This window comes from Streptomyces monomycini, assembly GCF_022271435.1.
GTDB classification, from domain to species: Bacteria; Actinomycetota; Actinomycetes; order Streptomycetales; family Streptomycetaceae; genus Streptomyces; species Streptomyces monomycini.
The window spans coordinates 1-107,795 of the sequence record NZ_JAFIQY010000022.1 but is presented as its reverse complement, the minus strand read 5'-3'; the positions used below and the strand labels follow the sequence as shown (position 1 = coordinate 107,795).

The 107,795-nt window shown below is 70.4% G+C and carries 133 protein-coding genes and 1 pseudogene (1 of these 134 running past the window's edge); 59 read left to right on the top strand and 75 right to left on the bottom strand.

The annotated features are described in order from the left end of the window. The 6 genes from JXZ78_RS23945 to JXZ78_RS23920 form a co-directional block, all read left to right on the top strand. Nucleotides 1–740, top strand: partial view of a chymotrypsin family serine protease gene (locus JXZ78_RS23945; protein WP_030019309.1) — the 3' portion only. The gene continues 103 nt to the left of window position 1, outside the view; 740 of the gene's 843 nt are visible here — the last part of the coding sequence; its start codon lies off the left edge, out of view; it ends in the stop codon at nt 738–740. A 104-nt stretch (nt 741–844) separates the two neighbouring features. Then, nucleotides 845–1,954: a trypsin-like serine peptidase gene (locus tag JXZ78_RS23940; RefSeq protein WP_157851523.1), complete on the top strand. Its 1,110-nt coding sequence runs from the start codon at nt 845–847 to the stop codon at nt 1,952–1,954. Nucleotides 1,955–2,485: 531 nt separating this feature from the next. After that, nucleotides 2,486–3,490, top strand: a complete 1,005-nt coding sequence (locus JXZ78_RS23935; protein WP_030019311.1) for a GlxA family transcriptional regulator — start codon at nt 2,486–2,488, stop codon at nt 3,488–3,490. Next, complete coding sequence (locus JXZ78_RS23930; RefSeq protein WP_030019312.1) at nt 3,487–4,245, top strand: DJ-1/PfpI family protein; 759 nt, start codon at nt 3,487–3,489, stop codon at nt 4,243–4,245. The genes JXZ78_RS23935 and JXZ78_RS23930 overlap by 4 nt, the downstream gene beginning before the upstream one ends. Before the next feature lie 193 nt (nt 4,246–4,438). Then, nucleotides 4,439–4,930 (top strand): hypothetical protein, encoded by a 492-nt coding sequence (locus JXZ78_RS23925; RefSeq protein ID WP_157851524.1) that lies wholly within the window; start codon nt 4,439–4,441, stop codon nt 4,928–4,930. Between the two features lie 83 nt (nt 4,931–5,013). Next, nucleotides 5,014–5,418, top strand: coding sequence for a DUF6193 family natural product biosynthesis protein (locus JXZ78_RS23920; protein WP_238783329.1), 405 nt, complete (start codon nt 5,014–5,016; stop codon nt 5,416–5,418). A 348-nt stretch (nt 5,419–5,766) separates the two neighbouring features. Here JXZ78_RS23920 and JXZ78_RS23915 read toward each other — a convergent pair whose 3' ends face one another. The 37 genes from JXZ78_RS23915 to JXZ78_RS23740 all read right to left on the bottom strand — a co-directional run bounded on the left by JXZ78_RS23915 (nt 5,767) and on the right by JXZ78_RS23740 (nt 30,939). Beyond that, nucleotides 5,767–6,441, bottom strand: coding sequence for a hypothetical protein (locus tag JXZ78_RS23915; RefSeq protein ID WP_030019316.1), 675 nt, complete (start codon nt 6,439–6,441; stop codon nt 5,767–5,769). After that, nucleotides 6,438–7,253 carry an HIT family protein gene (locus tag JXZ78_RS23910; RefSeq protein WP_030019317.1) on the bottom strand — a complete coding sequence of 272 codons (816 nt, stop codon included), beginning with the start codon at nt 7,251–7,253 and terminating at the stop codon, nt 6,438–6,440. The genes JXZ78_RS23915 and JXZ78_RS23910 overlap by 4 nt, the downstream gene beginning before the upstream one ends. Before the next feature lie 144 nt (nt 7,254–7,397). After that, entirely contained in the window at nt 7,398–7,637 is a 240-nt protein-coding gene (locus JXZ78_RS23905) for a hypothetical protein (RefSeq protein ID WP_030019318.1), read from the bottom strand. 68 nt (nt 7,638–7,705) lie between these two features. Beyond that, nucleotides 7,706–7,894, bottom strand: coding sequence for a DUF8839 family protein (locus tag JXZ78_RS23900; protein WP_030019319.1), 189 nt, complete (start codon nt 7,892–7,894; stop codon nt 7,706–7,708). Continuing rightward, nucleotides 7,894–8,355 (bottom strand): hypothetical protein, encoded by a 462-nt coding sequence (locus JXZ78_RS23895; protein ID WP_030019320.1) that lies wholly within the window; start codon nt 8,353–8,355, stop codon nt 7,894–7,896. Before JXZ78_RS23895 ends, JXZ78_RS23900 begins: the two co-directional genes overlap by 1 nt. An 11-nt stretch (nt 8,356–8,366) precedes the next feature. Further along, the gene (locus JXZ78_RS23890) at nt 8,367–8,852 is read right to left on the bottom strand and encodes a hypothetical protein (RefSeq protein ID WP_030019321.1); all 486 of its coding nucleotides are present in this window, start codon (nt 8,850–8,852) and stop codon (nt 8,367–8,369) included. 3 nt (nt 8,853–8,855) lie between these two features. After that, nucleotides 8,856–9,713: an Lsr2 family DNA-binding protein gene (locus JXZ78_RS23885; RefSeq protein ID WP_030019322.1), complete on the bottom strand. Its 858-nt coding sequence runs from the start codon at nt 9,711–9,713 to the stop codon at nt 8,856–8,858. Nucleotides 9,714–9,723: 10 nt separating this feature from the next. Continuing rightward, complete coding sequence (locus JXZ78_RS23880; RefSeq protein ID WP_167745404.1) at nt 9,724–9,885, bottom strand: hypothetical protein; 162 nt, start codon at nt 9,883–9,885, stop codon at nt 9,724–9,726. Between the two features lie 20 nt (nt 9,886–9,905). Next, entirely contained in the window at nt 9,906–10,187 is a 282-nt protein-coding gene (locus tag JXZ78_RS23875; RefSeq protein ID WP_030019323.1) for a hypothetical protein, read from the bottom strand. Then, on the bottom strand, nt 10,184–10,624 hold the full coding sequence (locus tag JXZ78_RS23870; RefSeq protein ID WP_030019324.1) for an ASCH domain-containing protein: 441 nt from the start codon (nt 10,622–10,624) through the stop codon (nt 10,184–10,186). The genes JXZ78_RS23875 and JXZ78_RS23870 overlap by 4 nt, the downstream gene beginning before the upstream one ends. Continuing rightward, nucleotides 10,621–11,307: a GGDEF domain-containing protein gene (locus tag JXZ78_RS23865; protein WP_030019325.1), complete on the bottom strand. Its 687-nt coding sequence runs from the start codon at nt 11,305–11,307 to the stop codon at nt 10,621–10,623. Before JXZ78_RS23865 ends, JXZ78_RS23870 begins: the two co-directional genes overlap by 4 nt. A 91-nt stretch (nt 11,308–11,398) precedes the next feature. Continuing rightward, the gene (locus tag JXZ78_RS23860; protein WP_106968737.1) at nt 11,399–11,710 is read right to left on the bottom strand and encodes a hypothetical protein; all 312 of its coding nucleotides are present in this window, start codon (nt 11,708–11,710) and stop codon (nt 11,399–11,401) included. Between the two features lie 90 nt (nt 11,711–11,800). Further along, nucleotides 11,801–12,544 carry an NUDIX domain-containing protein gene (locus tag JXZ78_RS40830; protein WP_078624130.1) on the bottom strand — a complete coding sequence of 248 codons (744 nt, stop codon included), beginning with the start codon at nt 12,542–12,544 and terminating at the stop codon, nt 11,801–11,803. Between the two features lie 112 nt (nt 12,545–12,656). Continuing rightward, entirely contained in the window at nt 12,657–12,782 is a 126-nt protein-coding gene (locus tag JXZ78_RS40370; RefSeq protein ID WP_275128082.1) for a hypothetical protein, read from the bottom strand. A 59-nt stretch (nt 12,783–12,841) separates the two neighbouring features. Further along, nucleotides 12,842–13,867 carry a hypothetical protein gene (locus tag JXZ78_RS23850; RefSeq protein ID WP_030019328.1) on the bottom strand — a complete coding sequence of 342 codons (1,026 nt, stop codon included), beginning with the start codon at nt 13,865–13,867 and terminating at the stop codon, nt 12,842–12,844. A gap of 70 nt (nt 13,868–13,937) precedes the next feature. After that, nucleotides 13,938–14,372 (bottom strand): hypothetical protein, encoded by a 435-nt coding sequence (locus tag JXZ78_RS23845; protein WP_030019329.1) that lies wholly within the window; start codon nt 14,370–14,372, stop codon nt 13,938–13,940. A gap of 78 nt (nt 14,373–14,450) precedes the next feature. After that, complete coding sequence (locus JXZ78_RS23840; RefSeq protein WP_030019330.1) at nt 14,451–15,452, bottom strand: ATP-binding protein; 1,002 nt, start codon at nt 15,450–15,452, stop codon at nt 14,451–14,453. Between the two features lie 34 nt (nt 15,453–15,486). Then, nucleotides 15,487–15,786: a hypothetical protein gene (locus tag JXZ78_RS23835; RefSeq protein WP_050502309.1), complete on the bottom strand. Its 300-nt coding sequence runs from the start codon at nt 15,784–15,786 to the stop codon at nt 15,487–15,489. Further along, nucleotides 15,783–16,613 carry a DUF4097 family beta strand repeat-containing protein gene (locus tag JXZ78_RS23830; RefSeq protein WP_030019331.1) on the bottom strand — a complete coding sequence of 277 codons (831 nt, stop codon included), beginning with the start codon at nt 16,611–16,613 and terminating at the stop codon, nt 15,783–15,785. Before JXZ78_RS23830 ends, JXZ78_RS23835 begins: the two co-directional genes overlap by 4 nt. A 54-nt stretch (nt 16,614–16,667) precedes the next feature. Next, entirely contained in the window at nt 16,668–17,126 is a 459-nt protein-coding gene (locus tag JXZ78_RS23825; RefSeq protein WP_030019332.1) for an RRQRL motif-containing zinc-binding protein, read from the bottom strand. 258 nt (nt 17,127–17,384) lie between these two features. Continuing rightward, nucleotides 17,385–17,657: a hypothetical protein gene (locus JXZ78_RS23820; RefSeq protein WP_033037418.1), complete on the bottom strand. Its 273-nt coding sequence runs from the start codon at nt 17,655–17,657 to the stop codon at nt 17,385–17,387. A gap of 113 nt (nt 17,658–17,770) precedes the next feature. Continuing rightward, nucleotides 17,771–18,349: a DUF6197 family protein gene (locus JXZ78_RS23815; protein ID WP_030019335.1), complete on the bottom strand. Its 579-nt coding sequence runs from the start codon at nt 18,347–18,349 to the stop codon at nt 17,771–17,773. Nucleotides 18,350–18,419: 70 nt separating this feature from the next. After that, nucleotides 18,420–18,608: a hypothetical protein gene (locus JXZ78_RS23810; RefSeq protein WP_030019336.1), complete on the bottom strand. Its 189-nt coding sequence runs from the start codon at nt 18,606–18,608 to the stop codon at nt 18,420–18,422. 79 nt (nt 18,609–18,687) lie between these two features. Further along, nucleotides 18,688–20,784 carry a P-loop NTPase family protein gene (locus JXZ78_RS23805; RefSeq protein WP_030019337.1) on the bottom strand — a complete coding sequence of 699 codons (2,097 nt, stop codon included), beginning with the start codon at nt 20,782–20,784 and terminating at the stop codon, nt 18,688–18,690. Between the two features lie 76 nt (nt 20,785–20,860). After that, the gene (locus JXZ78_RS23800; protein WP_033037419.1) at nt 20,861–21,274 is read right to left on the bottom strand and encodes a hypothetical protein; all 414 of its coding nucleotides are present in this window, start codon (nt 21,272–21,274) and stop codon (nt 20,861–20,863) included. Between the two features lie 14 nt (nt 21,275–21,288). After that, nucleotides 21,289–23,658 carry an ICP22 family protein gene (locus JXZ78_RS23795; RefSeq protein ID WP_157851525.1) on the bottom strand — a complete coding sequence of 790 codons (2,370 nt, stop codon included), beginning with the start codon at nt 23,656–23,658 and terminating at the stop codon, nt 21,289–21,291. Nucleotides 23,659–24,018: 360 nt separating this feature from the next. Continuing rightward, nucleotides 24,019–24,255 (bottom strand): hypothetical protein, encoded by a 237-nt coding sequence (locus tag JXZ78_RS23790; RefSeq protein ID WP_030019340.1) that lies wholly within the window; start codon nt 24,253–24,255, stop codon nt 24,019–24,021. Next, on the bottom strand, nt 24,252–24,776 hold the full coding sequence (locus tag JXZ78_RS23785) for a hypothetical protein (RefSeq protein WP_078624131.1): 525 nt from the start codon (nt 24,774–24,776) through the stop codon (nt 24,252–24,254). The genes JXZ78_RS23790 and JXZ78_RS23785 overlap by 4 nt, the downstream gene beginning before the upstream one ends. Before the next feature lie 122 nt (nt 24,777–24,898). Next, nucleotides 24,899–27,103: a hypothetical protein gene (locus tag JXZ78_RS23780; protein ID WP_030019342.1), complete on the bottom strand. Its 2,205-nt coding sequence runs from the start codon at nt 27,101–27,103 to the stop codon at nt 24,899–24,901. A 288-nt stretch (nt 27,104–27,391) separates the two neighbouring features. After that, nucleotides 27,392–28,078 (bottom strand): hypothetical protein, encoded by a 687-nt coding sequence (locus JXZ78_RS23775; RefSeq protein ID WP_030019343.1) that lies wholly within the window; start codon nt 28,076–28,078, stop codon nt 27,392–27,394. 100 nt (nt 28,079–28,178) lie between these two features. Continuing rightward, nucleotides 28,179–28,370, bottom strand: a complete 192-nt coding sequence (locus tag JXZ78_RS23770; RefSeq protein WP_030019344.1) for a DUF5999 family protein — start codon at nt 28,368–28,370, stop codon at nt 28,179–28,181. Between the two features lie 197 nt (nt 28,371–28,567). Then, nucleotides 28,568–28,765: a hypothetical protein gene (locus tag JXZ78_RS23765; protein ID WP_033037420.1), complete on the bottom strand. Its 198-nt coding sequence runs from the start codon at nt 28,763–28,765 to the stop codon at nt 28,568–28,570. 69 nt (nt 28,766–28,834) lie between these two features. After that, the gene (locus JXZ78_RS23760) at nt 28,835–29,098 is read right to left on the bottom strand and encodes a WhiB family transcriptional regulator (protein WP_030019345.1); all 264 of its coding nucleotides are present in this window, start codon (nt 29,096–29,098) and stop codon (nt 28,835–28,837) included. Between the two features lie 245 nt (nt 29,099–29,343). Next, complete coding sequence (locus JXZ78_RS23755; RefSeq protein WP_030019346.1) at nt 29,344–29,538, bottom strand: hypothetical protein; 195 nt, start codon at nt 29,536–29,538, stop codon at nt 29,344–29,346. 32 nt (nt 29,539–29,570) lie between these two features. Then, complete coding sequence (locus JXZ78_RS23750) at nt 29,571–29,903, bottom strand: hypothetical protein (protein ID WP_078624143.1); 333 nt, start codon at nt 29,901–29,903, stop codon at nt 29,571–29,573. A gap of 158 nt (nt 29,904–30,061) precedes the next feature. Then, the gene (locus tag JXZ78_RS23745; RefSeq protein ID WP_167745405.1) at nt 30,062–30,226 is read right to left on the bottom strand and encodes a hypothetical protein; all 165 of its coding nucleotides are present in this window, start codon (nt 30,224–30,226) and stop codon (nt 30,062–30,064) included. Between the two features lie 104 nt (nt 30,227–30,330). Further along, nucleotides 30,331–30,939, bottom strand: a complete 609-nt coding sequence (locus tag JXZ78_RS23740) for a hypothetical protein (protein ID WP_030019348.1) — start codon at nt 30,937–30,939, stop codon at nt 30,331–30,333. Between the two features lie 444 nt (nt 30,940–31,383). Here JXZ78_RS23740 and JXZ78_RS23735 point away from each other — a divergent pair, with 444 nt between their 5' ends. The 4 genes from JXZ78_RS23735 (at nt 31,384) to JXZ78_RS41135 (ending at nt 37,068) form a co-directional block, all read left to right on the top strand. Next, nucleotides 31,384–31,716 carry a GntR family transcriptional regulator gene (locus tag JXZ78_RS23735; RefSeq protein WP_050502311.1) on the top strand — a complete coding sequence of 111 codons (333 nt, stop codon included), beginning with the start codon at nt 31,384–31,386 and terminating at the stop codon, nt 31,714–31,716. A 614-nt stretch (nt 31,717–32,330) separates the two neighbouring features. Continuing rightward, on the top strand, nt 32,331–35,531 hold the full coding sequence (locus tag JXZ78_RS23730; protein WP_238783328.1) for a WD40 domain-containing protein: 3,201 nt from the start codon (nt 32,331–32,333) through the stop codon (nt 35,529–35,531). A 26-nt stretch (nt 35,532–35,557) separates the two neighbouring features. Beyond that, nucleotides 35,558–36,712, top strand: a complete 1,155-nt coding sequence (locus JXZ78_RS23725) for a damage-control phosphatase ARMT1 family protein (protein ID WP_030019351.1) — start codon at nt 35,558–35,560, stop codon at nt 36,710–36,712. 50 nt (nt 36,713–36,762) lie between these two features. Then, a complete protein-coding gene (locus JXZ78_RS41135) occupies nt 36,763–37,068 on the top strand; it encodes a helix-turn-helix domain-containing protein (RefSeq protein WP_157851526.1) in 306 nt (101 codons plus the stop codon). Nucleotides 37,069–38,271: 1,203 nt separating this feature from the next. Here the strand turns inward: JXZ78_RS41135 and JXZ78_RS23720 are convergent. From JXZ78_RS23720 to JXZ78_RS23710, 3 genes are all read right to left on the bottom strand, one after another. Continuing rightward, nucleotides 38,272–38,517 carry a type II toxin-antitoxin system RelE/ParE family toxin gene (locus JXZ78_RS23720; protein ID WP_030019352.1) on the bottom strand — a complete coding sequence of 82 codons (246 nt, stop codon included), beginning with the start codon at nt 38,515–38,517 and terminating at the stop codon, nt 38,272–38,274. Continuing rightward, entirely contained in the window at nt 38,510–38,716 is a 207-nt protein-coding gene (locus tag JXZ78_RS23715) for a hypothetical protein (protein WP_030019353.1), read from the bottom strand. The genes JXZ78_RS23720 and JXZ78_RS23715 overlap by 8 nt, the downstream gene beginning before the upstream one ends. 521 nt (nt 38,717–39,237) lie before the next feature. Then, nucleotides 39,238–39,897, bottom strand: a complete 660-nt coding sequence (locus JXZ78_RS23710; RefSeq protein WP_030019354.1) for a hypothetical protein — start codon at nt 39,895–39,897, stop codon at nt 39,238–39,240. Nucleotides 39,898–40,857: 960 nt separating this feature from the next. Between JXZ78_RS23710 and JXZ78_RS23705 the strand changes: the two genes are divergently transcribed. The 5 genes and pseudogenes from JXZ78_RS23705 (at nt 40,858) to JXZ78_RS23690 (ending at nt 46,642) form a co-directional block, all read left to right on the top strand. Next, entirely contained in the window at nt 40,858–43,497 is a 2,640-nt protein-coding gene (locus tag JXZ78_RS23705) for a hypothetical protein (protein WP_157851527.1), read from the top strand. Between the two features lie 322 nt (nt 43,498–43,819). Then, a pseudogene (locus JXZ78_RS41130) lies at nt 43,820–44,062 on the top strand (GIY-YIG nuclease family protein); the annotation flags it as partial. Nucleotides 44,063–44,488: 426 nt separating this feature from the next. Continuing rightward, nucleotides 44,489–45,148, top strand: a complete 660-nt coding sequence (locus JXZ78_RS23700; RefSeq protein ID WP_238783327.1) for a hypothetical protein — start codon at nt 44,489–44,491, stop codon at nt 45,146–45,148. 103 nt (nt 45,149–45,251) lie between these two features. Then, nucleotides 45,252–45,539 (top strand): hypothetical protein, encoded by a 288-nt coding sequence (locus tag JXZ78_RS23695; RefSeq protein ID WP_030019356.1) that lies wholly within the window; start codon nt 45,252–45,254, stop codon nt 45,537–45,539. Nucleotides 45,540–45,883: 344 nt separating this feature from the next. After that, nucleotides 45,884–46,642, top strand: coding sequence for a DUF5131 family protein (locus JXZ78_RS23690; protein ID WP_030019357.1), 759 nt, complete (start codon nt 45,884–45,886; stop codon nt 46,640–46,642). Here JXZ78_RS23690 and JXZ78_RS23685 read toward each other — a convergent pair. The 3 genes from JXZ78_RS23685 to JXZ78_RS23675 all read right to left on the bottom strand — a co-directional run bounded on the left by JXZ78_RS23685 (nt 46,632) and on the right by JXZ78_RS23675 (nt 49,778). Further along, nucleotides 46,632–47,735 (bottom strand): three-Cys-motif partner protein TcmP, encoded by a 1,104-nt coding sequence (locus JXZ78_RS23685; RefSeq protein WP_030019358.1) that lies wholly within the window; start codon nt 47,733–47,735, stop codon nt 46,632–46,634. The two genes, JXZ78_RS23690 and JXZ78_RS23685, sit on opposite strands and share 11 nt — an antisense overlap. A 532-nt stretch (nt 47,736–48,267) precedes the next feature. After that, nucleotides 48,268–48,432 carry a hypothetical protein gene (locus tag JXZ78_RS23680; protein WP_167745406.1) on the bottom strand — a complete coding sequence of 55 codons (165 nt, stop codon included), beginning with the start codon at nt 48,430–48,432 and terminating at the stop codon, nt 48,268–48,270. A 995-nt stretch (nt 48,433–49,427) separates the two neighbouring features. Next, nucleotides 49,428–49,778 carry a hypothetical protein gene (locus JXZ78_RS23675; RefSeq protein ID WP_030019359.1) on the bottom strand — a complete coding sequence of 117 codons (351 nt, stop codon included), beginning with the start codon at nt 49,776–49,778 and terminating at the stop codon, nt 49,428–49,430. On the opposite strand from JXZ78_RS23675, the gene JXZ78_RS41125 reads away from it, so the two are divergent. Both JXZ78_RS41125 and JXZ78_RS23670 read left to right on the top strand, forming a co-directional pair. Then, nucleotides 49,746–49,940: a hypothetical protein gene (locus tag JXZ78_RS41125; protein WP_372498439.1), complete on the top strand. Its 195-nt coding sequence runs from the start codon at nt 49,746–49,748 to the stop codon at nt 49,938–49,940. The two genes, JXZ78_RS23675 and JXZ78_RS41125, sit on opposite strands and share 33 nt — an antisense overlap. A 5-nt stretch (nt 49,941–49,945) precedes the next feature. Further along, nucleotides 49,946–50,122, top strand: a complete 177-nt coding sequence (locus JXZ78_RS23670) for a hypothetical protein (protein WP_157851529.1) — start codon at nt 49,946–49,948, stop codon at nt 50,120–50,122. Nucleotides 50,123–50,749: 627 nt separating this feature from the next. On the opposite strand, the gene JXZ78_RS23665 is transcribed toward JXZ78_RS23670, so the two are convergent. Next, nucleotides 50,750–51,718 (bottom strand): CopG family transcriptional regulator, encoded by a 969-nt coding sequence (locus JXZ78_RS23665; RefSeq protein ID WP_238783333.1) that lies wholly within the window; start codon nt 51,716–51,718, stop codon nt 50,750–50,752. A gap of 2 nt (nt 51,719–51,720) precedes the next feature. Then, nucleotides 51,721–52,257 (bottom strand): hypothetical protein, encoded by a 537-nt coding sequence (locus JXZ78_RS23660; RefSeq protein WP_030019361.1) that lies wholly within the window; start codon nt 52,255–52,257, stop codon nt 51,721–51,723. A 425-nt stretch (nt 52,258–52,682) separates the two neighbouring features. Here JXZ78_RS23660 and JXZ78_RS23655 point away from each other — a divergent pair, with 425 nt between their 5' ends. From JXZ78_RS23655 to JXZ78_RS23645, 3 genes are all read left to right on the top strand, one after another. Continuing rightward, nucleotides 52,683–53,075, top strand: a complete 393-nt coding sequence (locus JXZ78_RS23655; RefSeq protein WP_030019362.1) for a hypothetical protein — start codon at nt 52,683–52,685, stop codon at nt 53,073–53,075. Continuing rightward, nucleotides 53,072–54,064: a hypothetical protein gene (locus JXZ78_RS23650; protein ID WP_157851530.1), complete on the top strand. Its 993-nt coding sequence runs from the start codon at nt 53,072–53,074 to the stop codon at nt 54,062–54,064. Before JXZ78_RS23655 ends, JXZ78_RS23650 begins: the two co-directional genes overlap by 4 nt. Nucleotides 54,065–54,590: 526 nt before the next feature. After that, complete coding sequence (locus tag JXZ78_RS23645) at nt 54,591–54,959, top strand: hypothetical protein (RefSeq protein ID WP_030019363.1); 369 nt, start codon at nt 54,591–54,593, stop codon at nt 54,957–54,959. On the opposite strand, the gene JXZ78_RS23640 is transcribed toward JXZ78_RS23645, so the two are convergent. The 7 genes from JXZ78_RS23640 to JXZ78_RS23620 all read right to left on the bottom strand — a co-directional run bounded on the left by JXZ78_RS23640 (nt 54,956) and on the right by JXZ78_RS23620 (nt 58,733). Then, entirely contained in the window at nt 54,956–55,162 is a 207-nt protein-coding gene (locus JXZ78_RS23640) for a hypothetical protein (protein ID WP_030019364.1), read from the bottom strand. The genes JXZ78_RS23645 and JXZ78_RS23640 overlap by 4 nt on opposite strands. After that, nucleotides 55,159–55,287 carry a hypothetical protein gene (locus JXZ78_RS40365; protein WP_275128080.1) on the bottom strand — a complete coding sequence of 43 codons (129 nt, stop codon included), beginning with the start codon at nt 55,285–55,287 and terminating at the stop codon, nt 55,159–55,161. Before JXZ78_RS40365 ends, JXZ78_RS23640 begins: the two co-directional genes overlap by 4 nt. A 181-nt stretch (nt 55,288–55,468) precedes the next feature. Further along, the gene (locus JXZ78_RS23635) at nt 55,469–55,975 is read right to left on the bottom strand and encodes a hypothetical protein (protein WP_030019365.1); all 507 of its coding nucleotides are present in this window, start codon (nt 55,973–55,975) and stop codon (nt 55,469–55,471) included. A gap of 305 nt (nt 55,976–56,280) precedes the next feature. Next, nucleotides 56,281–57,231, bottom strand: coding sequence for a Crp/Fnr family transcriptional regulator (locus JXZ78_RS23630; protein ID WP_157851531.1), 951 nt, complete (start codon nt 57,229–57,231; stop codon nt 56,281–56,283). Continuing rightward, the gene (locus JXZ78_RS23625) at nt 57,231–57,437 is read right to left on the bottom strand and encodes a hypothetical protein (protein ID WP_157851532.1); all 207 of its coding nucleotides are present in this window, start codon (nt 57,435–57,437) and stop codon (nt 57,231–57,233) included. The genes JXZ78_RS23630 and JXZ78_RS23625 overlap by 1 nt, the downstream gene beginning before the upstream one ends. 582 nt (nt 57,438–58,019) lie before the next feature. After that, nucleotides 58,020–58,148: a hypothetical protein gene (locus JXZ78_RS40360; protein WP_275128079.1), complete on the bottom strand. Its 129-nt coding sequence runs from the start codon at nt 58,146–58,148 to the stop codon at nt 58,020–58,022. Nucleotides 58,149–58,451: 303 nt separating this feature from the next. Next, nucleotides 58,452–58,733 carry a hypothetical protein gene (locus JXZ78_RS23620; RefSeq protein ID WP_157851533.1) on the bottom strand — a complete coding sequence of 94 codons (282 nt, stop codon included), beginning with the start codon at nt 58,731–58,733 and terminating at the stop codon, nt 58,452–58,454. Between the two features lie 340 nt (nt 58,734–59,073). On the opposite strand from JXZ78_RS23620, the gene JXZ78_RS23615 reads away from it, so the two are divergent. Beyond that, on the top strand, nt 59,074–59,466 hold the full coding sequence (locus tag JXZ78_RS23615) for a hypothetical protein (protein ID WP_238783326.1): 393 nt from the start codon (nt 59,074–59,076) through the stop codon (nt 59,464–59,466). Here JXZ78_RS23615 and JXZ78_RS23610 read toward each other — a convergent pair. Next, nucleotides 59,385–60,182, bottom strand: a complete 798-nt coding sequence (locus JXZ78_RS23610; RefSeq protein WP_030019370.1) for a hypothetical protein — start codon at nt 60,180–60,182, stop codon at nt 59,385–59,387. The two genes, JXZ78_RS23615 and JXZ78_RS23610, sit on opposite strands and share 82 nt — an antisense overlap. 964 nt (nt 60,183–61,146) lie before the next feature. Between JXZ78_RS23610 and JXZ78_RS23605 the strand changes: the two genes are divergently transcribed. Beyond that, the gene (locus tag JXZ78_RS23605) at nt 61,147–61,419 is read left to right on the top strand and encodes a hypothetical protein (RefSeq protein WP_030019371.1); all 273 of its coding nucleotides are present in this window, start codon (nt 61,147–61,149) and stop codon (nt 61,417–61,419) included. Between the two features lie 678 nt (nt 61,420–62,097). On the opposite strand, the gene JXZ78_RS23600 is transcribed toward JXZ78_RS23605, so the two are convergent. The 6 genes from JXZ78_RS23600 to JXZ78_RS23575 all read right to left on the bottom strand — a co-directional run bounded on the left by JXZ78_RS23600 (nt 62,098) and on the right by JXZ78_RS23575 (nt 66,310). Next, nucleotides 62,098–62,364 carry a hypothetical protein gene (locus JXZ78_RS23600; RefSeq protein WP_030019372.1) on the bottom strand — a complete coding sequence of 89 codons (267 nt, stop codon included), beginning with the start codon at nt 62,362–62,364 and terminating at the stop codon, nt 62,098–62,100. Between the two features lie 45 nt (nt 62,365–62,409). Next, nucleotides 62,410–62,796: a PLAT/LH2 domain-containing protein gene (locus JXZ78_RS23595; protein WP_157851534.1), complete on the bottom strand. Its 387-nt coding sequence runs from the start codon at nt 62,794–62,796 to the stop codon at nt 62,410–62,412. Nucleotides 62,797–63,390: 594 nt separating this feature from the next. Further along, on the bottom strand, nt 63,391–63,651 hold the full coding sequence (locus JXZ78_RS23590) for a helix-turn-helix domain-containing protein (RefSeq protein WP_030019374.1): 261 nt from the start codon (nt 63,649–63,651) through the stop codon (nt 63,391–63,393). Between the two features lie 10 nt (nt 63,652–63,661). Further along, the gene (locus JXZ78_RS23585) at nt 63,662–64,384 is read right to left on the bottom strand and encodes a hypothetical protein (RefSeq protein WP_238783325.1); all 723 of its coding nucleotides are present in this window, start codon (nt 64,382–64,384) and stop codon (nt 63,662–63,664) included. Between the two features lie 1,018 nt (nt 64,385–65,402). Further along, the gene (locus JXZ78_RS23580) at nt 65,403–65,795 is read right to left on the bottom strand and encodes a DUF6415 family natural product biosynthesis protein (protein ID WP_238783324.1); all 393 of its coding nucleotides are present in this window, start codon (nt 65,793–65,795) and stop codon (nt 65,403–65,405) included. Further along, a complete protein-coding gene (locus JXZ78_RS23575) occupies nt 65,792–66,310 on the bottom strand; it encodes a hypothetical protein (protein WP_050502314.1) in 519 nt (172 codons plus the stop codon). Before JXZ78_RS23575 ends, JXZ78_RS23580 begins: the two co-directional genes overlap by 4 nt. Before the next feature lie 79 nt (nt 66,311–66,389). Here JXZ78_RS23575 and JXZ78_RS23570 point away from each other — a divergent pair, with 79 nt between their 5' ends. After that, nucleotides 66,390–67,631, top strand: coding sequence for a helix-turn-helix domain-containing protein (locus JXZ78_RS23570; protein ID WP_030019379.1), 1,242 nt, complete (start codon nt 66,390–66,392; stop codon nt 67,629–67,631). Further along, a complete protein-coding gene (locus JXZ78_RS23565) occupies nt 67,628–68,167 on the top strand; it encodes a flavoprotein (RefSeq protein ID WP_030019380.1) in 540 nt (179 codons plus the stop codon). Before JXZ78_RS23570 ends, JXZ78_RS23565 begins: the two co-directional genes overlap by 4 nt. 293 nt (nt 68,168–68,460) lie before the next feature. Here JXZ78_RS23565 and JXZ78_RS23560 read toward each other — a convergent pair whose 3' ends face one another. Both JXZ78_RS23560 and JXZ78_RS23555 read right to left on the bottom strand, forming a co-directional pair. After that, a complete protein-coding gene (locus tag JXZ78_RS23560) occupies nt 68,461–68,886 on the bottom strand; it encodes a tautomerase family protein (protein WP_030019381.1) in 426 nt (141 codons plus the stop codon). A gap of 33 nt (nt 68,887–68,919) precedes the next feature. Then, nucleotides 68,920–69,621, bottom strand: a complete 702-nt coding sequence (locus JXZ78_RS23555) for an SDR family oxidoreductase (protein ID WP_030019382.1) — start codon at nt 69,619–69,621, stop codon at nt 68,920–68,922. A 91-nt stretch (nt 69,622–69,712) separates the two neighbouring features. On the opposite strand from JXZ78_RS23555, the gene JXZ78_RS23550 reads away from it, so the two are divergent. Together JXZ78_RS23550 and JXZ78_RS23545 are read left to right on the top strand one after the other, a co-directional pair. Then, nucleotides 69,713–70,195: a winged helix-turn-helix transcriptional regulator gene (locus tag JXZ78_RS23550; protein WP_030019383.1), complete on the top strand. Its 483-nt coding sequence runs from the start codon at nt 69,713–69,715 to the stop codon at nt 70,193–70,195. 220 nt (nt 70,196–70,415) lie between these two features. Further along, a complete protein-coding gene (locus JXZ78_RS23545) occupies nt 70,416–71,171 on the top strand; it encodes an SDR family oxidoreductase (protein ID WP_033037422.1) in 756 nt (251 codons plus the stop codon). A gap of 172 nt (nt 71,172–71,343) precedes the next feature. Here the strand turns inward: JXZ78_RS23545 and JXZ78_RS23540 are convergent, their stop codons facing one another. Continuing rightward, entirely contained in the window at nt 71,344–71,511 is a 168-nt protein-coding gene (locus tag JXZ78_RS23540; protein ID WP_238783323.1) for a hypothetical protein, read from the bottom strand. A gap of 237 nt (nt 71,512–71,748) precedes the next feature. Between JXZ78_RS23540 and JXZ78_RS23535 the strand changes: the two genes are divergently transcribed. The 6 genes from JXZ78_RS23535 (at nt 71,749) to JXZ78_RS23510 (ending at nt 75,014) form a co-directional block, all read left to right on the top strand. Then, complete coding sequence (locus tag JXZ78_RS23535) at nt 71,749–72,015, top strand: hypothetical protein (RefSeq protein ID WP_238783322.1); 267 nt, start codon at nt 71,749–71,751, stop codon at nt 72,013–72,015. Nucleotides 72,016–72,239: 224 nt separating this feature from the next. Next, a complete protein-coding gene (locus JXZ78_RS23530; RefSeq protein ID WP_030019385.1) occupies nt 72,240–72,671 on the top strand; it encodes a DUF6313 family protein in 432 nt (143 codons plus the stop codon). Further along, nucleotides 72,668–72,982 carry a hypothetical protein gene (locus JXZ78_RS23525; protein WP_030019386.1) on the top strand — a complete coding sequence of 105 codons (315 nt, stop codon included), beginning with the start codon at nt 72,668–72,670 and terminating at the stop codon, nt 72,980–72,982. Before JXZ78_RS23530 ends, JXZ78_RS23525 begins: the two co-directional genes overlap by 4 nt. Nucleotides 72,983–73,004: 22 nt before the next feature. Then, the gene (locus tag JXZ78_RS23520; protein ID WP_078624137.1) at nt 73,005–73,937 is read left to right on the top strand and encodes a pentapeptide repeat-containing protein; all 933 of its coding nucleotides are present in this window, start codon (nt 73,005–73,007) and stop codon (nt 73,935–73,937) included. A gap of 163 nt (nt 73,938–74,100) precedes the next feature. Next, on the top strand, nt 74,101–74,622 hold the full coding sequence (locus JXZ78_RS23515; RefSeq protein WP_050502317.1) for an RNA polymerase sigma factor: 522 nt from the start codon (nt 74,101–74,103) through the stop codon (nt 74,620–74,622). Nucleotides 74,623–74,825: 203 nt separating this feature from the next. Next, nucleotides 74,826–75,014 carry a helix-turn-helix domain-containing protein gene (locus tag JXZ78_RS23510; RefSeq protein ID WP_050502322.1) on the top strand — a complete coding sequence of 63 codons (189 nt, stop codon included), beginning with the start codon at nt 74,826–74,828 and terminating at the stop codon, nt 75,012–75,014. Nucleotides 75,015–75,029: 15 nt separating this feature from the next. Here JXZ78_RS23510 and JXZ78_RS23505 read toward each other — a convergent pair whose 3' ends face one another. Beyond that, entirely contained in the window at nt 75,030–75,245 is a 216-nt protein-coding gene (locus JXZ78_RS23505; RefSeq protein ID WP_030019390.1) for a hypothetical protein, read from the bottom strand. A gap of 170 nt (nt 75,246–75,415) precedes the next feature. On the opposite strand from JXZ78_RS23505, the gene JXZ78_RS23500 reads away from it, so the two are divergent. Continuing rightward, nucleotides 75,416–75,706, top strand: a complete 291-nt coding sequence (locus tag JXZ78_RS23500; protein ID WP_030019391.1) for a hypothetical protein — start codon at nt 75,416–75,418, stop codon at nt 75,704–75,706. A gap of 104 nt (nt 75,707–75,810) precedes the next feature. Here the strand turns inward: JXZ78_RS23500 and JXZ78_RS23495 are convergent, their stop codons facing one another. Further along, nucleotides 75,811–76,161: a hypothetical protein gene (locus tag JXZ78_RS23495; RefSeq protein ID WP_030019392.1), complete on the bottom strand. Its 351-nt coding sequence runs from the start codon at nt 76,159–76,161 to the stop codon at nt 75,811–75,813. Nucleotides 76,162–77,065: 904 nt separating this feature from the next. Here JXZ78_RS23495 and JXZ78_RS23490 point away from each other — a divergent pair. Genes JXZ78_RS23490 through JXZ78_RS23480 form a run of 3 tightly spaced genes read left to right on the top strand, consistent with a single transcriptional unit; the run spans nt 77,066 to nt 78,380 of the window. After that, nucleotides 77,066–77,701 carry a hypothetical protein gene (locus JXZ78_RS23490; protein WP_030019393.1) on the top strand — a complete coding sequence of 212 codons (636 nt, stop codon included), beginning with the start codon at nt 77,066–77,068 and terminating at the stop codon, nt 77,699–77,701. A 50-nt stretch (nt 77,702–77,751) separates the two neighbouring features. Continuing rightward, nucleotides 77,752–78,006 carry a hypothetical protein gene (locus JXZ78_RS23485; protein ID WP_030019394.1) on the top strand — a complete coding sequence of 85 codons (255 nt, stop codon included), beginning with the start codon at nt 77,752–77,754 and terminating at the stop codon, nt 78,004–78,006. A 5-nt stretch (nt 78,007–78,011) separates the two neighbouring features. Continuing rightward, nucleotides 78,012–78,380: a PIN domain-containing protein gene (locus JXZ78_RS23480; protein ID WP_030019395.1), complete on the top strand. Its 369-nt coding sequence runs from the start codon at nt 78,012–78,014 to the stop codon at nt 78,378–78,380. Between the two features lie 23 nt (nt 78,381–78,403). Here the strand turns inward: JXZ78_RS23480 and JXZ78_RS23475 are convergent, their stop codons facing one another. Then, the gene (locus tag JXZ78_RS23475; RefSeq protein WP_030019396.1) at nt 78,404–79,072 is read right to left on the bottom strand and encodes an HNH endonuclease family protein; all 669 of its coding nucleotides are present in this window, start codon (nt 79,070–79,072) and stop codon (nt 78,404–78,406) included. 234 nt (nt 79,073–79,306) lie between these two features. Between JXZ78_RS23475 and JXZ78_RS23470 the strand changes: the two genes are divergently transcribed. Continuing rightward, entirely contained in the window at nt 79,307–80,002 is a 696-nt protein-coding gene (locus tag JXZ78_RS23470) for an HNH endonuclease family protein (protein WP_033037423.1), read from the top strand. 159 nt (nt 80,003–80,161) lie between these two features. Here the strand turns inward: JXZ78_RS23470 and JXZ78_RS23465 are convergent, their stop codons facing one another. Continuing rightward, on the bottom strand, nt 80,162–80,623 hold the full coding sequence (locus JXZ78_RS23465; RefSeq protein WP_238783321.1) for a lamin tail domain-containing protein: 462 nt from the start codon (nt 80,621–80,623) through the stop codon (nt 80,162–80,164). Between the two features lie 336 nt (nt 80,624–80,959). Between JXZ78_RS23465 and JXZ78_RS23460 the strand changes: the two genes are divergently transcribed. From JXZ78_RS23460 to JXZ78_RS23445, 4 genes are all read left to right on the top strand, one after another. Further along, nucleotides 80,960–81,403, top strand: a complete 444-nt coding sequence (locus tag JXZ78_RS23460; protein WP_157851536.1) for a hypothetical protein — start codon at nt 80,960–80,962, stop codon at nt 81,401–81,403. Further along, entirely contained in the window at nt 81,397–81,633 is a 237-nt protein-coding gene (locus JXZ78_RS23455) for a hypothetical protein (RefSeq protein ID WP_030019400.1), read from the top strand. Before JXZ78_RS23460 ends, JXZ78_RS23455 begins: the two co-directional genes overlap by 7 nt. Before the next feature lie 105 nt (nt 81,634–81,738). Continuing rightward, nucleotides 81,739–82,023, top strand: a complete 285-nt coding sequence (locus JXZ78_RS23450) for a hypothetical protein (RefSeq protein WP_030019401.1) — start codon at nt 81,739–81,741, stop codon at nt 82,021–82,023. 293 nt (nt 82,024–82,316) lie between these two features. Beyond that, entirely contained in the window at nt 82,317–82,634 is a 318-nt protein-coding gene (locus JXZ78_RS23445) for a hypothetical protein (RefSeq protein WP_030019402.1), read from the top strand. Nucleotides 82,635–82,763: 129 nt separating this feature from the next. Here JXZ78_RS23445 and JXZ78_RS23440 read toward each other — a convergent pair whose 3' ends face one another. Both JXZ78_RS23440 and JXZ78_RS23435 read right to left on the bottom strand, forming a co-directional pair. Next, the gene (locus JXZ78_RS23440) at nt 82,764–83,672 is read right to left on the bottom strand and encodes a hypothetical protein (protein WP_167745408.1); all 909 of its coding nucleotides are present in this window, start codon (nt 83,670–83,672) and stop codon (nt 82,764–82,766) included. 242 nt (nt 83,673–83,914) lie between these two features. Next, a complete protein-coding gene (locus JXZ78_RS23435) occupies nt 83,915–86,608 on the bottom strand; it encodes a hypothetical protein (RefSeq protein WP_030019404.1) in 2,694 nt (897 codons plus the stop codon). A gap of 222 nt (nt 86,609–86,830) precedes the next feature. Here JXZ78_RS23435 and JXZ78_RS23430 point away from each other — a divergent pair, with 222 nt between their 5' ends. Then, nucleotides 86,831–87,403: a GmrSD restriction endonuclease domain-containing protein gene (locus JXZ78_RS23430; RefSeq protein WP_308281060.1), complete on the top strand. Its 573-nt coding sequence runs from the start codon at nt 86,831–86,833 to the stop codon at nt 87,401–87,403. Between the two features lie 266 nt (nt 87,404–87,669). After that, on the top strand, nt 87,670–87,969 hold the full coding sequence (locus JXZ78_RS23425) for a hypothetical protein (protein WP_238783320.1): 300 nt from the start codon (nt 87,670–87,672) through the stop codon (nt 87,967–87,969). Here JXZ78_RS23425 and JXZ78_RS23420 read toward each other — a convergent pair. Next, nucleotides 87,945–89,768, bottom strand: a complete 1,824-nt coding sequence (locus JXZ78_RS23420; RefSeq protein WP_030019406.1) for a zeta toxin family protein — start codon at nt 89,766–89,768, stop codon at nt 87,945–87,947. The genes JXZ78_RS23425 and JXZ78_RS23420 overlap by 25 nt on opposite strands. 254 nt (nt 89,769–90,022) lie before the next feature. On the opposite strand from JXZ78_RS23420, the gene JXZ78_RS23415 reads away from it, so the two are divergent. Both JXZ78_RS23415 and JXZ78_RS23410 read left to right on the top strand, forming a co-directional pair. Continuing rightward, nucleotides 90,023–90,433, top strand: coding sequence for a DUF4357 domain-containing protein (locus JXZ78_RS23415; protein WP_030019407.1), 411 nt, complete (start codon nt 90,023–90,025; stop codon nt 90,431–90,433). 14 nt (nt 90,434–90,447) lie between these two features. After that, nucleotides 90,448–90,780, top strand: coding sequence for a hypothetical protein (locus JXZ78_RS23410; RefSeq protein WP_050502320.1), 333 nt, complete (start codon nt 90,448–90,450; stop codon nt 90,778–90,780). Between the two features lie 566 nt (nt 90,781–91,346). On the opposite strand, the gene JXZ78_RS23405 is transcribed toward JXZ78_RS23410, so the two are convergent. After that, nucleotides 91,347–92,018 carry an endonuclease domain-containing protein gene (locus JXZ78_RS23405; RefSeq protein WP_030019409.1) on the bottom strand — a complete coding sequence of 224 codons (672 nt, stop codon included), beginning with the start codon at nt 92,016–92,018 and terminating at the stop codon, nt 91,347–91,349. 41 nt (nt 92,019–92,059) lie between these two features. Further along, entirely contained in the window at nt 92,060–93,043 is a 984-nt protein-coding gene (ku, locus tag JXZ78_RS23400) for a non-homologous end joining protein Ku (RefSeq protein WP_030019410.1), read from the bottom strand. 533 nt (nt 93,044–93,576) lie between these two features. Here ku and JXZ78_RS23395 point away from each other — a divergent pair. From JXZ78_RS23395 to JXZ78_RS23385, 3 genes are all read left to right on the top strand, one after another. Beyond that, on the top strand, nt 93,577–93,774 hold the full coding sequence (locus JXZ78_RS23395; RefSeq protein ID WP_030019411.1) for a hypothetical protein: 198 nt from the start codon (nt 93,577–93,579) through the stop codon (nt 93,772–93,774). A gap of 185 nt (nt 93,775–93,959) precedes the next feature. After that, entirely contained in the window at nt 93,960–95,042 is a 1,083-nt protein-coding gene (locus JXZ78_RS23390) for a helix-turn-helix domain-containing protein (RefSeq protein ID WP_238783319.1), read from the top strand. A gap of 47 nt (nt 95,043–95,089) precedes the next feature. Beyond that, on the top strand, nt 95,090–95,557 hold the full coding sequence (locus tag JXZ78_RS23385) for a hypothetical protein (protein WP_238783318.1): 468 nt from the start codon (nt 95,090–95,092) through the stop codon (nt 95,555–95,557). Between the two features lie 273 nt (nt 95,558–95,830). Here the strand turns inward: JXZ78_RS23385 and JXZ78_RS23380 are convergent, their stop codons facing one another. After that, nucleotides 95,831–96,142, bottom strand: a complete 312-nt coding sequence (locus tag JXZ78_RS23380) for a hypothetical protein (protein WP_033037424.1) — start codon at nt 96,140–96,142, stop codon at nt 95,831–95,833. Nucleotides 96,143–96,545: 403 nt separating this feature from the next. On the opposite strand from JXZ78_RS23380, the gene tap reads away from it, so the two are divergent. From tap to JXZ78_RS23340, 8 genes are all read left to right on the top strand, one after another. Beyond that, entirely contained in the window at nt 96,546–98,672 is a 2,127-nt protein-coding gene (gene tap / locus JXZ78_RS23375; RefSeq protein ID WP_030019414.1) for a telomere-associated protein Tap, read from the top strand. A gap of 75 nt (nt 98,673–98,747) precedes the next feature. Then, a complete protein-coding gene (locus tag JXZ78_RS23370) occupies nt 98,748–99,140 on the top strand; it encodes a hypothetical protein (RefSeq protein ID WP_030019415.1) in 393 nt (130 codons plus the stop codon). A 3-nt stretch (nt 99,141–99,143) separates the two neighbouring features. Further along, nucleotides 99,144–99,701, top strand: a complete 558-nt coding sequence (tpg, locus tag JXZ78_RS23365; protein ID WP_030019416.1) for a telomere-protecting terminal protein Tpg — start codon at nt 99,144–99,146, stop codon at nt 99,699–99,701. A gap of 15 nt (nt 99,702–99,716) precedes the next feature. Further along, a complete protein-coding gene (locus JXZ78_RS23360; protein WP_030019417.1) occupies nt 99,717–100,106 on the top strand; it encodes a hypothetical protein in 390 nt (129 codons plus the stop codon). An 89-nt stretch (nt 100,107–100,195) separates the two neighbouring features. Continuing rightward, nucleotides 100,196–100,417: a hypothetical protein gene (locus JXZ78_RS23355; protein ID WP_030019418.1), complete on the top strand. Its 222-nt coding sequence runs from the start codon at nt 100,196–100,198 to the stop codon at nt 100,415–100,417. A gap of 75 nt (nt 100,418–100,492) precedes the next feature. After that, on the top strand, nt 100,493–100,774 hold the full coding sequence (locus JXZ78_RS23350) for a hypothetical protein (protein WP_030019419.1): 282 nt from the start codon (nt 100,493–100,495) through the stop codon (nt 100,772–100,774). Between the two features lie 76 nt (nt 100,775–100,850). Continuing rightward, complete coding sequence (locus JXZ78_RS23345) at nt 100,851–101,162, top strand: DUF6247 family protein (RefSeq protein ID WP_030019420.1); 312 nt, start codon at nt 100,851–100,853, stop codon at nt 101,160–101,162. Further along, the gene (locus tag JXZ78_RS23340; RefSeq protein WP_030019421.1) at nt 101,159–101,419 is read left to right on the top strand and encodes a hypothetical protein; all 261 of its coding nucleotides are present in this window, start codon (nt 101,159–101,161) and stop codon (nt 101,417–101,419) included. The genes JXZ78_RS23345 and JXZ78_RS23340 overlap by 4 nt, the downstream gene beginning before the upstream one ends. 77 nt (nt 101,420–101,496) lie before the next feature. Here the strand turns inward: JXZ78_RS23340 and JXZ78_RS23335 are convergent, their stop codons facing one another. Then, nucleotides 101,497–102,054, bottom strand: a complete 558-nt coding sequence (locus tag JXZ78_RS23335) for a hypothetical protein (protein ID WP_157851538.1) — start codon at nt 102,052–102,054, stop codon at nt 101,497–101,499. Nucleotides 102,055–102,485: 431 nt separating this feature from the next. Here JXZ78_RS23335 and JXZ78_RS23330 point away from each other — a divergent pair, with 431 nt between their 5' ends. The 3 genes from JXZ78_RS23330 to JXZ78_RS23320 all read left to right on the top strand — a co-directional run bounded on the left by JXZ78_RS23330 (nt 102,486) and on the right by JXZ78_RS23320 (nt 105,369). Next, nucleotides 102,486–102,680, top strand: a complete 195-nt coding sequence (locus tag JXZ78_RS23330) for a hypothetical protein (RefSeq protein ID WP_030019423.1) — start codon at nt 102,486–102,488, stop codon at nt 102,678–102,680. 557 nt (nt 102,681–103,237) lie between these two features. Further along, nucleotides 103,238–104,491 (top strand): hypothetical protein, encoded by a 1,254-nt coding sequence (locus tag JXZ78_RS23325; RefSeq protein ID WP_238783317.1) that lies wholly within the window; start codon nt 103,238–103,240, stop codon nt 104,489–104,491. Nucleotides 104,492–104,583: 92 nt separating this feature from the next. After that, nucleotides 104,584–105,369 carry a hypothetical protein gene (locus JXZ78_RS23320; RefSeq protein WP_238783316.1) on the top strand — a complete coding sequence of 262 codons (786 nt, stop codon included), beginning with the start codon at nt 104,584–104,586 and terminating at the stop codon, nt 105,367–105,369. A gap of 277 nt (nt 105,370–105,646) precedes the next feature. Here JXZ78_RS23320 and JXZ78_RS23315 read toward each other — a convergent pair whose 3' ends face one another. Beyond that, nucleotides 105,647–106,120 (bottom strand): helix-turn-helix transcriptional regulator, encoded by a 474-nt coding sequence (locus JXZ78_RS23315; protein ID WP_030018066.1) that lies wholly within the window; start codon nt 106,118–106,120, stop codon nt 105,647–105,649. After that, on the bottom strand, nt 106,117–106,674 hold the full coding sequence (locus tag JXZ78_RS23310) for a replication/maintenance protein RepL (RefSeq protein WP_030018067.1): 558 nt from the start codon (nt 106,672–106,674) through the stop codon (nt 106,117–106,119). The genes JXZ78_RS23315 and JXZ78_RS23310 overlap by 4 nt, the downstream gene beginning before the upstream one ends. Between the last annotated feature and the right edge of the window lie 1,121 nt (nt 106,675–107,795).

Genomic DNA, 107,795 nt, shown 5'->3' with positions numbered 1-107,795 from the left:
TGCAGATCCTCTTCAGCCCGTCGCTGCCGTTCCCCTTCTGCACCATCGGCGCGGTGGGCACGGACAAGTACGGCCACCACATCGCCATCTCGGCGGGACACTGCCTCAACGACCCCGAGGGCACGTACGCGGACCGCGAGATCCCCGAGGACGTCGCGCCCGTGTACGACCGGTCGGACACCGAGTTCGGCCCGATCGGGTATGTGCGCTACTTCAAGGACCCCGAGGGCTCGGGCACCGGCCACATGACCAAGGACTACATGGTCATCGAGCTGGTTCCGCAGGTGTCGCTCTCCTCGCAGGGCCCCTACCTCAAGCAGACCGGCGAGGTGAAGGCCCCGGGCGGGATCCCCAGCCCGAACGCCCCGCACCCCGCACTCGACACCGAGCGGCTGCTCGCCACCGGCGACAACGAGCTCATCGTCTCGGGCCAGACGGGCGTGTGGTTCGGGACCGTCATGGACAACAGCGGCGGCATCTACCGGTCCGCGGCCGCGAACCTGACCGGTGACTCCGGCGGCCCGGCCATCTGGCACGTGCCGGGGACCGAGCTTCCCTCCCAGGACAACAACTTCCAGGCCTCCGGCCCCTGGGCCGGGATCACCAAGGCCATCACCCTGTCCCTGCCGCCGTTCGAGTACACCAGCTCAGCCAACATCCTCGCCGACCTGCGCGCCCGCGACCGCGCGGCCCCGGCCGGCGTCTTCGGCGCGGGCTTCGAGGTGACCGCCAACCCGTAAGGCCCGTCCGCCGCGCCCCGCACCGCCCGGGCACAAAGTCGCTCAGTCATCCGCCGGACCGCCTTTCACGGACCGCCCAGAAGGGAAGAGCCTTGCTCATCACCATGCCGTCCAGACGCGGGGTCACCGCCGTACTCGGCCTGCTCGCACTGGTGGCCGCGCTGCTCACCGCGGCGGCGCCTGCGGCACACGCGGCCGCAGTGCCCGCCTTTGAGCTCAGCCCGCTGGTCCCGGCCGGCCCCGACTATGAAAAGAGGCTCCGGGCCGAGGTGGAGTACTGGACCCTCGGAAAGATGGCCGACGCCGGCCTCAACAACGAGGACCAGGACGCCACCGCGCCGCCGGGAGGCTGGGACGACCTCAGCAAGCCGTGGCCGCGCAAGCACGGACTGGTCTCCCGCACCGCTGGGAAGATCTTCATGGAGTACACGGACGTGGAGACCGGCGCCGTCTCGACGTCCTCGTGCTCCGGCAACGTCGTCAGCAGCGCCAACCGCAGCGTCGTGCTGACCGCCGCCCACTGCCTGCGCATCCACACCCCGCTGAATGTGGGCTTCGGCAACGTCGTCGCCACCAACATGGTCTTCGTACCGGGCTTCAACGGAGCGAATCTGCCCCGTGACCCCGCCAGCACCCAGCTGCCCGGCAAGGACATCGCCCCCTACGGCGTCTGGGGCGTGACCCGCCAATGGATCACCAACACCTGGAGCCAGAGCGCCGACTGGCTGCTGGGGCGCGACATGGCCGCGGTCCTGGTCGCCAGCCCCGACGACCCGCGCCCGATCGGCGAGGTCACCGGAGGCCAAGACGTCGGCTTCAACCAGCCGCAGAACCAGACCCACCACATCTTCGGCTACCCGACCATCAACGAACGCAACTACTACCGCCCCGGCAACGTCCCCGCCCCACTCCAGCGGACCTTCGACGGCCGCAGCCTCATGGTCACCCAGGGCACCACGCGCAACGACCCCGTCTACTACAACGACGTGATGGCCGGCGCCCAGTCGCCCGGCTGCAGCGGCGGGGCCCTGCTGCAGAACTTCGACCCGGCCACCGGCGCAGGCCTCCAGGTCGGCGTCTTCTCCCGCTACGACGACCCCGCCCAGATCATCGGCCTCCTCGGCTGGGTGCAGGGCCCCAACATGAGCTCCACCCATTTCGGCGCCGAGGAACAGGCCGTCTACAACGCCGCGCAGACCGCGAGCCGGGCATAGCCCGCCGACGCACCCGACTCCATCAAGCCCCCGCTGGACAGCTTGGGTTCTAGGAGTCGTCGCAACACCCCAGCTCAGGGGGTGCGATGGAGTTCGAGATCCGGGAGAACCGGGGCCTGGTGGAAGGCGCCGTCTGCTGCGTGAGCGGGAGGCATACCTTCAGCTCATGCAGCAGGGCTACGGCAGCAGAGAGGCGGGCGCGGGTGCGGCGCGGCAGCCGCCTGTCATTCGGCCGTTCCCCGCTTCCGTCACCCGGCCCCCGGGGGAGCGGGGAGCGGGGAACGCCGTTGGCCGAGCAGACGGCACGTGTGGACGGGCGCCGGAAGTGGTGAGGTTTCCGCCCAGGCCGTAGCAGCACGGCCAGACGCCAGCCGAGGCCGTTGGCGGTCTCGTGGGTATGCCTGCGCTTGGCCCTGAACGCTTACGTACCTGATCGGCAGCGGCCGCAAGAACCTCCCAAGGGCTTGCCCGTGCGCTGCGCGGAACGGGCATCGGACCGGCGGAGCCGGCGGATGTGCTGCTATCGGGGCTATGACTGACCAGCGGCGCGTTGTGATCGTCGGCTACGACGGTGCGCAGATTCTCGACATCGCCTGCCCGAGCGGCGCTTTGGACATCGCCAACCGCTACGGTGCGGCACCGCCCTACTCCATCGAGCTGGGAACGCTCGGCCGCCGGGCCGTCCACACCTCGTCCGGGATCGCACTGGGGGCGCAGCAGGAGCTGGGGGCGGTGACCGGCCGCCTGGACACGCTGATCGTCGTGGGCGGCGTCGGCTGTGAGGACGCGGCGGCCGACGAGCTGCTGCTGGAGCAGGTGCGCAGGCTGGCCGGACGCAGCCGGCGGGTAGCAGCCGTGTGCACCGGGGCCTATGTGCTGGCGGCCGCCGGCCTGCTCAACCACCGCAGAGTGACGACCCATTGGGGGTGGGGCAGCCGGCTGGCTGAGCACCATCCGACGGTGGCGGTGGACGTAGCGCCCTTGTGGATACGCGACGGCAACATCTACACGTCGGCCGGAGTCACCAGCGCACTCGACCTGACGCTGTCGCTCATCGAGGACGACCACGGGCCGACGCTGGCCCGCGCCGTGGCCCGAGAACTGGTCACCCATCTGCACCGGCCGGCCGACCAGGCCCAGATCTCCGTGTTCCTGGCCGACCCTCCGCCGCAGGACCGGCTGGTGCGCGACCTGACCGGCTACATCACCGGTCACCTGAGCGAAGACCTGAGCCCAGCGGCCCTGGCGGCCCGGGCAGGCATCAGCTCCCGGCACCTGAGTCGCCTGTTCACCGCCCACCTCGGCACCACCCCGGCACGCGCCGTACGCGCCGCGCGCACCGAAGCCGCGGCCCACCTGGTCAGATCCAGCTCCCTGCCCATGACGGCGATCGCGCGCCGCTGCGGATTCACGTCATCGGAAACGCTGCGCCAGGCGTTCTTGAGCCGCTACGGGATCACCGGGGACAGGATGCGCAAGATGCCGGACATGCCGCCCGCGCGCCCGGCGCCGGCACGGCACACTCCCGGACCATGACACCTTCGACGTCACGCAGAAATATGCTGCGCGGCAGCGTGGCCACGGCCGCGCTCGCCGTCGGGCCGGCCCTTGCCGGCACGGCACACGCCGCGCCGTCCCCGGGCACGCCGCACGTCGGCATCCTGTTGTACGACGGCTACAGCCTGCTGGACCCCACCGGGCCGGCCGAAATCCTGGCACGGCTGCCGGGCGCATCCGTCACGATGATCGCCGAGAAGCGCGGGGCGGTCCGTACCGACACCCGTGACGTGGCCATGGTCGCCGACCGCTGCATCGCCGAGGTCGACCGGCTCGACGTCCTGCTCGTGCCGGGCGCGGGCAACCGCGGCACCCTCGGCGCGATGAACAACCAGGCACTGCTGGACTGGATCCGTCAGATACACCGGCAGAGCCTCTGGACCACCTCCGTGTGCACCGGCAGCCTCATCCTGGCCGCGGCCGGCCTCCTGGAAGGCAAGCAGGCCACGACCTACTGGGCTTCCGCCGAGTACCTGCAGTCAGCCTTCGGCGTGACATACCTGCCACAGCGGTACGTACACAGCGGAAAGATCATCACCGCGGCCGGTGTGTCAGCGGGCATCGACATGGCCCTCTACCTCGCCTACCTGATCGCGGGAGAGGACACGGCCCAAGCCATCCAGCTCGCCGTCGAATACGACCCGCACCCGCCCTTCGACTCCGGCAACGCCGCAGACGCCGACACCCACCTCAGACAACGCGCGCTGGAACTGCTCGCCGCGTCACAGACCTGACCGGCAGGTGTGCGAAACCAACGCCGGGACGACCCGGGCCGCCGTTTTCTCCGGTACGACGCCGGTGAGCCGTGGCTCGATCCCGCTGGGAGCAGTTGCCGCGCTCCGCACCCAGCCAAGACGATCACCCTTGCAGCACGCTCCCCGCGGACCTGGACCTGGCTTCCGCGCACTAGGAGAACCGGAGACAAGGATGTCGCTTCGCATCGCCTTCCGCGCCGCAGCAGTAGTCCTGACGACAGTGGCTCTGAGCGGCCACGCCTTCGCCTCGGGGGCCCAGGCGGCCACACCATCGCTCAGTGCCCCCGTACCGGCCCAGACGCGCGCGGCCACCGTCGCGGTGGACGACCCCTTCGAAGGGATCGACCTGCGCGGGCTGCATGCCGAACAGCGCACGATGTGGCCCGCAGGCAACCCCGTCCACTACTGGGCGCTGGTCCTCAACACCGATCTGGCCGAGCAGGAGTACTCAGGCGGCGCGTTCTTCCTCTACGCCCCGGCCACCGGAGAGTTCGGCTGGTTCCTCGACACCGACATCCCGCAGCGCACCGTTGACACCCCGGCGCAGGTCGTCATCGCCGACCCCGACTTCCTGAAGACCCACCCCCGCGTCGAAATCCGGTACGGCACCCCGGACAGGCCTGCGCAGGCCCGCACCGTAGCCACCGCCACGACCTGGAGATGACCCGGCAGCCGCACGAGACCGCATACCAACCGGTGCGCAGGCCGCGGTGTGCACCAGCGGCGAGCAACCTGGAGCATGGCGTCATGACGATGGACAGCTCAGGTGCCGCCATAGTGGAAGCGGCATGGCAGGAACTGCACGGTTGCGACCGGATCGGCGCCGAGTTGGTCGCGGCAGCCTACGCCGAACCGCAGCTGCGGCAGCTCTTTCCGTGGGTCGGGATGTGGGAACTGCACTTCAGCCGCTGTACCGAGTTCCGGTGGACGTGGGATGTGCCGTACATCGGCCCGGCAGCAGCAGGCCCGGACCACTGTGGTGCGTACTACGTCGCAGGGCCCTCGCGAACACAAAAGATCGGTACGGCCGCTACCGCGCAGGAAGCCGTGGAGATGGTCGTTGCACGGCTGCCGCCCACCTGCGGCCCCGCATTCGTCGGCACACCCGAAGACCTCGCCGAACACGAGCGCCGGCAGCGACAGAAACCTTGAGCAGCCGCCCGGGAGCGAAGCGCTGCCGGCCTTACGCACGCTCCGGCAGCGATCTGTGCCCCGCAGGCCACCGTCGACCGCCCGGGCCCGTTTCCACTGGAAACGCGAAAAGGCCTGTACTCCCTGCGGGTGCGCAGGAGAGCACAGGCCTTGATCGTGCCTTCTCGCGTCAACCCGCCCAGGGGGCAGGCGCACCTTCGACGGCGCCGATACCGGTGATACAGGGATCGCGGCAGGTGACGACGCCGTTGCCGGCTGCCTCCTCACCGAGAGCCCGAAGACCTTCGACGGAGTGCCTCGCGCCGTCGTTGTCTCCGCTGGTCTCGTTCTCGTAGCGGGTCGCGGCAGTCACGCGCCTACCTCCGCGACGGTGGTCAAGAGCGGGGCGACGTCGGTCTGGTACGGGTCAACGTAGTTCTCGTGGTCGCTGACGACGAACGGCACGGTCACCGCGGTGACCGTGAATCCAGTGAGGATGGTGGCCGCCTGGCCTTCCAGCTCGCCGTTGAGCCGGTCGGCGTCACGGGAGGCGTGGATGATCTGGGTGTACGGGCCGAGGCGCAGCAGCGTGTGGCCGGCGCCGTCAGGTTGGCGGGCTTCGACGTGGACGCCATAGTGCGCCGGAGCCAGACCGATGTCGTCGGGCAGGGACAAATCCGCGGCGGCGTGGGTGAGCACCGCGTAGGCCGGCTGCCAGGCGCTGAGGATCGCGGTCGTCTCGCAGCGCAGCCACCCCCTGGCGGTGTAGCCGAGCCGACAGCCGTGCAGGTAGGGCGAGGCATGCGGGGTGGCGGGGTGGATCAGGGACACGGCGATGACCTCGGGGCCATGATCATCGCCCGGCCTGGGGTGGGCTCGCTCGATGAACGAGCCGATCCGTACGGCGACGTCGCCGTTGCCGGGCGTCCACGGCTGGGGATTCTTGCGGGCGGCGAGCAGGGTGCGGAAGGCATCGACGACGGCCTGGTCGGCAGGGGAGAGGACGCCGGGTGCGTGACCACAGCGGCGGAAGAAGCGGTTCACCGTGCGGCCTCCTTCTTCTGTGCGGGGAGCGCGGGGTGGGGCCAGGGCAGGGCGAGGCCGTCGCCGGTGGTACGGGGGAGCAGATGCTGGTGGTGGTGGAAGATCGTCTGCGTAGCGGCACTCCCGGCGTTGCAGATCGTGTTGCAGCCACGGCTTCCGTCGTCATCCGGGGTGATGCCGAGCTCGTGGGCGAGTTCGGCGGTGCGCTGCATGGTGATGCCGGCCACTACCGGGTCGGTCGTGAAGTCGCGGACGTGGCCGCGGGGGATGACCAGGATGTGGCCAGGGGTGCAACCGCCTCGGTGCGGCACGATCGCGACAGTCTCGGACCAGGCACGGATGATGGTGGCTTCGGCGCCGTCGTGGATGATCGCGCAGAACGAGCAGCCGCGCCGCGGGTACTTGCGCGGGACGGGCGGCCGGTTGATGTGGTGGTGAGTGACGGTGGCCCGTACACCGTGGAGGTCCAGGCGCCGGCCGATGGCGTCGGCAACAGCCGGGGCCCTGTGCTTGCCGTACCAGCAGTTGACCAGGAGCTGGACGGGACGGTCCCCGGTGGCGGTGAGCAGGGCGGTCAGTTCGTGGACGGCGTCGTCGACGATGCGGGCGGCGCCAGCGGTGCCCAGGATGTGGGTGTTCATCTCGGGGTCCAGTCCGGTCTGGCGGGCGAGGGCATCAGAGACAGCTGGGTCGTCGGGCGGGTTGATCATCCGATCGGTGAGGTTGATGGACAGGACGGCGGCCCGGTAGCGCGGCGGGGGCGGGTCCTGCCAGCGGGCGCCGAAGGAGTCGATGAACACGTCGGGCGTCACGGGTGCCTCCGAATTCGGGGCTGCGGTGGAAGGGAACAGCGCCGCCGTCGGCCAGGGCTTGGCCGACGGCGGCGCGGTGCGGCCGGGCCCGTACGACGCAGCGTCGGCCGGGCCCGGAGGAGGTGTTCGGGTGGATGCTGCTGCTCAGTGGCAGCGGCTGCTCGATCCGTGGAGCTGCTGGGAGTTGGAGTACGGGTTCGGTTTGCCGACGCTGCCGTGACCGTGGCCGCCGGGGCCGGGGCGCTGCACCGCCGACAGCGCGGCGGCCGGCGTGAGTGTCCTGCCGTCGCAGTGCCGGTCGCGGCGGTCGGTACAGGCAGCCATCGTGGGAACGAGGAGCGCCAGAGTGGCCAGCAGGGGCACGGCACGGGCTGGAAAGATCATGAGCGGGGAGCCTTCAGCAGGGGCCGTGCCCGTATGGCGATGGTCCCGGCCGTCGGAGAGCGGGCGGGTCAGTGCGGAGCGGGACTGTCGGCGATGACGAGGAAGTCGTCGGCGTGCAGGTCCATGACGACCCGGGCGGGCTGTCCCTGGGCCTGCTTCTGTGCGGCGTACTCGTCCGCAGGCCATGAGCCGTGGGGGCCGGCCGCAGGGAAGCGCTTGAGGACAGTGCGCACGGTGCGCGTGGTCTGATTAGGCATCAGGAAACCTCCTGATCAGTGAAGGAGAGCTGGAGCACGGGAGATGCTGTGCGGAGTGCGGGCGGCCGCGGCGGGGTCGGCGGCTCGATGCGTTCCAGGTCGGCGTCGGCGAGGAAGCCGAGCTGCCCGGCGGCGGCCGCTCGGGCGGCCAGGGTGATCGAGCGGGTGATTCGGTGGTGGCCGTGGTCGATGCGCAGGTGGCACAGCTGGCAGGCGGCGAGGAGGTTCTCTTCTCTCACGTCCTCCGGCTGGTGGTTGAGGTGGGCGGTGGTCAGGACCACCACGGAGCCGGTGTCCGGATGATCCTGGCCGTGGACTGCGGCGCAGCGGCCGCCGGGGTGCGCCAGGCCGCAGTGGCCTGTGCACTCGCAGCGGCCGCCGGCTCGCTCGAAGCGGATCCGCGCGCTGATCTGGGGCCAGTCGCGCGGGTAGCGGTGGATGTTCTCGGGCCGGATCGGCACGGTGTCTTTGGCTATTCGCCGTCGGCGGCCTGGCGCTGCTCAAAGCGTTCGAGCAGGCCGCTGACGTCACCGGGGCTGTCCGCGCAGCCGACCCAGACCCCGGTTTCGGTCCACACCGGGACTTGGTCGGTGTCGGCGTCGACGTAACAGACGTACGGGCCGTACCGGTCCAGCACCGTGGTGAAGGCTCCGGCGGAGTCGGTGAGGACGGGTGCGGTGGCGAGGACTTCGAGGGCGGTGACGGCCAGCGACATCGGTTCGTGCGGGGCTCGAGGCAGCCGCAGATGACCGGTGACGCGCAGCTTGTCGCCGGGGAGCAGGTCGTGCAGGACGGCGGCCGCCATCACCGGGTCGGTGACGGCGCACGGCAGGGTCATCTCGTCCGTCCGCTCGTCCGTGGGGGAAACGGTCAGCCGGAACCGGACTGTGGATCCGTGCAGGTCGCCGGGCACGGTCTCTTCCTCCAGGAAGCCGTCCAGGACTATGGCCTCGATCATGCTTCAGCCCGCCTTCCGGTCCGGAGCCTGGTGGGCGGCGTCGTACGCCGCCAGTACCGCCTTGGGCACCATGCCCTTGTCGGCGACGACATGGCCGTTCGCACGCGCCCAGGTGCGGATGGCGGTGAGCTCCTGCGGGGCGCGCCCGCTGCCGAGTCCGGCCCGGATCGGGGTGGGCTCGGCTGCCGGGGCGGTGCTGGCCGGGCGGGAGCCGGCTTTCACCACACGCAGCTGCTCCTGGGCTCGTTCCAGTTCGGCCTTGAGGCGGGCGACACGCTCTTCGGCCTTGCGCTGGGCGGCGTCAGCGGCGCGCCGGGCGGTCAGGTCGGCCAGGTCGCTGCGGACCCTGACTGCCTTGGCGCGGATGCCAGCCGCCGGGTGGGCCTCGGCCCAGGCGAGCAACTGCTCCACCGGATCGTCAGCCTCGGGCAGCGGGGTGCTGCCGGTACGGGTCTGCTCGTCGGCGTCGAGCATCACCTCGGTCTTGGCTTCCTGGGCGTTGACGAGGGTGGTGACCTCGTCTTCGGACAGGCCGGTCGCCGCGGTGATCTCGGCGGCGCTGGCGTCGGCGTAGTACATGGACAGCGCCATCGCCTCGAACGTGGTGGGGGACTTCGGCGCCGGTGTCGGCTGGGGCTGCGGCATGTCGGTGTCTCCTTTGCAGCGGGGAAGGAGGGGGAGCAGGGTGGCGAGGGTGGCGTCGTCGCCGGGCAGGCCGATGGCGTCCAGGAGGAGGACCAGGTCCTCCGTGCTGGTCGCGAGGCGGGCGACGGTGCGGGCCGCAGCGGCCTGCTGGTCGGCGCCGGGCGGAGCGAGGTCGAGGGATTCTGCGTCGAGGGCCTCGCGCATGTCGGTGAACATCTCGCTCCTCCTACGCGGCCGTCGTACGGGACGTGCGCGAGGCGGTGTCCAGCAGGTCGTAGTTGCGCCTGCGTTGGGCGTCGGTGAGCGGCAGCGCCTTCGGGTGGCGGTGCCACAACGGGGAGGCGGGCGGCTCGGGGTAGGCGTCGACGTCGCGGTCGGTGCTGCTCATAGGGGCCTCCGAGGGGAGGGTCAGGCGTGGTCGTCGTCGTGCCGGCGGTGGGACTGGAGGTCGGAGGCGAACCGGCCGAGACGGGCCTCGACGGGGTTTGCGGCGATCCAGTTTTCGGCGCACGTCTTGTGCACGGGCTCCCCGTAGTGGGAGCGCAGCGGCGTGGGCCTGTCGCACAGCACGCAGGGGCGGTCCTGCCAGCGATCGAAGTGCTGGCTGTCGCGCCAGTCGAGGAGAGCGCCGGGCGCCGGGATCAGGCCCGCCTCGAACAGCGGTTTCTTTTTGCCTCGGGTGCGGGTCACGGCCGGAAGCCGGGCAACTGCTGGAAGACGCGCTCCAGCAGGTCCTGCGCCGGTCTCCAGGGAACGACCTGCCCGCGGGCGGGAACCGGCAGGGGCAGTTCCGTCACGTCCGCGAGCACCAGGTGCCAGGCATCCGGATGCGCCCACGGCGAGCAGGGCGGCTGCCCTTCGCGGTCCTGGTGGCAACCGGTGATCCGGGCGATGCCGACCACCGCGCCGGTGACCAGCTCGCGGCCGCGGACCGTGCGGGCGACCAGCGGGAGGCACAGGGCGGGCTGGTCGATGGTCTTGCTGGTGTGCAGCAGCACCCAGCCCGGCCGCCACCGCACGGAACGGTTCCCCACCGTCTTGGCACCGGCGAGGATGCACGCCGCGTACGGCTGGCGGATGCTGATGCCGCGGATCCAGTCGTCCTGAGGCAGCGGCGTACCGTTCATGCGGCGCGCTCCGGCTGTGCGGCGCCCCGCCGACCGAGTCGGCGGCCGTTGACGGTTTCGGCGTACGCGTCGGCCCGCGACGCGCAGTACGGGAACACCGCCCTGCCGTTCTTGACCTGGTACATGGCCGCATCCGCGCCGCGCAGCAGGCGGCTGCACGGCTCACCGGGCAGGTCCGCGGCGCGGGCGATACCGGCCGAAACCCCCAGCCGCAAGGTCAGCCCCTCGTAGCGGAGCGGCTGTTGCAGCTGCTCACGCAGCGCGGCCAGTTCCGCCAGGGCCGCGGCGGGCGGCAGGGCCGTGGCGACGGCGAACTCGTCGCCGCCCAGCCGGGCCGCGAGCGCCCGGCGGCCCGTGCACCAGCGGGCCAGACGCCGGCCCAGAGCCCGGATGACGGCGTCCCCGGCCGCGTGACCATGGGCGTCGTTGACGGCCTTGAAGCCGTCGCCGTCCAGCAGCACCAGGTGCACGGTGTCGCGGCGACCGGTGCGCAGGAGCCGGTCGCCGTAGGCGAGCAGCTCCGGCCGGCCGGGCAGCCCGGTCAGCTGGCACTTGCGGGCCGCGGCCAGGCGCCGGTGCAGGGCCACGGCGTGCAGGGACCAGCCAGCCACCGGCACGGCGGCCGTGGTCACCAGGAGGGCGTGCTGCCCGAAACGGGGCCGCGCACGCAGGATGGAGCCCATACTGGGGTCCTCCCTCTCGTCTCGTACGGGATGGGTTGGGCCCGGGACAGGCGGTCGGTTTCCACGCCTGGACGCCTGTCCCGGGGCAGAGCTACAGCTCGAGGTCGCTGACGCGGGCCCAGCTGTACGGGTTGTTCCAGCGGCCTGCGGTCGCCGCCGTCCAGTCGAGCTCCCAGCCGGGCCGGTAGCCGCGGGCTGTCCAGCCGTCCGGCCGCCCGCGCGGGATCTCGCCTCCGGCCTGCTGCGCGGCGCGGGCCGCGTCGTAGACCTCGTGCGCGATCCGCACGGCGGCACTGCGGCTGTCGGCCGGGCCGGTGAAGACGTGCACACCGCGCAGGCCCGGCTGGCCGGTGCTGCGTATGGGGACGTCGACCTCGAAGTGGGCCAGGGGCATGACGTCCATCTCCCTTCGCTTCGCTGTTGAGGGGCCACCGCGACCGCCCCGTCCCCGGCGGCCGAGGACGGGGCGGCACGGAGGGCGCTCAACGCACGGTCAGCGGGTCGCCTCAATGGCGTCGCGCAGACGGATACGCGCCCGCGCCAGAAGCGCAGACTGTTCATCTTCGGAGCTGGTCAGCGCGTCCGTGAGGCGGGAGACTGCGGCGTCCAGGTCCTCGGCGGCCTCCTGCAGGTAGCCGACGCTCGCGCTGCTCAGGGCATCGCGGGCCCGCTCGACCAGGTCGATGAAGCCGCTCGCGGTGAGGGCCTGCGGTGCTTCCTCCGAGACGAGCGCGGCGAGGTCGGTCCGGAAGCAGTCGCTGAGAGCGGCGAACGTGTCGGTCCTGCTGGTCCTGGCCGTGGCAGACCACTGGGACACGGCACTGGCAAGGATCTCGCCGTGATCGAAGGCGAGGGCCGGGAGGGCGTTCAGGGGCCACCACCGGGCGTCCACGGCGTCATCCGCCGCTGCCGGCGGGACCGGCGAGGGCAAGGTGGCCGTGTAGGCGACCGTGACGTACCGGCCGCGGGGATCGCGGCCCAGGGCGTCGTAGGCACCCACCTGCCACAGATCGCCGGCCGGGACCGCCACGCCGGTTTCCTCCTTCAGCTCACGGACGGCAGCGGCCAGGCTGGTCTCTCCCTTGTGCACGTCCACGTGGCCGCCCGGCAGCGCCCAGCGGCCGGCGTACGGATCCCACCGCCGCTTGATCAGCAGGACATGCCCGGCGCCGCCGGCGGCGCGCAGGACGACGTCGGCGGTGTAACAGATCGTCTCGGCGACGGTGTCGGTGTTCATGGGAAACCTCCTGGTCGTGAAGGGGTGAGGAACGGAAACTCGGCAGTGAAGGCGAGGCTGGCTGGCCACACCGGTCCGCCCCGGTCGCGGCCGGGGCGGCGCGGACGGCCCGTCAGGCGTGCAGTCCGGTGAAGTCTTCGGCCAGGGCGTCGTCTTGGACGCGGTCCTCGGTAGTGGTGGCTGGTGCCACAGGCAGGCCGGCGGCACGGGCGGCGAGGTGGTGGCGCAGCTGTGCCATGCCGGTGACAGGCACCGGCTGGTCGGCGCCAGCCCGGGTGGTCTGCCCGGACAGCTCGGTCAGCTCATGGCGTCCTGTTCGTCGGCTCCGGTGAACCCGGTCTCACACAGGAAGGCGTCGTCGTGCCGCACGCCTTCGGGCCACAGCCCCGAGCATGGGCGGTTGTCGAGGATGACGTGGCCGCTGTCGGCGAGCAGGTAGCGGAACCAGGCGAACGGCCGGTCCTCGGCCAGCACCGAGCCGGCACCGAGCCCGAACGCCGCCGGGCCGTTCTCGCCGATGGGGCTGTGGATGCCGACCGAACGCGCCGCGGGGGCGGTGTGACCGTGCTCGTCGGTGACCTGCCCGAGGGTGCCGATGGTCACCGATACGTAGCACTGGGAGCAGTAGCAGTGCACCTTGCTGCGGCTGCCGGGGCGATGAGTGCCCCAGCGCGGCCAGTGTCCGGTGCGCGGGATCCATCCGTCGCGGCGGGCCCGGCGTACGGTCTTCCGGCAGGAGAGGCAGTACTTCGCCGGTGCTGCGCCACCATGCTTGGCGATCATGCGGTGGTACAGGGCGCGGGTGGGCGGCATCCGCCAGTGGATCCAGTCTGCGCCGTATCCCCAGCCGGGCCGTCCCCGGCCATCGGTGCGCGGCAGCATCTCCGGACCGGTGGAGGCGTCGAAGGCCCGCTCGTACAAGCCGTCATCACCGGCCGTCTCCCGGGGCCATGCGCCCTGCGGCAGGGTGGCGGCGATGGCGGCCGCGGCATCCTCGGCCCGGTCGCGCGTGAAGTAGGCGAAAGCGGCTACTTCACGGCCGTCGGGGGTGGAGATGCACCAGGACTGCGCCCCTTCGACGGCACGGCCCTGGCAGTACGGGCGGGTGCGGTCCGGGTACGGGGCGTGCCAGGTGGTGTGGACCACCAGACCCGTGGGCTGGAGCCAGCCCACACCGGGCTCTTTCTCGGTCTCGTGCGGCTCTGCGGGGACGAAGGCGACTTCGACCGGTTGCGTCGGCAGTGTGCTGCCGGCGTCGACGGAGGCAGTGCCCGTCCCGTCGGGCAGGCGAGGACACTGCCGGACGGCAGGTTGTGCAGACATGGTGAAGCAACTCCTTGGAAGGGGGCTCCGGGGCGGCCGGGTGTGTTGGCCGGCGGCCGCCCCGGGCGTCTCAGGTACCGCTGGCCGTGTGTACGGCGGCGGTACGGACGGTGTCGGCGAGCAGCACCGTCAGCTCGTGGCCGAGACCGACGGCGTCCTCCAGGCGCGCGATGAGCTCCGGCGCCAGGCCGGGGGTTCGGGCGCCGGCCAGGACGCCCTCCAGGTACAGCACGTCGGCCAAGACCCGGCCGCGGACGTCCAGGACGGCGGGCTGAACAGCCAAGACGTTGTCGTTCTTCGCGGTGGCCAGGGCCGCGTGGTCGGCGGCCTGGGCGTAGGCGGTGTCGGTCTGCTCGGTGAGCAGGGCGTCGACCTCGGCGGTGTCGCCGTACGCGCGCCGCCAGCCGAAACGATCGGCTGCGGCTTCCATGAGGGAGCGGCGGGCGAGGGACACGGTGACCTCCAGCAGGTCCCTGTCGTCCGGTCCGGTTGACCGGGCGGACACCGCGCGGCCCCGCCCCGGCCGGGGCAGCCGGGCGGGGCGGGGCCGTGCCGAAAGCGTCCGGTCAGGCGGGGCAGAACTTCACAACCGTGGACGCGGCGCGTGGGTCTCGTCCCCGTCGGTGTGGTCGCCGCCCTGGTCGCAACCGGTGCGGTCGGGGCCGCCGTGCACGGTGCAGACGGTGTCCGGGTGCACGATGGCGGTGGTGTGCGCGGCCAGGAGATCGCAGACCGAGAAGACCGGCGCCCACGCGGGCGCAACGCAGCCGTCGTCGACCGGGCAGCCCACCAGCAGGTCGAACCCGAAAGCGCCCACATCCTCACTGCTCGTACGCAGGGCGAGGACCATGCGGTCAGGGCCGAGGCGGATCTCGCCGACGCGGTCGCCGCCGGCAAGCTGCGAGTCGGCGCGCCAGCGCCACAGCGGCAGGACCTCGGAGCCGAAGACGCGACGCACCGTCAGCAGGCCGAGCAGGCATCCAGCCCTTCGCAGACCGGGCAGGCCACCGCCGCCGTTCCAGCCGAGCTCCGCGCGGCGGGTGGCACTGGCGCGGCGCAGCAGCGGCTCCAGGCGGTGGATGGTGTCGGCGAAGACGACGTGCGCGAACCCCTCGTCGCGCAGGTGCGGGAACGCGGCGATGGTGTCGGCGTGCTGACGGCGCACGACATCCTCGGGTACGGCGCGGGCCGGGCTGCGGCCGGCCTGGCGGGCGATGCACACGTCGACCGGAGCACAGACCAGAAAGGCGACTGCAGGCACCCCGTGGTCACGGGCCGCCTGCAAGAGGTCAGCGCGTACGGCCTTCTCGGTGTTCGTGGCGTCGACGATCGTCATCTTCCGGCGGGCGAGGCGGGCCTTCAGGACGGCCTGGAGCGCGGCGGCCGCATCGCCGGTCGCCTCCTGGCAGCCAGCGTCGTCACTGACCAGAGCCCGGAACCGGTCGAGTTCGAGGACCTGGGTGTCGGGCCAGGTACTGGCCCACGTCGACTTGCCGGAGCCTGCCGGGCCGATCAGGCAGACCAGCGAGGGGTCGGGGATGGTCGTGTCGACGGGCAGCGCGCGGTCCAGGCAAACGGTGTTCATGCGACTTCTCCTTGCAGGTCAAGAGCACGGGGGTTCAGGAGATCTGGAGGCCGGCGTCGCCGGTGATGAGCGCGGCGGCGGTGCGCAGCGGGCGCGACAGCTCGCCGTCGCGGTCCAGCTCGATCCGTTCGGCGGCCTGCGCGGCGACGGTGAGCAGCTGCGCGAGGGAGCCGAAGACGCCGTCCTGACGGTGGTCTTCGTGGTGCAGTTCGCGCAGGACCTCCGCGAGGATGCGGGCGTCGCTCTCGCCGCGCAGGTCGTCCTCGATCTGCTGCAGGGCGAGCTTCACGATGCCGGCGGAAGTCCGGACGCGGTCGAGGGCGGTGCGGGTCACCGGCTGGTGGCCTTGGTGGTGGCGATGAGGGCGGCCAGGGTCTCCCAGCCGTGGTGCCAGGCACCGTCGAGGTGAAAGGTGCCGTTGATGCCGTGGTCGGCAAGGTCCCAGAACGCGCCCTTGCCGGTCTTACGGGCGAGGGTGCTGGCCTCGGTGACGTCGGTGCGGCCGAGCCGGATATCGCCGGACTGCGTCTTGGCGATGATGTGCGGCGCGCTGTGCACGTCGATGTCCCCGGACTGCGTGTTCGCGGTGACCCGCTCGCTGTGGCCGGGGACACGGACATCGCCAGACTGAGTGGCGGCGGAAACGGCCGTGAACGTCCCGTCGGTGGTGACGCCAGCGGACTGGGTGCGGGCAGTGACCGAGCAGCCCTCAGGCACCACAGCACTGATCTCGACGGGAGACGCTCCCTGGACCACATGGACAGTGCCGGTCCCGTGGAACTGGTACCGGCCGCCGCCAAGGTTCAGGTCGCCGCCGGAAACCATGACAATCGAGCCCACGTTGTTCTGCACGTGCTGGACGACGCCGAAGTGGGATCCCACGGTGAAAGCGCCGCCGCCACTGTTGACGATCGTGGTGCCGCCGCTGATGCCGCCGGTGCCCTGGACGTGGGCGACGAGCGCGCCGCGGGCGTCCCAGCGCAGCTCGGCGTCACGGACCGCATCGGCGGAGACGCCGGACTCGTCGGCCGTGCGGATGGTGACCTCCGCGTCGGTGCGGGTGGCGTCGGTGCGGACGGTGACAGTGCTGCCCGCGCCCAGGAGCTCGATGTCGATCAGCACGGGGCCGGGTTGCTGGGCAGTCAGGGTACGTACGGGCACGGCAGGTCTCCTCTGCGGGTCAGTGGTGCGGTGAGGTGGGAAAAGGCGGGGCCGTCAGGCGGCCAGCCGGTGCCCGGCCGGGGTCGGGAGGCAGTAGCTGTCCGGGGCGGCCGGGGTGCCGTCGTGGCACTCCAGGCACAAGCCGAGGGATTTCAGGGGCAGGCAGTGGTGGTAGCGGCGGCCGCAGGCCGGGCAGGTCTGGCGGGCGGCCATCGCCTGATCCAGCGCCTCTTCCTGGGCCAGCGTCGGCGTGCGCTTCGGCCGGGCGAGGTCCACGCGGTACAGCCAGGCCCGGGTCGGATGGATGCACGCCTGGTCGGGCCGGTAGGCGCACGCCTTGCAGCGCAGCACTGCCACCGGGCCGTGCCCGCCGGGGCACAGCCCCATCTCCCGCAGCTGCCTGCGCGTCACCAGGCCCTCGGGACAAGCCCGGCGGTCGAATTCCGGCAGCCGCGCTGCGCTGCGCGGCACCCGTGTCACCTCGCGGCGGCGCCGCGTGCGGGGGCGGGGCATCACCGGCGCCAGGCGCCGGGCAGCCGACGAGGAGGCTGCGGGTAGCGGGGGCCGGGGCGGTGCGGGCGGGGCCGGCCGAGCCGGCGGCAGGGGCGGGGGATGAGCACGAGTCGGTCTCCTCCGGCAGGCAAGGGTGGACAGCCCCGCGCCACCGACATGGGTGTCGGCGGGCGCGGGAGACGGTGCGGCGGGTGGCCGGGCGGCCTGTCCGGTCCTCGCCCGGCCCGGGGTGCGGGCGGGCGAGGACCAGGCAGGGCGTCAGGCTGCGGTGGTGCTGCGCCGGAACAGTCGGGCGGTCCACTGCCGCATGCGGGCCCAGGCCGTGGGGTGCGTGTGGCGCCAGGCGCTGCGGCCCAGGCCGTACTCGGTGGCGAAGTGGCGGGAGGCACCGCAGGTGCACGCCCAGGCATAGGGCTGGGCACGGGTGTCGTCACGGGTGGCGGTGACGGTGACCGGGGTGCCGCCGTGGCGTCCGTGGTAGGTGCCGGCCCAGAGCGTGGTCTGTCCGGTGAGCGGCGTGTCGTTGGCCATGGTGCGGTTGCTCCTTCGCTGCTGCGGTGATGGGTGTGGTGATGTCTGCCGGGTGGCTTGCCCCGCGTCCGGCCCCGGGGTGGGGGTACTGACGCGAGGCAAGTGGCCCGGAGCTACACGCCGCGGGCGTCGGCAAGGACCGCGGCCTGGCCGAGCAGGCGCAACGGGACACCGGGGCCGCCGAAGGCGTCATTGAACGCGGGCACGGACTCGACCTGGTCGCCGAACTCCCTGCGGATGGCGTCCAGGAGGACGTCCAGAGCATCCGATTCCAGACGCCAGTCACCGCCGGCTTCGGCGTAGACGGCGCCGTACAGGCAGCGGGCGCCGTCGGCGTCGACGAGGGTGCCGGTGCACCAGCCGCCGGTGAGCAGGCGGTGGTGGGCGCGCTGGAGCAGGGCGGCGACCGGCGTCGGATACAGCTCGGGCAGCGGCCGGGCTCCGGTTCCGGCTGGACCGGCGGGCTCGGTGGGGCCGGTGACGACGTCGGCCAGGTCGACGGGCGCGGTGGCGAGGTGGGCGGTGTTGATTTCGTAGGCGACGGCCGCTTCGTCCAGCCTGACGCTCATCGCGGCCTCGATGAGCGTCAGGCGCTGCTCGAAGGAGAGGTCCGCCGACGGTGCGGGCGCCGGGCCGGTGGAGGCGGCCGGGTCACGCCGGCGGGTGACGGAGCTGGTGGGGGTGTGGGGCATCGGCGCTCCTGGAATGGCGTCGAAGGTGCGGGCAGAGGGGCGGCCTTCGACGCCGGCGGCCGGGGCGGCCTCAGATGCGGGCGATCCAGCCGGCGACGGAGCCGAGCGTGTCCCGGATGACGGGGGCGACGCCGGTGGAGGCGAGGAAGAAGCCGAATCCGGCGCAGGCCAGGGCGGGCCACAGGCGGACCCAGCCGCTGCGAATCATGACGAAGACGATGATGCCGAGCAGGACGACGACGGAGATCGATACAGCCACGGCGGTGTGTCCTTCCAAGGGTGAGCTGACCCGGCCGTATCCGGCCGGGCCTGAGGGGTGAGTGGCGGTGCGGGGTGGGTCAGACGCCGGAGAGACGCTTGATGGCCTCCAGCGCCTGGCGGGTCGAGGTGACCGCGTCGCGGTGCGTTGCGGGCTGCCCGCTGTGGTGCTCGCCGCCGGCCTTGTAGGGCGCGTCGTCGTCCCCGTCTTCGTCGTCGCTGGGTGCGGGTCCGAACTCGCCGGGGCGGGGCGGTTCGGACCAGTCGAACCACAGGCCGCGGGCTTCGAGCTCGCGGATCTCGTGGTCCGTCAGGGTGGCGACGGTGTCGGGGAAGCAGTCGTCGATGCCGGCCTTGAAGTCCATGTACAGGGTGCGCAGGACATCCGGCTGCTTGGTTTCGATGATCCAGCCGGCGCCGCCGGTGTTGGAGTCGGCGGGCGGCTCGGGCTCGCCGCGCATGACCCGCTCGATCCGGCCCGCCTCCTCCGAGGAGAAGGAGCGGGGAAGGGGGTCGGGGGTGTTCTCGGCCGGGATTCCCAGGGCCTTGAACATCGTGCCCACCTTGCCGGGGGCCACCTTCAGCACGACCGGGATGCAGTTCTCGCGCAGGTTCTCGCACAGCAGCTGCGTGAAGCCGTCCTGCACGTAGACGGATTGGCCGGCGACCTTGAGGCCGACGCCGTACTTGCGGCCCTTGACCGACACCAGCTCCGCGAGCTCCATGATCTCTACGCCGTAGGCGCCGTTGCGGGCAGCGGACAGGAACTCGTCCAGGTAGGCGGACAGCATCCGGTAGGGGCAGCCCGGCCGCTTCGGGTCCCACTCGTGGACCAGCCCGTCTTCCCACGGCATCTGGCCGCGGATGTCCATCAGCGCGACCAGGACCCGCAGGAGCCGGACCATGTAGAGGGCGCCGACGCCGTAGCGGGCCGTGTGCTTTCCCAGCGCGGCGGTCTTCTCGTCCGGCGCCTCCGTGGCCAGCATGACCACAGCACCGAACAGCGCGTCGGCCGCAATGTGCAGGCCCATCAGCTGGGTCTTGCCGCCGCCGGAGGGGGCGACGAACAGGCCGTGGGCGGCGCCCCGGTCGGTGTAGACACGGTTGCGGGCAGGCTGGCCGTTGCCGAGGTAGCCGGTCACCCAGCGCCCGTCGGCATCCGGGGTCAGCAGCTCGCGGGTGGCGGGGAAGACCTGCGCGAGCGGCGAGCTGTCCCACAACGAGACCAGGACCTGGCTGCCGTCGACGGTGACGAACAGGCGGCCCTCGTCGTACTTGGTCTTCAGCGCGGCCGCCAGCGCGTGCAGGTTGACGCGCGGCTCGCCCAGTTCATCGGGGACCTGGGCAATGTAGTGGGTGACCTCGCGCTGCTGGTCGCGGACCTTCTTGACGAACTCCGAGCCCGGCACGGGGCCGGCCGCGATCCGCTCGGCCCACCACTCGCCGGTGGTGGGGGCGGTGCGGCGCCGCTCCGCCGCATCGGGGGTGACGTGCACGTGCTTCCAGCCGGGGCCGCCTTCACGCCCGTACTGCCGCACGACCTCCTCGATGTGCACATCGCTGACGTCGACGGCGAACGCGGCGGCGACGTCCTCGTCGCGCAGGCCGGTGATGGGCCGGCCAGGCTCGCAGGCGCGCAGCAGCAGTGACAGGTCGTGCGGCATGCCCTCGTGCGCGGTCGCCTTGACCACGAGGGTGTTGCCGGGCAGGCCGCGGTTCTCCCACAGCCGGCGGACCTGGCGGGTGAAGGCGTCGGTGCCGTCGTCCGGCTGCGCCGCCGGCTCGGGGGCCGGCGGCGGCTGCGGGGCGGGAGCGGCGAGGGCAGGACGGTGGCGGCGGCGGGCATGCCGGGCGTAGGGCATCACCAGCCACCCGGCCGCGGCCCAGGAGGCGGCCAGCAGGGCGTCCAGGCACCACGGGCCCCAGCCGGGCGTGTGCTGGGCAGCGACGTCGACGGCGGCGGCGAGCACCGGCGGCGACCAGCGCAGGATCTTGCGTCCCGCGCCGGGCTGGTCGCCCTTGGCGGCCAGGGCGCCGCCGATGACACCGGCGGCGCCGGCCAACTGCACGACGGTGCTGACGGGGCCGTCGGGGGCCAGGTTCGGGGCCGCGGCGAGGACTGGGGCGGCCAGGGCGTACAGGGTGCGCTCCAGGGCGACGCTGCGCGGCACGGACACGGCTTCTCCTTCGGGACGAACGCGTGGGGCGGCCCGCCATGCCGGCGGGCCGCCCCGCGCTGGGTGGGGGAGGGGTTCAGTGGGCGAAGAAGCCCGGCTTGGGGGTGCGCTCCTTACGGTTGGAGCGGATGTCGTCCAGGCCCTCGTACAGCCGCGCGTGCGTGTGCTGCGCGTCGTAGGCCAGGCCGGAGACTTCCTGCGCGGTTTCGTGCAGGGTGCGGACCTCGACGGCGGCGCCGCCCAGGGCGACGGCCACCTGGTTCGTCAGCTCGACGAACTTGTGGTCGAGTTCGGCATGGGCGATGTGCCCGGCCAGCTTCTCGGTGCGGGTGGCGTTCGCGCGCATACTGCGCACCAGCGCCGCGAGTTCCGTCTCGGCCTGGTCCATCGCCTGGCGGAGGGTCTTGAGTTTGCGCTGGACGGACTTGTACCGGTTGTCGCCGTCCGCCGGGGCGGCTGCGCCGGCCCGGCGGGGTTCGAGCTCACTCATCAGCAGTTTCCTCGTCAGTCGTGGTGAACGGCGGCCGAGGCGTACTGCAGGCCCTTGTCCTCGACCTCCTGCATGTCCTCGCCGTAGACCCGGGCGACCGAGACGGCCGCGAGCTTGGCGGCCTCGGCCGCGACCTCGCACTCGGCGGCACACCGCTCGGCCTGTGCCTTCATGCGCCCGGCGGCGTCGGCGAGGTCCGCGATCAAGTTGGTGACCCGGGTGGAGATGCTGTGGTCACCGACCAGGTCGGCGGCCATCTCCCGCAGGGCGTCGGCGACCTTGGCCAGGGCGTCGGCCAGCTGCTCGGCCCGCTCCTTGTCGCAGCCGGCAGCGAGCGCGATGTTCGCGATGTCCACCAGGTACTCACCGAAGGTGATGTTGGTGCGGTGCTGTGCGGCCAGGCCGCCCTGGCCCGACGCGGTCTTGACCTCTGCGGTCACGGAGTTCTCCTCCTCGGAGGTGGGACGGGTGGTGCCGGGCCGCGCGAAGTGCGGCTCCGGAGCGGGACCCAGGGCCCGGGGCGGCACGATCTCCGCATCCGGAATGTCCTCCTCGTCCTGGGACGGGAACGGCTGCGAGGACTGCACCGGCCGGTCGGGACGGTCGACGTTGACGCCGAGGTCCTCGGGCCGCAGGGCCGGTCCCGGCTCCTCGGGCGGTTCGGTGGGGCCATTCGGCTCGTGCTTCCGGCCGAACCAGTCCGTGAAGGACGAGCCGAAGTCCGTGAAGAAGGCGTCCCACCGGCTTCCCTGTGCCGCGCCGTCGTACGGGCCGTCGTACGGGTTGTCGTAGGGGTCGCCGTACGGGGCGTCGTCCGGTGTGGCGCCCTTCGGGCCCGACGCACCGGCATCCGACTTGCGCCTCCGTCGCTTGCGTTTGTGGGACTTCCGGGCCTTGGAACTGTCTTTCGGGGCGTTGTCCTGCGGCTCAGCGCCGTCCTTGTCGGTGCCGCCACCGTCAGGAGCCTTCTCGTCCTTGCCCTTGTTGTCCTCGGGCTTGTTCTTGGGCCCGTCCTTGGGCTCGGGCTGGTCCTTCGGCCCTTTGCCGGGCGCCTTGCCGTCTGCGCCCTTGTCCTTCGGAGCTTTGGTCAGGTCGACTTTCGGGGCACCGGAGCCGTCCTCCTTGCCGGCCCCGCCGGCGCCAGGCTTGTTCTCCGACGTGCCGCCCGGGCCCTTCTTGCCCTTGGTCAGATCGACCTTCCGGCCTCCGGAGGCGTCCTTCGCCTTGCTGCCGTCCTTACCGGGCTTGTCCTGGCCGGCGGCGCGGCGCTGGTCCCAGCGCCGCTGCGCCTCCTCCGCCAGCGCCGCGCCCAGCGTCGTACGGCCGGCGCCCGCGGCCTGCTGCTTCTTCGTCTTCCGCGCGGCGTCACGCTCGGCCTTCTTCGCCCGGCGTTCCTCCCACGCGGCCTGCCTGCGGGCGCGGGCCTGATCGCGGTCCTTGGAGCGGTCGTCCAGTTTGGCGGCCTGGTCGGCGGCACGCCGCTGCTGTCGCGCGGCCTGGCGGTCGGCGGCCCGCTGCTGACGTCCCGGAGAGCGTTCCGCGGCCGCGCTGCCTGGCCCCTTGCCGGAGCCGTCGTTCCTGCCGCCCTTGCTGCCGTCTGCCCTCCCGCCGCCCTTATCACCCCCGTTGTTCTTCGAACCGCCTTTGCCGCTCCCACTCGAACCGCCCCTGCCTGAACTGCCGGAACTTCCAGAGCCGTTCTGGCGGCCCTTGGAACCGCCGGACGACTCCTTGCCCCCACCAGGGCGGTTACGGCCGCCAGCGGAGCGATCAGAGCCCTTCCCGGCGCCGCCGGACGCGCCGCCCGCCCCGGAACCGCGGCCGGGGGAGTCCTTGCCTTTGCCGCCCTGGTCCCGACCGCCGGCCGAACGGTCGGAGCCCTTACCGCCGCCAGTGCCCGTACCACTGCCGGAGCGGCCGGGCCCCTTGCCGCCGGAACCCGCCCCGGAACCGGAGCTGTTGGCCCCCGGGCCGCGGCCGCCGGAGCCCCGGCCGGAACCGGAGCCGCCGCCGGAGCCGGACGACGTCTTGCCCCGGCCGCCCTTGTCGGCGCCCATCCCGGCAGCGGACCGGCTCGCCTTCGCGGCGGCCGCATCCGACTTGCCCTGAGCACCCGCCCGGTCAGCCTGCGCCTTGAAACGAGCCTCACGCAATTTGTTCTGCGCATCCAGCAGCCCGTTCTTCCTGGCAGCCTCCCCTTCCAGCAGGGCGACTTTCCGCGCTATTTCTGCCTCGCGGTACGGCGCTTCTTCCTCCAGACGGGCCCGGCCCACCGCGATCCGGTATTCGAGCCAGTCGCCGAGCCGGTCAGCAAGAGAACGAGGCTGGACATATTCACCCTCCTCCTCGTATTCGCCTTCCTCGTACTCCTCGGGACTGGGCATTCCCGTTTCCCGCAGAGCCGATTCCGGGGACATCGGCGCGCGAATGGGCGGGTGGCCCGCTGCGCCGCCCTCCACAGGCTCCGCAGAGCCGTTACTGTCGGGCGGTTCGGAATAGAAAAGCCCCCCGGCATCGGGTGCTTCCGGCATGGTGCCGGAATTGCGGTCCCGGGTGGGGAGATGGACCACGTTGTTGTCGGTGTCGTCGGACATGCAACCCTCCTCCAGAGCTTGACAGCCGTCAGCGGCCTCGCGTACGCGCGTGCGCGACACGCGCGCCACGCGCCACGCGCGGCACGCGTTGGGACCGCCGAAGGGCCGCCCCGGCGATCGGAGACGGCCCTTCGTACGGGACGCGGAGTGCTAGCCGGCGTGGCGGCGGTGGACGTTCTCCAGGGCGAGCGCGACGTCACGGATGAAGTCCGTGTCTCCGCCGCGGTGGGCCTGGGTGCCCCGGATATGCATGAACCGGAGCCAGTAATAAAAGGTGCCGAGGTCGGTGCCGTGCCGGGCGATCAGATCCTCTCTGATCTTCTGCTCGTGTTTTGCACGGTTGTATTTCTTCCGCTCGGCTTTCGTGAGCGGGCGACCGGCGCTCACGCCGACTCCCTGCGAGGCAGGTCATAAATCGACGTGGGACCACCATATCCCATATCCGAGCCCTGCGCGCCCTGCTGCGGCGGATTCTGCGGAGCGGTCTGAATCTGCGGGTTCTGCTTCCGCTGTTTGATCTGGATCTTTTCTTTCCGCTGTTTCCTGACTTCCTTCACCTTCTCGTCGTGGGCGTGGCGCCGATGGGCGCTCTTTTCCAGTCCGGAGACGGCCTTCTTGAGGTTCCTGATGACGTCGTGCAGCGACTTTTCCACCGGAAAAGACCGCAGAAAGGCCTGGCCCCTCTTGTCGCCCTCCACCCGGGTGCCGCGGCAGTGCACACGGGTCTCGTGCTCAAGGACTTCCAGCTTGGCCTGCATGTCCAGCACGACCCGGTGGAAGTCCGCCACGTAGCGGGCGTACGCGGCGGGATTCTGCGCGATCTGGCGCAGCGCCGCCCTCGGGTCGTCGAAGAACGGCCTCCCCTCCTCGTCGGTGAGAGGCTGCTTCTCGGGTTTGTCGGTGCTCACTGGGGCCTCCGCGGGGTCGGATCTGCTGTACTCGGGGGGCTGTGGACTGCTTCCGGCAGTCGCAGCGGGGGCCAGCCCACTTCCGATGGGCTGGCCCTCACTGGTGTGTGCCGGACGGTGGATCAGGCCAGGTGCTTGTCCGCGTCCTCGGGGCGCAGCAGGCCGGCCTTGGAGAGCAGGCGCACCGCGCGGTCGTTGTTGACGGAGAGCTTGGTTCGGGCCTGGTAGAGGGTCACGAACCCGTCCTCGCCGCGGGGGAGGTTCTGTACGAGCGGCAGGAGTTCTTCGTCCGTCCGTACAGGCGTACCGGGACGGTCCGTGCCCCCCGTACTGCACGTTCCGGTTGCAGAAGGCGATGCGGCTGTCGTACCTGTACGGGCACCCGGGACGCGCTCGCCGCCGGACTGTGTACGGACGCTGATGGCGCCGGTGCGTCCCTGTGCGGCCGCACTGGCCGTCCCGGTACGCCCGACAGTCGCCGTACCTGTACGCGCCGCACCCTCGGAGGGGGTGTGTACGCCGCCTGTACGGGCGCTGTATGCCCTGGTCACCGCCGCTTCGGCCTCGCCGCCGTGCGGCGGGTGCGCGGCGGGGCGTACAGGGTCCGTACCGTCCCATCCGGCGCCCGTGCCGTCGGTGCGAACCGCGTTGTGCGCGGCGTACAGGTCGTGGCTCGCGCCCTCTGTACGGCCGGACGACGCAGCGTCCGTCGCGTCGGTACGCCGGTGCGTACCTGTACGGGCGGGCATTCCGTTTCCACCGTCCGTACCGGTACGGACGACCGCAGCGGCCTTGCTGCCGTGGCCGTCCGTACCGTCGCCGTGCATGAGCGTGTGGACGCGCCAGATGACCGCCACGAAGATCAGCACCACGAACGTCGTCAGCTGCCAGGGAGCCGACTGACCGTCCTGGACGAGGTGCGCCTGCTCGGACAGGTGGTAGGTCACGTTCGCCGACGCCATCAGCAGCAACGCGTACGGGATGTCCTTCTTGGCCCGGAACGCGGTGACGCAGTAGACGTCGATGCTGACCGGCAGCAGCGGGGCGACGTACTGGTTGATGCCGACCATGCGGGCCAGCTCGTACTCGCCAGACGCGGCGAGCCCGACGCCGGCGGCGAGCGCGATCCACGGGGCCGTCTTCCACGCCTTGCGGCTGACGTTCTGCTGCCAGCCGTTCCAGCGGGAGGCGGACTTCTTCGCCTCGCGGGCCTCATCGAGCAGCCGACGGGCACGGGCCTCATCGGCCTTCGCCCGCTCGGTGACGGCCTTCGCCTTGCGCTCCGCCTCGGTGGTGATGCGGCTCGCTTCCTTCCGGGCGGTCTCGCGCAGCTGCACCGCGACGGTCTTGGCTTCCTCCCGCAGCCGCTCGCGCTGCTTGTCGCAGGCGGCCTGGAGCCCGGCGAGTTCGTCGGTGAGAGCCTTGCGCCTGGCAACGGCCTCCGCGTCGAACTGGTCGGTGAGCGCGCGCAGCTTCTCGCGCAGCTCGGTGCGGGCGGCCTCCGCCTCGGTGTGCGCGGCGGCGACGCGGTCGTCGGCCTCGCGGCGCCGTTCGTCGGCGGCCCTGACCGCGTCCGCGTACAGCGCCTCCGCCTCCGCCCGGCGGCCGTCGTACTGCTCGGCCGCCGTCGCCGCGAGCTGAGCGAACCGCTCGCGGGCCTGGTCGACCTCCCGCTGCGCCGCAGCCACCAGGGCGTCGGCCTGCTCCTGGGCGCGGGCGAGGATCTGGCCGGCCTCGATGCGGCGCTGGTCGACCAGGGTGCTGATCTCGGTGAGGTCGGCCTCCGCCAGGCGGCGCAGCTCGGCAACCGCCTTGCCGGTCGCTTCGCGGTCGGCGACGGCCAGCTCGGTGAGGTCGGCGACCTGCGCTCGGGCCTCCGTCACCAGAGCCTTGGCCCGGTCACGGGCCTCCGTCAGGAGCCGGTCGGCTTCACCGCGCGCCGCCTCCAGGTCCTTCTTCGCCGCCGCGCGGTGCGCGGTGGCCTCCTGGCCTGCATCGTCGGTGATGCCCGCGGCGCGGGTCTGCGCCTCGGACATCAGCACGGTGACCTGCTCGTGCGTGTCGGCGACCGTACGCGCGGCCGCACTCTCGGCTTCCGCCTGGAGGACGGCGGCCTCCTCACGCGCGAGGTCGATGACGTCGGCGGCCCGGTCGGCGGCATCGGCCAGGACCAGGTCGGCCTCCGGGTGCACCGGCGGCACCGTCTCATTGGGGGCGGCGGCCTGGGCGGGAACGGAGACCGGCGTCGCCGGTGCCTTGGCGCGCCCGTTGCGGGGCTTCGGGTTCGCCGCGGGGCGCCGGCGGCGTGCGGCGGGCTTGGTGGCCACGGATTGTCCTCTCTCTTCCGGGCGCCGCCGAGAAGGGGCACCGTGGATCTGCGGCGGTGGGTAATGTCGTCACCAGGTCCTCCGGGGCCCCGGCAGCTTGAATGCCGGGGACTCGGAGGGCCGTCTGTGTGGAGCAGGTGGTCAGCGCAGGGCGGGCAGCGTGCTGCTGTCCTGCGCGAGGTGCTGGCGCAGCCAGGCGACGGCGGCCGGGCTGTCCAGCTCCCCGTCACCGCCCGCACCGACCGCCGTCGTTCAGCGGTCGGGCCGGGCGGATCAGGCAGCCGACAGTCAGGCCGTGGGGAGCGACCGCGCAAACACCGCCGCATCCGCGGCCTCGACGTCACGGGCCGCAACGCGCTGGCCCGGACCGCCGCTGTCGTGTCCGCCGGCCGCCGCCGACGGCAACACGGCGGGCCTGCGGGCCTCCAGGGCCCGGTAGTACGCCTCGATCGCCGCGGCCTGCGGCGGCACCGGCAACGGCGGCAGAGCAGGTGCCGCGTGCCACCAGCCGGTGGCCGGGTCGGCTCCCGGCCGCGAGGTCCACGTCATCAGGTCCGGCACGCTGGGGTCGGCCTGGCGTACGGCCTGCCCGGCGGCCTTCTTCGAGCGGTGGATGCTGTGCAGCCGGCTGTCGCGCACCAGGATGTGCACGGGCTGCTCGGCGGCGTCGATGTAGTGGCCGAGCGCGCCCTCCAGCAGGACGCGGATGCGGCGCAGTTCGCCGATCTCGACCGCGGCGCGGTCCAGGTCGGTGTCGAGCCGCTGGGCCGCGCGGTGGGCGGCGGCCAGGGCGAGCTCCAGCTCCTCGATGCGGCTGGCCTGCTGCTCGATGCGCTCGGTCCGCTGCACGGCATCCTCGGCCAGCGCGTCGGCGGTCAGGTCCGCGTCGTCGCGCTGGCTTTTGATGCGGGCCAGGCGGCCCTGGGCTGCCTGCAGACGGACGGTGTGCCGGCGCTTGCTGATGATCCAGATCATGAGAAACCCCCTGTTGTGATCGGCCGGACTGTCCGGCTCCCGTCACCGCCCGACCCGGCCACTGGACGACAGCAGCCGGGTCGGGCGGATCAGGCAGTCGTCAGGCCGCTGTCGCGAGGGGCCGGTGCGGAGCGATGATGCGGCCGTCGGGGAGCAGCTCGCCGGTGTCCTCGAACAGCAGGACGGCGTTGCACAGCAGGCTCCAGCCCTGCTCCGGGTGGCGGGCCACGACGTGGGCGGCCTCGCGGTCCGGGGCGTCGGCGGCCGGGCACGGCGGCGTGTGCGTGCACAGCGACTTCGGAAGCCGCCGGGCCGTGCCGGAGGTGGTCGTCGCAGTGTCGGACTGGGTGGTGGGCATGAGCTCTCCTGGCGGGAGAAGCCCGGGATGTTCCCGGGCTGGAGACATGGAAAGAGCCGGCCGCCCATCGGGCGGCCGGCCTGCTGGAGCAGCGTGGCGCGGCGGGGGAGCGGGACCCGTCCCGCCTGCGGTCACGTCCGCTGCTGTTTCTGCCAGCGGAGGTAGGCGTCCTGGAGCCGGGTGAACGACTCGTGCAGGCGCAGGCCGGTGTCGCACCGCGCGTCCGGCGAGCACCTGGTGCAGGTCTCGCCGTGCGCGCGGTGGGCTGCCGCGGCCTGCATGTAGCGGTCGTACAGGGACTCAGCCATGAGCACGGCGGCCGAAGTCATGATCGGAGTTGGTCCGGCGCAACGCGTCCTCCAGGCGCTGCCGGTCCTCCTCATTCATGCCGCCCTCGCTCACGCCGCCGCCTTCGTGTTCCGGGCCCGGTTGCGGGTGGCACGGCGCTTCATCGCCTGCCGCTCGTCCTCCGAGAGCCCGCCCCACACGCCGGAGTCCTGGCCGGACTCCAGCGCCCACTGCAGGCACTGCTCCATGACCGGGCAGCGGCGGCACACCGCCTTGGCCTCCTCGATCTGCACCAGAGCCGGACCTGTGTTGCCGACGGGGAAGAACAGGTCAGGGTCTTCTGCGCGGCAGACCGCGTGGTGACGCCAGTCCATGCCGGTCACCTCCCCTGCCGGACGCAGCGCAGGGCCTCGTCCATATCCGGGTCGGAGTCGGTACGGCTGGTCGGGCGTGGGATGCTGTCGAACATCAGGGCCTCCAGTTCAGGTCCTGCCTGGACAGCCCCGGGGATTGCGCCCCCGGGGCTGTCGCCTTTCACTGCCCGGACGAGCAGCTACGCGCCCGGCCAGCCGCACACGTACGGCTGGCCGGGGTCGAAGCGACTGGTCAGGTGGTGGGATCAGGTCCGTGCACGGATGCGGTCGAGTTCCCGTGCCTCGGCCAGCAACCGCCCCGCGGTCACCGGACGGTGCCGGTCGGCGCAGTCGTCGGCCCATGCCTGGTGGGTGTGGCAGGTGACACGGTCATCGGCGTGCATCCTGGCGTCCTCCCGTCGGTCGTCCCGCTCGATCGCCGCGGCGAGCTTGTTGTCCATCGGCTTGCGTCCTCTCGGTTCAGCGGCAGGCCTTACGCCGCGGTGCCCCAGCTGCTGCGGGTACGGTTCGGTGCTTCGCGCACCAGGTGGTCGGAGGTGCTCCACACCGATCCGACGGCGAACGGCTCGCCGCCCGCGCGCAGTACGTCGCGGACGATCAGCGCCCACTGCGCGCTGTCCCGCCGCAGCAGCACGCGGGCCTCGGCGGGGTCGGTGACCACCGACAGCACTTCGAACGCGCCATCGGTGTTCTGGTAGATCGCGCCCCGGCGGCGCGGACCGATCTGCTCCTCGACCTCCTGCCGCGAGGCCTCGGCCGTCGCGGGCAGGAGCTGCGCCGCGGCAGGGGCGAGCGGCTGTGCCATGCTGATCATCATCTGGGCATCCCAAGGTCCAGTGCGTGAGATCAGCCCCCGGGGAGTGCAATTCCCCGGGGGCTGCCGGCTGCCGTACAAACAGCCACGGTGCGTCCCCGTCCGCAGGCCGGACGGGGACACGCCGTGGTCGTTCGTCGCGGTGCAGGTCAGGCGCCGAGACGCTTGGCCTGCTCGGTGAGGGCGTGAATGCGGTCGGCCAGCCGGGCCCGCTCCGCACGGGGCAAGCTCGAGTCGGCCAGCGTGCGACGGGCCGCCGCCAGCTGGTCCTGAACGCGCTGCTGAGGGGTGCGTGGGTCGGTCGGAACAGGCATGGAGTGCTCCTCACGTCGTCAGGAACGGCCGCCGGGCGAGCAGCCACGGCCCCGGCCTCCCCCCTGCGAGGTGGCCGGGGCCGTGGTCGTTCGTCCAGAGCAAGTCAGCTCGCGCGGCGCTGGGGGTGCAGCGTCGTGAGCGGCACCGGCGGTGCGCCCAGCGGCGCGTCCCCCTCGGGCAGCTCCGCCCGCCGGGTGTCGGCGTCACGGACCGCAGACTCAGTCGACGCCCACTTCATCTCGCGCAGCAGCCACAAGGGCCGGCCGTCGCCGGAGTCGCCGACCGTCGCCGTCTGCTTCTGCGCGGCGATCTGACCGACGGCCGGGGCAGGCGCGACCTTCGGCTTGCGCCGCACGGTGGTCCGGCGGCGGTGCACGGTCTCCGAGTTGCCGTCCACCAGGCGCTCCTCCCACTTTCTGGCCGTGACGTCGACCGTGACCAGGCGGTTGCTGCCCAGGCGGCAGCGGATGGCCGGGGCCTTACCCGCACGGCCGGTGTCGTGCGGCACCAGCTTGGGCTTCTTGGTCTGAAGGCTGGTGATCGGCACCCACGTCTTGCAGTCGGGGCAGATCAGCGACGCGCAGGCCGGGCGCAGGTCGTACTGGTGAGGCTTGAGGGTGGAGACGGCGAGCGCCGGGCGGGCGTTGACGGTGCGGGAGCGGGTCTGGCTCCGGCGGGTGCGGGCAGTGCGCTCAAGGGGCGAAGCAGACATCAGGACTCCTTACAGACGGAGCGGCGGGGGGCACGGATCGCGATGCTCTCTCCGCCCTCCGGGCCGCACGGCACGAGGCCGGCGTCCCGCAGGACAGACAGCGCACAGCGCTGCGACATGCACACAGTCGTCGCGGCCGTCAGGCTCCGGAGGAGTTCGATGGTGCTCTCGCGCCCTCAGCAAGCTGGGGCTACCCCGGCCGCCCCGAAGGGCGGACGACTTCCTGCGGGAACCGACGTTCCGGCTCCCGCATCCGGCGCCGCCCGCGTGGGCGGTTCCGGGTGGGGGAGCCGGGTCCGAAGAACCCGGCGAGACGGTGACACCTGCTGTTCCAATCGACAGCCATCTTCACCGACATGGATAGGTTAGCTGATACAGTTGCGGCTGTGTCAACCAAGTTGGGCAACCTATTTATTCGAGTGGGGTGGCTCTACGATGTGGCCCATGACGGACGAGTCCATGCAGCCCTACCAACGCATCGCACAAGATGTGCGTGACCAGATCCGGCTCGGCCGTCTGACGGGCAATGACAAGCTGCCCAGCACGCGAGAGCTGGCCGATAGATACGAGGTCGCACCGGGCACAGTGCAGCGCGCCCTCGCGGAGCTTCGCGCTGGTGGGATCATCTACTCCCACCAAGGCCGCGGAAGTTTTATTCGCGAGTCGGCTGTCGACGCTGTTGCTGACCCGACCACTCAGGCCATCAAGCGGCTGGAGGAGCGAGTCGCGGAACTGTCCGCACGCCTGGACAGGCTCGAGAAGAGGCGTGATGGCTGACATCGCCCCCCTCACCGCTCTGCACATGCCCACTCACCTCCGGCTCGCCTATGCATCAACGGAGCGAAGCAGTGCCGCTCCGTTGCACAGAAGAGTGCCGGTGATTCTCAGCGCTGTGGCTGGTGCGGCGCTGCGACAGCGCTGCGGAACCGGGGACAGCTTCGGAAAGACCTGCTGCCCGCTGCAATCCGCTTCGCAGGCCGAGCGTTGCGGCGGCGCTGCGAGCCTGCTGCGGAGTACGTCCGAGGCCGCGCGCTTCGGTACCCCGTGTTGTTAGCGTCAGAGAGTCGGTCGAGAGGGTCTCGGTGGGCACAGTGCAGCGCTGGACTGGAAAGGAATCGCGCGCACTGCGGGAATCTTTGCGCCTGTCAGTGCGTGGGTTCGCGCTCCATCTGGGAGTCGGAAGCCGAACAGTGTCTGACTGGGAGTCACCTACGAGGCCGAGGACGATCAGCAAGCCTCTCCAGGAGGCACTGGACAGAACCCTGGAGCGAAGCAGCCCAGCAGAGCAGGAGCGGTTCTGGGAAGCGATCGGCGACGACTTGCCGGGAGTTCCTGAGCACGCTGCGGCGGCGGGAGGCTTCCTCCCCATCCCGAATGCGGAGCCGAGTCTGGTGCGCAGGAACAGCGATTTTGATGGCCTCATCTCCGTTCTCCAAGAGGCCCACGACGCCGAGGGGATCGTGACGATCGCCGTGGTAGGACCCGGAGGATTCGGCAAGACGACCATCGCGACGCAGTTGGTCAACGATGAGCGGGTCCACGAGCTCTACCAAGAGATCCTTTGGGTGGAGACCGGCGAGGACTGTACGTCTGCACGGGTCGTTGAACTCATCTCTGACATCTGTGTCCATCTCAGTGGTTGTCGGCCGGCGCTCACCGACCCGGAACAGGCTGGGTTCCATCTCGCGCGGCTGCTGCAGGATCGACGCGCTCTGTTGATTGTCGACAACGTGTGGAGCGCCGCGGATCTGAGCCCTTTCGTCCTCGGCGGCGAGAAGTGCGTGCGGCTGGTCACCTCGCGGAATGTCCGGGTATGCCCATCGTCTGCGCGGATTGTTCGGCTTGGGCCGATGACGGCCAATGAGATCAGCGAAATGTTGGTCCGCAACGTTTCCTCACTGCAGCGGCCAGCCGCCCAGGAACTGGCGGAATTGCTGGGGGGATGGCCACTGCTGGCACAGATCGTCGGATCGACCGTCGAACAAGACGTGGCTTCCGGAGCGGCTTCTGACCGCGTGGTGGCAGAGGCTTCGGAGACGATCCGCGATTACGGACCTCAAGCCTTCGATGTTCTCGACGCTGACCAGAGGCGCAGTGCGATCAGTCAGGCGATAGCGTCCAGCCTCGACGGATTGGAGGAGAGTGTCATCCTCACCGGTGCTTCGGACCTGCGGGCGCGGTACATGTCCTTGGCGGTGTTCCCGCCAGCGACGCCGATCCCGGTTCGGGTGCTGACGCACTGGTGGAAAACGGCATTCGGCTGGTCTCCGCATGCAACAAGGCAGTTTTGCCGTGTCCTTGCGGATCGCTCGCTGGTGAGCAGCTACCGAGCGGACACGGAAACGATCACGCTGCATGACGTATTCCGGTCCTACCTTCGCTACTTGGTCTCAGACGATTGGGAGGATCTGCACAGCTCGCTGTTGGATACGTTCCGCGAGGTGACCGACGACCGTTGGGAGGAGCTAGGCGCGGACCAGGGCTACCTGTGGCGGCACCTGCCCTACCACCTGCTCGAGGCTGGGCTGGAGGACGAGCTTGTCTCACTACTCTCCTCACCGCCCTACGTGGTGCGAAAGGTCGTGCAGGTAGGTGAGCAGGCACTGGTTGCCGATGCAGCGGTCCTCGACGGCCTGCCTGCGGCGCGGCGCTCGGAGGCATGGGCGGCGGCGCGGGTGATGGCGGGCTGCGGATATCTGTTGACCGGGCTGGCAAGGCCGGCCGACGTGGCCGCGACCCTGTCGATCGCACTACACCGCGCCCCGTCTCGAGTCACGTCGGAGGCGCTCGCCGAAGCCGCCGCACTCAGCGCGGTGTTCTCCGCTACATGGCTGCGCCCCGGCGCGGTCCCCGAGCCGAAGGCCTCCGGTCACGTCGGCGCGATCGTCAGCGTCTCCACCGAAGCAGGGATCGTCGCCTCCGGCGGCGAGGACGGCACCGTACGGCTCTGGGATCTCGAGACCCGCCTACTGCTGCGGACCTTCCGCGCGCACACCGGCTGGGTGTTCGCAACGGCCCTGTCTGCCAACGGGGCGGTTGTCGCCTCCGCAGGGGATGACGGCCTGATTCGCCTGTGGCGCACTGCCTCCGGCGCACCAGTGGGCGTACTGGCAGGGCACTCCCGTCGAATCCGCGCCCTGGCGTTCGCACCCGACCAGATGCTGCTCGTGTCGGGGGCCGAAGACGGAGCGGTGTGCGTGTGGGACACCGAGCGGCTGTTGTTGGTCCGCCGGATGCAGACCACCGGCACGCCGGTGTGGTCGGTCGCTGTCGGCGGTGAGAGCGAACAAATAATCGCAGTTGTCGGCGAAGACGAATTCGTGCGCATCTTCGATATGAGCACAGGACGGCTGATGGACGAGAAGGCCCGCCACCGCGACTGGGTGAGGTCGGTCGCGTTCTCTACAGACTCCGGCCTACTCGCCTCCGGGTCCGGCGACCGCTCGGTCGTGGTTTGGACAACGAAGAACGGCGCGCTCACCCCCGTCCGCCGCAAAGCGGGCCTACCCGGCCGGGTACGCTCCGTAGTCACCTCACCCGACGATGGGCTTGTGATTGTCGCGACGGAGAAGCCTACGATCCACGTGCTGACCGTCGACGGTGAGGCAGGCAAAACCGCTCTACCACCCGGCGTCGACTGGGTCCGCTCACTCGCACGTGGCAGCGACGGCACGGTTATCGCAGGCTGCGAGGATGGCGCGGTGCGACTGTGGCCAACCCACGGCGGCCAGCTGCAAACGTTGGCCTCCGGATCGAATACAACTTGGGCGACGGCGTACTCCAGCACAGGTGCAGTCGGACTGATCGGCAACGGAACAGGCCAGGTGGACCTGGTCGACGCCGCCAACGCGACCCTGCTGCGTCGGCTCCCAGCTGGGGACGGGCGGGTTTGGTCCCTTAGCTCTGGCACAGACCTGGTGGCGGCCGCGTGCGGTGACGGCACCGTGCGTTCCTGGTCACTCACGGACGAGTCCTGGAGCCTGACCCTGAACCGAGACACGGACCGCACGTGGGCGGTGGCCATGCCGCGCACAGCGCCGAAGCTGGCAGCGAGCACCAACGACGGGCACATCCGCTGTTGGGACTTGCCGGGCGGCGACCTGCTGTGGTCGCAGGACGTCCACGCTGGCCGCCTGCGCTCGCTTGCATTCAACGCCGATGGTCAGGTCCTCGCCGCGTGTGGCGGTGACGGCTCCGTTCGGGTGTGGTGGGCGGCCGACGGCGAGTTCATTTCCCGGTTCACCTGCCCGACCGGCTGGGCCCGGGCTGTCACGCTCGACGACGAGGGCGCCCGAGCCGCAGTCGGTGCCGGCACCGGCGACATCGTTGTGCGGGATCTGGCCGGCGACCGGTTCACCGCTCAGCTCAGTGGGCACTCCGGCCGCATCCTCATGGTCGGATTTACCAGCACGCCGGACCGGCTCGTCTCCGCGGCTGCCGACGGCACCGTGCGGCTCTGGTCACTCAGTGAGCAGCAGCAGATAGCCGAGGTCCGCGTCGATGGCAGCCTCAACTGTGCGGCCTACGACCCGTTCCATAACCGCGTCCTCGTCGGCAGCGCCGCTGGCGTAGTCGCCCTCGAACTCACCTGATCCCACTCTGAGAGGAATAGGTACTTATGGCTCAGCAGGCGCCGGCGATCATTTCAAGTGAGTCGGACTTCGCCAGCGATGTATTCGCCAAGCGGCATCCGGCGCTAATCGAACGGCTCCTCGGATCCTGGCCCTTTGGGCCTGAGCAGCACCGAGCACTTTCCGAACTCGCCGAGGAGAATGTTCAGGGCGTGATCCAACCGCTCCCGGATGGCGCCGCTGACGTCGGGCGCTGGCGCGACTGGGGAAAAGGCTTGTACGGCCATCCATGGACGGAAGTGCCGTTCCTGTGGGCGGAGTCGTTCTTCTACCGGCGGCTCCTGGAGGCCACCGGCTACTTCGAGCAGGGGCCGTGGTGGGGCGTCGATCCCTTCGCGCCTTTTAAACAGGCCGAACTGGCGGGCGAGACGGTGTCGGCGGAGATCGCCGCGCTCGACGATGTCGTCAAACTGACTGACGACGAGCAGGGACAAGCGTTGCTGCTGTCGAGCCTCTGGGGCAATCGCGCCGACCTAGGCTTCCAGATCACTTCAGGGCAAGGGGGCAAGGCATCCGGCCTGGTGTCCGACGACAGCACACGCCTCTGGGAGCTGCTTCGGTCCGCAGCCGGGGGAACTGTCGCGCTGGTCGCTGACAACGCGGGCAGCGAAATGCTCGCAGACCTGATCCTCATCGACCACCTCCTCGCGCACGGGCTAGCCGACGAGGTCGTGCTACACGTGAAGCCCTCGCCGTACTACGTCTCCGACGCCACCCTCGCAGACGTCGCCGACTGCCTGAGAAAGCTCCTGCTCAGCAAGGGGGAGGCCCGGGCCGCAGGAGATCGGCTGCGCGAGGCAGCCGCCCTCGGTCGGTTGCGCGTGCGTGCGGACTCGTTCTTCTGTGCACCGTTCGACTTCACTGCCATGCCGGAAGCACTGCGGGATGAGTTCGCTTCGGCCACGGTGACGATCCTGAAAGGAGACCTTAACTACCGGCGATTGATCGGCGACTGCTGGTGGGAGCCGACGATCCCGTTCGCTGAGGTCACAAGCCACTTCCCAGGCCGAATCGCGGCACTGCGCACGCTGAAGTCGGATACCATCGTCGGCCTCAAGATGGGTGCTCTCGCAGAACTCAACGCAGCAGAGCCTCATTGGCGGACTTCCGGAGCCCATGCTCTCGTACAAGTGCGCTCGTGACCGGAGTCAGCACAGTCGTGCGGTTGGGTTGAGGCTAGGTGAAGGGGGGCATGGCCGTGCAGCAGGAAGTCCACAAGGCGTTCCAGTTCACTCTGGATCCTCGTCCTGCCCAGGTGGAGGCACTGCTCCGGCACGCCGGGGCAGCCCGGTGGGCGTTCAATCACGCGCTGGGGGTGAAGGTGGCTGCTCACCGACCTGATGCTTGGCCGGGTTGCAATGCGCGCAATCCGCCGGCTTTATTCGCAACTCGGTGCAACTTCCTGGCGTCGGGCGCGCCTTCTACGGGACCTGATGGCGCCAGCCTCGGCGACCACTGCCTAACGTTAGGCAGTGCCTATCGGCTCGCAGGAGCGTGATTCGCGCGGGTCACTCCGGAACGTTCCGGTGTGCTCTCCGCCGGTGCAGCCGACGCGGAGGCAGTGAGTCACGTGACTCACTGCTGGATCACCACCCGAAATTTCGGGGGCGATTCTGCTCCCGACTCACTCCTTATGCCGGGTGAATGCCTGGGGCCGCCTGGAGGTTTGTGATCTTCCGAAGGTATCGACTCACAGCCAGGCTCGGCGGGGCTTCGCTGACTCCCAGTCCCGAATGCCGAGGGCAGCAAGGTGGTCGCTCGCCGGGCAACCCACCGCCTACTGATAGGCGGTGGGGAGGGCTCACTGCGTCACGTGCCGCAGCGGCTGAGGCGCTCTCCCGCTCGGCGTCGCTGTCACCAGTCGGAGCTTCTTCAGGTAGTACAGCCACCACAAGTTGGGAGGTCAGCGATGCCTCGAAGCTACCGGTCGGCGGCCGGGTTCCGTCGCCCTTCGGGCGTTCCCGGCCCGGCGGGCCAGCTGCGGGGGCAGGGTGACCGCAGCGGGTTCGGCGGAGGTGCACGTCCGCGGACTCATCAACCCGGACACCTCCCTTGTCCGGGTCCCGCGTCTGGACGCTCTGGCCTTCCACCGAGAAGGCTGCTCGGGTGCCGGGAGCACTCTCGGTGCGCGGCGCTTGGACGCCAGTTCCACCGGCCCCTTGCCCCTGGTCAACTGGCGCAACTACCTGGAGGTCAGCGATGTTCCGAAGGTAACGGCCACCGGTCGAACTCCGTGGGAGGTCGGCGACTTTCCTGCCGGTGAACCGGCGGCAGGTGCAGGGTAGTTCCGGGCCCCGCGGGAGTACCGGATGGGCACTACGGTTCGGTGAACTCTCGGGTGCTGCCCGGCACTGAGCACCGACTCGCGTGATGCGGTGGTGGTCGGCTCACGGGCAGTACCTCACGTGAGGTACTGCCAAATTGTGGGGGTGGCCCAAGTGCATGCGAGTAATGGTAGGTGCTTCAGCTACCGCAACGCCTTTCTTTGGCGTGCAGGTGCACCATAAAGGCAAGTCGCCTCCTGGGATTTTTCCGCCACTGGAGGCGATTGCTGGCCGCGAATTAAACACTGCCGTTAAGTCGGAGGTAAGTAAGCGCAGGTCAGACCGTAAACAGAACAAGACCCTTCCGCTTTGCGCATTCACCCGAAGAATGCAATGATTCCCCGCATCGAATTTCCCCGGACAGGAGGTTCCCGGTGTTACACCTCGACGTAAGCAACCACAATGATCGTCCCCAGCGTGGTGGCGTAGTAGATGACGCGCACGCTGTTCTGCTGATACTCACGCAGGGGGCTGTCGCGGAGGGGCCGGCCGATGTCCGGTGCGTCGGCGATGGCGTCGAGTACGGGGTCGAGCCGGGCGAGGTCATCGTCGGCGAGTGCGGCAAGCTGCCGTTCGGCGGTCTCGTGGAAGGTGACGAGAGCGCGGCGCCGGTTCTTAGGCAACGTCGTGCGCCGTGCTGTCGTGGGGCGGGAGGCCGCGTTCCGTGCGGATGTCGTCCCAGGTGCGGCAGTTCTCCAGGTCGACGCCTTCGTCGGCGAGCTGGAGCAGCGCGTAGGCGAGGGCCGGGTCCTGGGGGAAGGCGTCGCGTGCGGCACGTCGCATGCTGTCGGCTTCGTCGGGGTCGAACACGATGCGGGCCATGGCCGTCCTCCTGGTGCTGGTCCCGGGGCGACGGTAGCGCAGAGCCTCGCATGGCGGCATGGCTGTCGCGCGAAGGGGGCGTTCACCCTCGCCGATTCGACTAGTTCCGGCCAATGATTATCCGGCATTGCTCGTGAGTTTGAGGGGGTATCCAAACTACTTCTTCAACATCGACGCGCAGGTCACGGAGGTTCAGCTCTTCCGACTGAGCAACTCACCTGCAGCTTCGTCTCTTAAGGCCATACAGAACCGGCTTCCGGAAGCCATTGGTAGCGTCCATAGCCCGTGGTGACTGGTTTTAGTCTCATCGCCAGCGCCCCAGCACAACGGCCGGACCCCTTCGTGTGGCTGCACGAAGACCAGGCCCGGCCGCTGCAAGACCAGCGGGTTGCCGCCCGCTGCCCTATAGATCCATCCCAGTGCAATAGGAAGGCTCCGCCATGAGCGTAGCAAGGCACGACATCCCTGATCTCTGTCGGTGCCCCAACCCCTTTTGTTCCCTCCTTGGCCACCTGCTGGTGTCACGGGGGTGGCGTGAAGGGATGAGTGAGGTGGGCCGACTTGAGGCCGCTTTGCATCGGTACATCCTGTTGCGCCTCTTTAGCGGGGGCGAAGTCGGCCGGGCAGAGGGTTGCGAGGGCGGCCTGCAGGGTGGGTTCGCCGGGCGACCAGTCTCGCGGGATGGTGAGGCGCAGCCGCTGGTGTGGTTCCTGTCCGACGCGTTTGGGGCGGCAGTCGAGGACGGGCACGAGGCCGTGTTCCATGCTGTGCAGGAGGACTGGGCGTCCTGCGCTGACCATGGTGATGAGCTCTTGGCGTGCGATGGGTCCGAGGGTCTGCTCGCGGGGCCGGCGTTTGTCTCGGTGCAGGCCTGTGAGGACCAGTCCGTCGAGGGTGTCGCTGAGTGTTGCCCACTGCTCGTGGTAGTCCGCGTCGGGGTTGAACGCGCTGCGGTAGTCGAGGAGTTCGACGCTGGGGAGGCCGTGGCGGATGCTGTCGAGTCGTCTCTGCCAGTTGGGGCGGTCTGCGAGGCCGGGGGGCACGCTGAAGTACACCCGGGCGCGGTGTCCGGGCGCTCGGACGGCTGCGATCTGTCGCATGGCGTTGATGTAGCCGCGGCGCCGGGCAGGCGTAGCGTAGCTGGTGAGCGGCTGATCGGGCGCGTCCATGGTCATCATCATGCCGTGCGGTCCTCCGGTGCTGCGGCGAGGCAGTTGGCCGCTTTGGCGGTGAAGTGCTGCTGTCGGCATGTCAGGAGCCCTCTGCAGGCTGGCGACACGGTATCTGAGGGGGCGCCCCTGTGGCCGCCTGTAGGGGGTAAGGTGATCTCGGATCACCTCAATACAGACTTGACCCCCCGCGAGGTGGCTCTCCGGGGGGCGACGGCCGACGACCTATCTGGAAGGTCTCGACATGATGAAGGGTACCCGTACCCTCCAGGCGCACACCACGGCACCCGCCGCCGTAGCAGCGACGTCTCGCGCGTCGCTCCGGCCGCTGGGTGCCGTTTCTGTTCTTCCGCGCCGCCCCGCGCGCGGGCGCCCCGCTTCTGCGGAGGTCGAAATGGATTAGCTCTGTTCGCTGGGCGGCCTTGCCGCCCTGGCCGCTGGGTGTTGGCGCACCCGTTGCGGCCCTCGCGTTACGGCTCGGTTTGGCGACCGGGCCGGGGCCCTGATCAGACGGTTGGCGCCGGCTGATCGGCCGAAATATCAGGTTCTCCCCAGAACCAGCCCCATAGGGGCTTTGTCGTACCCGCTTCTCACGAAGAGGTCGATCCCCATCATGCAGCACAGTGCTGCCTTCTGTCAGCTCTCCCATGCTCGGATGGCGTGTAATGCGCCACTTCCGCCTACGCGGCGCCCGGTTTGTCCGGTCGTGTGGTCGGTTTTCGCTGCGGTGCCGCGCGCGGTACCAGTACGGGCCGCGGCCGGGTTCCGCCGGCACGGGCGGTGCCGACGGAGTCCGCGGGCGGTGGTCCGGCCGGCCGGGGCGGGAGCGGCGGCTCGCGGAACCCTGTCCACAGGCGTAGCGGGTGAAGGTCGGCAGATGACGACCGTGACCTGCTTCTTTCCTGCTCTGACCTCATCCGTCGCGCGTCGGCCGGCGTCGGTGCGCCTGTCCGTTGCGGCCGGGGTGTCCCGGTGAGCGCGCTCGCGGTGGAGGCCGCTGGACGGGTGCCGGGGCAGCGCCGTGGTCTGCGGGCAGTTCCGGACCGGTCGGACCAGCAGCCGGGTCCGGTGGTGGAGCTGGGTCTGGGTAATCCGCTGCTGCTGACGAAGTCGATGCGGGCGCGGCTGCTGGGTGCAGTGCGTGCGCTGGTGGATGATCCGGCTCTGTCCGGTATGTCGTACGGGGCGCGGCTGGCCGCCGTGGTGCTGGTGGCGAAGGCCAGCGCCCGCCGCGGGCACCGGACAGTGGTGCAGACGCGGGAGCTGGGCCGGTGGCTGGGGCAGTCGCGGGAGCAGGTGGCGCGCACGGTGCTGCCCGAGCTGCGGCAGGCCGGGGGCCTGGACGACCGCGTGGTGCTGGACGATTCGGGGAACCCGGCGTTGGACTGCGCCATAGTGCCGCTGGTGCGGGCGCAGGCGGCGGGGGAGCGGCGGGTTCCGCTGGCGTTGTCGCGTTCGGAGCTCGCGGTGCTGCTGGCGTTGTGCGAGGAGTTGTTCGCCCCGGGCTGGGGCGAGCAGGGCTGGGGGCTGCTGGCGGGGCGGTGCGGCAAGGGTGCGGCGATGGACCGGCTCGGGCTGCTGCTGATCGTGCTGTCGACGGCTCCGTCGGGGCGGCTGCGGCTGTGTCCGGGCACGGTGTCCGGCGACCGGGGGCGTCCGGCGGCCACCGTGGCGCGGCTGCTGGGGTGTTCCGCGGATGCGGCGGCCCGGATGCTGGGCCGGTTCGAACGTGCGGGGCTGGTTCGGGTGTCGCGGGGGGAGACGGCGGCGCGGATGCGCGGTCGTAGCCGGGTGTGCGTGGTGCCGGTGGCGAAGGCGCGGGGCCGCCGTACGGACCCCGGCCAGCCGTACGGCGCGGGAAACGCCGGAATTCGGGACCGCGCAGATACCTCACACGAGGATCTTGGGTCTGCAGGGCAGGGCGGGTCCCTTGGGGCTACTGGTGTTTCAGAGCTTGAGGAGGCCCCGGAGGCGGGTTTCCCGGACCGCGCGGATGCTTCACACCTTCACGCAGTCCACGCTTCTGTGGCAGTTGAGGCGGGGGATGGTGCAGGTGTTGGTGGGTTTTCCGGCGAAGGCCGTGGCAGGTCCTGTGGCCGGCCGGAGCGCGCGGGCGGGCGCGAGGACGAGCTCCCGGGCGGTGCCCCGCTGCGGGCGGCAGACGGTGAGGGCGGCCCGCTGCGCGGGGACAAGCCGAACCGCCATCTCGCCCACCTCCCTCAGCAGAACGGGCAGCACCTGGACGTAGCCGACCAGGCTCCGGCCGAGCGCTCCTCGGAGCAGGAGCATGCGGGCGTACCCCGCACCTGGCCTGGCCCAGGGCGCGGCAGGGGTTGGCGGGGGAGGGTTCCGCGGCCGCGCGGGGATATCGAGGCGGTCCTGGCGCCGGTGCGGATCCTGTGGGACCGGCTGGGCACCTCCGGGGCCCGCCGGGTGGTCGAGCAGGCAGCCCGCCGCGAGCTGCGCTACGCCGCTGGCGTCGTCGGTCCCGAGCGTGCCGTGGGTGTCCTGTCCGAGCGGCTGACGTGGCGTCTGGCCGCGCAGCCCGGCGGGCCGGAGGCGGTCACCGATCCGGTCGGCTGGCTGCGGGGCCGTGGGCTGCCGCGGATCAGTCCGTGCGCCGACGCGCGCTGTGACGAAGGCACTCTGATGCCCACCGGCACCGCCTGCGAACGGTGCGCCGAGCTGCTCGCCAGCCGCCGACAGCGCCGTGCCCGCGTCGCCGGTCAGGTCCGCGCCGAACTGCCGGACGCCGGCTCCCGTACCCGTCAGCAGGCGGTGGAGCACCGGCTGCGTGAGCTCGTGGCCGCCGACTTGGTGCTGGCCGAGCGGCGCCGGCGGCAGGCCTCCGAGGCCGCGGCCGCCCGTGCGGCAGCTGCACAGCGTGCCCGGGCCGAGGCGGAGGTCGCCGAGCAGGCCCGCCGGGCCCGGCCGTGCCGGCAGTGCGGGGCGCCGGAGGCGGGCGGGCTGTGCGGGGTGTGCCGCGACCTGCAGGCCGTGGAAGGGCATCTGCGCGAAGCGATGCTCGCTGCAGCTGCTGCCACGGCCGATCTCGGTGACCCGGCCGATGTCGACGCCGTGCGCACCCAGGTGGCTGCCGCCGTGCGGGAGGAGATCCGCCTCAAGTCCCGGCAGGCCCGGGCTGCCGGTGGCACCGACCGCACCGTGGCCGTGCTGGCCCGGCTCACCGCGGAAACCGCCGCCGCTGACTACCGCGCCTCGGCCCTGGCCCTGCTCGCCCGCTTCCCCGAAGCCGACACCGAAGCGCGCATGGCCGCCGAGGCGACGATGCGCGCCCGGCACCGCTACCCGACCCGTGAAGCCGCGAAGGAGGCCGCGGCTCAGGCTGCCCAACACGCTCGCCACGCCGCCGCCCGCGCCCTGTTCAAAACCCGCGTCCAGGCCCTGCGCAACGCCCAGCCGCCGTCCGGCCGGGTCCCGGGCCGGCAGGGGGTGCCGGACGCGTACGCGGCGGGTGCGGCGCGGGTGCGCGCCGCCCGGCAGCCATCCCGTCCTGCCACTGCTGTTGATGTGCCGGTGCGGACCCGGGAGAACGCCTCGACGGGGTATCAGCGGGCTCTGGCTGCCCACACCAATGCCCTGAGCCGATGAGCCGGCACGTAGGAGCGTTCACCAGTCGTACCGGCGTCGCGGATGCGGCGTCACGAAGACGGGCCGCATCCGGTGTGCGGGCAGCGAATGAGCACCTCGTCGGCGGTGGGGCACACGGCGCTGCCGCGTGGCCACGAGCAGATGCGCGAAGCCGCGTCGGCAGCGCCCCGCGAGATGACGGCCTCGCTGGGAAGACCGATGAGCGACGGCAGGTCAGGCGGCCGTTGTCGTGCTCGGCCTCCAGTGTCAGAGCTGCCCGCTAACGTGCGGGCAGGGGGATGAGGGTGAAGGCGTCTATGACACCTGGCTGCAAGGGGGATGCATGGGAGATCATGTCTATGTCATCGGCGTTCCTGACTCGCCCATTGCCAAGATCGGTGTATCAACCGACCCGGAACGGCGACTACGGCAGATCCAGGCCATGAGCCCGCTGAGGCTGGAGATCCTTTGGACGTGTGTGGGAAGTTACCCGCTTGAAGGCCGCCTCCATGCCCACCTGGGGGCCTACCGCTCCCACGGCGAGTGGTTCGACTTCCAGGACCTGGACCCTGTGACGGTAGTACGGGCTGCCGTCAGTGCAGTCCGGGGCAAGGAGGCTCCGGGGCCAGCCGAATCAGCGCGCCCCCGTCCATGTACAGACGGCACGGCACCCGGCTGTGTTTGCGGCCACGAGCACTGGCTTCACGGAGCAGGCGGATGCACCGTGATGGGCTGGGATGAATCCCAGGACTGTCAATGCGCCGCGTACGCCCCAGCCCCCGCACGCGATGACGAGACCGTCACACCGATACCTGCGCATCAGGTGGTGACGAACGGCCGGCAGGGGTCTGCTCCACTCAGTCGTCCACTGGCGCTGAGCACGGATACCCGGGTACGCCTGGGACGTGCTGTGCGAGAACTCCTGGGCACTCCGGGCCTAGCGGGCGCTCCGGATCCGGTGCGGCTAGCGCTGCTTGTGCTGGCCGCACACACACCGAGGACGGCGGGTCTGATGAAGATCACTTCTCGTGAGCTTGGCCAGTGGCTGGGACTGTCGGTCTCCCATATGCAGTCGGTGGTGTTGCCTGGGCTGCGTCGCTCCCGTGCCGTGGTTACGGGAGTACTGACGGGAGAGTTCGGTGAGGGCCGAAGCCTGGAATGCGAGGTTTTGCCGCTGCGCGCCGCGCGGGATATGCCCAAGCATCCGCTGGCACTGTCACACGAGGAACTAGCCATCTGGCTGCGGCTGATGGAAGCGCTGATGGCCCCAGGCCGGTCAGCACGAGACTGCACGCACACCCAGGCCGGGCTGCTGGCCGGTCGTACAGGGCGGGGAGCGTCGACCGACCGTTTGGCGTTGCTGCTGCTGGTGTTGGAAGCGGCAGAGACCGGGCGGGTACGGCTGTGCGGAGGAACGGTGGACAAGCACCGCGGCCGGGCGGCGGCGACGCTGGCACGGCTGCTGGGCTGCGGTCTTCCGGGCGCCGAGCGGGTCCTGAAACGGCTGGAGGACGCAAATTTGGTGCATCGCCCGCGGCAGGAGACGACGTCTGGGCTGTACAACCGGACTCGGCTAGTGGTGCCCGCCGTCGTGGCCGCGCACCGAAAGCCGTACCCCGTGGGAACCTATCCATCCGCCGAGTCAGGAAATGGGCCGGAGCCACGGAGGTGACGGAGAGCGGGAACGGATATCCGGACGACATCGCGGCGCCAACCAGTCGGCGGGGTCCAGCGCGCCACCGCCTGGCTCACCGTCCGCACCCGGGGGGCCGGACATGGCACCGGGGCTCCAGGAGCGGTCCGCGGCGTACGCGGCCGGCGCCGCCCGGGCCCGCGCGGCCGGGGCTGCCCACCCCGCGCAGGGCTCAGCCGTCCGGCCCGGCAGGGAACTGCTGGCACGCCCGGAGCCCGACGTGATGAAGGCCGCAGCGGAAGCGGAGGAGACCGCACGGCTGCGGGCACAGATCGCCGCACAGATGCCGGAGCTGGCGGCCGTCACCGCGGCCCATCACGGAGTCACCTACGACATGTCCACTCGCTCCTCTGCCGGGGCGGGTTCGTGACACAGCGGGCAGACCGTACTTCTCGATGCTGTCGCCGACCAGTGGTCGCCGAGGTCGTGGCCAGCTGCGTCAGCCCGGTGGACTCCATCGTGACCACGGCTCTGTGCCCGGGCTGGTCGTCCGCGTGACCGGGCGGTCGTCGGTGGCTGGCCGCGGATGTCGTGACCTGACCGAAGCAGTGAGATCTCTTGAAAGGAGATGCGCACAGATGTTCCCTTTAGGGGTATCGGGAGCGCCCGTGGGGCGGGCGGTGGTTGGATGCCGGTGTCCGCTGGGGCCAGGGATCGTTGGGCAGGCTGCTTGGCGTGCCTGTGGCCGGTGCGTGGCGCGGGGAGGGGTGTCCGGTGAGTGACCGGAGCACAATCGAGTGGACCGAGGCGACGTGGAACCCGACGACCGGGTGCGACCGGGTCTCCGAGGGCTGTACCAACTGCTATGCGCTGACGCTGGCGAAGCGGCTGAAGGCGATGGGCTCGGCGAAGTACCAGAACGACGGTGATCCCCGGACGTCCGGGCCGGGCTTCGGGCTGACGGTGCATCCGGACGCGCTGCGGGTGCCGTACGGGTGGAGGAGCCCTCGGACGGTGTTCGTGAACTCCATGAGCGACCTCTTCCACGCCCGGGTGCCGCTCGGTTTCGTCCGGCAGGTCTTCCAAGTGATGGCGGACACTCCGCAGCACACCTACCAGGTGCTGACGAAGCGGGCCCGCCGGCTGCGGCAGGTCGCCGGGAAGCTGGAGTGGCCGCCCAACGTGTGGATGGGCGTGTCCGTGGAGACGGCCAGGGAGCTGCCGCGCGTCGATGACCTGCGGCAGGTGCCGGCGGCGGTGCGGTTCTTGTCCTGTGAGCCGCTGCTCGGCCCGCTGGACGGCCTGGACCTGTCGTCGGGCATCGACTGGGTGATCGCCGGCGGTGAGTCCGGCCCGCACTTCCGCCCCGTGGAGGAGGAGTGGGTCACCGGGGTCCGGGACGTGTGCCTGGGCGCGGACGTGGCCTTCTTTTTCAAACAGTGGGGCGGGCGTACGCCGAAGGCGTCCGGACGTTGTCTGCAGGGCCGTACCTGGGACCAGATGCCCCTGCCCACCGCCGTGCCTACAGGCTGACCAGGCTCTTCGTGGTGAGTTTTCCCGTGCCCGGGACGGTGATCAGGCCGTCCCGGCGCATCTGCCGCACCGCCTGGAGGGCGTGCTTGGGCATCCAGCGGGCGGTCTCCGTCAGCAGCCACTGGCCGACTTCCTCCACCGTTGCCGGGCCGGTGCGCAGGCGCTGGGTGACCAGTTCGAGCAGTTCGTCGTCGGCCAGGCCGGCTACCTGGAACAGGTCGAGCTGGCCCTCGGCCGTGGCGCCGCGGGTCCGCGGATCCCGGAAGCTCTGGCCGTCCAGGCCGTCGACCTTCCACATGGCGTCCTTCATCGCCAGCAAGCCCTTGGGGCTGCCGGTGCCGAAGACGAGGTAGAGCGGCTGGCCGGTGCGGGGGACGAGTTCGAACTGCAGCTGGTAGCCGAAGCCGGCACGCCGCAGCGCATCCCGATAGGTGCGCAGCCACTCGCGCCAGCGTTCGTCGGGACGCGACTCGTCTGCGGCCGGCGCCCAGTAGCCGCGGCCGCCGAAGACCGCGTCGAGGATGTCGGGGTTGAGGTCTTCGCGGCGGCTGAACCAGTTGGGGCCGAAGGTGGTGATCGCCTCGCTGGCCGGGTTGCGGGCGATGCGCCGCATGACGTCCAGGGGCACGTTGACGCTGCCCCAGCTGTCGAAGATGCCCAGGATGGGCTGGCCCCAGGCGCCGAGTTCGCTGAGGATCGCCAGGCTGTCGCGGCCGGCTTCACCACGGCGGACCTCCACCCGCACAGGTAGTCCCGCCAGAGGGCCGAACTTCGCGGTCAGCTCCGCCACCAGGTGTTCGTGACGGGCCCGGTCCTTCTCGATGAACACCAGGTGCACGCGCTGCGGACTGAGTTCCATGCGGTCGACTGCCTTGTGGCGCAGCAGGCGGTCTAGGATGAAGACGGGGGAGCCGGGCTCGTTGTCCTCGTAGCGTCCGGGGCCGGCGAAGGCGTCCAGCAGGGTCACCCGGGGCCGGGCGTATCCCGTGCGCTGGGACGTCTGCAGAAGGATGGGCCACCAGGCATCCAAATACCGCTGATACAGCCGGTGTTTGGCCGCCGTCGCCGGTTCCAGCTTCCACAGCACGCCCATACCCGCCCCTGGGTCCGCCCGTATGACACGAATGTCGGCAAAAATTGTCCACTCTCAGGCAATAAGCCGCCAGACCGTCGACCACGAGCTGGCCGACAGCACTCTTCTGGCGCGAAACCGTCTGTGGGGCGACCGAGCACAGCGCCCGGTCGGCGCAACAAGCCGGAGCACACCACGGCTGTCGAACGAGCGGCTGCTGCACCTCGGCGCCCTACCGCTCGCGGTCGCCCACGCCACGGGCTGCAAAGTCGCCGTGTCGGGCCCGACGATGCGGCGGCTCGCTGGTCTCTTCCCGGCTTGGCCGGGACCGATGCCCGCGACGCGTTCGGCACAGCCGGCGCCGCCCGTTCCATGCTGCACACCTGCGAGCGGTGGAGCCCGCCGGCGAGAGACGGCCGCCGAGCTGGAGATGAGCGCGGGCTTCAATCGGAAGCTCGCCTGGCGGGCCCCAGGCCGAAGCCGGTGAAGAGGCCCTCTCGCAGCGTGCACGGGGATGCGCTGCCCGTTGCCTGCGCCGCACGGCCGGCATCGGTTACTCCGCTGGTGTCCACGGCGGGTCGTGCGTGTAGTTCAGCCCGTCGCAGGACCAGCAGTTCCACTCGTCCGGGACCCGGTACAGCTCCCGCCAGAAACCGGTGGGCTCGCCGTAAACGACACAGTCTTCGCCGCACCACCCGCACTCGAACGAAAAGTTCACGAGCTTCCCCTCCCCGACCCGTACGGGCCACAGGCCTCCCCTTGTTAGCAGTAGTGGCCCTGGGGAAGGCACCGGAAACCGGTCAAGGTGGACGGCCTCCGCCCCCGCCGGTGCGCCCGGACGGGCAGCTGCGCCGGCGAGAGGAGTACGACGGCATAGGACTTGGCGGGCGTCCGGCTCCGTCTCACCTCCGCCTGTACGGCGGGCACGCGGGCCGGCCGAACCGTCGTACCGGTGAAGGCGACGAGCGGAGGGCGCGACGTGCTCAACCTTGCCTTCGCCGCAGCGGAAGCGACTCGCAGCTCGCCTTGACCTGCAACGCGTTTTAGCCGATCAACGTCTGGCTGAGGCCCAAGAAGGGCGTTAGCGTTAGCCGCATGCGCAAATCATTTTTCGAATTTGTGGGCGATGGCACTATGCGCCGGACCAAAAAAGTGCTCTTTCTTGTCGAGCGCCCTGGGTTATATGCGGCCAAAGTTGAGCTCACTCGGTATTTTCACCCGCAGCTCACTGTATTGGTCAGCAAAGTATCCCCTGAGAGGCGCATGAAGGCGCTCAATGAAATTTGCGCAATGCGGCATGAAATCGCCGAAGCGACACAGGCAGTCCTAGTGGTGCCCCAGAGCGCACCGCTAGGAATCCGGGTGACCTGCCCACTTCCTTTACGGCCATTGCAGAGTGGCGATCCGAGTGTCAGTCGCGAAAACGGCCGCTTGTGGGTGATGAATGCGTATCGATCCCTAGGTGTATCGATTGCGGCTATTCTCGGGGTCTCTGACCTTTCGGCGGGTAGATCCGTAGAAGCGCTGCTCGAAGAAGTGGTTAATGAGTGTCACGGGAGTCCCCTGGCGCAGCCCAGGACGCCTGAAGCGATGAAACAGCTGACAGCCACAGCCGCCATTACGTTCGCGACGCCGGGGGCTGGCCAGACGGAACCGTTCGCCGTCCCCTCTGGAGTCGGGAACGCTCCGTACTTGCAGTGCCCTGTTTGCTCTCTACCGCTCATGACGCCAGGGCGTTCCCGTCACCAGCAGTGCGAGACCAGGGCAATTGCGCAGGAGGCCGGGGTCGAGCAGCCAGGAAAAGCCCCAGCGCCCATGGCCGCGTATCGGCGGCTGGTCGCCAAGGTCGAGGAGCGGGAATGGGGCGTTCACGGGCAGCGACGAGAAGCGACGAGTCGAGATCCGGTCAGAATCCCAGCGGCTCGGCAGGCGGTGCTGCTTCGGTGCCTGGGACGGTGCGAGAATCCGAAATGCGGCGGACAGCCGCTTGATGTCACAGATGAAGGTCAACCAATCCTCGAAGTCGATCACGTGCAGCGAATCGCTGAAGGAGGCCGCGACCATCCAAGTCAAATGATAGCTCTCTGCCCGAATTGCCACGCGATGAAGGAGCGGGGACGCAACCGGAAGATACTGCAAGCAGTTCTCGCCAGTACTGCTAAACGTCAGCACGCTATTTGGGTCAAAGGTTCGACGGTGTCACAGGCCACTTCTCGCAAGAATTGACACAGATGAAGGCTTACGGCGAGGTCCGGCAGCGCACCGCCGAGTACCTGTTCGTAATACGGCTTAAGCAACTGCGCGAGCAGGCCGCCGCCCGGACCGATGCGGCTTCGGCCGCGCCGTGGTCGGGCCGGCTGCCCGGGCTCGCCGCGCGGCCGCTGGAGGGGGCCCGGCCGGGACGGTGAGCGCATGAGCACCAAGCTGAGCGGCGTCGGCTTCGCGCGCCAGACCCTAACCGCGGCCCGGGAGGCGGCGAAGAAGAGGGGCAACACCCAGACGCAGAGGCCGAAGCGGCGCACCGGCACGGGCGTACGACGCAATGGACGCGAGCCGCTCGGGCTTGGTACGGCGACCGGCATGATGATGACCGAGCGCGGCATGGTCGTCCCGGCCGCCGACGGCAGCGTCCCTGCTCAGTTCAACGTCAACCTCGCCGCGGCCGAGCCCGAACTCACCGGCCCTGTTCAGGCCGTGGCGTTCGATGCGGACACCGGCCACCTGGACGTCGCCTCCGACGCCCAGCAGCCGGCACGAAGCTGCGCTCGAGCACCGCCGAGCACCTGCTCGCCGCGCGCAGACCGCCTGGCTCACCGCACAGGCCGCAGCCCAGGCGCAGGAGCCGGGCCTGCAAGGCTGGGCCACCGTGTACACGGCGGGAGCGGCGAGGGCCGCCATGGCCGCTGCGCCGGCCGGTGCCTCAGGGCGCGCCGTGGGTGCCGGGGCTGGTCGTCCGCGTGGCCGGGCGGTCGTCGGTGGCAGGCCAGAGCCCGGGCGGAGGTTTCGAAGGGTGTGCGCCGGCCGGGCGGATGCGGCTACCCCCAGCGCCTGAGATTCCGCTTCAGCTCCTCGTACCACAGGGCGCGGCGCGAGTTGCGCGGTCCGTCGGGCGGGGGGCCGAGGGCGACGACCGGGTCGGTGACCTTGTAGGTGGCCCGGTACGCCAGGACGTCCGTCGCGGTGTCCAGCCAGTCGTTGGCACCTCGCGCGGGAGCCATCGGGCCGAACGCGGTGTGGAACCAGACCGGCATCAGATCCGTGCCGCTGAGCACGTCGGACAGGCGGCTGCGCAGCCGCATCCGCAGCTTGGTGTCGGCCCGCTGGCCCGCGTCGATCGTCTTGCGGTGCCTGGCGCGCAGCGCGTCGTCGGCCGCCAGCTGGCGCTCCGACTTCTGCGAGTCGGCCCGCAGCTGGGCGATCCGGCCGTGAACCTCCCGGGCCTTGGGCGCGGAGGTCTGGAAGTCCAGCACGGCCGCCTTGCGTTTCGGATCCCCGGCCGGCGTACCGGCCAGCACCGCGGCCGCCGTCAGCACCGTGTGGCGGTGCTGACGCCGTGCCTCCAGGGCGCTGTGGAGCCGTGTGCCCGCCATCTGCAGTGTGGCCCGCTGGTAGTCGGTCAGCAGGCCGGACTGCGCGGCGATGCCCTTTTCCACGATCAGGGCCAGGGCGTGCAGTTCGCCGCCGCGGTCGTCGAGATCGGCGACGACGGCGCCCTTGGCCTGCCGCAGGTGCCGTTCCAGGGCCGCGACCCGCGTCGTGAGGCGGGAGACGCTGCTCTCGACACCGGAGATCTCTGCCCGCAGGTCGCTGTCGAGGCGCTCGGTCTCCTCCTTCGCCTCCTGGAGGTCGTACTCCAGGGAATCGACCCGGCGGGGGATGCCCTCCAGTTCGTCGACGCTGTTCTCCAGGTCGTGGAGCTTGTCGCTCACGTCGGACAGCTCGGAGGTGACTTCCCGCTTGACGCGGTCGATCCGGTGGTCCAGGTCGCTGTACGAGCTGTCCATGCTCACGCTGCCTTCACCTCCTGCTCGGCGTCGCTGGCCTGGACGCCGCTGAACAGCCAGCCGACAACAGCGGCGATCCAGAACCAGCCCGAGATCACCCCGAAGACCAGGAGCGGCACCAGGACGGTGACGATGCTCAGGCCGATCGCGGCCGAGCGGAGCATCCGGTGCCGGCCCGGGGCCGGGTCGGTGGCGCCGATCAGTACACCGGCCAGTGCCTGGAAGCCGGCCAGGAGCAGCCACCACCAGCTGATCCAGCCGGTCAGCGGGGCCAGGGCGAGCAGCAGGGCCCCGGCCACATGCACCCCGGCCGCCCACGTCAGGGCGCTCTTGCTGACCTTGCGCTGCGGCGCCTCCAGCTTCGCCGGAACCGAGGCTTCGTACGCCAGCAGTGCGGTGCCGGCCTCGACCAGCTGCCCGAACAGCGCCTCGTACCGCGGATCGTCCTGCGGCAGACCGTCCAGCTCCTGGAGCACCGCGGTGATGCCGGCCTGGAGCCTGCTGGTCTCCTCCGCTACCTCATGCCGTATCTCGCCCACTCGAACCCCCACCTGTGATGTGACCGTGCCCCGCCGGGACACTGCCCCGCCGCGGCCGCCGTCAGCCCTGAAAGGCCGGACGACACTACTGCCGCCCACTGACACCGCGCCCCGCCCCGGGAGCCCGACCGCACCGTGCTGCCGCCGGGCCCGGGCGGCGGCAGCTGGTCCTGCGTTACGAAACCTCAAACTATGTGCGAGCGTCTGCCCACGTCAGCGGCCTGGGGTGAAGTGCGTTCTCACCACAGGCGGTACTTGGTGGCATACTGCGAGGCGCAGCGGCCACATCTGTGCCTGCGTTTCGCTCCTGCACCCGGATCCCGGTGGCGGGAGCTTTTTCGTTTCCATTTCCCGAGTCCGCCCTACCGTCCCGTGTTTTCGCCCCGGTCTGCCGACCGGGGCTCTTCGCGTTTCTGGAGGCATACGTGCACGTGCTGTCCGCCGGCTCACAGGCCGGTCCTGTTCCCTATGTGCTGGGTGTTGTCGCGCTCGTTGTGGTGCTGGCGCTGCTGGTGGCGTGGACGGTCAGGGCGGTGCTGAAGAAGGCCCGCGCTCAGGATGTTCCCGCGGTGCTGTGCGGCCTGAGCCAGGTCATCGGCGCTCTGTCGTGCCTGCTGCCCTGGGGCAAGTGGCGCAACGTCCCGGGGGAAACGCTCAACCCTCCCGCCCTGCCCGGGCAGAACCCCGCGCCGGGGACAGCCGCCTCCCCGACAATCAGCATCAGCGCCAACCAGCTGGCGGTCGTCCGGCCGGCCCTTCCGGAGCAGCGCAACGGGACAGCGGGGCTGCCGGTGGCACAGGAGGGCAGGGGGCAGTGAAGCGACGCTACGACTACCGGGATCCGACGGCCAACCGGGCGGACACCAGCTCTATCAACCATGTCCTGGCAACCCTCAACGACCTGGAGGTCACCGTCTTCATACTCTCGGTTGTCCTGGAGCAGCCGTTGGCGACGATAGCCCGGCTGCTGCGCCGTCCTGATGGAGAAGTGGCGGGAATCCTGCGCGTGGCCACCTCCCGGCTGCGTCACCCCAGCCATTCCACTGCCGTCAGCGACGAGTTCGGCCAGGACGGCAAGATCGCCGTGTCGGCCGGGCTGCGCAGCTGGGCGCGGGAGCTTTCCGAAGAGCTCGTGCGCCGGTGCCCGCGGTGCGGTGAGCCGTTCTTACCGCACGACCTGGTCACCGCCCGCGGCGGCCGGCCCCGCCTCTTCTGCTCGAACGCCTGCCGGCAGGCGGCCTACCGGATGCGCCGCAAAGCCCCGGGCGGCGGCCCAAAACCGCAAGACACAGCAGCCACGCCTGGTTTCCGCTACCTGCCGGCGTTGAGCGGATTGCCGACGTGCGCTGCGCCCCGTGCTTTGGGCGAGAGCGGCTTTCCCCGGGTGCCGATGCGGTGTTTGCTGTTCGCAACACATGAGGGCCCCCACCTAGCCCTGCGTGCACCAGTGCACCACGGATCGCGATGGCTTTGCTGGACCGACCCGGACAAGCCCGCCTGGATGCATGCGATATGCGGTCTCCACGACGCTGCCTGGTACCCGGCACGGCCGTGGAACACCGAGTCGGTTCGCTGCTGCGTCCTGCCCTTGAGACATTCGGGTGCGCACCTGAGGGCCCCGGTCTCGGCCCAGGACAGTGAATCACCGGTGTCTGCCATGGACCGCAGCCTTTTCGCCGCGCTGCGCCGCCGCTTGGGACTCCCGCAGTGGCTGCGCCCACCCATTGCCGTGAGAACCCCGTCAGGACAGCTGGCATCCGTCAGCCCGGATGCTGACGGCCGTCGTCGGCCGCCGGTCCGCCCGTGACAGCGGTACGCGCGCCGGAACGGTGCACGCGAACCTGACACGGGCACCCGTCGGTCCTGTGGCGGCATCACGCCCGGTTGCTGCCGCAGAAAAGGGGAGCAGCGGCGCCTGCCCGCCGTTCTGGTGTACTGGCTGCCAGGGGCGAGAAGACGGCGGAGGAGCGCGGTGGAGAGCACGGGGTGGGAGCAGGCGCGGCAGCGGGCGCAGAACATCACCGCAGTGGACCGGCCGGACTGGCCGGACGACAACTCGTGGGACTTCCGCGCGGTGCACGGAATCCTGGCCGTCATGCTCCAGGCGCTCGGGGCGCGTACGGGCGGCGGTCCGGCTTCCGTCACACTCGGATCGCTGCTGTGGCACCTGTCCGCCGACGACGCCGCCGCGCATGTACGCGCCGTCGCCGCGCAGTTGGTCGGCCCCGAGCTGGCTTATGCCCTGGACACCGACCCGGAGACGGCGGACACCGCGGACCCAGTGGTCGTCACGTGGCTGTGGCTGACACGGACCTGGCCGCCGGTGGTCACGGATGATGACGGCTGCAGCCCGCGGCCGGCAGGGTCGCCCGCAGCGCTGGGACGGCATGACACGCGGCATCGGGCGCGGCCTTCGCGGCGCGGCGGTGGACATCGCCACCGGCTCGGCCGCCCGGGCGGTCAGCGCGGCCCTGGCAGCCGAACGGCCGGGCCTGGCACCCCATACCCGCGTCAGGATCCTGGCCGGGCCGCACGCCGGCCGGAACGGGCATGTGCGGAGCGCGGCCTGGCTGCTGGACGACGCCGCGTGCGATGTCGTACCGGGCAGGGAGCCACCCGGCTACGAGGTGAGTTTCGAGATGCCGGACGGCGGGCGGGTGACGCTGCGCGCCGCAGAGCTGGCTCCTGCGCCCGTCACCTAGAGGTGATCCCAGTTGTTGCGCCGCATTTCCTCCACGCCCGGCTGGACTTCGAGGTCGTCCGGGTGGCGTTTGAGGCCGTTGGCCTGCTCGCGGTGCGCGCGCAGCACATGGCTGGCGTCCAGGCGCCAGTCCTGGGACGTGTGGCCGGCGGAGCAGGTGTAGGTCACGTCCGTGCCGCTGACGGTGAGGGTGCCGCCGGTCATCGCAGAGCAGCGGGGCAGAGGTAGGGAATGCGTGTGCGTCCGCCGCAGGAGATGAACAGGACACGTCCGACGACCAGCACCGTGGTCGTGGCGGGGATGTCGTCGTGCGGGTCGGCAGCAGCCATGGTGCTCACCGTAGCTGTGAGCCGGCCGCTGCTGGTCGGCCGCCCTGCGTGAGAGCCTGGCTCCGGCCTCCGGGTGACCTCGTACATGTACTCCGGCGGACAGGTGGCTGCCTACGGGGAGCCCAGTGATTCGGCAGAGGGCCCTGCGGCGGTGTCTCGGGGCTTCACTGCCCGCCAGGGATCAGTCGAGGGCACGGCTGAGGGCGGCCAGCAGGACACGCTCGCACGTTCCTGGCCCCTCGACCGTGTCCACGAAGTCGGCGATGAGCGCGAGCGCGCAGGTCATGGCGCAGGGTTCGCTGCCGGGGACCGGCCCGGCCTGGTCGCGCCAGGCCACCGGGTCACGCCCTGCGAAGGAGGCCGTCACGACCTGACGGAGCATTGGTAGGTCGGATCGCTCCACGATCTCGGACCACCGGGTGACGACCTTGTTCATCAGCGTCTGGGTGAACCGCTCGGCGAACTGCTCGCCTCCGGGCCGGCCGGCGCCGATCTGGGTCAGCGCGCCGTCCATCAGGAGCACCGTGCCGCGCAGGAGTTCTTCCGTGCCGTAGATGGCCGTGGCCGCCGCGATGCGCTCACTCAGGACAGGCCACGTCTGCTGGTCGTCTTTCGAGCGCAGGATGCTGGCCTGGTCCCAGGCCGCCTGCACTGCGCCGATCTTGACCTGTGCACCGCGCATCGTCATGACAATCGAGCGTAATCGTGCGAAGCGGCTCAGCAGGTGCGATGGCCGGAACTGCCCCGCAGGGGACGCGGCACTGCTTGCCGGAGTGCAAGGAGTCGCTCCGGGGCTCCGCCGGCCCGTGAACCGGCACCCGTGTGGGTGATGGACGGACGCCGGACGGAGCGGGATGCTCCGCAAAAAGCCTTGGGCCCGGTCGCGTAGCGCGTCGGGCCCGCGCGTCGTACAGGCGGCGCACAGGAACGGTGTCGGCCCGCACCCTCCGCGGGGAGGTGCGGGCCGACACCGCAGTGGAGGAACGGGTGGCTCTAGGGGGAGTAGGGACGCATCCCCAGAAGACGCGTTTCGAAGTCTGACAGCCGGCGGGGAGCCCGACGGGGCTCCCGGAGGAGCACGCTGAGCATTGCTTCGGGGGACGGACTCATTCCGGTGCCGTCGCACGGACAGTGCGGGGGACAGGATTCCGTGGTGATGTCTTCGACTGGTACGCCCAACGCGATCATGTTGATCAGAGGCGGATGGTACAGAAGGTATTTCCGGTGAGCGGTGTCGAGGAGACGGTGCTCCCGGAGCGTGCGCAGTGCGCTTTCGATCGTGGCGCGTCCCAGCATGAGGGCCGACGCGAGGTCGGACTGGGTCGGCCCGTGGATGATCGGGATGAGGTTTTGCAGATCGGCGTTGGCGGACTCGGCGAGGTGGAGGAGGAGCAGGCTGAGGCGTTGTGCCGGGGTGCGGGACTGGAGGCCGTAGACGGCTTCGTTGATGCGAAGCCGGTTGGAGATGGACCAGGTCACTGTCCGCAGCAAGTCGGGTGACGCCAGAACGTTCCTTCGCATCCGCGACAGGGGCATCATGACTGTCTTTACCCGGCTGAGGGCCCGTGCCTGCGGAGGTACTGGCGTGTTGTGGGGTCCGAGGATGGCGGTGTCGCCGACGAGGCTTCCGGGGCTGTGGAAGCGGAGCGTCTGGGTTCCCGCTCCGTAGTGGACTTCTTCTGCTACGTAGCCCTGGAGAACGAGGTGCACGGCGTCCCGGACTACGACGCCGCCGCTTCGGAGGATTCCTCCGGGCTCATATTCTTTCAGGCTTGCCCAGGTGTGGTCGGAGGCCAGAAGGTCGGGAAAGTTCGGGAATTGCCCGAATATTGCGGAAGGGGGCTGGCAGACGGTCAGGGAGGTGAGGCGGTGACCTTCGCGCTGCGGCCTGATGGGCAGTGGCTTTTTGCCCGGCCCGGGGGGTTTGCGGTCGTTGTGGGACATCAGGCCATCGCCGCCGGGTGCGGGGAGGCGTCGGGGGCCGTGGGGGTCAGAACCACGGGCGGGGGCCGCAGGGAGTGCAGCACGGGCGGCAGCGCCGAGACGAGTCCGGTGATCGCGACGATCACGACGGCGATGCGCGCCGGGTGAGAAGCCAGGTTTTTGACAGTGAACGCTACGACGGCGGCGATGATCATAATCGTCGCCACAGTGGCGCAGAGGAACGGGGACATTGAACCTCGCTGCGATATGAAGATCTTTTGGTGGGTCTAGCTCTCTTGAAGATTCACCGACCGGCTGGTTCGCCTTGGTGAGAGGCAGAACCGGTCGTGTGAACTCCTTGACGCCTGAGGATATATGACGTGGCGATTGTCGCCGCATCCCTTCCCTTGCAGCACGGATTTGTCCGCGAGAAGGCACTCGGTGCCCCTTGAACAAGATTCAGGGCTACCCTCGCAAAGGGTGATGATGCCGGTTTAAACGCGCATCAGCTTTCCCTCACGCGAGGGAGAAACAAGATTTGATAGCGCTGCTTCCCTCGCGTGAGGGACTATGGAAGAGAGTTCCCCCGTTACAGTCAATGTGCTGGCGTTGAACCTTGGTGGGTCTAGCTCCAGCAGCCGGGCGTCGGGCTCTGGGGGTGGTGCCCTGGTAGCCCGCGCGCCCGATCACCAGAAGTGCAGGCGGCCACGTCCGGTCCCGGAACTGTTGGCGGCCTATGTGCAAATGAGCGGTTGCCCAGACAGTGACCTGGGCAACCGCTCATCTTGTGTCAGCGGGGGCAGCCGGCATCAGCGCCAGTGATGGGCCATCTTGTCGACGCGCCTGCGGAGGCGTTCGTCCTCCTCGTACAGCGCGATCATCGCGCGGATACGCGCGGTGGTGTCGATCCCGTCCTCCACACCCGCGAGCTTGAGCATCTTCTTCTGCGCCGGGGTGGTGGTCAGGTTGATGCGGGCACTGTAGAAGACGGTCTTCTCCTGTTCGGCCGGCGGCGCTTGCTTCGTGGAGGCGGGCGCCGCCGGCGGTGAGGGCGCGGTGGTCTTCTTGGCTGTCGTCTTCCGTGCCGTCGTCGTCTTCTTCGCCGGTGGTGTCTTCTTCGCGGCTGCGGTCTTCTGTCCGGGGTTCAGGAACCGCTTCGCGCCTTCCTGGGCTTTCTTGCGGCGCCGTTCCGCGGCCGTCTCGGGGGGGGCGAGTCCGCGTTGGTGTCGTCTTCCATGGGGTCACCCAATCTTCGTGCTGATCTCGTAGAACAGGTCCAGGCCGAACTTGCTGAGCATTCCGCGTGACCGATGGCCGTAGTTGTCGGCCACCTGGTCGCTGAGCCTCAGCTCGGTCTCCAGCAGGGGTACGCCCATCTCGGTCAGGGCGATCCGCCCGGCATCGGTCATGATCGTGTTGCGGGCCATGGTGAGGACACCGTTGAACGGCTTGCCGGCCTTCTGGATGGCGGCGAGCGTGGCCGGGATGCTGTCCTGGTCGGCAGGGCGTGCGGGGCACGCCATCAGCACATAGTCGGCGGCTTCGATGGCGGCTTTGGCGATGGCCAGCGCGCCGGGGGCGGCCCGTCAATGGTGACCAGGTCGCGATGCTGGGTGGCGATGGAGATCCGGTGCGGGAGTTCCTTGAGGGAGGGCATGCCGGTGACCGTCATGCGCAGGGGCCGGCCTTCGTCCTCGGCCCGCATCGCCGCCCTTGAACTGGCACACCGCAATCTTCGTTGCCATACGGCCAGGCTAGAGCATGCGCACATGCACAGACGCCCACGGACACATGATCCCGTGGGCGTCATATTTCGCCTGGAGGGCTTGCGCCTGCTGGTGACCGCCTGCGGCGCCGAGGACAGTGCCGACCTGCCGCCGCAGCCCGACCCGCCGCGCCGAGGACAGTGCCGACCTGTCGCCGCAGCCCGACCCGCCGCGCCCATGCAGCCCGACGCCGAGAAGGCCGCCGAGCTCCTGGGCACCGTCGCCGCCCGCGGCCGCGCCCTCGCCGGGCTGCGCCGCGCCGGCGGACTCCACCGCCGGGCTGCAGGCCCGCGTCGCCGTGTGCCAGGCTGTGCGCGACGCGTGGACGGAGGGCATCGAGCACCCCGTCCAGCTGTCCGTCCTCACCGAGGCCGGCCTGTCCGACGACGCCTCGCTCGCGGCCGCCGTCTACGAGCGCGGCCAGGCCGCCGGGACACTCGGCGGCAGCGGGATCTCATCCAGCCGCAGCCACCGCTCCTGGCCGTCCTGATCCGGCAGGCGAAAGCGCGCATCCCCGGCCTCGTCCGGCTCGTACGGGGCGTCGCCGACTGCTCGCAGCAGGGCCCGCAGCCGCGGGTGCGGGGCTTGCATCGCCCGTCCGCGGATCGCCTCGCCGCGCAGGGTGGCCAGCATGAGGGAGGCTACGTTCACCCCGGTACGGCGGTGGCCGTCGGCGTGGGCGATGGCTTCCGGGTGCTCCACGATGGAGGCCAGTGCCTCCGGGCCGGCGACCGTGTAGGTCAGCCTCAGGTGCCCGCGCTGGAGCACCACCTGCGCCCCCTGCGGCATCATGCCGTCGCGCGTGGTGTGGGTCGCCAGGGCGACCTTGCCGACCATCGGGCCCATGCCGATCGCGCGGACCTCGTCGAACTGCTCGATCGTGGCGTCCACGAACCGTTCGGAGTCGGGCAGCACCAGCGCGCAGTGCCCGTTCCAGGTGGTTCCCGTCCAGCTCGGGGTGAGCGAGCCGTAGCGGGTGCCGCTTCCGTCCTTGTTCTGGATCGCCAGGTCGACCGGCAGCAGCTCGGCCCGCACGCCCAGCTGTCCGTAGGCGTAACGCAGCGTCATGCACGCGTCCACGCACACGTTCGCCGGGGCCCGGCCGTCAGCGAGGGCCACCCACAGATACGGCAGCACCAGTTCCACCAGTTGCTCCGGCTTCGCGTGTTCCAGCATCTGCGCCGTGTGGTCCCAGTTGCCCCGCATTGGCAGTCCGCCGCCGGGCGGCACTGGCGATGCCACCGCACGCGGACGCGGTACCGAGGGGGTGCGTGGGGCCCGCTTCTGGGGCGTCCGGTGCTTCTTGCCTCGCTGCTGCTTCGACATGCGCAGAGCCTAGAGATCCCGACAGGCCCGCGACAGAGCATGTTCGCGGCTCCCGCGGGCTTTCTTTCTCCTCCACGCCCGCGCGCCCGCTTCGCGCGCGTACGGTGAAGACATGGGCGGGCGGGTGCGCCGGTGCGCGCACCACTTCTGTTGGAAGCCGCTGCCGGCGACGGCCCGCAGCGACAAGCGGTTCTGCTCTGCGGCCTGCAAGGCGGCAGAGCGGCGCTGGCGCCGCCACTACGCCGAGGCCGTCGAGATCGGTCTCTGCCCCGGCGCCACGCCATCAGCGGGATGGAGGCGAAGCCGATACTGGCCAGGCAGTGCATGAAGGCGAAGAAGTCGTTGGCGATGAACTGGTGGCCGTTGGTGATCCCGGGGTAGGCGACCCCGGGCAAGAAGAGCACGGCCGGCACCCCGTAGCCCAGCACTTCGCCGCGGTCTCGAACCTTCGTCACACTGCCCCGCTGCTGCTGTCGACGTCGTCGTGGGAACGGTACCGGCCGCGCCCAGCCGGATCCGCCGATCAGCCGCTGCCGTGCGGCCAGGACCGGGAGTGGCTGGCTGCTTGCGGCGCGCGAGTTCCTCGGGGGTGGGCACGTGCCGGGTGACGTACGGCTGGCCGCTGAAGTCGACGGTGATCGTGTGCCGCAGGACGTCGTCGTGGCGCCGTAGAAGATCTGCTCGATCTCCAGGCAGGCCCGAGCTGCACGCGCCGCCCGGAAGGGCCGGGCTACGGATTCGGTGCCGCGGCTGGGACGCACCGCATGACACGTTTTGTGATCTGCTGGGTTGGCGGCCCGCCGTCCCGGCACACTGAGGGAGCGACGACGACAGGAGGTGCCGAATGAGCGACCAGCCGCCGCCGGAGCTGCCGCCCGAGGACGGGCCCAGCAACACCGCGCACGTCACGGCCACAGGCGCCACCGCGGACTACCTGCGCCAGCTGACAGCGGTCACCGGCCAGTCCCCGGAGGCGGTCACCATCCAGTGGGCCGCTGGCCGGGTCGTCGTCCCCGACACGGCACTCGGCGACGACCCGGCCGTACCCGACTGGCCGACCCTGTTCGACGGCCCGCCGGACCTGTCCAAGCGCACCCACGCGTACCTGCGCCGGTGACCACTCCTGCGCTGGCCTTCGCCGTCGCCGACACCTCGGTCCTGCGCCGTCCCCGGGCCCGGAGCCGTCCGGGGACGATACGCCGGCCCCGATCGTGCAGGGCCGCGCGGAGAAGGTCGGCTGCCGGTTCGTGCCGCAGGTCTTGAGCAGACGGCGTTTGCGGCGGTGGGTCAGGCGCTGGTTTCCGGCCGCCCGGTGTGCTCGCCGGACGCGGGCACGGCCGGGTGGTCGTCAATGCCGGAGAAGCCGTTCGGCGGCCATGCCGGCGCGCCTACGATGCGACGCGGGATACGCCGTCACCCGCCGCTGACACGGACCTTGCGGTCACGGTTCTCCTGCAGGACGCGGTGAGTCCCCACGTGGATCTGTGGCATGTCGGTGCTGTCGAACGCGCCCTCGGGCCGGGAAGCTTCGGCGAGGCGGTCGACAGCGGTGGAGGCCTGCCGTACGCCCTGCGGATCGTCCTTGGCGAACCGCTCCGCCTGGGCGAGGGCCTTGACACCTCCTCCGTCTCCACGTCAGGGCGATCAGGACGACGGAGTGACAGCCGGCCGACGTGTTCCGCGCGCAGCGCCCACCGGCCCGGCTGCCCGGCCGGGCCAGCTCCGGGGCCGTCGGCGCCGCTCATTCCAAAATTTTGGAATGACGCGCGAACTGGCTAGCGGGAGGAGGGCGCCATCAGCCGGCGGGGTCGGTGATGAGGTACTGCTGCTCGGCGTTGCGTACGCGCCTCTGTTCCCGGGTGCGGCGACGGTGCTGGACGAGGCCGTGCAGCGCGCCGATGACGACGAAGGCGGCGATGGTCAGGACGCAGAGCCAGGCGATCGTGTCTGCTTCGGCCCAGGTGCCGTCGGCCGCGGGCTCGGTGTGCGCCTCGATGTACTGGGTGGTGATGAGCACTTCGGCGGCCGTGAAGGGGATCCCGGCGGCACTCCACAAGGCCATCGGGACCCACGGGCTCCACAGCGTTCGCTCGACGGGCAGCCCGAGTCAGCGGACTCGCGACATGACAATGTCTGTGCTGTTCCAGACGTTCGGGTAGATCCACGGATGCCGCTTTTCGCCTACTTGCGCTGGTGTATCGCCATAGTATGTAGCGTGGCTGTCAGTTTCGGCCCACACGCCGTAGAGTTTCCAGTAGTCCCTGTAGGTGAGGATGTTGCCGGCGCGCAGTTTGAATTCCACATAGTCCACGTCCGAGCAGCCGTTGAGCGGGAGGCGGTAGGTGTCCTTGTCTCCTGCTTCGAAATCGTCGTAATGCGGCTTGTCGAGCTCCTGCCAGCCGGACTGGGCGCCATTCCTGCACGACACATTGGCGAGAACGTCGCCGTCTGTGCCGGAGCCGCTGGCCGTATCTGTTTGAACTGTGAGGTCCACCGACCCTGCTGGCGCGCGATCACTGTGGCGCGAGGCCGCTGAGGCGGCTGTGGGGGACAAGGCGAGGGTGGCGGCAACGGCCGCTGAAAAGACTCGACGCATAGCGAACCTCCGGCTGCTCCAGCCTTTCACTGAACGAAAGGATGCTTCCCTGGTCTTCCGTTAATTCCACAGCGGAAGTGCAAGAAGCGGCACCACTGTCCCTCTAGTGGGTGACGCGCGATCGAAACTTTGTCTATACCTCGAAATGCCGCCTTTTCGCGGCGATTGTGAACGGCCGGAAGGTCGTGGGGTGCGGCGCATCAGGGAGAATGCGGAACTTTTCGACGCTGCCCGCCAGCGGGTCCGTGCGGTTGCTCCGGAACACTCAGTGCGGAGCGTCTAGGTAGGGTAAGTGCGTCGCTGATTGTGGGCCGGATACCTCTTCTCCGTCTCGGGCCCTCGGCGGATCGTCTGCCCGGCGTCCAGCGCCTGGCGGATCGCGTCATCGGCGACGTTGGTCAGGTGCTCGGCTACCAGGCCGGGCACGTCGACCGCCACGGCCGGATCGGCATCGGCGGCCTGGACTTGCCGCTCGTCGGTGACGTCATAACCTTATGACGTCGTGGCGTCATCGTTCAGGAAAGTCCCGAGACCGGGGCTGTGGCGTGCTCCTGCGGAATCGAGAGCCCGGCGGATCACCTTGGGGTCGACGTCGTACTGCCGGGCGAGTGCCTTTACTGCGGTGCCGCTTTCATAGGCGGTGACGATGTCGGCGGCCTGCTGCGTGCTGAGCCGCGCAGGGCGGCCGCGGGTCTTGCCCTCCGCGCGCGCGGCGGATATGCGAACGTGGTGGTGCTGGTCGGACGTGCTCATGATGCGGAGCCTAGGTGAGCGAAGACAACGTCTGACCTGCTGGTTCGGTGGGGTCGTCGGGCAGCTGTATGGCTTCGATCTCCGTGTCATGCAGCAGCGCGTCGATGAGGGGGCGGGGCCCGGAGACCTTGGTGGCCCACAGGTCGTAGTCGGTGCACAGCACCCATGAACGGTCGGCGGCCCACAGGTTGGACGGGCTGAAGTCGATCTCGGGGTTGTCGTAGAGCAGCTGGGCGTCGCCGAGGCGGCCGGTGCGCACGTGCAGGTTCTCGAAGTCACAGGCCGCGGTCATCAGCGGATTGTAGTAGGCGAAGCAGGCGGTATCCGCGCCGTCCGGGCTGTGCTCGATGAGCAGGGTGATCAGCCGGTCCCAGGTCTCGCGGTCCGTGCTGCCCTCGGTCGGCGGGACGATACTCAGCGGCCAGCTGCCGTCCTTCGTGGCGGAAGGGAAGCAGCGGTAGCAGGGCAGCAGCCCCTCAGGGACGACCGGGTCGCCGATGCGGTGGGCGAGGTCCGCCCAGCGCAGGCGCCGCCAGCCGGGGCCCGGGTGCTCGGCGCGGCCCAGATCACCACCGGTGGCGACCCCTATGGCGTCGAGGTCGATGCCCGCCACGACGTGTCGTTCGACGCTTCCCTCCGCCAGCTGAGCCTGGTGGTGCTCGTGGTGCGAGATTGCCGCCGGGCCCTGCTTGTGCTCGTACATGGCATTGAGGACCCAGGCTGCGTCGGGCATCGCCGGGGGCATGAATCCGGTCACGCCGTCCCCGCACAGCTCATGGAGCCAGCCGGTTTCAGCGGACGGGGCCAGCGGCCATCGCGTAGTCACACAAGTGGATATCTCGGGCATACGGCTATGGTCCCACCCGGTGCTTGAGCTGCAGCCTGCGGTTCTATCGTCCACGCGACCTCAGTGGTGTTTCGACGGCAGCCGTGCGCGGCCCTAGTTGAAGAAGGGAGGCACGAACGTCAGGCCATGCGCCCGCTTGGCTGACGTAGCGCGCGTCGCTCGCCGGGTACGTACTCGGTCCCGCGTTGGCGGGCTGGCGGCCATGTGCCCAGTGCGGGCCAGGCCGTCAGACCGGACTGTGCGCGGTCGTGGGCGGTGCGGCCGGCGGACAGGGCGGTGCGCCGCAGCCCCTCGGCTGCGGCGCACCTGGAGTGTGGGCCGCTGGGGCAGCCCGCGGGCTCAGTGGCGGCCCCAGCGCTTGGTGTCGACGATGCGGTGGTGGTCGTTGCGCAGGGTGGCGGTGTCACCCGCACCGCGCCCGTCGTGCACGCCTCCGCGTGCACCGTACGATCACACGCCCCTGGCACGCCCCGTCAGGAACGCCACTGACCTGCGAAATGGGAAAACCTGGATCTTTCGGGAGTGAGGCCCGCACGGGCGTGCCCGGACGCCGGCCAGCAGTGGCGCGCTGGTGCTTCCTTACGTCCCGGGAGGCACAACCGCAGCCTTGGGATTCCTGGCGGCTAAACCGTCAGGGCCCGCCGCTACGGTGTCGCTGCACTGTCGTCTCGCTCGGGAGCAGGCACAAGTTCGTCAGGGTCGTACATCTCCGCACCGGCGAGGAGGAACACCACGAAAACCTCGCTGAATCGGCTGAAACCCGCCTTCACCTGCGATTACCCGTTGACGGTCAAACTTGCTGGTTAAACCGCTTCTATCGGCAAACGCCCCGGCGATGCTCGCGTGGAGCGTCGCCGGGGCGCAGCAGGAGCTGTCCGAGCCTCCGTAGGGGAAGAGACACAGCTCAAGGTGCCGTTGAGGCGAGTGCTGGTAGCTCAAGGTGGTCCAGCAGTTCGTACAGCGCCCGGAGCAGCCGGGCGCGGTGCTGGACGCCGTGGAGGGAGTTGCGGCCGGAAGCCGGGAGGCGGCCGGCGGCCTCGCCCAGCACGATGCGGGTGAGCGCGAGGCGGCGGTCGCCCTTGGGCAGCAGTGCGGCACGCTGGCGTACCTCGGCGGTGACGGCGTACGCGGCGCCGGTGAGCAGCAGGGCCACCGGTTCGTAGTCGTCGGGTGGCAGCGTGGCCGGAGCAGCCCACGACAGCACTGTCCGTACCAGTTGCTCGTGCGTTGCGCGGTCGAGCGGCAGGTCCGCCTCGATCATGCCCTCCGGGTCGTGCACCACTGTGTGGGTACTCATGTGGTGGCTCCGGAGGAGACCGCGGGCCGGTCAATCGTGGCGAGCGCGTCGCACAGTGCACGTACGTCGACGGCGACCCGGACACCACTGAGACAGGGCCCGCTGCCCGTGTCGCCCCACGCTGGTGAGGGCCCCGCGGGCTGGCTCAGCCAGGCCGAGGCAAGAGCGCCGTCCCTGCCGCGCGCGGGCGCCAGGAGCCAGGAGCCGCGTGAGAGCACCCGCACCCCCGCCACGCCCTTCCAGGCCGCCGCGCGGCCGCCTTCGACGAGGACGATGAGCTCCTGGCGGATGTGGTCGGCGAGCACCGCGTACCCGTCGGTGACCGGCAGGTCCATCGCGTCCAGTGCGGCCAGCCCGCGCTGGAGCGGCGCGATGACCACCGCGTCCCGGCCGCCGCCGCACTGCACCAGCTGGGTCGCGCCGCGGCCGGCGGCGCGCAGCCGTTTGTAGGTAGCGGCGTCAGGATCGAGGAGGGCGCCCCACGTTGGGGTGGTCTGCTTCGGGGACTGGGCCATATCCGGACGCTAGATGCGGTAGACCCGAAACAGACCACACGAAGCGTGTGGGTCGTTTCGCCTCCGCTCGGAGCGCCCTATGGACAGCATCCGGTTCGGCCGCCGCGTCAACTACTGGCGCACCCGCCGCCGCATCCCGCGCGCCGAGTTCGCCCGCCTGATGGGCAAGAGCCTGCGCTGGGTCGAGGAACTGGAGGGCGGCCGCCGCCAGGCCGACCCGCAGTGGTCCGTGATCCAGCTCGCCGCCCTGCGCCTGCGCATCACCCCCGAACGCCTGATGGCCGACGCCATCGACGCCGACTGCGTCGGCGAAAGCCAGATTGACGCCGTACGTGCCGCGCTGCAGCGCCACGACGTCATCACCGGCTCCTGTGACGCCTCCTGCACCGATCCGACGCCCGTCGAGGCGCTGAACCGCAAGCTCACCTATGCCCGCACCGGCTTCCAGGCCGGCCACTTCGCGCAGCTCGGCACCGAGATCCCGGCGCTCTTGGTGGACGCCACCCGCGCCGCCCAGCACCACCGCGGTGACGACCGGCTCGCCGCGTTCGAGGTGCTCTCCCTGGCCCTGGAGCTCACCGAGGCCGCGGCCATCAAATGGGGCGACACCGAGATGGCGGTCACCGCCGGACACCGCGCGGTCACCGCCGCCGAGCGCAGCGAGAACCCGGTCATCATGGCCAGCGCCGCGCGCCACCTGGGCGATGCGATGACCAACCACGGCCAGGCGGCGGCCGCCGCCGACTTCGTGCTCAGCGCCGCGCGGCGCCTGGAGCCGGACCTGCTGCGCAGCGGGCCCGACGGCTACAGCGTGCTCGGGATGCTCTACCTCAAGGCGGCCATGGCGGCCGCCGCCGCGAGCGAGGCCGACGACCGCGACCCGGCCCGCTACGCCTGCCGGGTCCCCGACTACCTCGACGAAGCCGACGAGCACGCCGAGCGCCTCGGCGGCGACCACAACCGGCTGTGGACCGCGTTCGGGCCGACCAACTGCCGCCTCTACCGCGTCGCCTCCCACGTCTACCTGTCCGAAGGCGCGGACGCCGTGGCGGTCGCCGCGGACATCCCCACCACCGCCTTCCACGACCTGCCACGCGAACGACGGGCCCACCTGCTGACCGACCGGGCCATCGGCGAGACGCAGGCCGGACAGCGCGAAAAGGCCGTCGAAACCCTCCTGGAAGCAGACGACCTGGCCCCCGAAGAAGTGCGGTGCCGGCCCCGCACCAAGGCCCACGTCGAACACCTGCGGCTGCTCGGCGTCGGCAGCGCCGAGAGCCGCTTGCGCCTGCTCGCTGACCGCTGTGGACTGCCCCGGTGACCACACGCACCCTGTACCTGATCGCCTGCGCCGCCCCGCCCGCCCGACGCCTGACCATCCCCGTCCACGCCGCCCAGGACGCCGGCTGGGACGTCTGCGTCATCCTCACCCCGACCGCCCACCGGTGGCTCACCGAGGACGCCGACGGCGAGATCGAGGCCCTGGAGCAGCTCACCGGCCACCCCGTCCGCTGGCAGTACAAGCTCCCCTCGCAGCCCGACGTCCTGCCGCCGCCGGACGCGATGCTCGTCGCCCCGCTCACCAACAACACCCTCGCCAAGTGGGCGACCGCGGTCTCCGACACCCTCGCCCTCGGACTGCTCACCGAGGGCATCGCCCTCGTGCCGATCGTCGCACTGCCCCACTTCAACGACGCGCAGGCCGCCCACCCGGCCGTCACCCGGCACATCGAATTCCTCCGCGACGCGGGCGTCACCGTGCTCTACGGAGAAGGCGGCTTCACCCCCCACAAGCCCAAGCAGGGCAACCCCGACACCTATCCCTGGCAGGCCGCCATCGACGCGCTACCCGCCTGACCCCCTGTCCGCACACCAGGAGGCGGCCCCGCTGCACCGCCGGGTGGACCCGGCCATCGCACAGGCCGTGCAGCGGCAGACCGCCGCGATGCGCACGCTCAGCGCCCGCGTCTTCCCCGAGTCCGCCGCGAACGATCTGGATTCCCGACGGGCCGATCCGCCTGGACTGGGACGAGACGGCCGGTGGCAGCCCCGCCACTCCGACTGGTGATCTTCCGCGACACGCGCCCCATACGCTTCGGGAACTGACCGAGACTCGCCCCTGTTGATCATGATCTTGAATTCAGGCGCGATCAGTAGGAGGACGCCGAGTTGCTCTCGGCCCAGAGCTTCTCGGCGTCGGAGCCTGCCGGGGGCGGCACGAGCCCGTTGATCATCCAGAGGTCATCGCTGGTCTCGTCGATGTGGAACTCCCAGTGCAGCCCTGGGCTCCGTTCGAGATGGGGCTGCAGCATGCCCCTGATCCATTGGGCGGTCCGGCGTCGGCTCTGCTGGTCGGGGTTGCGGCGGGCGATGTGGTCGATGGTGATGCGGACCCCGGCCGGGGCGGGCTCCCCGCCGACGTAGAAATCCTCGGGCCGGGTCTCGCGGAAGAGCGTGACCACGTAGAACCTGGGCAGGCCGACCTGTTCGTAGTGGTCAGCGATGTGGGAGGCGAGTCGGTGCTTCTGCGCATCGGTGAAGGTTCCGGGTGTGTGGTGAATGGTCCACAGCGGCATGGCGGTTACTCCTGGAAATGTCGGGACGGGGCGTCAACGGGCGGCCGAGAACGCCAGGCGTTCCACGGGGCCGGACAGTGCCGCCTTGGCGGCGGCCGAGGCATCGTCCGCGAGCACCTCCGTGGCCTCGGCCTCCAGGCCGTCGACGATCCGCGCGGCCACCTCGGCCGGCGTCGCCTTCGGCAGTTCGAAGGCGGAGGTCATCCCGGTGTCGATGAACCCTGCGTGGACGCCGACGACCTGGGTGTTCTGGTGCCCCAATTCGAGTCGGAGCGAGTTCGTGACGGACCACGCCGCCGCCTTGGACGCCCCGTAGGCGCCGCTGCCGGCCAGCCAGGACAGCACGGAGTGCATGTTCACCAGTGCGCCCCCGCCGTTCGCTGCCAGGATCGGTGCGAACGCTCGCGCCACCCGCAGCAGCCCGAAGACGTTGACGTCGAACGTCGCGGTGACGCGTTCGAAGTCACCCGTGAGCAGTGGAGCCGGCAACAGGACTCCAGCGTTGTTGAACACGATCTCGGCATCGGCGGCGGCCCCCGTGAGAGCGGCGGCCGACGCCGCCGAGCGGACCTCCAGTTCGGCGGTAACCACCTCCGGGCGGTTGTCGGTGTACGCCGAGCGCGCGGTCGCGTACACCTTGCGCGCCCCGCGTGCCAGCACCTCGTCCACCAGCGCCGCGCCGAGCCCCCGTCGGCCCCCGGTCACCACAACCGCCCTGCCTGCTACTGCAACCACAGCATCTCCCGCCTGGATAACGAGGTCGTTAGCGAGATGGAAGCACGCCCTGCTGAATAACGCAATCGTTAGTTACAATGGCGGGGTGGCGATGAACTTCGAGGAGCGGCTGCACGACCGGGACGCGTGGTCGGTCGGTGACGGATGCTCGGCGGGGCGGGTGCTGGACCTGCTCAGCACCAAGACGGTGTTCCTGGTGGTCCGCGAATGCTTCTACGGCACCACCAGGTTCGAGGACTTCGTGGAGCGGATCGGGGCCTCGGCGCCCGCGGTGTCACGCGCACTCAAACAGCTCAAGGCCGCTCAGATCGTCGCGCCCGTTCGCTACCGGGAACCGGGGAGCCGGGCCCGCGACGAGTACCGGCTGACCGAGGCCGGCGAGGACCTGCTGCCGGTGTTCCTGTCGCTGATGCAGTGGGGCGACAAGTACCTACAGGACGACCGCCCGCCCCTGATGTTCGTCGAGGCCGACACCGGCCGTCCGGTACGGGTTGGCGTAAGCGCCGACCCGGCGCCGGAGGCGGCGTCCGACGACATCGAGATCCGGCTGAACCCCGCCTGGCGGCGCGGCTGAACCGGGCCGTCCGGCGAACAGACCGATCCCCCCGCCCGCTGTCCACCGATCGGTGGACACAGGACCGCCCCACGATGGCAGCGCACAGTCGCGGATCGGTGAAGGTCTTGGTCGGTGGCACCGCCGTTCGCCACCAGGAAGGCGGGGTGGAATAGGGCCACCCGTCGGTGCGTTGCCGGGCATTGATCACGTATATGCGCTGCACCGACAAGGAACCGCCATGAGCCAGTTGCCTCTTGATGCTGAAACCCGCCACGACGGGCGCCTCGAAGGGCGCACGGTCGTCCTGATCGGCGGTGGTACGGGCATCGGGCTGCGGGTCGCGCATCATGCGGCCGCAGCCGGCGCTCGCGTCGTCCTGGGAGGCCGCACGCCCGCGCGCCTGGCCGCCGCAGCGGAGCGGGTGGGGGACTCGGCGACCTGGCGGACCGTGGACGTCACAGACGGCGCCTCGCTCACGGCGTTCTTCGCGGAACTCGACCGCGTGGACCACCTGTTCACCTCCGCCGCCTCCTACCAGGTGGGCCCGATGCTGGAACTGAGCGACGAAGCGGCGGCAAGCCCGTTCGCCTCCAAGTTCTGGGGCCAGTACCACGCCGTGCGATGTGCCGCGCCCAAGCTGGCGGCGGATGGCTCCGTGGTACTGATGTCCGGTGCCGCAGGGGCCCGGCCCCCGGCGCCCGCACCCGCCTATGCCGCGTGCAACGCGGCGATCGAAGGACTCGGACGGGGGCTGGCCCTCGAACTCGCACCGGTGCGCGTCAACGTCGTCTCGCCCGGCACCATCGACGGCAACCTCTGGGCGCAGCGTCCGGCCGCAGACCGTGAAGGCGCCTTCGCGCAGTACCGCAGGGACACGGTCCTGCACCGGCTGGGCACCGAGGACGACATCGCCCACGCTGTGATGTTCCTGTTCACCAACGGCTTCACGACCGGTTCCACCCTCTATCCCGACGGCGGTTACACCCTGCGGTGATTCCATCCGCGGGCCGTCGGGTGTTGACCTTTGTCGTCGCGCCGCAGTCGCCACATTCGTGTCGGACAGCGTCCGGGTTTCGCACTCTTCCCCCTTCGAGCGGTCTTGGTCCGGCTGGCTCTCATCGTGGCCCCAGCGGTACCTGCGGTAGGGCGCCGCGCGTTTCGGCCACTCAGTTGACCGGCGAGCTGAGCGGCGTCGACCTCGCCCGCCAGGCCCTGGTCGCGGCCCGGGAAGCGACAAAGAAGAACAGCGCCACCCAGACGAAGAAGCCGAAGCGGCGCACCGCCGTACGCCGTGACGGCCGCGAGCCGCTCGGGCTCGGTGCGGCGATCGGCATGATGATGACCGAGCGCGGCCTGGTCGCCCCGGCCGCCGGCGGATCCCCTCCTCGCCGCCTTCGACGTCGTCCCCGCCGCCCCGGCCGTCGGCACGAAGCTGCGCTGGAGTGCCCCGAAGCTGATCGCGGGGGCCAACGGGCGGGCACCCGACGCGAACGTCCGCGCCCTGCACGTCCTGGCGCCCGCGCCCCTGAAGACCGGCCCCGCCACTACCGCGGCCGCGCCCGCCGTCCCGGGTGAACCCGGCCATCGCGAAGGCGATGGAGCGGCAGACCAAGGCGATGCGCGAGCTGTCCCGCCGAGCGTTCCCCGAGCCCGACGTCATCCCCGGCGATGCGCCGGCCTCGATCGAGCAGGCGCGCACCGAGCGCCGCCGCCAGGCCGACATCTCCCACGCCGCGGCCCTGCGCCGTGCCCGAGCGGAGCGCGCAGCGCGTGAAGCCGGAACAGCGGCCGTGGTCCCGAAGGCGGCTCCACTCCAAAGGCCCGCTGAGGCGGGTTGACCGGATCTCCTCCATGCCCGGTTCACCAGGGGCCGCCATCATCAAATGGACACTCAACCGGCTCGCTCACCCGTGCGCTCACCCGGCAGTGGCTGGTGCAGGAGTACTGCCCCGCACCGCGGATCGCCCTGGATCCCGGACGGCAGCCGGTCCGCCGCCCATGCCCGTCCCGGCGGTAGTCATTCGCCGGTTGTGGCGGGGTGCGTGGCTCTAAGGTGAGCGGGATGTCTTCTGCCCCTCCACCGCCGCACGGCGGGCCACCGCCACCCGGACGACGGCAGCGGCTGCGGGCACGGTGGGCCGACCGGCACGCGCTGCCCCGGTTCGGCTTCTGGCTGCTCACCCGCGGCATGACCGTGCTCGCGGGGTGTGCGGCGCTGTACGTGCTCAACGGGACCCTGATCGGCTGGGCGGATGCCTATGAGGTGCTGGCCGGGATGACCTCCCCTGCGGCCGTGCGGCCCCAGTGGTGCGCGTGGCCGCTGTCCCTGGCCGGCTGGGCCGCTGTCCCTGCCGTCATCGGAGGCGCGGCCGGCTACGTCATCACCGAACAGATCCAGGCGCACCACGCCCACGACCTGGAGGAGGTCCTCGGCGAACTGCGCCGCCTGACCCAGCCCCCGGATGCGCCGCCCTCCTGCGGGAGCGGCGAGTGATCACACTGCACGACCTCTACGAACAGGACGACCAGGGGGCGGTCCGGGAAGCGGTCGTGGCGTTCGGCGCACGCCACCTTCTGCGCTCCGGTGAACCGGATGCCGGTCCCGACTGGAAATGGGCGGAGCGGCACTTCACCTGCCTGATCGAAACGATCATGGGCGCGGCAGCGCCTCCCGCCCCCGGCAGCGGAAAGCCAGTGGTGCGCCGGGCCGAAAACGCGGCCGTCGGGTTCCTGCTGGCCGTCAGCAGCCAGCCGGACTACCGCTGCCCCATCTGCGTCAAGCAGCAAGGACAGGCGGCACGATGAGGCACCGGCCTACCCTGGAGACGTGGTGACGGACGACGAGCGCCAGCAGCACGAAGCCGCTCTGCGCGGACTGCTCTACCTCGCCTGCCGCAACGCGTCCGGCACCGCCATCACCGAGACCGCGCAGGCCATCGCGCAGCAGGCCCAGGCAGAGGAAGCGCCCCGCGCGCCCGTTTCCGAGGCGGTACGTCTCAATGACCGCCCAGACGGGCTCAAGCGGCCCAACCTTGCTCACGCGGACCTCGCCGGCGCACAGCTGGAGCGGGCTTTTCTGATCCGTGCGGACCTGCGCGGCGCAGATCTGAGCGGCGCGAACCTGAACCGCGCGCGGATGTCGCGTGCGGACCTGAGCGGCGCGAACCTGCGCGAGGCAGAGCTGCATCGGGCGTACCTGTCCGGCGCGAACCTCACCGGCGCTTGCCTGAGCGACGGGTACCTGAGCGAAGCGTCGATGCTCTGCGCGGACTTGACCGGCGCGGACTTGAGCGGTGCGGACCTGCGGGAGGCACGCCTGGGCGGGGCACGGCTGCAGCGCGCGCGCCTGTGCCGAGCAGTCCTGCGGGGTGCGGAGCTGAAAGGCGCGAATCTGAGCGAGGCGGACCTAAGCGCCGCAGACCTCAGTCGCGCAGACCTGCGACGCGCAGGGCTGCGCGAGACGAACCTGCGCGAGGCGAACCTCCACCGGGCGGACCTGCACAAGGCGGACCTGACCGGTGCGGATCTGACCGCAGCGGACCTAAGCGATGCGTTCCTGCTCGACGCCCGCCTGCTTGGCGCACAGCTGGATTGTGCTGTGGCCATGGCCGCTCCGAGGGGGGCCACCTGGGATGCCGGCACCCGCTGGCCCGGCTACCTTGCCGCGAGTATCGCCGAGGAGTCCGACGAGGTGGCCCCGGGCATCTACCGGGTCCGCAACGACCGGCTGCCCGACCGGACGGGCTCCGCACACAGGTAGTGATCTGGCACCCGCCCGGTGAGGTGCCGGATATCCCACAGCCGCGGCATCTCGCCCCGGCGGGACTGTGCAAGCGGCGTGACGGCCTTTCCTTTCCGTTCCACTTGCGCGGTCCCGACCTCCGCAGCTCCGCAGGGTGAGACACGGTCGGCTAGCTGCCGGGGTGGTCCTCGCACCTGGGGTCGAGCTGGCACCAGTCCAGGCGATATGGGAGCCACAGGTACGGCGCTACCTGCTGTGGCTGGAAGGAGGCCGCTCCATCATCGAGGACGCGGCCCGGAAGACGATGATCAGTGCCCACCGGCACTGGCTGCGCGTCCGGCAGCTGGAGAAGCCCAAGGCCTGGCTGTTCAAGGTCGCCGGCCAACGGCTGCACGACGCCCACGAGGCGCGTCTGCGGCAGGGCATCACCACTGCCCCGCAAGACCTGCCCGACCGGCCGGCGGCGCACCGCGACGAGTACGCCGCCCGCACGGATTCCATGGTGCTCGTCGAAGTCGTCCGCAAGCTGCCGCCCCAGCAGGCCAAGGCCGTCACGCTCTACTACTTCTACGACCTGAAATGCGCCGACATCGCTGACATCATGGAGCTGGCGACCGGCACGGTGAAGTCGGACGTGCACCATGCGTGCAGCGCGCTCGGTTCCCTGCTGGGCGAAGACGACGAGGGGGAGGAACTCCGATGAGCCTTCGTGACCGCTTCCAGGCCGCCGGTGAAGCCCTCGATGCGGCAGCGGACGAACAGGGCACCGTGCAGGAGCGCTACCTGCGCTTCCGCCGCCGTCAAGCCACACGCCACGACCTCCGGCCCGGTGAAGAAGACGGCAGGAACCAGCCCTGCGCACCGCCGCACGGAGCCAGCCAGCGTCCCCTCGACGACGTCGTATTCCTGACGGTCGCAGGAGTCGCCACCGTCATGCGTGTCTCCAAGATGACGGTGTACCGGCTGGTCCGCTCCGGCGATCTGCCGGCCATCAGGGTCGGACGGTCCTTCCGTATTCCGGAGCAGGCCGTGCACGAATACCTGCGCGAGACCTACTGCCACGTCGAGCAGCTCGGCACCACACGCCCCAGGTAGTCGGCGCGGCTCCGGTCAGGCCGGAGCGCCATCGTCACACCGCGGGCAGAACCCGCCTTCGTCCCGGCAGCGCCGCAGAGCGCGCAGGACCTCGTGGGCGAAGTCGTGCGCGTCGATCCCGCCGGTCTCCGCACCGGTGCGCGTGGCAAAGGTGGACAGACGAAACGCCTCCCGCTCAACAACGCCGGTGCGCCGGAAGACCTCGAACAAGGTGGGGTAATCCGATTCCATATGCCCTCGATAGCGCGCCCGGTCGGCTTTTCCGCGGGCGGCACGCCAGACGTACTTCCGAAGGAGCAGCGCGAAGGCCGGGCCGGCAGGAGTTGAGAGGCGGCTCTCGCTGCGGCCCTGGCCGCACCGGTTCGGTCGCGCGGGGACGTCATGACGCTGGTGGCTGGCTGGTGCCGGGCAGCCTGGTCGGCGGGCTGGTCCGGCTGCTGCTGGCGGCGCCGCTGCTCGTTGCGGTGGTTCTCCACCCGCTGGGTGAACAGCTTCAGTGCCGCGGCTTCCTCGGCGTCACCGAGTTCGCTGTACGGGCCGATACCGAGGGTGACGGCGTTGGTCTCTTCCTCGATGGCGTCGGCGGCCTGCTGGAGGAAGTAGTTACGCTCGGCCGTCGGTGGACCGTGCTGGTGACCGAGGCCGGAGCGGGCGGGGGCGGAGCCCCGGCCTCGGCGGTGCTGAGGTGCTGAAGGAAAGCGGTGAGCGGGTCACCGAAGGCGGTCAGCAAGTCGAGCAGTGGCCAGAACACGGCCTCTGCAGCCATGGCGCTGTCCGCCCTGCTGGCTTGTCGGCCTCAGCAGTGGACGTCCACCCTGATGACCGTGTTGTTGCCGTCCAGCGGCCGCTCGGTCCATGCCTCGACCCGGTCCCATGTGCCGTTGACGTAGGTGACGGTGAAGGCGTTGCCGTGGGCCTTGGCCCAGGAGTAGCGGTCGTTGATGGGGTTGTAGCCGCAGCTGTTCAGGTTCCACCACCGTCCTGCGTCCGACGCGAGGCGGATGCAGGCTTTGCCCCAGTCGCACTGCGGGGACCAGCCCTTGAGACTGGGCGAGGCACTGGCGGGGCCGCTGGCGAGAGCGACGGCGGCTCCGAAGGCGGTCGCCAGGACGGTGGCACGGGACGCTAACCGGGTGATCGACTGCATCTCGGATCCCTTTCGTGTATGGGCCATCCGTGTGGTACGAGAGTGACAGGCCGGGCAGGCGTTAGTAACCGGTCCGGGCGGGATTGGCCAGCATGTGACGGTGAACGCGCAGCGCGGTTCCGGCCATTGAGCGGTGCGCGCCAAAGACGGCAAGGCCAGGGGACCGGCAGGTGTGAGGTTCCATACATTCGGTCCGGTCGTGGGCAGCGAGCTTCGGTCAACATCACCAGTCGGCGGGTGGCTCGGGCAGGTGAACCGCGCAACACCGCTCGGCGACTGGGCACCGTCGAGCGTGGGCGGCCGAACGGCACCAATTCCGGCACGTGCGTCGGGGCAGCTGGGCGCGACGGCAAGTGACCGGGCCGCGAGTCCCAGCGTTGTCTATACATGCCACCCAACCCATACGCCGCATCCCCCGCAGTTCAGCGGGCACTGGCCGCCCTGCAGGACGGGGCGGTCCGGGCCTGCGTCGAAGTGCTGGAAGAACTCATCCGGCAGTCACCCGAGTCGCCCCTGGCGCACGTCAGCCAGCGGGTTCTCGCGGTACTGCATGATGCGTTCCAGCTGCCGTCCGCAGGCGCTGCGTCCCCTGCGGGGCCGGCTCCGGTTCAGCAGGCCGGCGAGCACCTCCCTCCTGCCACCGCCTCCCCGCCCACGGGGCGTCTCGACCATGAACAGGCATACGAATACATCCGGCGTGGGTGGGACAACGGCTGGAGCGTGCGCGCCACTGCCGCCGGCGCTACGCGCAGCTCCAGCTACGTCGGCCGCATCTACCAGCAGCTCGCCGCACCCTCGGAAGGCAGCAATCCGGCTGTCAAGCCCCCCAAACCGCGGTCAGGAACCATGCGCACCTCGGGCAGACCGTGACCGCCTTGCGCCCCTCGCCCAGAAGGGCCCCCTCGTGAGCGCCCTGCCCCGCACTGCGGTCCCGGCCGTGCTGCTGATCGACGTGGAGAACGTGATCGGCGCGAACGCCCAGCCGGCGACCGCGACCGCCCGGATGGACGCCATGCTGCGGCACACCGGCCCGTTGGACCAGACGATCGCCGCCTGTGCCCGGGGCCGCATCCGTCCCGGCGTCGCGAGCGGTCTGCAACAACGCGGTGTACGCCTGCTGCTGGTCGATGCCGGTAAGAACGCTGCCGACCGCCTGCTGCTCGTTCAGGCGCATGCCGCTGCGGCCGCCGGCACCCGGCGCTTCGTCATCGCCTCCGCCGACGCCGCCTTCGCTGCCCTGGCCCCACTCGGACGCGTGGAGATTCTGGTCTGGGAAGGGCAGCCCGTCGCCAAGACCTTGTCCAAAGCCGGCGCTGTACGACGCCTGCCGCGCATCCGGCACCTCTCCGTGCCCGGCCCCTCAGAACCCGCACTCCGGCTCGGCGCGGACACCGCACCGGCACCGCACGCGGCTGCGGCGGACACAGCCGCCGCGTCGGCCGCCCCCTCCCAGCAGCCGGTGCGCATCCCCGCTGTCCGCTGGGCAACGGCCACCGCCGCGGCGCTGTTCTGCGGCGGCTTCGCCTTCGGCCTGGCGTGACGGGTACGGGTACGTACCCGTACCCTTGAGGGATGGGAAGGAGCATGATGATGCCCGACGCCAACGTCCGGATCTCCGAAGAAGCCAAGGAACGCCTCGCCGCCATCGCGGCCAGCGAGGGACTGTCGCTGCGCGCCTACCTGGCCCGCCTGGCCGACACCCTCCTGACGCCGCAGGAGCGGGCCGAACGGGCCGAGCAGGCCCGCGCCGCGCTGCACGCCTGGACCGGCTACGCCCCGACCACGGCCGAGCAGCGGGACCTGGACACCGAGCTGGACCGGCGCCTGGCCCAGGTGAGCCGGTGAGCGAGATGCACATCGTCCTGGACGACTCGGCCATGGCCGCGGCCGGCCAGGGCAACGTCCTGGCCTCCCGGCTGATCCACCGCGCTCACGCCGAGCCCGGCTGGCACCTCTACGCCCCGGCCTGCGCACTGGTCGAAGCTGACCGGGCCCGCCCCGGCACCGCCGAGCACCTCGCGGCCCTGCCCGGGATCACCGTCCTGGACCTGGACCTCGCGGCCGCCCTGGCCGTGGCACGCCAGGACACCTGGGCCGCAGCCCACACCCAGTACGCCGCCCAGCCCACCGCAGACCGCCCTGACGGCGCGGTCGTCGCCACCACCCTGCCCGCACAGTGGGAGGGGCGGCCGGTGCGCGTCCTGGATCTCACCCCCTGAGCACGGCGGGCGGGGCGACCTCTCTACACCGGTTGGTACTCGACGGAGGTGTGGCCGCAGCCCGTGGCCAGGCGGCGCAGCGCGTCCCGCTCGGCGCGGTCGACGGTCAGTGACCACCGCAGCTTGGTGGAGACCCAGTCGGCGGCGTAGGTACAGCGGGCATCGGCCAGCGGCGGCAGCCAGGCCGACGGGTCCTGGTCCGCTTTGCTCCGGTTGGTCTTCGCGGTGACCGCGACCAACGACCGTGCGGCGTGCAGGTCGTTGGCGTACGCCTCGCGGCGCGCCGCGGTCCACTGCGAGGCTCCGGAGTCCCATGCCTCGGCCAAGGGGACCATGTGGTCGATGTCCAGGCCCTTGGGGTCTGTGAGGGTCAAGCCGTCGTAGTAGGAGAACCAGCGGCCGGAGATGACCTTGCACTTCGGTGCGATCTCGGGGCGCTCGCGGGATTCGGCGATCAGGACTTCGGCCCGGGTGTTGCAGCCGTCGTGGTCGGTGTCGACCCAGTGCTTGAAGCTGGTGCGCTGGTAGCCGGTGCGGGACTCGGCGGCGAGCGGGAGAGCTTCGATGCCGTCGTGCAGGCTCGCGTACCGGACGGGCGCGTCGGGCTCGGCGGCCTGGGCCGGGAAGGCGGCGGTCAGGGGCAGCAGGGCGAGGGCGGCGCCGGCGAAGGCGCGCGCAGTCATCTTGATCACGGACATGGTGATACCGGCGCGCCTGCCGGCTCACGGCCCGTTCGGCCCGCGACAACCTGCGTGAGTGATGTCCCAAACGCACGTCCCCTTACTGCGCGAAGTGGGCGCGGGCGGCATGCCGAAGGCGGAGCGCGGCAGTGTCCGGCAGGAGGCGGCTCAACGGCGTTCGACGCGGTGGCACCGGTGGGTAGATTCAAAGCACCTGACGTCGTTTCACCTGGTTCGGAGTCCTGCTTGCACCCCCTGCGCCGCGCTGCGGCCCTCGCCTGCCCTGTTCTGCTGCTGTCCATGGCGGCCTGCTCCGCCGATACCGCCCGGGAGGACCCCAAGCCGCCGAAGGCATCGGCCCCGGCGGCGCCGGGCGGTCTGGCCCTGGACAAGGCGGTCGACCAGCTGAAAGTCGCCCGCGAAAACCGCCGCGGGTACGCCCGCGACAAGTTCAGGCTGTGGGTCGACGCCGACCGCAACGGCTGCGACGCCCGCCAGGAGGTGCTCTTGGCAGAAGCGGTCAAGAAGCCCCGCAAGGGCGCGGGCTGCAAGCTGAGCGGCGGGCAGTGGACGTCGTACTACGACGGCAAGACCGTCAACGACCCGTCGAAGCTGGACATCGATCATGTTGTTCCTCTGGCGGAGGCGTGGGACTCCGGGGCGTCGAAGTGGAGCGCCAAGCGCCGCGAGGCCTACGCTAACGACCTGACGGCCGAGCGCGGGCTGGTGGCGGTCAGCTCCGGCCCGAACCGAGCCAAGGGCGACAAGGACCCCGCCGAGTGGCTCCCGCCCGCCAAGGCCGCCTACTGCACCTACGCCGCCGACTGGACCTCGACCAAACTCCGCTGGCATCTGACCGTCGACACCGCGGAGCGCGACGCGCTGCACAAGCTCGCCGCCGGCTGCCCGAAGACGACGGTGGCTTTCACCCCGGCTCCGTAGTCAGAGTTGCCCGCCGGGTAGGTACCCCACCCGCGTCGGCGGGCAGCCGGCCCGCCGGAACCGTTCGCGAGTTCGTGCGGCAGGCGGACAGGACGGTGCGCCGCAGCCCCTCGGCTGCGGCGCACCTGGAGTCCGGGCCGCTGAGGCGGCCTGGCGTGCTCAGCGGCGGCCCCAGCGCTTGATGTCGACGACGTGGCGGTGGTCGTTGCGCAGGGTGGCGGTGTCGCGCCGGTTGTCCCACACGTAGGAGCGGCGGTCCTGGAAGACGTCGCGCCAGGTGTCACGCCCGTGGCCGGTGTGCACGCGCACCTCCTGGCGGCCGTTCAGACGCAGGTTCTTGAAGCGGTACGTCTTGTGGGTGCGCTCGCTGGTCAGCGTCCAGTTCTTGAGGTTGACCGGGCGGAGGCTGGTGTTCTTCACGGTGACCCACTCGCCGTTGAGAGACCGGTTGGAGCCGTCGTCGCGGCCGGGGCTGTCGGCCTGCACCGCGCCGATGACGACGGGGGAGCGGTGCGGGGCGGGCAGGGTGTGCGCGCCGGTGGCGGCGGCGGGCAGCGCCGCGGTGACGGCCAGGGCGGCCGAGCCGAGCGCGACGGCCGCGAGACGGGCAGAACGAGACATGACAACCTCCTGCGGATAGCCCCGCCCGAGGCGGAGCCGGTAGGACGAGATGCCCGGAGCTGCCGGGCGGACCTCACTGTGGACCCGCCCGGCAGGCAGTGGTTGAAGATGCGACGGCCATTACAGAACCCGGACAATCGCACACCTACGCCGCGCCCGTCGTGCACGCCTCCGCGCCCACCGGACGACCACACGCCCCCGGCACACCGCCTCAGGCACGCCACTGACCTGAGTATCCGACGAGTCCGAATCTCCCGGGGTTCAACTAAAGTGGAGTTGCCGACCTGGCCGACTCCAGATGATCGATTTCCGCAGGAGGTGTCTATCCTCGACAAAGTGGCAACGATAGCCGCATTGATCGCTGTCCCCCTCATGGCGCTGATTGCTGTCATGTGGGTATTCAGGTTACTGATGCGATCCTGGGTTAGCCTACAGGTGAGCCGCTGGATCGAAGGAGCCTTCTACTCCCTGCTCGCCACGCTCGTCGTCTACGCCTGGGGCCTGTTCACCGGCTTCCCTTGGGACATCGAGGAAGCGTGCAAGCTGGACCATCAGCAGCACTGGGACCGGAATCTTGCGGGATCGGCGAGCTATTTCCCGCTCTCCAACAAGTGTAATTCCACTTTCGACCTGGTTCCCGGTTACGTCAATCCGCTAGTGATATCGGGAATCAGTATTGTAGCGATTTGCATCGGCACGGCTGCATACCAGGCACTGAAACGACGGAATCAGGTAGTGAAATGCAGTACGCAAAGGCATACTCACGACGCCGCGTGCTGACCTACGGTCTGGCGGTCGCATGGGGCGGCCTGTTGGGCGGTGACGAGACCGTGCCCAAACAGTCGCACTTCCAGATCGACGTCAAACCCGGCAACGAGAAGCTCGCCCGGGTCGCTGCCAAGTTCCGTGCCCGGGACGTACAGCCGAGCGGCGGCGCTGGGGCGATCGACGCGTTCGTTCCGGGACGGCGCCGCGCTGCTGACACTCTGGCTCGCCAGCAGGCCGCGTAGGGCCAGCCGAGCTGCTGCTGCCCGCCATTTCGACACGGACCCGAAGGTCCGGGCCGCGCCGTATCTGGCCGCACTCGCCGACAGCCAGGACGGCTGGACCTCGCCGTGGCCCCTCTGGCGGGCCACGGCGAGGTTCAGCCGCTGCACGCCGCCGCCCGGGAGGGCGAGCTCCAGGCGCACGTGCAGCCCGACGCGGTGGCCGGGCTGCTGATCAGCGCGTGGGCCGGGACGGCTGGCCACCGCACCCCCGGCACCGCGGAGCAGCAGATGCGCACCTTCCTCACCTGCTGCCTGCCCGGCATCACCACTCCGGCGGTCGCGGCCCGGCTGGAATCGGCGCCACGGCCCGCACCGCGCCCGGGCCCTGGCGCGGCCGAGCCCGCGGCCTGACCGCCTGTGCCGGAAACCGGCTACCGAGCCTCCGTCACGTCACCCGGCCCGGCCCGGCGCCGACGCCGGAGCTCACGGTCCTGTGGCGTGGTAGCACCCGCACCACCGCCTGGCACAGCGCCCAGTCCAAGCTCCCGCTCAGCGGTCCGCCTCCGGCAGAGGATGACGCGGGACCGGTGCCGGCGCGCTACGGTGCGCGATGTCCGTGGCCGGGATGGTCCCGCTTCCATCGGGGTCACCGCTTCTGGGACAATCACACGGTGCACGTACCGCCCGCCGACCCAGGGACTGACATGGCTTCCGAGGACCCCATCGCTCACACCGAGCTGGAGGCGCTCAGCCGCCGTACCGTGGCCGTCGAGGACCGGGTCGAATCCCTGCAGGTGCAGTCCGGCGGGAATTTCGCCGCGGTCATCGAGGGCCAGGCCGCGCTGCGCCGGGAGGTCCGCGAGGGCTTCACCAAGGTCAACGGCCGGTTCGACGCCCTGGAGGGCAAGGTCGACCAGCTTGCTGACGAGGTGCGCAGTCTGAACGAGAAGGTGGATCGCAACCAGGCGCGGATCGTGGAGCTGCTGACGCAGCTGGTGGGCAAGAGCCCCGACGCGAGCTGACACGCTTCCGGCCGGTGTGCCGGAGCTGCTCCGAGGCCCGGCAGGCGCCCATCACGAAGCCGATGCTGCCCTGCCGGGCCTCGCTGCTGTTCCGTCCGGTGCGCGTGTGAAGCGGCCTTCGTGCTGTCGTCAGACGAAGGCCGTCTCATTCAGTTCATCCAGCGCGTGGCGGTCGTCGGCGGTACGCCCCCATTTGCCGTTCGAGTACTGCACTTCCCTGCCTGTTGCGGGATCCCGGAAGTCGATGTTGCAGGTTCCGTGTGTGTGATCGCACAGGCAGGTGCACATCTTGTGCTCGACCCGCCAGCCGAGCCCGGTGGGACCGTCGCCGAGGAGGCGGATGAGGTCGGGGCAGGACGGGCCGTCGGTGGCCTCCAGCCGGAAGCTCCCTCCCACGGCCTGCCACGCGTCGGTGCTGTTGACCGGCCCTGGGCCGGCAGTCGCGCGGATACGGCGGAACAGGGGAGAGAAGAGCTGCTCCGGCTCGCGGGCCGAGGCCACCGTGGCGGTGTAGGCCGCCCGCTCTCCCGGTGTCCAGTCCGGCTGGTCCTGGAGCAGCTGGTAGTCCTTCTTGAGGCGGTCGGCGATGCGTTCCCACCAGCGCGGGTTGAAGCCGGTCAGGAGGATGCGGGCCGGTGTTCCGGGGCGGTAGAGGACCAGGGTGGAGCCCTCGCGGCGGTAGCGCAGCCCGGCCACGCCGCAGATCCGGTCGCGGGGATCGCCGCTGTCAGCGGCGGTTCGGGGAAGAAGGAAGTCGATCCAGCATCGGATGATGTACGGCTCGTCGAGCAGCTGGAGGGTGAGCTGGTCTTCCTCGGGCCGGACGCGCACGATGGCCAGGGGGTGCCGCGACAGGCCGCCGAGCTTGCAGACGTTGAGGAAGACCGCGGTCTCCAGCCGTGCCTGCTCCGCATGGCGGGCCGCGGGAATGGTGAGCGGCTGGTCGTGGTCGCCGAGGAGGGTGTACAGGGCCTGGTGTGACTCGCCTGTGCTGCGGCGGCGGTCTTCGGTGGCGGCCAAGGCCGGGGGGCAATTCATCGTTGCTGCTCTTCCGCGCTGAACCGGCCCCCAGCGGTCGCGCTTGCCCAAGATCTGCTGCGGTGGTCACAGGGGTGCGACTTCTGGCCGGTCCTCGGCGAGGAGCTGGGGGGCTTCTTCCATCGCGCGGCCGGGCGTCCACGGGCCCACGCAAAGCCAAGTCGAGACCCTCGGCTAAATCAAGGCGGCGCGGCGAAGGCGCTCTTAACGGGGGAGCGCCACGCCGGGCCGCCGGGCTCTTCTCAGAGGGTGTTCAGGTGCTCGCGGCGAGCGGTGACCAGGGCTTTCCAGCGGGTGCGGGCGGTCTGTGCGCCATCGAGCCACTGTGCTGACGAAGCGTCTTGTTCGGCGAGCGGGAGATCGGCCATGAAGTGCGCGATGTCCACGTAGTACGCGTAGTCGCCGCCCCGGGTCGCCTCACGCAGCCGGGCGATGTCGGCCCCCAGGGCGGTGCGGTTGTTCACGACGGCGTGGTGGAAGGCGAGGGCCAGGTCGAGGGTGGCTTCGACGAAGGCCAGCCCGGCGAGGCGGATGTCCGCCCGCAGCCGGGCAGCATGGTCGTCAAGGTCCATACGGGTGCCAGCGGCGCGCACAACCACAGCGATCTTGGTGGTGAGGGCGGTGGCCCGCAGGTCGAGGCCGGTCAGCAGCTGCTCGGCGAGATGGATTTCGTCATCGGCCCGGCTGGGGTCGGTGAAGGCCAGGACGAAAGCGCGCTGCGCCTGGGCGGTGGCCCGCTCTCCGGCCACACCATGCTCTTCAGCCTCCGTACGGGCGGCTGCGTAGGCGGCGGCCGCGCGGTCCATGTCGCCCTGAGGCCAGTGAACGTCGCCTTCGACCCGGTAGTGGCGGCCTTCCCAGCCGAGATGTTCGGCGGCGGCGAGGGCGGTGGGGAAGTCGCCGGCGAGGCGAGCGAGGTGGGCCAGGCCCCGCCGGGCGGCGGGGGCGAGGCGGCCGCCGCCGTCGGCGACGCGCTGCATGCCCGTCCGGGAAGCGGCGGTGCGGCCGAGGTCACGCTGGGCCTTGGCCAGGTAGTAAACCGCCATCTCGGCCAGGTCCGCGGGCAGCAGACCGGCGCGGATGACGGCGGACAGCCGCTCGGCGGTACGTTCGCGGTGCTCGTGCTGGCGCCGGGCGAGGGCACTGAGGGTCTCGACCAGGGCGTCGGCCGGCGTCTGCAGGGCGGTGTTGGTGCCGTTGTCCGGGGCGGGCGGGGCGAGGGGCTCCCAGACGGAGTCGGCGATGTAGCGCCAGGCCGCCTCACAGAGCCAGCCCAGGTCGAGGCGGAAGTCGCGGGCCAGGACCAGGCCCTGGCGCAGGCAGCCGACCAGCAGCAGCCGGCCCCCGGCCGTGCCCGTGGCCCACTGCTCGCCGAGCGCGGTGAAGGCCCGCTGAGCGGCCTGCTGCCAGTCGCGTGCGGTCCAGGCGTCGTCGGTCTGGTCGTCGGCGCTGCGCAGGGTGGAGCGGATCAGGGCGTGCAGGTGGAAGGGCCACAGCCCGAAGACGTCCTCGCGCACGAACGGCCTCTCACTCAGCCGAACGGCGGCGGCTTCGTGGGCCAGGCCGGCGGCGCGAGTGGCCAGCGGCACGTCGAAGGCGGCCAGCAGGCTCACCGAGCGCAGGACGTGGCGTTCATCGGGGGTCAGGTCGCGGATGGTGCGGGCGATCAGGGCGGGGAAGTCGTACTCGAAGTCCGCCGGCTCAGGAGCCCGGCCGCCGCGGCGGATCTCCAGGAACCGCATCACTGCAAGATCCAGATACAGGGGCAGGCCATGGGAACGGCGGGTGATGACCTGCCGCAGTTCGGCGCCGATCAGCGGCTCGTCGTCGCGAGTGAGGCGGCGGGCGAGGTAGTCGTCGCAGTCCTCGGGCGAGAAGTCCCCGATCAGCATCTGCCGCGTACGGCCGGCGTCTGGTGCGGTCCGGGCGTGCGGGACGGCCGCGGCCTCCAGGCCGGGCCAGGCCTGCGGGCCGGTCCAGTCGAGCTGGCCCTCCAGGGCCGCATCAGCCCACTGCAGCCGGCTGCGGCCGGTGATGACGAAGAAGGCGTTGGGCATCAGCCACACCACCCGCTGGATCAGCCGCTCCAGGTCCCGGTGCGTACGGTCCCCGGTGTCCTCGAACGTGTCCAGCAGCACGACAGGGACCACGGCCTTGTCCGCGGGCAGCTGGGCGAGCTCGTAGGCCAGCAGGTGCGGGTAGTACGACAGCGCCTCCAGGTCGGGTTCTGTCTCCAGCAGGTCGGCCAGGCGGGCGCAGCCGGCCAGGGCCCGCACGGACTGGCGGCGCTCGCGCAGGGCCCGCACCAGCGCCCCGGTCACCTGCCCGACCGCAGTGGCAACCGAGCCGGGCAGCGCAAGGGCCGCGGCGGCGTCGCCGAGCGCGGAGCGCATCTGCTGCGGCAGCGCCTTGCCGAACCGTCCGGCCAGGCCGCCGCGGCGCAGGTACTCCTCCAGTGGTTCGCCGGGGTGGTGGTGCTCCCAGTAGCGGCGCAGTGCCAGGTCGAAGGCGGGCAGCGGGCGCCCGACGCCGGCGGCCAGGGCCAGGCGCACGGTGAGCACGAGGCGTTCGAAGTCGGTGCCGGCGGAGCGGGCGAGGTCGATGCGGACGGGCAGCAGCCTGGGGTGTGCGGGCCAGGCCGGCTGGTCCCACTGTGCGGGCCGGTGGTCGTCGTCGGCGGCGGCAGCGAGGGCGGCTTCGAGCTTGCGGGACAGGGTGGTCTTGCCGATGCCGCCGACCCCGTAGAAGGTGAGCACATTGCGGCGGGGGGCTTCGAGGTCCTGGACGTCGAAGCCCGGATCCCTGATGTGGTGCAGGTGCTCGGTGAGCGCATCGGTGACCGCCTGCCACTGGGCCCCGCGGTTGGTGAACGCCTCGACCGCGGCGAGCCCGCGGTCGTTCGAGGCGAACAGCGCTTTCAGATCCCGCCCTGCCACAGCAACCCCCTCATGATCACGGACCGCCAATCTATGCCCACCGGACCTGGCGGGGACCAGTCCCGGCCACCACCGGCTACCCGGCCCAGGCTCCCCTCGCCACCGCTCGCCACGGCGGCCGAGACCGCGCGTTCGTACAGTCTCTCGCCGTCTGGTCCACGGACGGGTGACTTGACTCCCGTCCTGCGGGCACCGCACCAGCCGGGCGGATACCAAGAGGGCATGAAGCGTTTCCGGACCGCGCTGGTCCTTGTGGCGGCTCTGCCCGCGATGGCCCTGTCCCTGCCCGTCTCCCCAGCGGCGGCAGCGCCGCGGCAGACGGTCACCGCGCCCCTGTCCCGCCTGATTACTGCCCTGCCCGTCCAGGCCGAAGGCAGCCGGGAAGGCTACAGCCGCGAGCAGTTCAACCACTGGATCGACGAGGACCGTGACGGCTGCAACACCCGCAACGAGATCCTGCTGCACGAAGCCACCGCCGCCCCCGAGGTGACCGGCCGCTGCAAGATCACCAAGAACACGGGAACCTGGTGGTCCTGGTACGACGAGACCACCCAGACCACCAAGGACGACGTCGACATCGACCACATGGTGCCCCTCGGCGAGGCGTGGGACTCCGGCGCCCGTACCTGGTCCGCGGCCGAGCGCCAGGCGTACGCCAACGACCTCGACGACGAACGTTCCCTGCTGGCCGTCCACGACAGCGCCAACCAGTCCAAAGCCGACCGCGATCCGGCCGAGTGGATGCCCCCGCCGCTTCGGCCACCTGCCGCTACCTCGCCGACTGGGTCACCGTGAAGACCCGGTGGCGTCTGAGCATCGACACCGCCGAACGCGCCGCCATCAAGAAGACCGCCACCGGGTGCGGCGACCCGCGCATCACCGTCACCCATGCCCGCTAGCCGGGCGTCGCGGCCCGGGCAGACCGGATTCAGCGCCACCGGCGGTACCGCTGCCCAGGCCGTCTCCCAAGCTTGTGGGCGTTCTGAGGACGCATCTGCTGTACGGACAGGCGGGCCTTGGACAATGGCCGGGACATTCCCGCTGTTGAAGGTGATCTTCCTGTGCCCGACGAATCCGCGAACCCAGCCAGCTCTCGCCCAGCGGGCGGCGAGCCCCAGCCATCCGATGCCGGTGCGGTGCAGGACCTCGTACGCCAGGTGATCGCCCTGTACACCGAGCGGATCCTGGCCGAGCGCCGGTCCGCGGACCCGGACGAAGCCCACTTGCAGGAGCTGATGGAAGGCCAGCGGGCCTGCATCGCCGACCAGCAGCGGCTGCGGTCAGCAGACCTCGGCCCGGCCGAGGTGGAGCAGGTCGCGGCACGCTATGCGGCACTTTACGCCCGGCTGACCACCGGGTAATCCGCGGCCCGCTCGGCGCGCGGTGCGGGCAGGGGCAGCCGTACGGGCCCAATCGAGTACGGCAGCCGGGGCGGCTGCAGGTGCGCGGGCATCAGCCGCCGGGCCGCGGCCAGGATGTCGGCCAGTTCGTCCCGGTACTGCGGCAGAGCGGCCCGCAGCTCGCGGTGGACGGACAGGAAGCCGGCGGCTTCCCGCGCGGTGTAGGGCCGTTGCCGCTCCGTCGCCAGGGCCGCGGCCGCGCGCCCCGGGCCCGCCGAGGTCCCGCTCGCAGGGCGCTCGGTGCGGTAGACCGCGGTGTGGTCGCGCCGCAGGACCAGGACCGAATCCACTGCTGGGTGCCTCTCGGCGGTCCGGGCGACGTCGGTCAGGGCCGTGAAGCAGCGGTCGTGTCCGTGCCGGGAGGTGAAGCGGCCCGGCAGGCCGTGCCGGAGCGCGCGGGCGTAGCGGTGGGCGGTGCCCTGGCGGCTGTCGGCCGCGCGCACCCCCAGCAGCACGACCTCGACGCGGTAGCCGGCCTGCGCTGCCGGGATCGCGCTGCGCAGGAAGTCCTCCGGACTGCCCGGGGCCATCTCGATGACCAGATCGCCGCGACGTTGGCGTACGTAGGCCTCGGACTCGGCCATCCAGGCCCGGTAATCCGCGCGGATCGCCGCGCCCGCGCCGCGCGGGCTGTCCTGCAGCAGCTGGTGGTAGTCCGGATGCATCGCCTTGAGATCGTCGCCGGACAGCCGCACCGGAGACCGGCCCCGCAGAGCGTGCTCGACGACATTGGCGGCCTCGGTCTTGCCCGCGCCCGGCTGGCCCATCACATACACGACGACGGGCTGCTCCTGGGGAACGATGTCGCCGAGGTAGCCCGGGACGATCAGCTCGTTGAAGATCCAGTGGTGTTCGTCGTGGGACAGGCGGTGGTAGTCGACGCCCGGCGGCTCCTCGCGGATCTGGGCGATCCGGCGCATCGGCTCGGACAGGGCGAAGGCCCGCTCGATGCCCTGCGCCACCGCCAGGTGCCGCTCGCGGGAGATCCGTGCGGGGTGCACCCGCTGCTGGGCTCCGGACATCGCCTGGCGAAAGCACTGCGTCTCGCGCGCGGTCCAGGGCCGTAACCGCTCCGCGGCCACCGCCGCCACAGTCCCTTCACCACCGCGTGCCGCACCGTTCAGCTCGGTGCTGGCCAGCACTCCACGATCGCGGCGGAAGACGGTGATGCGGTCCGCCAGGCCCTCGGCCTCGATGACGCGAAGAGTGCCCAGCAGGGCGCGGCTGCACAGGTCGTGGTTGCCGAAGGACACATACCGTCCCGCGCCGGCGGCTTCGACCTGGCCCAGGTAGCGCTCCAGCACGCTGAGCTGACTGACCGCCTCCGGCACGGCCAGCACCGCGACCTCGATGCGGTGCCCCGCCGCCCGGTAGGCCGCGGCCGCGGCACGAAAGCTGTCCGCATCGGCCAGCGCGGTTTCCACCACGGCGTCCAGCCGGTGGCGCCGTACGTAGGCCTCCACGCCTTCCTGCCAGCGGCGGGTGTCCGTACGCACCGCGACCCCAGCCCGCCGGTCGTCGGCGGCCAGCAGCGCCGCATAGGCCGGATGCAGCGGCTTGTACAGGTCACTGCCGATGCGCACCGCGCCACCGCGCCGGGCCAGCACCTCGTGCACCAGATCGGCGACGGCGGACTTGCCGGCCCCCGGCGGACCGGCGACGAAGACCACTACGGGCCGTTCCTGGACGACGGCGCCTTTCGTGTACACCGGCAGGATGACGGTCGAGAGGATGCCTTGGTGCTCCACTTCCGTCAGCACGGCTGGCACCGCATCCAGTTCACGCAACGACCTCTCCCACGCCTTATTTCCCCTTCGATTCTCATCGACGCAGGAGAACTTATCGCATGCCCCTCACGAGCGCCCCACGGGTCCCCAGTTCGCCGCTCCCTCGCCGACAAAAGGCAGGGCCGAACTCTGCTGAACCGCTGTCCAGGAAAGTCGTACTAAGGTCTGGGGGCGCGGCATCGACTCGACCCGCCTGACCGCGCTCCGCCCACCGGGAGGACAGCCCTGTGCCCACCCTCAGCATTCACTTCGACTCGTCTGTGCTCGCCCACCTGGCCAAGGCCACCGGCGACGAAACCGTGCATGTCACCCTCACCCTCGGCACCAACGAGGAGACGGGCGCGGCTGTCCCCGCCGTTCCGCGCGGACCACTGGCCGGACTGATGAAGGCACAGCTCCTTACGGCCGGCGCAGTCCTTACCTTCCGCCAGCGCCGCGCCGGCCGCACCGGACGCGCGGTCGTGACCCCCGACGGTGAACTCATCGTGGACGGCAAGCCCACCCCCTTCGCCTCCCCCTCGAAGGCCGCCGAAGCCGTCACCGGCAATGTCATCAACGGCTGGACCCTCTGGCACCTGGAGGACGGCCGCACCCTGGACGACCTGCGGCAGGAACTCGCCCGCCGCACCGATAAGTAGGAGCTACGCGACACATGCCGGTCCGACAGGCAGTGCAGGAGCTGGTCAACGTCAAACTCCCGACCGAGGACCATGCGCTGGAAGACATCGAAAGAGCAGAGCGTCTCCTCGAAGGCATCACCGCTCCGGTCTCCGATGAGGAGGCGCAGCAACTGGCCATAGCCTTCGGGCCCGACAGTTGCTACGGCCTGGCCTGGAGCCTGCTTCACCTGATCGAAACAGCCCCGGGGGCCTCGACAGCGACCTACCAGCAGGACGCGGAGAACTGGTGGGTGCAGCGCCTGAATACCCGCGTACAGGTCACCCGGGACCTCCAGCAGCGCTCTGCCGGACCGTCCAGCGGGTGAAGGCAGGCACGGAGGCGAGGCGCGGGCACTGCTGGACGGGCGGTGAGGCGGCACGCTCCGATGCCCATCTGTTTTCGTCCGGCCTCGCATGTCACGCCCCGGTCGGCTCCCGGTTGTGAGAGTTCATGCAGACCTTGATCCGAGGCATGTGGCCACCTCACCGAGACGGTGATGTCCTACGGCCGTGTCGGCGGTGCACCGCTGCGGGATCTCGACCCGCTCTTCGTACCCGGGAGGCTGCACATGCCGCAGAGTGCCGGCCGTCCTGCGCTGACATCGGGGTTTGCCTGGTTTCGTCCTGCCCAAGGAGCGCTCCTCACCGAGATAGGCACCACACCAGCCTCGTTGCGACATGGGCTTCAACGCACTCTGCGCCCGAACGACGCGGAAACCTGCCCCGATTCCCGCGTTCGGCCCACCAAAGGCGGCAAATGGTCAGGTATGCCTCCCGGCGAACGGGCCCTTCGGGGACGAGTGGCTGTACCGGCCGTGGCCTTGTCCGAGCAGCAGGCCGGGCCCACACACGGTGTCCAGCGCACTCGGAACGGCGGCGCTGAGACCGGTACTCACCGGCACGGACCGACGTCCGTCGGGCCGTCCTGCCCAGTTTCCGGGGCAGCGGCCTCGGCTCGGCGTAGCTCCCTGCTGTACTCCATGGCGCCGGGCGTGTGGTGGATGTAGTCCAGGCCCCGCGGAAAGGGTGAGTTGACGCCGTCGTCCGGCTCCAGGGTGAGCACGATGTACAGGTGGGGCGGCACTCTGGCCGGGTCCTGCAGCCGGTGCAGCACTTTCTGCGCCTCCGCCTCATCGAGGAGCGGGCCGGTCTTGGTCCAGGTGGTCCGGCGGGTCATCCCCTCGGCGGTGACCTCGGTCCAGTAGACGTAGCGCTGGGCGAGCTGGACGTGTACGGCGGCGAAGCGGTTGCGGTACTCGTCCTCGGTGAGACCGAGGTAGGCCAGGTCATCCGTGAACCGGGCGAGGTTCACGCGGCCGGTTCGGGCATACCCGCGGTGCAGGTCTCCGGCCAGCGTCTGAAAGAGGCGCGGGGGGATCATCAGCGCCCTTTCCAGGGAGCTGACCCGGCAGTTGCACCGGTGGCACAGGGCATCGCGCACCAGGTCGGTCGGGTGCTCATGGTCGATGTCGTTCGTGATGCCCCCGCAGATCGGGCAGGTGGGGTGGGCCAGGAGGTACGCCTTCTTGGCTGCGCTCGACATGGTGCTGTAGTGCAGGGTCATCTGCGTTGCTCCGGCTCGGCGGATCGCTCCCGGTACGGCAGTCAGCCAGCGCGGCGGCCGCCGGTCGCCTTCTTCTTCGCCGCGGTCTTCTTCGCCGGCGCCTTGGCGGTGGTCTTCTTGCCGCCGGTCTCCTTCGGCGCGCGGACGCTCTTGCCGGCGGAGGAGCGCTTGCTGGCTCCGGCGACCTTGTCCTCGATGGCGCGCAGCGGCGTCACCGACGCGTCCGTACCGTCGGCATCTTCGCCGCGGGTGCTCCTGGCGGCGCGGACGCTGTCCTCCAGGGCGGCCATCAGGTCCAGAACCTGCCCGCGCGGCTGGGGCGCTTCGCCGGGGGCTTCGATGTCGCGGTCCTCCAGTTTGGCCGCCACGATCTCCTCGATGCGCTCGCGGTAGTGGTCGCGCAGGTCCTCCTCGTCCAGCGGGCCGTAGCTGGCCATCAGCTCCTCGGCCGCGGCGAGCTCGTCCTCGCTGATGTCCACCGGCCGGTCGGGGACCACACCGGCGGGGGTGCGAACCTGGTCGGGCCAGCGCAGCGCATGCAGCACCAGCACATCCCCCATCGGCCGCACCAGCGCCAGGGTCTCCTTGCTGCGCAGGGCGATCTTGCCGATGGCGACCGAGCCGTGGTCCTCCATGGCCTCGCGCAGCAGGACGTACGGCTTGTTGGCAGCCGGACCGGTGGGGGCGACGTAGTAGCCGCGCTCGATCTGCAGCGGGTCGACGTCGCCGGCCGGGACGAAGGCGAGGATCGTGAGGGTCTTGGCGGTCGGCAGCGGAAGCTGGGCCAGGTCGTCGTCGGTGAGCGGGACGATGCGTTCGCCGGTCACGTAGCCGCGGCCGATCTCCTCGGCCGGCACCTCGGTCTCCTCCACGGAGCACACGGCCTGGTTGCGTACGCGTCCGCCGTCGGCCTTGTGCACGCGGACGAAGGAGACGGACGGCCCGCTGTCGGTGGCGGCGTGCAGGGAGATCGGCACGGTGACCAGACCGAAGCTCAAGGCTCCCTGCCAGAGCGAGTGCGGCATAGCTGACCTGCCCTTTCCCGGGGCTTTCAGCGTAGAGCGGTGGCTGGCCTGGAGCATCTGCGAGCAGGAGAGCACCCGCTTGTCGATGCGTAGGCGTGCGGGCAGCGTCCCGGCTGCCGGAGAACCCTCGGTGAAGCCGTGTCCGCCGCCTGTGAGGGTCGTTGAAGCTGACACCACGTGGCTGTGAAGACCAGGCGCGGGCGTGGGGCCGGCTGCGGAACCGGAGATGCGGTGGTGACCGCCTGGGAGTGTTCGGCACCTGGTTCTGGCGGTATTTGATCGTACTGGTGGGTCGTGTGCGGGGTTTTCCGCCGTGGCCAGATACACCCTGGAAATAACGCACGGTAGCGGTGGCGGTCCGGCCTGTCACCGGCGTAGCGTCCTGTCGCGTCACGAAACCCCCGGGCGGCGGCCAACCAGCCCCGGGGGCCTCGTTCATCATTCTGTGAAGATCAAGGAGCTCTGGATCCGTGCACCCTGACCCTTGTGCGAACCGGCCCGGTGCGAGCCGGCCCGACAGGCGTGAAGCTAGCATGCCGCGGCCCGGCGGCCGCGAAACGTCTGTCTGGGAAGTCACCGTCACCACCACGGCCCTCGTCGGCACGCTGATCGTGTTCCTGATGCTGACCGGCGCGGCACCGACGTCACTGCCCCTGCTGTGGGCCCTTACCGCCACGGCGGCGGACAGAGGCGGTATTCGCCTGCGCTACCTGCGCATTCGCGTGCTCTGACGCTGCCTGCTGTTCGCCACCGGTGCCGGGCCCGCCCACGGGCCCGGCACGCCACCGGTCGTCTCGTGTGACCGGTGGCGGCACCCATCCGTGATCTTCACGGGGAGAAATACGGCCCCGTGGCGCGCGAAGTGCCCGCCCGGATGCGGAAAATCCCCGCCTCACGCCCCCGGAAAGGGGTACCCATGACGTCAGCCGTTCGCCGCACCTGCGCCTGCTGCCACAAGCCCCTCACCTACGGCGGCCGCGGCCGCCCTCCGCAGTACTGCTCCCGATCCTGCCAGCGCCGGCGCCGCCCGCCCGCCCTGGCCGTGCAGACCGGCCCGCGGCGCGTGGAAGCCCTCGAAGCCGTTCACCGTGCCACCGGCAGCCTGCTCGATGCCGAATACGGCGACCACCCGGACCTGGTCCACAGCCTCGAAGTCCTGCTCGCCGTACGCCAGCACCTGGACGTGCTCGACTCGCTGACGGTGCAGCAGCTGCGCGCCGACGGCACCCGGTGGGAGACGGTCGCCGAAGCCGCCGGCATCAGCGAGTCCACCGCCCGCCGCAAGTGGGGACGGGCCGCCGCCCGCCCCAAGAACACCTCGGCCCCACCACCGGCTCCCGCGGCCCGTGCCGCGGCGACCCTGTCGCCCCAGCGCGGCACCCCCACCTCCCCGCCGGGCCCCCCGCCCAGCGCGGCCGACGACAACGGGCCCCCGCACCCCGCTCCGGGCCTGACCAGCCTTCAGCAGTTCGCCAGCGCTCTGTCCCATCTGCAGCGCAGCAGCGGCAAAGTCGTCCGCGACATCGCCACGGACGCCGGCGTCTCCGCCTCCTACGTCTCCCGCGTCATCTCCGGGGAACGCCTGCCTTCCTGGAGCGTGGCCCGCCGCATCACCGTGGCCTGCGACGGCGACCCCACCGCCATACGCACCCTGTGGTGTGCCGCCCGCGGCATCGCCCCCTCGGCCAAGGTCACCTCCGAGGACGCCGTCGGCGCCCTGCACGCGGCCCTGCGCGGTCTGTACCTGTCCGCCGGCCGGCCCGACCCCTACCTCCTGCACACCCAGTGCCAGGGCTCCCTGACCGAAGAGCAGATCACGCATGTCTTCGACGGCCAGTACCTGCCCGACTGGCCCGTCCTCGGCCGCCTCGTCCTCGCCCTGGAGGGCCGGCCCGACGCCCTGCACCCGCTGTGGAACGCCGCCCACCCCACCCCCGCGCCCCCACCCGTACCCACTCGGGCCAGCTACCTCGCGCTGCCGGTCAGCGCCTTCGGATAACCACCCCACCACGCCCCACCGCTCGCTCGTCACCTGGGGGAGACGGCATGCACCCCACGCCAGTCCGCCTGCCCGACCAACCGCCCGTCAACATCCGCCTGCCACTGGACTTCACCGCCTTCTGCCAGCTGCGCCACGCCCCCTACCGACACCACGCCCTGCTGCGCCTGGGCGAGAGCGCCGCGGCCGACCGCGCCGTCGAACACGCCCTGGGCACCCTGGCCACTGACTGGTGCCGCATCCTCAGCAGCCGCCGCCCGGCCCGCCGCGCCTGGCAGATCCTGACCGCCAGCATCGAGCACCAGGCCCTGTGCCAGACCAGCGCCCCGCCTACCGCCGCCCGCACCCTCTACACCCTGCTGCCCGCCCGCCAGGCCGACGCCATGCTCCTGCACCTCCAGCACGTACCCCCGCACCACGCCGCAGACCTGACCGGGCTCGATACGGCCATGCACACCTACTACCTGCGCACCGCCCAGCACACCCTCGACGCCCGCCTGGCCCCGAGTCCATAACCCGGCCCCGGGAGAGCGATCGGCACAGCGCACGGGCGCTCAGCTGCTGTCGGACGACAGGAGAGTGTCAGTGGTAGGCGACACCAGTCGTGTCAGCAGCTGCGCGGCACGAGACGGACAATGCTCTCCCCAGCGGAGCTGATTTCACCGCGCCGGGTGTTCGTGATGAAGCCGAGGCGTCGGTAGAACTCGTGCAGCCGCTCCAGGCTCCCACAGGCCGGGCCCTGCAAAAACGTGCCGGGGAATACGGGCACCCGCCGCCCGGCCGTCTGGCTAGACTTCCCCGCCCGTCAAGGTGCCGATGACGTCGACCCCAGCGAACTCGTGCAGGCCGGTGGGCAGCCCCAGCGTCCCGCATTGGCTGGCTGGGCTGCCGACGGGCAGAGCAACACTTAGAGCAGTAGCAGCGCCGCTGCCCTGCTTCGTAGCACCGTCAGCGCGAGGGCTGCCATGGTTGGCGCAGGTGTTGCCGACGGCCGCGTTGCCGAAGCCGATGATCGATGTGGCGCTTGCGGATTGCGTGTCGACGAGGGCACTGACGGCGGCGGCAAGCAGAGTCGCGCCAGTGACGTGGAGACGCTTCATACCGCTTCCAACGAGAACAAATCAGAACAGACACGCGATCAGCCACGTCCGCTGCGCCATCCAGCCCGCCGAGGCCGAGGTCCTCTTACGCGTCTGGGTCGACGGCGGCATCGGTACCGGTGACGCCGCTCAGCGCCAGGCGCTCGACGCGCTCGTCGGCGCCCACATGGTCAAGCGCGGCGACATCGTCGGTCGCCGACCACCTGACATCTCGTGTCGTCCTCCGCTGACGTTCCGACGTCGTCCGGCACCTGCGGGCTATGAGGTCGAAGGCCGTCCGGCATCCGCCGGGCGGCCTTCTTGTATGTCCACCCCACCCCTCGAATGTATCCACACGGGTTAAAAAACAGGTTAACCTTAAGGGTAAACAGTGATAGGGTGAGGGGGGTGAAAGGGGATCGACATGGCGTCCGAGGAAGAGCTGTTCGCGAACATTGACGCGTTGCTGGAGGAGGAGCCGCAGCTCCCGCCCCCGGCGGAGCGGGCCCGGTTGCGCGAGGCCGCCGGTATCACCCAGGCCCGTCTCGCGGTCGCGTTGAAGACGTCGACGCAGACGGTCAAGAACTACGAGAATGGCAGGAGCGAGCCGAAAGAGCCGCGCCTGTCGGCGTACCAGCGGCTGCTGAAGGGGTGGGCGGCGAAGTACCCCGCGCACACTGCCCCGGTCGCGCCCGCCCCGGCCCCGGCCGTTGCGCCGCAGCCGGAGGTGCCCGAGACGTTCACCAGCCCGGCTGCCCCCGCGCCGGAAGCGGCAGCCGCACCGGTGGAGACTCCCGCCGCATCGGTCGCGCCCGAGCGCCCTGCCCGTCCGGTCTCGCGCCCGGCGACATCGTCGCGGCGTCCGGCCGCGAAGAAGGCGGTGAAGCCCGCGACCGACCCGCGCTTCCCCCACGGCCCGCTCGCCGTCCTCGATGGCGACGGTTCCGCGTACGGCATCGACGGCATCGTGCTGGACTGCCCGGCGACCACGGTGGTGGGGCTGGTGGAGTGGACCCTGCGCGAATCCGGCCTCGGCGCTCCGAAGCTGCACCGCCACGGCAAGGACGCCGATCCACTCATCGTCCTGACGGCGTCCGCGGCCGCGAAGCTCGGACTGCCCGAACGCCTGGAGGACCGGCGCGGTCTGCGCCTGCCAGAGGACCACCCGGTCGTCAAGCAGGTGTTGAAGGCGCGCTGGCAGCTCACCCAGCGCGGGTTCGGGCCGTGGGCGCGGATCTACCGCAAGGCCCAGGGCCGCGAGCGGCAGTGCGTACAGCTGGCGATCCTGCCGTGGGACGCGCTCGACTCCCGCTCCTGGCCCGGTGTGGCGGAGATGGAGCCGGCCGATGTCGCCCGCGTTCTCGGGGTCTACGCCCAGCGCGTCATCACCCCGCGCGGCGGCACGGCGGTCAACGGCCTGGAGCTGATGACCGCGCTGCGTCCGCCGACCCGGCCGGTGCGCGACGAAGCGACCGGCAACTGGGTGTCCGGCCTCAACCCCGGCAGCTTGGGTACGGAGCCGATGGACCCGGCGCCGCCGGAGGGCCAGCCCGAACACCCCGCGATCTACCACTCCGGGTGGAAGGGCGGCTTCCTGCACGAGGAGGCATACCAGTGGGTGCGGGACGTGGACACACTCACCGATGAGGAGTGCCTGCTGCCTTTCGCGGTGGGCCTGGACCTGAACACGGCGTTTTTGGCGGCCGCCGCGAGGCTGACGGTCGGGCTGTCGGAGCCGGTGCACTTCGTGAACCCGCCGTTCAACCCGAAGATCCCGGGCTCGTGGCTGGTCGACCTGTCCGGCATCGAACTGGACCCACGCCTGCCCTCACCGTTCACACCGGACGGCATCCGGCCGACGGGCCCGGCCTGGTACCAGACGCACACCGTCGCCTACGCCCAGGAGCTCGGCTACAACGTCGCCCCGATCGAGGCGTACCTGCGCAAGGAGACCGGCGCGTACCTGGACCCGTGGCACGACCGGCTCAAGACCGCGTACGTCGACACTCTCGCCGACCTCGGCATCACCAAGGACCTGTCCGACACCGAGTTCCTGGCGGCGATGGAGCGGCACAAGGACGTCGACCCGGCGATGGCCGCCGTGCTGGCCGCGATCAAGGGCACGGTCAAGGGCGGCATCGGGAAGCTGTTCGAGAACCCGCAGGGCAAGAACTACAAGGAGGGCGAACCGTGGCCGGCCATGATGCGGCCGACCTGGCGCCCGGACATCCGCGCCGCCGTCATCTCCAAGGCGCGGGTCAACATGCACCGCAAGCTGCTGAACATGTCGAAGATGACCGGGCTGTTCCCGCTCGCGGTGCTGTCCGACTGCGTCGTCTACCCCTCGCCGGGCGCGAGCCCGCTGGACTTCCTGCCGTATGCCGCCTCAGGCAAGCCACAGCCGGGCGGGTTCCGCCTCGGGCCGACGCCCGGCCTGGCGAAGCTGGAGGGCGTCCAGCCGATGCTGTGGGCCGTCGACCTGATGGAGCAGGGCCTGAATCCCGCCCGGCACATCAAGGGCGGCGACGCCGTCCTGGACGAAGGCGAGTAGCCCGTGACCACCGACGTGTCGCCCCGGCTGGAAGCCGGGGCGGGCCCTGAACCGGCACCGAAGGAACCACACCTGATGAACACCACCGACACCCCGCCCCCGCAGTGGCCCGTCCCCACCACCCCGCCCACCCACGACCCGGCACTGTTCGCGCGGGCCATGCGGGACATGCGCCTGACCTGGCGCGCCCGCGGAGTCCTGGCCGAACTCGCCACCGGCTACCCCCCCGGGCAGGAGCCCACGATCAGCGAACTGGTCTCCCTCACCCGCAAGGAGCGCCTGGCCGCTGAGGGCCGTGACGCCTTCCGCAAGGCCATCGGCGAGCTGCGCAGCCTCGGCTACCTCACCCCCGACGCCACGACCACCTCCGGTGTGGGCGAGCGCCTGGTCGTGGACCTCGCACCGGCTGCCGACGCCCGCCTGGTCCCTGACCGGTACGGCCACGGCCCGCTCACGGACGGAGCCTGACCAGTGGGAGAGATCGAGGACGCCATCGAGCGCGCCGACCGGGAGAGCTTCACCCGCCAGCCGCCCAAGACCCTCCAGGGCCGCATCAACTACCTGATGAAGCAGCTGGGGACCGCGAAGGCCGTCGCGGCGGAGCTCGGCGTCACCGCCGACTCGGTCAACCGCTACCGCCGCGGGGCGAGGAAGACCCCGCCCAAGGACATCGCCGCGAAGATCGACGGCGCCGTACGGGCCCGCTGGCAGCCGCAGGTCCGCAAGCGCCGGCAGAAGCAGGCGGCGTCCTCCGGCGGGATCACGGTCGAGACCCGGGCTCGCTTCGGCTACACCGCCTCGGTCGGCACGACCGACGACGGACGGTTCCGGCGACTGACCGTGCACCTCCCCCCGGCGTACGCACAGCGCCTCTTCGACGCCCGCGACGCGGGAGCCAGCGACCAGCAGATGCGCGGGATCATCGCCGAAGGGTTTAAAGAAGTCTATTTCCAGGACGGTGGCGGCCGCGCTATGGGACTCTCGGACGTGGAAATCAACGACATCGACTACCTCGATCTGGATTACTGACCAGGAGCGAAAAGTATGACCACGGAATTTCCGCCCATCGACCGCGACAAGAGCCCGCTGACCGCCGAGGAGGAAGAGGCCACCCGCCTCGCCGACGTCCTGGAGACTCATCCGGACACCAGCGACGTCACCGACGCCAGCACCCGCGGCGACATCGTCTTCACCGCGGCCGGGGGCACCTGGGCGCTCGACTTCCAGGAAGGCGCCGACGGCGAGGTGTTCCAGGACCCGACCAGCGCCCCCATCCCTGCCGGCGGCCCCGCCGCCGACGTGCTGCGCGCCGTCGTCGTCCCCGCACTCCTGGCCCACCCCGCCTACCGGGCCGCCACAGCCGACGGCGACAGCCTCACGGTCCACCTGGCCACCGGCCTCCACTACACCCTGGCCCTCAGCCCCGCCGCCTGATCCGGTCGGCACACGGGGCAGGTCCACGGCATCGCAACTGCCGTGGCCCCGCACCCTCGCAAGCGCCCACGACTTCCAGGAGCAGCCCCGTGCACGACCGCGACAAGGCCCTGATGCCCGACACCGGCCACGATGTCGTCCGCATCGCTGAAGCACTACGCTGCAGCCCGCACATCCGCAGCGTGGACGACGCCATGCCCGGCGACGCTGCCGTCTGGTTCCGGGACGCCAGCGGTGTCGGCCACACGCTGTCCCTGTCCGCCGCGGAACCAATCATGACCGACGAACCTCCGGGCGAGGCCTATGTCTAGGACGCCGTCGCCGCCGCGATCGGCAACCACCCCAACTTCATCGACGCGAAGTACAAGAATTTCGGCGCGGACCGCGTGCAGACCATCACCGCGCTCACCCGCACCGGCAACGAGTACACCCTGACGATAGCCCTCACCCCTCGCCGTTCCCGCGGCAGCGTTGAGGAACTGCCCGCCGCGGTCGCCGACATCCTTCGGGCCGTTGGCCAGCTCCGCTCCCGCAACGATGCCGACCCAGGCAGCACGACCTTCGACGCGGCGGCCGACCTCCTCGAGCACATCGCCGGCACCTGGGACCAACAGGACGACCAGACGCGTCAGCATGCGCTGGCCCTCGCCCTGTCCCTGATTCTCTAGAAGGGACCCGTCCATGCCCGCCTTCACAGCGACCCGGCGCGCGTACGGTGAGGGGAGGACCCGCCGGGAGGACCAGATGAGCGCGCAGCCCGACCACGCCCCCGTCACGCCGTACGCCCCCGCGCCCGGGGCACCGGCTGAACTCCTCGCCCAGCTGCGCGCCGACAAGCGCGCCGACACCTGGGTGCCGGCCTTCGAACGGGAGTGGACGGCCGCCCTCGAGGAATCGCGGCGCACGTTCACCCTCGACGGGCTGTACGCGGTCCTCCAGGACTGGCAGGGCCGCCTCGCCCACGCCCCGGCCGTCGACGCGTTCATCGCCTCCGGCTACGACGATAGCGACGCCATCGACATGGCGGAGCTGCGGGGAAGGCGAAGGCGCCGGTGACCGCACAGCCCTACGCGGTCCGCTTCTCGCCGCCGGCCGCGAAGGTCCTCGACGCTCCCCCCGAGGGCGTCGAGGACACCGTGTGGGACATCCTGGACGCCGCCGCCGGCGATCCGTGGGGCTTTGGGCAGTGGAACGCCGACGACCCCGAGGGCCAAGACGTGCGCTGCGCGTCCGTCGGCCAGCTCTCCCTCACCTACTGGATCAACCGGCGGCTGCGCCGTCTGACCGTCCTGAACATCGTCTGGCTTGGATAGCCGCCCTGGTGGCAACGCCCTGTCCCCGGCATCGCAACTGCCGGGGACAGGGCGTTGCCAGTGTGGCAGGAGCCGGGTCAGTGGGCGCAGACCGTGCAGCCGGTGCCAGCAAACGCATGATCTGCGGCGGCAACATCGCGGCCGGTGAGAAGAGCAGCAGCGTCCAGCGAGGCGGACAGGGGCCGACGGACAGCAGTGCCGAACTGATACGGCTTGTCGGTCGTGATGTAACGGTCGACCTTCGCAGCGCGCTTGCCGGGGTCCTTCAGCACCAGACTGTCCACCACGCTGCGGTTACGCCAGGATGCTTCGTCCCGCCCCCACTTCTCCTCGGCTTCCTCGGCGCTCATCTGGAGGGCCTCGCCGATCACCCCCCAGCTGGTGCCCCGGGCTCGCTCAGCAATCACTGCGGCTGAAACCAGAGACTCCGCCTCACGGCGACGGTGCGCGGCTTGACGCACGTAGTCGCCGGCCACAGCCAAGTCCTCGCCCAGCATCTGCACGTATCGCCCCAGGGACATCGCAGCGGACTCGGCCGCCGACCCCAGCTCAATCCTCGCGATATCGGACGCGGTGAAACTTCCAGTTGGCAGCTCACACGGGTCAACCCGGATATCACCGGTCTCGGTACTCATGGGCCGCATCGTAGGTCCGCAGCGGGCGGACTTCCGCCGTATCCCAGCGCCGGCGATCCGTGGACACGGCGTATCCATCGGTAGCCAGCAGAGGCCACGCCCACAGGACCGCAGGCATCGCCGTCTCCACGCCCCACTGTGCGCTGATCCGCGTGCAGAGCGCTGCCCCTGCACGAACGGATGAACTCCCCGCCGAGGACATCCACCACCTGCCTCTCCCGAGTGATGCGGTGTCAGGTACCGCCCACACCGGCCCCGGGTGCCACGGCGTCCTGAACGCCGCTGGTCTCAGCTGGCGGAGAAAGTCCGTTCGGCATCAGCCGGATCACCGACACCGTGCTGAGGTTTTTCAAGAGAGCTGTCTCATATCCCCTGGTGCTCACATCTTCGGCCATCCTTGGCGCACAGCGGTACGAGCCTGGAGGTCGCACGTGGATGCCGAAGACCTAGAGATCACGTCGACGACGGGCCCCAGCTGTGCTGCGGTCCGAGACCTGGTCATGGAGCTGCTGGCGGCTCATCCCCTTGTCACCCGCGTCGGAGAGATCCGCGAGTACCGAGGTGACGTCGGACTCAAGCTGGAGATCGGTGGCATCGACTTCGACGTCTGGGTGGAGCCCGCCTAGGGGCAGAACTCCTTACCGCCGGGCATGAGGGCCACCTACAGGTGCGGCTGCTCCCACGCCCTACGGGGTGCATCCACTCGATGCCGTCGGGCCAGATCCGCATGGCCACGGTGCGCACGCTCAACGCTACGGCGAAGCCGTCCACGGAGGCCTTGGGTATCCGCACCTCCGCCGGTTCACGTTCGATTCCCGCCACCCGGCCCCCTGCGGTGAGACGCGACAGCTCCCCGCGAGCCACGCCTGCCAGGCACCGGCGGCCGCAGGCACGCGCAGCCACGAGCCCGTGAGCCTCACATCCCGTTTCCCCAGGTAGACGCCGTGAGCTGTGAGCCTATGAGGCTGTGAGTGACTGCGTGACACGGCGGGCAGTACCTGCCCTGTCCGCCCGGCCGCCCGCGACGGAAGACGCCACGTCGCCCCTCTCCCGGGTGAATCCCCCACCCACACCTCCCCGTTCCTACCTCCTGCGGGGGACACCGTGTCAGTCCCGCTCCCTACCGTCCGAACCGTTCCCCCGCGCGCCCCAAGGGCGCCCGACGAACGGCGGTGATCCCTCCTTGTCCCTGATCGACGGGCTGCGTAGCCCCCACTCCCCCCTGCGCCGGTTCCTGGACCGCGAACTCTCCGCCGGCCCTGGCCCGCTGCGGCAGAACTACCGCGCGCAACACCGCACCGACCACGTCCTGCTCCCGCCGCCCGGCGTCGGCACCGAGGCCGGCACCGTCGGTACGGCGATCGACCAGCGTCTGCGCCTGGCTTTCACCGCGGCCGCGCCCGTCGACGACGCCGCCCTCATCGGGATTGAGTGCACCGGCCGGTTCGGCGGCCACGGCGAGGGCCTGCGGATGCGCGCGGTCGGCAACGAGCTCGCCGCGCGCCTGACCGAGACGGTCCAGCACCTCGACCTCGACAACCGCGACCTGCCCCTCGACCGCGCCCAGGACGAGGAAGAGGACCTGGCCCGCATGCTCATCGCCGCGGCCTGGTACCAGGTGATGACCCGCAACTCCATCGGCTTCGCCTCCACGCCACTTGCGGGAGCCGCTCTGGAGGACCCTGGCGCCTTCACCCTCACGCGCCTGCTGGAGCTCCCGCACCCCGACATGGTCGACGACGTCCTCAACCAGCTCCACAAGACCGCCCACAGCCCCCTGGAGGATCTGCGCGCCCGGACCCGGACCGAGGAATGCCACGGTGGCCCCACGTTCGCCGGTGCCCGCATCACGGCGGATGCCGACCTCGCCGTCGACGGCCTCCTGCTCGACTTCAAGAGCACCCGCCACCCACTGAAGGAGATGTCCCAGCGCACCGCCTGGCAGCTCGCTGGTTACCTCCTCCTCGACGCCACCGACGCCTACCGGATCGACACCGTCGGTCTCTACCTCACCCGCACCGGCGTCCTCGCCTCGTGGCCCGTCGAAGATTTTCTCGACCTGCTCGGCACCTGCCGCCGCGACCTCACCGAGCTGCGCGGCGTGTTCGCCGAACTCCTCACCGGCTGCCACGGACACGCCGATGCTCCCTACTTCACCACCCAGGAAGAGGTCGACCACGTCCGGCGGCTGCTCGAACGCCTGGCCCCAGTCGCCGCTCCCGGCTGTTGCCCGACCTGCCTCCAGCCCCTGCCCGAGGCCACCCGCCGCCTCCGGAAGTTCTGCACCACCCGATGCCGCGGACGGGCCCAGGTCCTGCGCAACCGCGGGCTGATGCCCGGCGGACCACGCCCCCTGTTCTCCGGGCATCAGCCCCCTCACCCAGACCTCCCCGGCGACGCGCAGGTTATGAGCCTCACAGCCCGTTTCCCCAGGTAGACACCGTGAGCTGTGAGTTGTGAGGCGGAGCTCGCGCCCTTGGCCCCGTACGCCCTGTCCGGGCCCGCCCCGGCCCGGAGGACGATGGAGTCGTGAGCAACCACGACCAGGACCATGAGCGCGGCGCCGAACCGGCGCGGCCGCCGCTCACCGCGGCTCGCGCCCGGGAGATGACGATCTGGATGCGCGAGGCGATGGACGACGTCCGGCGCTCCGTGGCGGTCCTCGCCGACCGGGTCCGCGACGCCCACGCCGCCCGCGTCTGGGTACCGCTCGGGCACCGTACCTGGGAGTCGTTCTGCCGGGCGGAGTTCGGCATCAGCCGCGCGCAGGCGTACCGGCTCCTGGATGTCGCGCGCGCCTTGGCTGCGATCCACGGGGCGGTCACCGCCGACCCCGAGACGTCTCGCACGCGAGCCACCGACCCCGGCGCCGCGGTCGCGCTCGACTACGGCCTGTCCCAGCGCGCCCTGATCGCCGTCTCCGGCCGCACTGACGACGTCGCGGAGCTGATCACCCGCCGACTCGCCGCGCTCGCCCACAGCGGCCTCCAGGCCCTCGATGACCTCACGGTGCGCGCTGTGGTCCGCCAGGCCCTCCGCGACGTCCGCACCGCACCACCCTCGGCGCCCGCCGAACCGGCGGCGGACCAGGCCGTCACCGCGCTGCGCGCCGTCGTCGACGACCTGGCGGCGTGCTCGCATCAGCTCGGGGAGCTGATGCTCGAAGTCGCCCCCGCGTACCTGTCCGACACCGAGGCCGCCGACGTCCTGGCCGTGCTGTGCGACGAGATCGGGGAGACGGTCGACAACGGCCTCGCTGTCCGCCGCTACGCGATCTCCGGCGACCGCCGCGCGCTGCACGGCACCGTGCTGTAGCCGCTGCTGCTCGTGGTCCTGGTCGTGCCCGTGGTCTGCTGCACGGCGGGCTGCTGGGTGCAGCGCAGCATTTGCATGGGTTGGGCGGGACAAGGGTGCTGCTCGAGCAGCAGGCCAAAAGATCTATGCAGCGGTTGCATGCAGCACGGCGCGGTGCAGCGCGCTCTCGGGGCTGCGAGCGGGCCGGCCATCGTGCTGCAGCGGGGTGGCCGGGAACGACGACGGCGCCCTCCCGTTGGGGTGGGCGCCGTGGCGGTGAGGGGGCAGGAGTCGGGGTTCATCCGGCCAGTCGCAGGGAGGGCGGTGCGTCGGGCAGCGGGGCGTCCTCGCCGCCGTCGGGGTCCGGGTCGAAGTCTGTTCCGATGCGGGCGTCGCGGGCACGCGGGGGGCGGATGTCTCCCGTCGGGAAGTTCAGCGGCCACACGAACGTGTCGGGGGCCTTGAGGTGGTTGACCATGTGGCTCAGCGACTCGTAGCCGGCCAGCAGCGGGTGGATGAGTACCTCGCCGCGGCGCTGCCGCTCGCTGATGATGCCCTTGTCGCGCAACTGGCTGATGGCCCGGGACACCACGGACTGGGTCAGCCCGAGGCGCTCGGCTAGCTCCTGTTGGCGGATCTTGACGAGGCCGCCCGGCTCCTGACGCGAGGTGAGCACGTCGAAGACGTCCCGGGCCGTCGGGGAGAGGCAGGCGTTCGGCAGGACCTCGAAGATCTCCGGGTTGTGGAAACCAGGGATTGAAGCGGAGCTCATCGCGTGGCCTCGTTCCTCACAGTCGGAATGGTGATCTCGTGGTCGACCAGGGTCTTCTTGAGCGACTTCACCAGGCGCAGCTGCTTCTCGCTGCCCCACCGGTAAGCGTAGAGCGGGTTGAGGCGGTACACCCCGCGCCGTTCCCTCCACGTGAAGTTGTGGTGGCTCAGCTGGCCGACGGAGCGGGAGATCTTCGACTGCGAGCAGCCGTACTTCTTCGCCAGGCCGCTCTGGGTCATCTCCACCAGGCCCTGCTGGTCGTGGTGCGTCTTGAGGTAGTCCAGGACGTTGCGGGACGTCGCGCTCAGGCCGAACTTCCACAGGTTGTCCTCGATCACCTGGGACAGGCTCAGGTGTTGCTTGCCGTAGAAGACGTACGGCTTGACCGGGTCCTTCGTCGTGAAGGTGCCGCCCCGCTTGGCCAGCGCGGACAGCCCCTTCACCAGCTGCTGCGCCGACTCCATGCCGTTGACGGCATCGGCGGGCGGCCGAGCAGGGGCCAGCCGCGGCGCGGTCGTCAACGCCTCCGCGCTGCGTCTCAAGGGCTGGGCCACGGGCTCTCCTCCATGATCGTTGAGGCTGCATAACATAGCAGATCTGCGATGTTATGCAGGTGATCTATGCACGGGGTGGGCGTGTCTCTGGACAGGAAGGATCTATGCACCTACGTGAATGCAACTCGCCGCCTCCGGCCGAGATCCATTCATCCAGGCTGCATACATCTCGCGCGTTTTCGCAGGTCAGAGGCTTGCGTCTATCTGATCTTTAGAGGCGCACCCCCTGCGGCCCGCACTACGCCCTCCAGCCGCTGCATGCAGCGGCGAGGCTGCGGCCGGGCTGGGAGGGCCGCAGATCCATCCGACGGCGGCCCTCCAACTGCTGCACGTCGCCCCCCGGACGGGGCTGAGGCCGCTTCGCGTGCGGCCCCGTGGGCCGGGTGCGGACCGTAGGCAGCACCAGCGGAGCTGCGCCTCGGGTTGTACCGGCCGTGACGCTCCAAAGCATGAAGGCGCGGCCAGTGCCGGTGGTGGGTTCCGCCGTGCGGCCTGGCGGCCGAACGGCTCGCGTACCTCCGCACGCCGAATTCCAGCATTCCCATATCGGGCTTCCGTTCTGTGGCTAGGCTATCCAAGGCCGCGTAAATTCGAAGTCATGCGGTGAGTTTATGGCCGGGGCCAGGGGTGGCGCGTTTGGAGCCCAAACGCTACACAGCAACTGTCCGTGATGCATCACTCTGGCAGCGCGTTCCCTCTGCAGGGTGATGTGTGACGTAAATAGTCCCGCCGTAGCGGGTTGCCGTGTATGCTGGCGGGGTATTGGTGAACGTGAACGGCCGGTTTCGAGGGTGGGGGAGGGGTTCGGGTGGAGCGCAGCGGAGCCCGTCACTACGGTGAGGCCGGCACCGGATCGGGCCGACGGCCCATCACTTCCGTTGCGGAGGTGGTGGCTGGAATTCCCAAGCCCTACACAGGCCCGCGCGCGATGCACCTTCCCTCGTAGCCAGCCAAGGCAACCGCGCTTGCGCGGGTGTCTACAATTCGCGCTTGCGCGAATTACCCTCTTTTAGAATTCCGCTTGCGGAATTCCATTCCGGCGCTTGCGCCGGAATCCGAATTGCGCTTGCGCAATTCGCGCTCTATACCCCGGCTTGCCGGGGTATATCCCGCTCCGCGGG

Bases quoted from the DNA above. Each gene is read 5' to 3' on its own strand.
- JXZ78_RS23585 (WP_238783325.1), bottom strand. From the start codon at position 64,384: ATGCCCGACGCAGCCTGGGTCCTCAATGCCATGTACGAGCACAAGCAG.
- JXZ78_RS23485 (WP_030019394.1), top strand. From the start codon at position 77,752: ATGCCCGACGCCAACGTCCGGATCTCCGAAGAAGCCAAGGAACGCCTC.
- JXZ78_RS23710 (WP_030019354.1), bottom strand. From the start codon at position 39,897: ATGATGATGACCATGGACGCGCCCGATCAGCCGCTCACCAGCTACGCT.
- JXZ78_RS23545 (WP_033037422.1), top strand. From the start codon at position 70,416: ATGAGCCAGTTGCCTCTTGATGCTGAAACCCGCCACGACGGGCGCCTC.
- JXZ78_RS23755 (WP_030019346.1), bottom strand. From the start codon at position 29,538: ATGGACAACAAGCTCGCCGCGGCGATCGAGCGGGACGACCGACGGGAG.
- JXZ78_RS23445 (WP_030019402.1), top strand. From the start codon at position 82,317: ATGGCTTCCGAGGACCCCATCGCTCACACCGAGCTGGAGGCGCTCAGC.
- JXZ78_RS23725 (WP_030019351.1), top strand. From the start codon at position 35,558: ATGGCTCAGCAGGCGCCGGCGATCATTTCAAGTGAGTCGGACTTCGCC.
- JXZ78_RS23630 (WP_157851531.1), bottom strand. From the start codon at position 57,231: ATGTCCCACAACGACCGCAAACCCCCCGGGCCGGGCAAAAAGCCACTG.
- JXZ78_RS23760 (WP_030019345.1), bottom strand. From the start codon at position 29,098: ATGGACTGGCGTCACCACGCGGTCTGCCGCGCAGAAGACCCTGACCTG.
- JXZ78_RS23440 (WP_167745408.1), bottom strand. From the start codon at position 83,672: ATGAATTGCCCCCCGGCCTTGGCCGCCACCGAAGACCGCCGCCGCAGC.
- JXZ78_RS23315 (WP_030018066.1), bottom strand. From the start codon at position 106,120: ATGAGCTCCGCTTCAATCCCTGGTTTCCACAACCCGGAGATCTTCGAG.
- JXZ78_RS23665 (WP_238783333.1), bottom strand. From the start codon at position 51,718: ATGGACAGCTCGTACAGCGACCTGGACCACCGGATCGACCGCGTCAAG.
- JXZ78_RS23495 (WP_030019392.1), bottom strand. From the start codon at position 76,161: ATGCAGTCGATCACCCGGTTAGCGTCCCGTGCCACCGTCCTGGCGACC.
- JXZ78_RS23605 (WP_030019371.1), top strand. From the start codon at position 61,147: ATGAGCGACCAGCCGCCGCCGGAGCTGCCGCCCGAGGACGGGCCCAGC.
- JXZ78_RS23670 (WP_157851529.1), top strand. From the start codon at position 49,946: ATGAAGGCTTACGGCGAGGTCCGGCAGCGCACCGCCGAGTACCTGTTC.
- JXZ78_RS23865 (WP_030019325.1), bottom strand. From the start codon at position 11,307: ATGGGCTCCATCCTGCGTGCGCGGCCCCGTTTCGGGCAGCACGCCCTC.
- ku (WP_030019410.1), bottom strand. From the start codon at position 93,043: ATGCCGCACTCGCTCTGGCAGGGAGCCTTGAGCTTCGGTCTGGTCACC.
- JXZ78_RS23765 (WP_033037420.1), bottom strand. From the start codon at position 28,765: ATGACTTCGGCCGCCGTGCTCATGGCTGAGTCCCTGTACGACCGCTAC.
- JXZ78_RS23390 (WP_238783319.1), top strand. From the start codon at position 93,960: ATGACGTCAGCCGTTCGCCGCACCTGCGCCTGCTGCCACAAGCCCCTC.
- JXZ78_RS23530 (WP_030019385.1), top strand. From the start codon at position 72,240: ATGTCTTCTGCCCCTCCACCGCCGCACGGCGGGCCACCGCCACCCGGA.
- JXZ78_RS23870 (WP_030019324.1), bottom strand. From the start codon at position 10,624: ATGAACGGTACGCCGCTGCCTCAGGACGACTGGATCCGCGGCATCAGC.
- JXZ78_RS23370 (WP_030019415.1), top strand. From the start codon at position 98,748: ATGAACACCACCGACACCCCGCCCCCGCAGTGGCCCGTCCCCACCACC.
- JXZ78_RS23335 (WP_157851538.1), bottom strand. From the start codon at position 102,054: ATGAGTACCGAGACCGGTGATATCCGGGTTGACCCGTGTGAGCTGCCA.
- JXZ78_RS23635 (WP_030019365.1), bottom strand. From the start codon at position 55,975: ATGACGATGCGCGGTGCACAGGTCAAGATCGGCGCAGTGCAGGCGGCC.
- JXZ78_RS23930 (WP_030019312.1), top strand. From the start codon at position 3,487: ATGACACCTTCGACGTCACGCAGAAATATGCTGCGCGGCAGCGTGGCC.
- JXZ78_RS40365 (WP_275128080.1), bottom strand. From the start codon at position 55,287: ATGGCTGCTGCCGACCCGCACGACGACATCCCCGCCACGACCACGGTG.
- JXZ78_RS23600 (WP_030019372.1), bottom strand. From the start codon at position 62,364: ATGGCCTTGTGGAGTGCCGCCGGGATCCCCTTCACGGCCGCCGAAGTG.
- JXZ78_RS23715 (WP_030019353.1), bottom strand. From the start codon at position 38,716: ATGGCCCGCATCGTGTTCGACCCCGACGAAGCCGACAGCATGCGACGT.
- JXZ78_RS23775 (WP_030019343.1), bottom strand. From the start codon at position 28,078: ATGATCTGGATCATCAGCAAGCGCCGGCACACCGTCCGTCTGCAGGCA.
- JXZ78_RS23700 (WP_238783327.1), top strand. From the start codon at position 44,489: ATGAAGATCACTTCTCGTGAGCTTGGCCAGTGGCTGGGACTGTCGGTC.
- JXZ78_RS23940 (WP_157851523.1), top strand. From the start codon at position 845: ATGCCGTCCAGACGCGGGGTCACCGCCGTACTCGGCCTGCTCGCACTG.
- JXZ78_RS23815 (WP_030019335.1), bottom strand. From the start codon at position 18,349: ATGCCCCACACCCCCACCAGCTCCGTCACCCGCCGGCGTGACCCGGCC.
- JXZ78_RS23620 (WP_157851533.1), bottom strand. From the start codon at position 58,733: ATGGCGTGCCCCGCACGCCCTGCCGACCAGGACAGCATCCCGGCCACG.
- JXZ78_RS23645 (WP_030019363.1), top strand. From the start codon at position 54,591: ATGATGACGGCTGCAGCCCGCGGCCGGCAGGGTCGCCCGCAGCGCTGG.
- JXZ78_RS40830 (WP_078624130.1), bottom strand. From the start codon at position 12,544: ATGAACACCGACACCGTCGCCGAGACGATCTGTTACACCGCCGACGTC.
- JXZ78_RS23640 (WP_030019364.1), bottom strand. From the start codon at position 55,162: ATGACCGGCGGCACCCTCACCGTCAGCGGCACGGACGTGACCTACACC.
- JXZ78_RS23925 (WP_157851524.1), top strand. From the start codon at position 4,439: ATGTCGCTTCGCATCGCCTTCCGCGCCGCAGCAGTAGTCCTGACGACA.
- JXZ78_RS23905 (WP_030019318.1), bottom strand. From the start codon at position 7,637: ATGATCTTTCCAGCCCGTGCCGTGCCCCTGCTGGCCACTCTGGCGCTC.
- JXZ78_RS23480 (WP_030019395.1), top strand. From the start codon at position 78,012: ATGCACATCGTCCTGGACGACTCGGCCATGGCCGCGGCCGGCCAGGGC.
- JXZ78_RS23880 (WP_167745404.1), bottom strand. From the start codon at position 9,885: ATGAGCAGCACCGACCGCGACGTCGACGCCTACCCCGAGCCGCCCGCC.
- JXZ78_RS23540 (WP_238783323.1), bottom strand. From the start codon at position 71,511: ATGCCGATCGCCGCACCGAGCCCGAGCGGCTCGCGGCCGTCACGGCGT.
- JXZ78_RS23745 (WP_167745405.1), bottom strand. From the start codon at position 30,226: ATGCCTGTTCCGACCGACCCACGCACCCCTCAGCAGCGCGTTCAGGAC.
- JXZ78_RS23695 (WP_030019356.1), top strand. From the start codon at position 45,252: ATGGCACCGGGGCTCCAGGAGCGGTCCGCGGCGTACGCGGCCGGCGCC.
- JXZ78_RS23550 (WP_030019383.1), top strand. From the start codon at position 69,713: ATGAACTTCGAGGAGCGGCTGCACGACCGGGACGCGTGGTCGGTCGGT.
- JXZ78_RS23685 (WP_030019358.1), bottom strand. From the start codon at position 47,735: ATGGGCGTGCTGTGGAAGCTGGAACCGGCGACGGCGGCCAAACACCGG.
- JXZ78_RS40360 (WP_275128079.1), bottom strand. From the start codon at position 58,148: ATGCTCAAGCTCGCGGGTGTGGAGGACGGGATCGACACCACCGCGCGT.
- JXZ78_RS23740 (WP_030019348.1), bottom strand. From the start codon at position 30,939: ATGTCTGCTTCGCCCCTTGAGCGCACTGCCCGCACCCGCCGGAGCCAG.
- JXZ78_RS23800 (WP_033037419.1), bottom strand. From the start codon at position 21,274: ATGAGTGAGCTCGAACCCCGCCGGGCCGGCGCAGCCGCCCCGGCGGAC.
- JXZ78_RS23385 (WP_238783318.1), top strand. From the start codon at position 95,090: ATGCACCCCACGCCAGTCCGCCTGCCCGACCAACCGCCCGTCAACATC.
- JXZ78_RS23505 (WP_030019390.1), bottom strand. From the start codon at position 75,245: ATGGAATCGGATTACCCCACCTTGTTCGAGGTCTTCCGGCGCACCGGC.
- JXZ78_RS23750 (WP_078624143.1), bottom strand. From the start codon at position 29,903: ATGGCACAGCCGCTCGCCCCTGCCGCGGCGCAGCTCCTGCCCGCGACG.
- JXZ78_RS23345 (WP_030019420.1), top strand. From the start codon at position 100,851: ATGAGCGCGCAGCCCGACCACGCCCCCGTCACGCCGTACGCCCCCGCG.
- JXZ78_RS23840 (WP_030019330.1), bottom strand. From the start codon at position 15,452: ATGAACACCGTTTGCCTGGACCGCGCGCTGCCCGTCGACACGACCATC.
- JXZ78_RS23430 (WP_308281060.1), top strand. From the start codon at position 86,831: ATGAAGCGTTTCCGGACCGCGCTGGTCCTTGTGGCGGCTCTGCCCGCG.
- JXZ78_RS23410 (WP_050502320.1), top strand. From the start codon at position 90,448: ATGCCGGTCCGACAGGCAGTGCAGGAGCTGGTCAACGTCAAACTCCCG.
- JXZ78_RS23560 (WP_030019381.1), bottom strand. From the start codon at position 68,886: ATGCCGCTGTGGACCATTCACCACACACCCGGAACCTTCACCGATGCG.
- JXZ78_RS23900 (WP_030019319.1), bottom strand. From the start codon at position 7,894: ATGCCTAATCAGACCACGCGCACCGTGCGCACTGTCCTCAAGCGCTTC.
- JXZ78_RS23920 (WP_238783329.1), top strand. From the start codon at position 5,014: ATGACGATGGACAGCTCAGGTGCCGCCATAGTGGAAGCGGCATGGCAG.
- JXZ78_RS23850 (WP_030019328.1), bottom strand. From the start codon at position 13,867: ATGTCTGCACAACCTGCCGTCCGGCAGTGTCCTCGCCTGCCCGACGGG.
- JXZ78_RS23825 (WP_030019332.1), bottom strand. From the start codon at position 17,126: ATGCCCCGCCCCCGCACGCGGCGCCGCCGCGAGGTGACACGGGTGCCG.
- JXZ78_RS23820 (WP_033037418.1), bottom strand. From the start codon at position 17,657: ATGGCCAACGACACGCCGCTCACCGGACAGACCACGCTCTGGGCCGGC.
- JXZ78_RS23890 (WP_030019321.1), bottom strand. From the start codon at position 8,852: ATGATCGAGGCCATAGTCCTGGACGGCTTCCTGGAGGAAGAGACCGTG.
- JXZ78_RS23610 (WP_030019370.1), bottom strand. From the start codon at position 60,182: ATGCGGGGCAACTGGGACCACACGGCGCAGATGCTGGAACACGCGAAG.
- JXZ78_RS23795 (WP_157851525.1), bottom strand. From the start codon at position 23,658: ATGCCCAGTCCCGAGGAGTACGAGGAAGGCGAATACGAGGAGGAGGGT.
- JXZ78_RS23860 (WP_106968737.1), bottom strand. From the start codon at position 11,710: ATGGACGTCATGCCCCTGGCCCACTTCGAGGTCGACGTCCCCATACGC.
- JXZ78_RS23380 (WP_033037424.1), bottom strand. From the start codon at position 96,142: ATGAAGCGTCTCCACGTCACTGGCGCGACTCTGCTTGCCGCCGCCGTC.
- JXZ78_RS41135 (WP_157851526.1), top strand. From the start codon at position 36,763: ATGGCCGTGCAGCAGGAAGTCCACAAGGCGTTCCAGTTCACTCTGGAT.
- JXZ78_RS23405 (WP_030019409.1), bottom strand. From the start codon at position 92,018: ATGACCCTGCACTACAGCACCATGTCGAGCGCAGCCAAGAAGGCGTAC.
- JXZ78_RS23580 (WP_238783324.1), bottom strand. From the start codon at position 65,795: ATGAGTACCCACACAGTGGTGCACGACCCGGAGGGCATGATCGAGGCG.
- JXZ78_RS23360 (WP_030019417.1), top strand. From the start codon at position 99,717: ATGACCACGGAATTTCCGCCCATCGACCGCGACAAGAGCCCGCTGACC.
- tap (WP_030019414.1), top strand. From the start codon at position 96,546: ATGGCGTCCGAGGAAGAGCTGTTCGCGAACATTGACGCGTTGCTGGAG.
- JXZ78_RS40370 (WP_275128082.1), bottom strand. From the start codon at position 12,782: ATGGCACAGCTGCGCCACCACCTCGCCGCCCGTGCCGCCGGCCTGCCT.
- JXZ78_RS23395 (WP_030019411.1), top strand. From the start codon at position 93,577: ATGCCGCGGCCCGGCGGCCGCGAAACGTCTGTCTGGGAAGTCACCGTC.
- JXZ78_RS23735 (WP_050502311.1), top strand. From the start codon at position 31,384: ATGACGGACGAGTCCATGCAGCCCTACCAACGCATCGCACAAGATGTG.
- JXZ78_RS23590 (WP_030019374.1), bottom strand. From the start codon at position 63,651: ATGAGCACGTCCGACCAGCACCACCACGTTCGCATATCCGCCGCGCGC.
- JXZ78_RS23570 (WP_030019379.1), top strand. From the start codon at position 66,390: ATGGACAGCATCCGGTTCGGCCGCCGCGTCAACTACTGGCGCACCCGC.
- JXZ78_RS23465 (WP_238783321.1), bottom strand. From the start codon at position 80,623: ATGTCTCGTTCTGCCCGTCTCGCGGCCGTCGCGCTCGGCTCGGCCGCC.
- JXZ78_RS23575 (WP_050502314.1), bottom strand. From the start codon at position 66,310: ATGGCCCAGTCCCCGAAGCAGACCACCCCAACGTGGGGCGCCCTCCTC.
- JXZ78_RS23935 (WP_030019311.1), top strand. From the start codon at position 2,486: ATGACTGACCAGCGGCGCGTTGTGATCGTCGGCTACGACGGTGCGCAG.
- JXZ78_RS23885 (WP_030019322.1), bottom strand. From the start codon at position 9,713: ATGTTCACCGACATGCGCGAGGCCCTCGACGCAGAATCCCTCGACCTC.
- JXZ78_RS23675 (WP_030019359.1), bottom strand. From the start codon at position 49,778: ATGGTCGCGGCCTCCTTCAGCGATTCGCTGCACGTGATCGACTTCGAG.